This window comes from Chloroflexota bacterium, from assembly GCA_020850535.1.
Lineage (GTDB): Bacteria > Chloroflexota > UBA6077 > UBA6077 > JACCZL01 > JADZEM01.
Map to the genome: position 1 here is coordinate 1 of JADZEM010000013.1, position 115,343 is coordinate 115,343.

Sequence of the window (115,343 nt, forward strand, 5' to 3'; positions counted from 1 at the left end):
CTGCGCGTCCCCATGTCATCCTGAACGGAGCGAGCCTGCGCGTCCCCATGTCATCCTGAACGGAGCGAGCCTGCGCGTTCCCATGTCATCCTGAACGGAGCGAGCTTGCGAGCGCAGTGAAGGATCTCACCCGCTGGCCGTCAACCCTCACGTCAGCGGGTGAGATTCTTCGCTTCACTCGCAAGCTCGTTCCGCTCAGAATGACAGCACTCCCTCGATCCTCGATCCTCGATCCTCGATCCTCGATCCTCCAGGAGCCTACTTCTTCCAGTAGTACGTCACCGGCCGCGAGATGTTCGGCGGCCAGCTCAGGTTGATGTTCGCGTACGCTGACGGCACGTTCCCGAGATCGTTCTTGGCGACCTGGATGCCCTCGACCGCCCCGGACTGCCCGACGACGCCAATCGCCCACTGGGTCTCCAGCGCGATCTTCCAGATCTCCTTCCCCATCTTGACCTGCTCCTCGGCCGGCACCCCGAACGCCTGCTTCCACATCTCCATCGCCTGCTTCATCGGGCCGGGCGGCTCCTTGCCCTGGGCACCGTTGGACTGGAACCAGCGGCCGGCCTCCGGCATGTACCAGCTGGTGCTGTCGATAGGGAAGATCCAGCCGGACAGGCTGTAGAGCGTGTCCGTGCCCTCGGTGCCGAACGCCAGCAGCTGATTCTCGCTGGCGTTGCCGCGCCGGATGGCGAGGCTGCGCTCCATCTCGTTCACCCGCAGATCGATCCCGATCTTCTTCCACTGATCGCGGATCATCTCGGCGATGCGCGTGTACTGGATGAACTGGCCACCGAGCGTCGTGATCTCGATGCTGAGACGGCCCTTCCCGTCGGTCCGCAGCCGGTACCCCTCGCCGTCCTTCTGGGTCAGCCCGACCTTGTCCAGCAGCTCGTTGGCCTGCTTGACGTCGTAGGTGCACCACTTCGTGCGCCACTCAGGGCCAGGGCTGTACTTGTTCGACTCAGCTGGGGCCGTCGAGCCGGGGATGCCGACTCCCAGGAACAGGGCCTCGTTAACCTGATCCCGGTCGACGCCCAGCGAGAGCGCGTGGCGGAAGTCGACGGCGTTCAGCCACTTCCCGATCTCTGGATCGGCCTCATAGTGCAGGTTGAAGTGGATGGCGAAGTCGGACCCCGAGGCCATCGGGTTGATCGAGACCTTGTAGTTGCCCTTCTGCTGGTTCTCCAGCAGCACCGGCAGCTTCCCGATGTCGATGTGGCGGGCCTGGAGATCGTACTCCCCGGCGATGGCGCGGAGGTTCACCACCTCCAGGTTCTCACCCAGCGAGAACTGGACCTTGTCGATGTACGGCAGCTGATTGCCGTCCGTGTCCACCCAGATGCTGTACGGGTTCCGTTCGAGGGTCCAGTTCGGGGTGTTGGCCGGCTGCGTCGTCTTCCACGGCGAGACGACCGGCAGATCGGGGTTGAGCGCCCAGTTCGCCTTGAACTTGAACAGGTTGACCCAGTTGTCGAACTTCGCCTCGGCAGCGAGCCTGTCCAGGGTCTCTCTCGGCGTGTACTTCGGATGGAACTGCTTCAGGTACTGGGCTGGCATGTATGCGCCCATGCCGTTGAGCCCGTTGGTGGCCTGTCCGGAGATCGAGAGGCTGAAGGCCAGCGTCTCCGGCAGCAGGTAGTGCGGATCTGGGAACCGGAAGCGGACGGTGGAGGCGTCCACCTTCTCCAGCACGCCCGGCTTGCCGTTGATCGCCATGGCGCTCGTCGGCGCGGGGACCAGCTCCTTGTTCTGGTAGACGTCCTCGAACCAGAACATGAAGTCGTCGGCGGTGAAGGGCTGTCCGTCAGACCACCGCATGCCGCGCCGAAGCTGCAGGGTGGTCACCCGGCCGCCCTCGGTCACCTCGTAGCCGCGCACGAGGTTCGGGACGATCTGCGTGCCGGTCGGATCGACGAACAGCAGGAAGTCCGGCCCGGCCGCCGCCCTGATCCCGTTGAGGTAGTCCGCGGGTCCGGTGAACCCTCGCCGCCAGATGCCGCCGTACTTGCCGACCTCCTGAACCGGCTTGAGCACCAGCGGATCCTGCCCGATGCGCTCCTGCACCGGCGGCAGCTTGCCGGCCTTGACCAGCTCAGCAAGCTGTGGGGCCTCCTTGAAGCTTTTCGGGAACTGGGCCGCGTCGGTGATGACCGTCGGCCCCTCGACCTTGCCGACCAGGTTCCGCCCGATGCGGTCGTCGGGTTTCGCGGCGGCAGCCGGAGCGGCTGGTTTGGCCGCTTCGGACGGCTTCGCGGCCTCGGCCGGTTTGGCCGGCGCAGCAGCAGCAGGCGCTGTGGGTGCGGCTGCCGCTGGGGCGGCCGGCTTCGCAGCCTCAGCCGGCTTTGGCGCTTCGGTCGGTTTGGCAGGCTCTGCTGGCCTGGCCGGGGCGGCGGTCGGCGCGGCTGGCGCGGCCGGGGCACAGGCAGCCAACAGCCCCAGTCCCAGCACGCCGATGCTCCCCTGCAACATGGCGCGGCGCGACCTGCGTGACGACGGTGTCATGGTCGGTCCCCCCCTTGATCCCCAGGCAAACGGTCAAACAGGCTGACGCTGAGATCGCCCGACTCCTCCCCTGTCATCCCGACCCCATTCGGCAAGCTCAGGGCAAGCTACGCGAGGCACGAGCACACCCTCTCGTCATCCCGACCGCGGCGAGGCACGAGCGGAGTGAAGGGATCTTCCCCGGTCACCTGAACACCGGGCCTGAAGAAGATCCCTCGACTGCGTTCGCTAGCTCACTCCGCTCGGGATGACGGGGCGGGGGTGGTTCACTCCGCTCGGGATGACGGGGCGGGAGCGTCTCACGCTGATCGGGATGACCGGAGCGGGGCTAGCTCTTGAAGTAGAACTGCACCGGCCGGGCGATGCTCGGCGGCCACGTCAGGTTGATGTTGGCGTAGGCCGAGGGCGTGTTGCCCATCGTGTTCTTCGCGATCATGATGCCCATGACCGCGCCGGCCTGTCCGACGCCGCCGATGTACCACCCGTCCTCCAGGTGGGTGCGCCAGATCTCCTTGCCGGTCTCGATGCGCTGCTTGTCATCCTGACCGTACGCCGCCTTCGTCAGCTCCATGCACTTCTTCATGGCTGCTGGCGGCTCCTTGCCGGCGGTCCCGCCCGACGCGAACCACTTGCCGTACTCGGGGCTCCACCAGCTGTTACTGTCCACGGGGATGATCCAGCCCGAGTTGGCGTAAAGCGTGTCGGTGCCGTCGTTGCTCCAGGCGATCATCTGGGTCTCGTTGCTGTTCCCGCGCCGGATCGCCAGCGTCCGCTCGCGCTCGTTGATGATCAGGTCGATGCCGATCTTCTTCCAGTGCTCGCGGACCATCTCGCTGATGCGGGTGTACTGCACGAACTGGCCGCCGAGCGTCGTCAGGTCCAGGCTGAGCCGGCCCTTCCCGTCCGTGCGCTGGCGATACCCCTCGCTGTCCTTCTGGGTCAGGCCGGCCTTGTCCAGCAGCTCGTTGGCCTGCTTCACGTCCAGGGTGGACCACTTCTGCCGCCACTCGGGGCCAGGGCTGTACTTGTTCGACTCGGCTGGCGCGCCAGACCCTGGCGTGCCAACGCCCAGGAAGAACGTCTCGTTGATCTGCTCGCGATCCATCGCCAGCGCCAGCGCGTGGCGGAAGTCGATGTTCTTGAGCCACTTGCCGATCTCCGGATCGGCCTCGTAGTCCATGTTGATGAAGATGCCGTAGTCCGAGCCGGTCAGCATCGGGTTGATGGAGACCTTATAGTTGCCCTTCTGCTGGTTCTCGATGAAGACCGGCAGCTTGCCGATGTCGATGTGGCGAGCCTGGTAGTCGTACTCGCCGGCGATGGCGCGCAGGTTGATGACTTCCAGGTTCTCAGCCAGGGACAGCGAGATTTTGTCGATGTACGGCAACTGGTTGCCCTCACTATCAACCCAGATGCTGTACGGGTTCCGCTCGAAGACCCAGGTCGGCGTATTGGCGGGCTGCGTCGTCTTCCAGGGCGAGACGACCGGCAGATCCGGGTTCATCGACCAGTGGTTCTTGAACTTGAACAGATTGACCCAGTTGTCGAACTTGGCGTCGGCAACGATCTTGTCCAGCTCGGCCTGCGGCGTGTACTTCGGCAGGAACTGCTTCAGGTAGTGCTTCGGCGCGTACCCACCCCAGGCGTAAAGACCCTGTGTCGCCTGGCCGCTGACCGAGGTGCTGACCGAGAGCAGCTCTGGCAGCAGGTAGTACGGATCCTGGAACTTGAACTGGACGGTGTACTCGTCCAGCTTCTCCAGCACGCCCTGCTTGCCGTTGACCATCATGGTCGAGAGCGGCGTGGGGTTCAGCTCCTTGTTCTGGTAGAGATCCTCGTACCAGAACACAAAGTCGTCTGCCGTGAACGGCTGGCCGTCCGACCACTTCATGCCGCGCCGCAGCATCAGCTTGGTGACCTTGCCGCCGTCGAGCACCTCGTACCCCTTGACGATGTTCGGGGTGATGGTGTTGCCGGTCGGATCGACGGACAGGAGGAAGTCGGGGCCGCCGGCCGCACGGATGCCGTTGAGGTAGTCGCCCGGGCCGGTGAAGCCTCTACGCCAGGTGCCGCCGTACTTGCCGATCTCGTGAGTCGGCTTCAACACCAGCGGATCCTGCGGCACGCGCTGCTCGACGGGCGGCAGCTTGCCGGCCTTGACCAGCTCCGCGAGCATCGGCGCTTCCTTGAAGCTCTTCGGGAACTGGGCCGGATCGGTGATCATCGTCGGCCCCTCGATCTTGCCGATCAGGTTCCGACCGATCTTCTCCTCGGGCTTGCCAGCAGCAACGGGCTTGGCCGCTTCGGCGGGCTTCGCAGCCTCGGCCGGCTTGGCCGGGGCAGCCGCGGCGGGGGCCGTTGTCGCGGCCGGAGCAGCGGGCTTGGCAGCTTCGGTCGGCTTGGCTGCCTCGGCGGGCTTCGCGGCCTCGGCCGGCTTGGCAGGTGCGGCGGTGGGGGCAGCTGGTGCTGCCGGGGCGCAAGCTGCGAGCAGCCCAACGCCGAAGACCCCCACGGTCCCGGTCAGGAACGCTCGTCGTGACACGCCAGGCGACGTCGCCATAGGTCCACCTCTCCATCGAGCGGCGCCGTGGCCGCCCGTCTCTCGCCCGGGCGCTCACGGCCCGGACGGTTCGCTCACTCGTCGACTTCGTCGTCGCGAAGCTCCACACACAGACGATGACAGCGTCAATGCTGCCACCGCGGGGAAGGCCGCCTCCTCGTCCAGGTCACGCGCACGTCAGCGTGCGCCGGTGGACTAGCGTACCGCTTACGAATCGTCTGGTCAATCGATCCCGTGTCCTGAACAGGGCGATTGCATGTTGATGTCGTCGTGCCGCCGCGTCGGGGCTTGAAAGCCCCGCCTACGATCCTGCAGTCGCTGCGCGACGCTCCCGGCTCACCTGTCCCTGCCGTTCCCGACGGCCGTCGCGCAGCGACTGAATGACTGTAGGCGGGGACTTCAGTCCCCGACCGCCCGTTCTATGATGCTTCAGGTACACCAACGAACATGCGATTGCCCTGCGGTCACGCGCAGGGCAATCGCATGGTGATGTCGTCGTGCGGCGGCGTCGGGGACTGAAGTCCCCGCCTACGATCCTGCAGTCGCTGCGCGACGCCCCGGTCTCACCTGTTGCTGCTCTTCCCTGTGTCCGTCGCGCAGCGACTGAATGACTGTAGGCGGGGACTTCAGTCCCCGACCGACCGTTCCATGATGCTTCGGGTACACCAATGAACATGCAATCGCCCTGGTGTCCTGAATCGTCGGACAGGATCAGATCATCCTATCGGTCAACGCGCTGGGCCTGCTGCTGGGCCTGAATCGCCAGCCGGCTCGCCATATACGTGCGCACCTGGGGAATGGCCGTCTCGGTGCGGTTGCGGATGTCGTCCAGGAGCTGCGGCCCAAACGGCAGCGCGGTGTCCGAGCAGTCGATGTACCGCACGCCCTGCCGATCGGCCAGGAACAGGTGCTCACCGCCGGGCCGCCCGGCGATGTCGCAGTACTTCCGCAGCTCGATGTACCCCTCGGTCCCGAGGATGAAGAGGCGGCCGTCGCCCCAGGTCGGCAGGCCGTCCGGGGTGTACCAGTCCACGCGGATCATGCCGACGCCCCGGTCGCCGCGCAGGGTCAGGTCGCCGTAGTCTTCCAGTTCAGGATACTGGGGGTAGCGGAAGTTGCCGATCTGCGCGGTGACGATGCTAGCATCCGTCGAGCCGGTGAAGAACAGGAACTGCTCGATCTGGTGGGAGGCGATGTCGGTGAGGATGCCACCGTAGCGCTCGCGCTCGAAGAACCAGGGCGGCCGCTGCCCGACGCGCGCCCGGTGCGGCCCGAAGCCCGTCGTCTGGACCACCCGCCCGATGGCCCCGGCCTGCACCAGCTCACCAGCCTTGACGGTGCAGCGGGTCGAGAAGTGCTCGCTGAAGTAGACGGACCAGATGCGGCCGGTCTCTTGCTGGACCCGCTCGATCTCGGCAAGCTGGTCGAGGGTCGTGGCGCCGGGCTTGTCCACCAGCGCGTCCTTGCCGTGGCGCATGGCCGTCAGGGCCACGCCGGCCCGCTCGCTGGCGATGGATGCCGAGGCGATCAGGTGGATCGACTCGTCGTCGTAGATCTCCTGGGCCGAGCGGGCAAGGCGGGCCTGCGGGTACTCCTTCTGGTACGCCGCGATGAGGTCCGGCTCGGTGGCGTAGTAGCTGACCAGCTCCGCGCCGGCCTCCAGGAGCATCTCGGTCTGGCCGTAGATGTGAAAGTGGTTCAGGCCGATGGCCGCGAACCTGATCGTCTGCTCGGTCACGATGCGCCTCCCCCTTGCCGGCCGGTGGCCGCGCGGGAGTCTAGCGCGCCCGCGTGCGACCCGTCAGGTCAGCCGGCCAGCGAGACGCCGAACGCCTTGCCGATACCGTAGGTCACCGCCGCTGCCAGCGCCCCGATCAGCAGCATTCTGGCCCCGCCGAACAGGGCCGGCCGGCCGCTCAGCCGGGCCGCCAGCGCGCCGACCCCGAACAGGCACGCTCCTGAGACGCCGACCGAGACGCCAACGGCGAGCCCCGCCGCCAGCAGCAGGAACGGCAGCAGCGGGATCAGGGCGCCCACCGCGAACGCCCCGAATGAGCTGGTCGCCGCGCCCATCGGGGAGCCAAGCTCGTCGGGGTCAAGCCCCAGCTCCTGCCGTGCCATCAAGTCGAGCGCCAGCTCCGGATCTTCCATCACCCGCTGGGCGATCCGCACGGCGTCTTCCGGCGGCACCCCCTGAGCGCGGAGGATGATCTCGACCTCCTGCTGCTCGTGCTCTGGCAACTCGACGATCTCCCGCCGCTCCAGGTCGATGGCGCTCTCAAAGACCTCGCGCTGCACCCTCATCGAGACGTACTCGCCGGCCGCCATCGAGAACGCCCCGGCCACGAGTCCGGCCACGCCGGCCAGGATCACCACATGATTGCCCACGTCCGCGCCGGCCATCCCCAACACCAGGCTGAAGTTCGAGACCAGGCCGTCGTTCACCCCGAAGACGGCCGCCCGCAGCGAGCCGCTCCGGCCGGAGCTCCCATGATGCTTGCGGATGATCTCCAGCTCACGGCGCGCCTGCGCCACCTCCGCCCGACGATCGATACCGGCCCGAGTGCGGTCCGGCCTGGGTGGGAGCGGCTCGCGGTGCGGGCGGGACGCAGGCATGTCAACTCCTCAGGCCTGGGTACCAGGCGTACAGGACAATCAGGACGACAGGCTACGAGGTGCTCGGGGTGAGACGCTGGGTCGATTCGGCGTTGGCCTCGATGTCGGCGCGGTCCATCCAGAGCGGGTGGTACCGCCCGGCCAGCCAGTCGGCAAACTGGTCGGCGTAGTGTGCGCTGGCCGGGTTGCCGGAGTTGCCGGCCGTGTTGACGCCCCAGGTCTCGCCGGCCGGGCTCAGGTCGGCCAGGAAACGGTAGTGCGGGCCGCCCGTCGTCCAGAAGCGGTCGCGGATGGCGTAGCTGTTCTGGTTCAGCACGCCGTTGCCGCCCGGGCACGGCTTCGGCCCGATATCGAACAGCGCGGCGAAGATCGGGCGGCCAGCCGAGAGCGCGTGCGTCAGCTTGAGCGGGTGGAGGCGGCCCCAGGTCCACTGACGCCAGTCAGCGCCGAGGTTGGCGCGCAGCCAGCCGAGGGCTTCACGCATCGTTGATCGAACAAGGACGCTCACCGCCCGACCCGGTCGAGCCGCCGGGCCTGTGCGCGGGAGACGGGGAGCAACGACAGTCTCGTGTGCCTCCCCCGCTCCCTGTGCGCGGGATCGGGCAGCAACGTCATCGGCGTCGAGCCAGCCGAAGTCGCCCGCCACCAGCAGATCACGCGCGATCGAGCCGGACGCGCCCGCCATCGGCCCGAGCAGGTGCTTCGGGAAGCGGACGGCGGCGACCCGCTCGCACCAGCGCCACCAGAAGACGTTGAACAGCGAGGCCGCCACGCTCCCCAGCGTGAATTCGGCGTTCCATCGACGGAGCAACGTCGCTGCCCGGGCAAGGTCGTCAGCCTCAGGGCCAGAGTCGCCGGCCCCGCGAGCCAGCAGATCCGCCAGCGGACCCTTCAGCTCGGCGGCGCGCTCCGAGTAGACGTCGTTGTGCATCGCCCCCATGTCGGCGAGGCTCATCGGGGCGGCCAGCAGGCCATCGCCGTCCAACACGGCGCGCATCCGCCGGCCCCGGTAGCCGTCACCGTATGAGCCGTAGAGCGGCAGATCGCTGCCGTGGGGGTGCGGGCGCTGGTTCGACGAGCCGATCCAGCCACGCTCGGGGTCGGTCTCGGCAGGCAGCGTCTCGAAGGGCACCGGCTCCTGCCAACGGTCGTCCGGGTTGGCCGGCGAGCGGTAGCCGCGCACCTGCCGGCCCCGCACCGGGAACCGCCCGCGCATCTGGTAGCCGATGTGCCCCTGCGTGTCTGCGAAGCCGGGATTCTGGCCGGAGAACTGCCAGGCCGCGTGTGTCGCGCGGGCTTCGGCCGCCGTCTGCGCGCGGTTCAGCTCCAGGCCGCTGGTGATGCAGTCGCGCGGGTCCAGCCCGACCCACCGCAGGGCCAGCGGCGCATCGCCGTCAGGGGCCACGCTCGGGATCAGGTGGTTGACCAACGGGCCGCGCGGCCCCGTCCGCACGGTGAGGTGAACCGGGCCTGCCCCTCGGACCTGAATCGTCTCCTGGCGCGAGTCGAGCGTGGCCCAGCCGTCGCCCTCGCGGATCTCGTCGGCGTTCGCGGGGTTCCGCTCCTCGGCATAGAGGTCGCGGTTGGACGAGACGTTGTTGGTCAGGCCCCAGGCGACGCCGCGCGTGCGCCCGTTGTGCACCAGCGGCATACCCACGTCGGCAATCCCGATCACGTCCAGGTCGCCACCGACGAGATGGACCTCGTAGCGGGTGGAGGGCTGGTAGTAGGGGACGTGGCCGTCGCTGGCCAGCAGCGGCGCGCCGCTCGCAGAGCGTTTCGAGCCGATAGCCCACTGGTTGCTGCCCTGCGGCGGCACGTCGCCGTCCCAGGCAGATGGAAGGCCCTCAGCCCCCGGCCGCTGCGCGGCGCAACTATCGACTGCGTCGATATCCCTCTCCCTGTGCGCGGGCGAGGGGGAGATGGCTCCCCCTCGCCCGCGCACAGGCCCGGCGGCCCGACTGGGTCGGGGGGTGGGGACCTCCCCGGTCCGGGGGCTGACGGCCTCCCGTCGTGACGGGAACGGCGGCAGGATCGTCTCCTCGGGCGCTTCGACGGTCAGGAACCGCGTCGCCAGGTCCGGCGGCAGCAGCCGCTCGGCAGCCTCGCCGATCACGACGTTCTCGATGCGCCCGCTGAACTGCCACAGCGAAGCCCGCGCGATGGTGACGGTATCGATGGCACGCCAGGGAGCCGGCCGGATACCCAACACGTCGAACTCGATGGGCAGACGGTCGCCGAACGCCACGATGGCCGCATTGACGCCAGCAGCGTACGCTTCCAGGATCGCCCGCGTCAGAGCAGGGTGCTCGGCATGCTCGGCCTCGGCGATCCGGTCGAACCGGAGCGTCCTGGCGGCCCGGTCCGAGGCCAGCGCCGCTGGCCCCAGCACCTCGGCCAGCGCGCCGTAGGCCCAGCGCCGCCGGTATTCGAGCTGCCAGAGCCGATCCTGTGCCACGACGAATCCCAGGCCGGCGTAGGCGTCTCGCTCCGATTGTGCGAAGACGTGCGGGATGCCGTGGCGGTCGCGGACGATCTCGACCGCCCCGCGAACCGCGGCAGCCAGCGCACCGGTCGTCCGCGGCAGGCGTGTCGCCAGCTCCTGACGAATCAGCCGGCGGAGCGCCGGCGGGGACATCCCCTCCTGCGCGGCAAACGTCGTCAGCGAACGGTCGCTCCGAAGCGCCGTCACCACCAGTTGCCGGCGCGCATCCGCCGACCCACCCCGCACCCGGCCTCGCGACTCGGCGCTCACCACGTTCGCAACCCTCCCGGCAGGCACGTCATCCGCACGAAGCAGACGACGGCAGGGTAGCCTCGCCCCGCGAGGGTGTCAAACGACGACTCCGGCAGCCGTCACCGCGCCAGATGACGGCCGCCAGGGCGGGTCCGGGACGGGTCCAGGGCGCGAGACACGCCTTACCGCAGCCGAAAGTGTCCAGAGCAGGAATTTCGAGAGGGAAAGGTTTCCAAATGGTTGTGAAATGGTTGAGATTCCCGGTTTCGTCAAGACACCAGATGCGCACAAAAGCGCGACGCAAGAAGGAGATAGCGACTCAAATCTTAACAGATGATTGATTGTATGCGCCTAGAACGATGGTCTCGTTGCAAAAGTGACGGCTCACGCGGCAAATCGCCGGCGATCTTCGCGAATATTGCGTCAAATCACCCTATTTCACTCACTATTTCGCAACGGTGTGGACGGGTTATGCAACAGTGACATACAATCGCCGTGCGGGGCGGTCGCCCGCAATCGTCACACAGATGAACGAGTTCGTCCTCATCCATCTGTGGTCTAGTCTGAGGAGTTTGGACGCATGCTTCGGAAGCGGAATCTCATCGCTCTGCTCATGGCTGCCATGCTGTCGCTCGGGACCATCGGCGTCGCCTTCGCCGACGACTCGGGCGCCGATCGCACCCCGGATGCTCCTGGTACCATCACCGCCATCGAGCGGGACGCGGCTTACTAAGTCGCCCACACGAGCGCCGCTGCCGCAGCCTACGGCAGGCTAGCGCTCGTCGCGACTCCATCAACGCGGCGTTGCTCAAGCGAGCAGCGCCGCGTTTTCGCGTCCTGGCTGGTGGCTGATTCCAGCGGCGTTGTCGCAGATCGGCAGCCTCGGGCCGTGACGTCGCTGCCCTCACGCCAGCCCGGCCCCGTGACACCGGGACGACCACACCGCCATCCGTCATGGTGGCGTCAGGCGGAACCGCACCAGCATGGGGTCGTGGTCGCTGGGTGCGCCGACGATCTCGGCGTTCCCATGCACCACGTCCACGTCGAGCACCGTCCCCAGCAGCGCCGGACTGGCGAGGATGTGGTCGATGGCCTCGGCCTGGCCGCCGAAGACGTAGCTGTACTGCTCATCCTCCGGCAACGTCGTGATGAGGTCCGCCAGGAGGCCGCCCGTGAGGTGCGCCAGCGTCTCTGAATCCGGGGTGTCGTTCAGGTCGCCCAGCACCAGCAGCAGCGCTTGCGGATCAGCAGCCAGCAGCTCGGCGGCAAAGGCATGGACCTCGCGGGCCTGGGCCTGCCGCCGGGTGTCGGTGGGGGAGCCGGGCGGCTGGAACCGGCCGAGGCGCGGCTGGCTGCCGCGCTTCGAGGCGAAGTGGCACCCGACCACGAACAGCCGCCGACCGTTGAAGGTCAGCTCGGCGGCCAGCGGCTTGCGACTCTCGGTCCAGGCCGGGCTGGCTGGGGCCACCCGCCCCGGGCTGATCGAGAGGTGCGGGCCATCGGCATCGGGCACGACGGCCACGGGTGTGACAGCATCCCCGCCCGGCCGCTCGACGAACGCCAATCCACGGTCCGCCCGCACCAGCACCCCGATCCGGATGTTCGCGCCCGGCTCGCCGCCGTCCAGGTTGTTCTCCGGCGCGATCTCTCGGTAGGTGTAGGCCGGGCCGCCGGCCGCCAGGATCGCGTCGGTCAGCACGCGGCCGGTCCGCCCTGCGCCGACCGTGCCATCGTCAGCCGCGCCGCTGTCGTCCTGGATCTCCTGCACCACCACGAGATCCGGCGCGGCCAGCCGCGTCACGACCGTTTCGGCGAGGCGGGTCAGTTTGGCCGGCCGCTCGCGCGGGCTGACGTTCTCGACGTTGAAGGTCGCCACCGCGAGGACGGACGGATCGGTCATCGGCTCGTTGCTGGCCGCTTCCGGGCCGATCCCGCCGAGGATCAGCGACGGCAGCGTCTCGGTGCGGATGCGGTAGCCGCCGAAGGCGTAGTCTACGATGCCGACCGTCTGCCCCGGCAGGCGATCCCCGACGCTGGCCGGCGGCACCCGCACAGCGCCGTCCACCAGCACCAGGCTCGGAGCGGCCTCGCCGGGCGGCGGCGCGAGCAGGCCGCCGCGCACCGTCCGCCGCGGCACGCCAGTCCCCTCGTCTGGCAGGACCGGCAGCTCGCCGGGACCGCCGCGCGGCCCGACCACGATGGCATCGTCGATCTGGACGCGCATCCCCTCCAGGCTCTCGAAGAAGTCGAGGGTGCTCGCGTCTGGCGCGTACAGGCCGGCCTGCTCGACATCGCCACTGACACCCTCGGCCACCACCTGCGCGGGGGCGCTCCGGCCGCGTGGTCCCAGGAGGACGGGCGACGGCAGCGGCTGCCCGGACGCCACTACGGAGACGGTCGGCCCGACGATCTCCGTCACCGACAGGTTGTTCTCGTCATCCCCCGGCCGGAATTCACGGATCTGCCCGGAGACCAGGACGCTGTCGCCCACCGAGACGGCTGCCGCACTCCGCGTGAAGACGAACACGGCGTCCGAGGTGTCCGGCCGGCCATCGCCCTCGGCGTCCTGCAGCGAGAAGCCGTTGTTCCGCACCGCCGTGACGATGCCCGGCACGCCCTCCACCAGCCGCCCGGCCAGCGGCGAGACGTGCGCCGCACCCTGGATCTCGAACACCCGCACTCTGGCCGACCGCGGCTGTGGCGCCGCCGCCAGCAGGAGGGCGCTCAGGAGCGCGAGCGCCAACCACGCTTGACGAGAACGTAGACGCATGGCGCGTATCATACGTGCAATCCACATATGCATATGGCAGGAACGGCCAGCAGCCCGCGACGCACAGCCTGACTGCATCCGTCCTGCCGTCTCGGGGCGATTGCACGTTCGGCGAGTCGTGCGTCGTCGGGGCTTGAAAGCCCCGCCTACCATCCTGCAGTCGCTTCGCGACGCTCCAGGCTCACCAGTCCCTGCCGTTCCCGGCGTCCGTCGCGCAGCGACGGAATGACTGTAGGCGGGGGTTTCAACCCCCGACTGCGCGTTGCATGGCGTTGCGGGAACGTCAACGAACATGCAATCGCCCTGCCTGCCGTCTCGGGCGCAACGAGGTCAGCCGGCCGGCCGGGCTATGATGCCCCCTGCGACGCCCGTCCACTACCTGCCCCACTACCTGCCAATGACGGAGGGAGCCGATGGCAGTCCAGGAACCAGCGCCGGCCCAGCCCGCGCCTCAGACGCCGATCCTCAAGCTCGGCGAATTGATGGCCAACCTTGACGAGATCATCGCGCGGCACGGCGAGCCGCCATGGGTCGAGCCGCTCGTCATGACCGACGATATCCAGGCGTTCGTGATCTGCCACCCGCCCGGCCAGCCGAACGACACCCACTACCACCAGCATGACGAGTGGTGGGTCGTCCTCAAAGGCGAGATCGACTGGTGGATCGAGAACGGCCACGAGGACGAGCCGATCCACGCCAGGGCCGGCGACTTCGTGTTCGCCCCCAAGTACCACTGGCACCACATCGAGCCAGTCGGCAGCGAGCCAACCATTCGCCTCGGCATCAAGGAGCCGAGCGAGTTTCACCGCTACGACCGCCCTGGCTGCCGCAAGACCCCCTGGCGGCTGCAGCCCGGCGAGACGCCCCGGACGGCCACGCCACCGCCCGGCGAGGGTTGATCGATCTCGGCGCGGCAATCACGCAGCGCGGCAATCACGCAGCGCGGCCATGGCGCAGCGCAGCCAGCGTGCGCCGCGCCCTCAAGGAGCCTCTCCATGCTCTTCGACGCCATCGACATGGTCATCCTGCCCGTCTCGGACCTGGACGCCGCCAGCGCCCAGTTCGAGCGGCTTGGGCTGTTCGTGTCGCCGACCACCGTCAACGAGTCGCGGGCCTCGGCCTTCCGGCTGATCCCCTTCGGCGGCCCGGACAACCTGTTCTGCATCGAGCTGCTGAGCGTGGCCGATCCGAGCGCCACCACACCGTTCGTGCAGGGGTTCGGGAACGTCGCGGATCGCGGCCTCTCCCAACTGAACCTGCTGGTCTCCGACACCGATGCCGTGCTGGCCGAGCTGGGCAAGCATGGCATCTCGGCGGCCACGAAGATCGCCGGCGGCCAGGGCAAGGACCGCTACGACGTCACCATTCTGGAGCCGCTGCTGGACGCCGCCACCACGCTTGGCCTGATCCAGTACGGCCAGAGCATGGCCGAACGTCACGCCGCCTTCGCCAGCCAGGGGCGGCACACGTTCCCCGCGAAGCGACTCGACCACCTGGCGGCCGTCGCGCCGGACCTGGACGCCTCCTGCCGCTACTGGGACGAGGTGCTCGGCGTGCCGACCGTCGGCGAGGTCGTCTCGCCGGTGATCGTGGTGCGGCAGGTGAAGATCGGGGATGCCATCTTCGAGCTGCTCGGGCCGTCCAGCCCGGACAGCCCGATCCGCCAGCGTCCGCCCGGCCTCGGCAGCTCCGTCTCGCTGGAAGTACCCGACCTGCACGCGGCCATCGCGCAGGCCCGCGCCGCCGGCTTCGACGTGCCAGACCACCGCATCGGCACCCTGCCGGGCACCATCGTGACCCAGATCTCGGCGGACCAGTTGAGCGGCCTGACGATGCAGCTGCTCCAGTACGTGTAACAGGACGGCCACTATGACCACCGCTGCCGAGCGCATCGACCCGACGACGACGGCGCTCATCGCCTACGACGTCTGCAAGCGCATCCTGACTCCCCCGGACCCCGCAGCCCGCGAGCGCATGCGCCCGCACCTCGAATCGTGGGCCGTGCTCATCAACAGTTGCCGCGAGATGGGCATTCCGATCATCTACACCACGCCCGTCAGCCGCGCGAACGGCGACGACGTGGTGATGCTGCCGACCGACCTGAGCGCCGAGACCGGCACCCCGCCGCTCACCAACACGGTGGAGGGGTCAGAAGACTCCGAGTTCCCGGACAGCATCGCCCCGAAGGCCGGCGACTACGTCTTCCTGAAGCGCCGCCCGAGCGCGTTCTACGGCACCGGCGTGGCCGAGCTGCTGCGAATGCTCCGCAAGAACACCATCATCATCGGCGGCGGCGGCTCCAACCGGGGCGTCGAGACGAGCGTCCGCGAGGCGTTCAACATGGACCTGATGGCCGTGGTGGTGCGCGAGGTCTGCTACGGCGGCAACAAGGAAGCCCACGAGTGGGCCATGAACGTCGCGATGAAGATGTTCGGGCGGATTCGGACGCTGGAGCAGACGCTGGCGATGCTCCGAGGCTAAGCGCGTCTCGCAGGTGGAGAGACGCTGTAGCGCGAGGGCTTTCCCCCGCGCTACGGACGCACCCGCGCCATCATGCAAAAGGGGCCTCGTCTGAGATCTCAGACGAGGCCCCCGCCGGTTCTGCCGTGCGCGAGCGCCGACCGCCCGCGCATCTACCGCTATGGCTGCGTGCCGTCGGCGGGCGCTGCTGCCGGACGTGGGTCACGGACCCGCTCGCCGCCGGCGGCAGCCGTGGCCGAGCGTGACCGAGCCAGCACGGCGAACATCGCCCGGCCTTCCATCATCGGCCCCTGCTCGACAATCGCGATGTCTTGCAGCGACTTGACGATGCGGTCAATCTGGCTCCGTGCGATCTCCGGGTGCGCCGCCTCGCGTCCACGGAACCGCACCAGCAGACGGACCTTGTGGCCCTCTTCGATAAACCGCCTGGCTGAACGGGCGCGCACGTCAACGTCATGGTCGTCCGTGCCCGGGCGGAGCCGGAGCTCCTTCAGCTCAGTGGCATGTTGATGCTTCTTCGCCTCGCGCTCCTTCTTCGTCTGCTCGTACTTGAAGCGGCCGTAGTCCAGGAGCTTGCAGACCGGCGGCACCGCATTCGCCGCGACCTCTACAAGGTCGAGGTCGCGTTGCCGGGCCATCTCCAACGCCTGAGCAGTCGGGACAACACCAAGCTGCGCCCCATCTTCGTCGATGAGTCGAACTTCGGGAACTCGGATGGCGCGATTGATGCGCGGGCCGGTCGGCGGCCGTTGTGGCATGTTACGGGACTGGATGCTAAGGGCCCTCCTCTGATAAGCCTCTGTATCTATTGTAGGGAAAACTGTGTGCAAGGCAAGTCTTGCATTCGGTGTGTTCTCACAAGAGTCTCACGAGCCGCTGGCCCAGGCCGCACACTGGCGCAGCGTCGGGGCGTCGGCGGGCACAAAATAGATCAGCCGGAAGCGAGTGTCCCGCACGAACGGTTCAGAAACCAGCCGGAACAGCAGCCGCCCCGCCGCGGGCACGTCGAGCTTGACGGGCAGGAGCACCCGTGCCGCGCTGATCGGAGCCGGCAACTGCGTGGCCTGCTCCCAGACTTCGCGGAAGCGCGGCAGCCGCGCCGTCATCTCCTGAAGCGTCTCGGCGATCCACGGCTCGGGCTGGAAGCGGCTGTACTCGTAGCGAAGCGCCCGCACCATACCCGGGATGAAGACTTCCGGCTCGGCCACCAGCCGCCCGAACGGGGCCGACGGGTCGAACCAGAGCGGAAAGAGCGGCTCTCCAACGCAGCGCTGGAGGAGCGCCTCGCCGGCCGGCCCGCTGAGGCCGAGCAGCCGGGGCACGTACCCATTCCAGGCGATGAGCCGGGGCACGCAGTCCATAACGTAGGCCGGAAACGGCACGTCGTGTAGCTCATGCTGGCAGCTGTCGCGGGCCCAGGCGAAATCGGCCTCGGTCGGCAGCGGCGTCGCCACCACGTAGCCGAACAACTCCAGCACCTCGCGCTGCTCGCTGTAGCGAGCGTCGAGCACCGCCAGGATCCGCTCGACGGTCACCCGGCTCGGCTGGGCCACCCGGCCGGACTCGACGCGCTGGAGGTAGCCGGTCCCCAGGTCGGCCTCGGCCTCGACCCACAGTTGCGCGCGGCCGGCCTGCTCGCGGATGGCCCGCAGGCGGGCACCGCCCGGCGTGGCCGCGCCGGTGGCACGACGCCGGCGCGGCGGATGGTCACCGGATCGGGACCGCTGGATCACGCTCGCCCCCTTGCCCGCGTGCGATTTCGACTCCGGTGACGATGACAGGGAGCCGCGCCGTCCGTAGCATAGCAAGCACGATGAGCCAGCACGCCGCATCGCCCACCTCCAGCGTCCCACCGCCAGACTCCAGCGTCCCGCTGACCGCCGCTCCTGCCGCCCGGCCCCGGCGGCGCGCCCGCGCCGACTTCTGGCGTGGCTACCTTGCGCTGCTGCCGCTCTGGACGGGGGCGATCCCGGCCGGCGTGGCCTTTGGCGTGGCGGCTCGAAGCGCCGGCCTGAGCGTGCTGGAGACCCAGCTGATGAGCCTGACCGTCTTCTCGGCGGCCGGGCAGATCGGGGCCGTCTCGTTGCTGGCGGCCGGCGCGAGCGCTCCGTGGCTGGTCGGCACGGTCCTGGCGCTCAACGCCCAGTTGCTGCTGCTGGGGCTGGCGGTCGGGCGGCAGCTCCGGCTCTCCTGGCCGCAGCGGCTGCTGGCAGCCTGGGTGCTGACCGACGGCGCATACGGCGTGAGCCTGGGCGTCGGGCCGCTGCGGTTGCCGGTCCTGCTGGGGGCTGGCGCCAGCATGTACAGCGGCTGGAACCTCGGCACGATCCTGGGCGCGGTGCTCGGGGCGGCGCTCCCCAGCCCGACAGCCTACGGGATCAACCTCGTCGCGCCGCTGGCGTTCCTGGCCGTCCTGGTCCCACTCGTCCGGACCCGCCCGATGCTGCTCGTGGCCCTGGCGGCCGGCCTGACAACCTACGGGCTGTCCACCGTCGTGCCGGGCGGCGTGGCCGTACTCGGGGCCGGCGTGGTGGGCTGCACCGTCGGCGCCTGGCTGACCCGCCACGAGCCAGCGCGGGGGGCAGCGGCGCGATGAGCAACCTCGTGCTGGTCTTGATCATGGGGGCGGGCGTCTACCTGTTGCGGCTGACCGGCCTCTCACTGCAGGAGCTGACGCTGCCGCCAACGGTGGACCGCGCCCTGCGCTGCGTGCCGGTCGCCTTGCTGACCGGTCTGGTGGTGGTCGGCCTCACGGGGCAGGTGACGGCCGAGCCGATCCGGCTGCTGGCTGTGGCCGCCGCTGCCCTGGCCGCCTGGCGCACGGGCAAAATGTGGGCGTGCATCCTGACGGGGATGGTGGTCTACTGGCTGACAGCGTGGCTGCTGCCAGGCTAAAACCGACGACACAACCGGAGACGCTCCAGATGGGAGGACGGGCAGATCATGGATGACGCACAGGTCGACAGCACGCCGGCGTCGGCCCTTTCCATCCGCGCCACGCCGCAGCCCGGCGACCTCGGCTGGATCGTCACGGCCCACGCCGAGCTGTACGCCCGCGAGTACGGCTTCGGGCCGGGCTTCGAGACCTACGTGATCGAGACGGTGGCCGAGTACGTGCGGATGCCCTCCTCGGAGCGGCACCGGATCTGGATCGCCGAGGCCGATGGACGGCGCGTCGGCTGCGTGGCGATCCTCGGGCGGGAGCGGGGCGAGGCGCAGCTCCGCTGGTTCTTGACCGATCCGGCCGTGCGGGGCCAGGGACTGGGCCGCCGGCTGCTCCGCGAGGCGGTTGCCTTCTGCCGACGCCAGGGGTTTCGCTCGATCTACCTGTGGACGGTCAACGGACTCGATGCCGCCGCGCAGCTCTACCGCGAGGCCGGCTTCACCAGGACCGAGACCAGACCGGAGGTGCTGCTCTGGGGCATCCCGCTCTGCGAGGAGCGCCACGATCTGCCCCTGACCTGATCGGACACGCCGGCTTGTCGGCCAGGGCACTGCGGCCGGCCCGCATGGTGCGGCATGATGACGCCGTGAGCGAGCAACCGCCCCTGCTGACCGCCGTGGATGCCCCGGACGCCGATCCTGTCGAGACGTTGCTGTTCGCGCAGCACGGCTGGGCCGACACCAATCAGGCGATGATCCGCTTCGGGCGGGAGATCGCCTCGCCGGGCGACCTCGTGATCGCCCCGAACCTGGGCTACGTCCGGACGTGGCTCCGCATCGAGCCGCTGATCCAGACCGTCGCCTACGCCGTCGAGGAGGCGCTGGCCGCCCACCCACGGGCGCGCATCCGAGCGGTCGGGCACTCGATGGGCGGGCTAATCTGGATCGAGCTGCTGACCCGCCGCCCGGAGTGGCTGGCGAAGACCGACCGACTGGCGCTGATCGGCTGCCCGGTCGGCGGGGCCGAGCTGGCCGGCTTCCTCGACCCCCTGGGCCTGACCATCGGGCGCGATCTCCGCGTCGACCGGCGGGCGCGCGCCGAGGCCATCGCCGCCACCATCCCCACGCTCACCATCGTCGGCGACCTGCTGGGGCGGCATGACGGCACCGTCTCGCACGATTCGGCGCGGCTGGTGAACGCGCGGATGGTGCTGACGCCCTCGGCCAGCCACGCGGCGCTGCGGAACCATCGCGTGGTGGTCCAACTGGTGCGGGCCTTCTTCGAGCAGCCGGACCCGCCAGAGATCGACCACGCGGCGATGATCGGCTACCTGCGGGCGACGCCCGGCCTGCTGCCGGCCGAATCGAGCCTGATGATGGTCTCGAAGGTGGTGCTGATGCTGAAGGACGGCACGACGGTCCGCACGATCTCGCCGGTCCCCGGGCTGGAGCTGGTGTTCGTCGCGGACCGCGAGGGGCGCTGTCAGTACGCCGCGACGGTGCCCTGGACCGCGCAGGCGGCCTACCAGCAGGCACTCGGACTGATCCGGGCGGCGTACGCAGACGCCCTGCTCGCCCTCTGATCGCCCGCTCCGAAGCGCCGCACATCATAGAACAGATGTCCGGGTATCTGTCAAGGATTTCCGGGCCGTCGCCGCCCATTCCGGCCACTCCGGCCAGCCGTCTCCGCGCTGTCTCTTCCCGCCGGACGCGCCTCGTGCGGGCCGAACTGTGGATAACCCCCCGTAAACCTGTGGATAACCTGGGGGGAGATGTGGACAACTGTTCGGGTCTGTGGAAACATCACAGCCGTGTCACGACGGAAGAACAGGTCCGTTGTGGACAGGTTCCGGGGTCTGGGGAAACCGTCGCGGCTGCCCCCAGACGGTCGGCCAGTTCTCCACAGCCGAGACGCCGCTGTGACTCGGAAGAGACACGCTCGTTATCCCCCGTGGGGACTGCCTACTACGGCGACGACTCTCTAAGAGTTAAAGATGATGAGCTACACTTGGGAAAGGTCTTCACCCCGGAGAACCGGGGAACACTGAGGGAATGGTGTACCCATGAGTTCGCCGTCCGGGTTGACCTGCCTCCGCTGTAGCACGAGCTACCCTGCCGAAGAGATCGTCACGGGCTGTCCCAAGTGCCGCGCTGAGGGGGTCGCCGTCAACCTGAAGGTGACCTATCCGAACAGTGCGTTCCGCACCGTGCAGGACAGCCGGGGCTTCGACAGTGGCGAGCGGGGCGTCCTGCGGTACCACGACCTGCTGCCGATCTCGCTGGCCCACGCGACGTGGCTCGGCGAGGGCGAGACGCCGCTGATCCACGCCGGCGCGCTCGGGGAGCTGGTGGGCCTTGAGCACCTGTACCTCAAGAACGAGACCCGCAACCCGACCGGATCGTACAAGGACCGGATGGCCGCGGTGATTGTGGCGCGCGCCCGCGAGGCCGGCGCGACGACGGTGACCATCGCGTCGTCGGGGAATGCCGGCGCGGCCCTGGCAGCCTATGCCACGGTGGCCGGCCTGCGCTGCGTCATCTTCACCTCGGAGAGCGCTCCCCTGGCCGTCAAGGCCCAGATGCGGGCGCTTGGGGCGCAGGTGGTGGCGCTCTCGTCCAGCCCGCAGCGCTGGACGATCATGGCACAGGCCATCGAGCGGTACGGCTGGTACGCGGCATCCAACTATCAGGCCGACCCGGTCGGCAGCAACCCGTACGGCGTCGAGGCGTACAAGACGGTGGCGTTCGAGGTCTGGGAGCAGCTTGGCCGCGATGTGCCGGACGTGATGGCGTTGCCGGTCTGCTACGGCGATGGGCTGGCCGGGACGGCGCGTGGCTTCGTGGACTTGCAGGACCTCGGGTTCACCCGCCGCGTCCCCCGGTTGGTCGCTGGCGAGGTCTGGGGGCCGCTCACGCACGCCCAGGCGAACAACCTGGAAGCGCCCGTGCCCGCCGAAGCCGGCCCGACGGTGGCGTTCTCCATCGGCGGTGGGCGGAGCACCTACCAGGCGCTGCACGCCCTCACCGAGTCTGAGGGGCGGGCGGTCACCGTCACGGACGAGGAGCTGCTGCACTGGCAGCGCGAGCTGGGCCGCCGCGAGGGCATCTACGCCGAGGCCTCGTCGTTGGCGTCGGTGGCAGCGTTGGCGAAGCTGCGCGCGGAGGACCGCTTGCGTCCGTCCGCTGTCTCGGTGGCCCTGTTGACGGCAACGGGGTTGAAGGATCCGGGCGCCGGCGGCCTCGCGGACGACGTGCCCCTCATCGAGCCGACGCTGGAGAGCCTCGCCAGCGCCCTGACGAGCGCCTACGGGATCCCCGCCGCCGAGCTGTAGGCTCCTCTGGGTCGTGGGTCGTGGGTCGTGGGTCGTGGGTCGTGGGTCGTGGGCCGCAAATAGCCGTCAAATAAGCGTGGCGGTGGGATTTCACGGTCACCGAGCCGCCTCCCTCCTGGTGGGAAGCTTGGGGACGTTGCTCACCAGGTGGGGTGTGTGACCGCACAGACACTACCACATGCTGCTATAGCTGGCAGCCCGGGCACCAGTACGTCGAGCGGGCGTGCGGCCCCTGAAGCGCCCGTCGGATCAGCGTGCCGCAGCGGGTGCACGGCTGGCCGGCCCGGTCGTAGACCCAGAGCGCATTGCGCCGCGGGCCATGGGTGGTCCGGCGCTGCATGGCCCCGACGTTGCGGCTCATCTGGCGGCGGGCCGTGCGGATCATCTGCTGCAGCGTCTCGAGGGGCAGGCTGCCGACCGTCTGGAACGGATTGACCCGCTCCAGAAAGCAGACCTCGCTCTTGTAGACGTTCCCGATGCCCGCCACGATCGACTGATCCAGCAAGGCATCGGCGATGGCGAGGTCTGGCGATGCTGACAGGCGGGCCAGCGCGTCCGCCTCGTCGAAGTCCGGGGCCAGCAGGTCCGGCCCGAGTCGCGCCAGCCCGGCGTGGCCGGACAGTTGTCCGCCGGTCAGCAGCTCGACCTCCGGGGCGCTGAAGCAGACGGCCAGTACGTCGCCGGCCTCCACCACGACGCGGGCGTAGTGGGCCGGCTTCTGCCAGCGCGAGCCGACCCGGTACAGGTGCCAGGAGCCAGTCATCCGCATGTGGGTGCGGAGCATCGCCACGACCGATGCCGGCGGGCCAGCACCAGCCGGGCCGTTCGTGCTGTTGGGAACGTCGTCGTCGGCCGGCGACGCACCTTTTCGGCCGAAGTGCAGCAGCAGATGCTTCCCGCGCGACTCGACGGCCAGCACCTCGCTGCCGACCACTCCCAGCGCTGTCGCCCGATCCTCGATGCCGGGCACGCCCGACCGGAACCCGGTCACCCGCCGCCCGACCAGCACGCCGGCCAGCGTCAGGGCGCTCTGGGCGATGGTGTCGCCCTCGGGCATGGTCGTCGGCTCCTCCCTGCTCTCGTATGCGTTCAGAGGATGACAGCCTCGGGCCGCCCCGACGCGATGCTCGTGCAACGAGCGCGACAGCCCGTGTGGCCCTGATCGCGACAGCCCATGTCGCCCTGATCGCGACAGCCCATGTCGCCCTGAGCGCAGCGAAGGGCCTCACCCGCTGACCGTCAACGCTCGCGTCGGCGGGTGAGATCCTTCACTTCGTTCAGGATGACATGATTGCGTGTGCGTCCTGCTGCAAATCCGTCGACTGTCACACTGGTGAGGCTGTCCGGCCCCTTGAAGGAACATGCCTGTGAGTGGACAGAGCTGACGAGTCGTCGTCTACGCCAACGCCCCGTAGACGATCGCGCGGAGCTCGCGGGCGAGGTTCAGCCGCGTCTCCGGCGAGACCGTCATGTACTGCGTCATGAACACGACCGCCAGATCCTCGGCCGGGTCGATCCAGAACTGGGTGCCGGCTGCGCCGGACCAGTAGTACGTACCCGGGCTGCTGGAGACCTGCGCCGCCGCCGGATCGAGCGTCACCGCGAACCCGAGGCCGAAGCCGGTCCCCTGGTAGGCGTTCTCACGCCAGCGGGCGCTGATGGCCGCCTCGCCGACGGTCTTCCCGCCGGTGATGTGGTTCTTCGTCATCAGCTCCAGCGTCTTGCGGCCGATGATCCGCGCGCCCTCCAGCGTGCCGTTGCCGAGCAGCATCCGGCAGAAGCGGAGGTAGTCGCCCGTCGTCGAGACCAGCCCGCCGCCGCCCGAGAGCATGGCCGGGGGCTTCAAGTACGGGCTGTCGCCGGCGTCGTCCACGAGGTTCAGGCTGCCGTCTTTGTCGCCAGCGTAGTTGCTGGCGAAGCGGCTCGCCTGCTCCGGTTTGACCCAGAAGCCGGTGTCCTCCATGCCGAGCGGCTTGAAGATCTGCTCCTCGAGATAGACATCCAGCGGCTGCCCGGAGATCACCTCCACGAGATAGCCGACGATGTCCGTCGCGTGGGAGTAGTTCCAGGCCGTCCCCGGCGAGAAGTCGAGCGGCACGCCGGCCAGCTTCTCCACGAAGTCGGCCAGGGACGCGGCGTCGGTCCGCCCGATGCTCAACTGCCGGTACGCCGCGTCCACGTTCGTGTGCGAGGCGAAGCCGTAGGTCAGCCCGGATTGGTGGGTGAGCAGGTCGCGCACCGTCATCGGGCGCTGGCAGGGGGTGGTGGCGAAGGCCGGATGGGCGCCGGACTGGAAGACCCGCAGCCCCTCCCAGGAGGGGATGTACTTGTGCACGGCGTCGTCGATCTGCACGAGGCCGCGCTCGTACAACTGCATCAGGGCGACCGACGCAATCGGCTTGGTCATCGAGTAGATGCGGTAGATCGTGTCGTCACGCGTGGGCACGTTGCGCTCGCGGTCCGCGAGGCCCAGCGTACTCCAGTGGGCCAGCTGGCCTCGGTGGTAGATCGCCGTCAGCGTGCCGGTCAGGGTGCCCCGGTCGATGTACCGCTGGAAGTGCGCGTCGAGGTACTCCAGGTTGCGTGCGTTGACCGTGTCGCTGCCGGCGCGGGTCAATGAGGCCGTCATCGGATGCCCTCCTGCTGCTCCCGTCTCATCATGAGAGTGTAGACGGAAGCAGCAGCGTGGCACCTGATCGGCCGCTGCGACAGCAGGGAGCGAGCAGTCGGGGGTTGATGACGATTGATTCTTTCCTGTGGTAAAGGCCCTCACCCCCCGACCGCTGCGCGGCGCAAATATCGACTGCGTCGACATCCCTCTCCCTGTGCGCGGGCGAGGGGGAGACACACGAGACAGTGATTCTCCCCCTCGCCCGCGCACAGGGAGAGGGGGTCGGGGGGTGAGGGCCTCCAGCCTGGAGCACGGAACACGTGGTTAATCCGTCAGTCCTCATCAAGCCCCGACGACGCTGCACGACGCTGGCTACGACAGCATGCTTTGTGATCTGGGCGCTTAGCTTGCCCGGCGCAGCGCGATCATCCCATCGTCCATGCCGTGCTCGGCGTCGGCGTCGAGGTCTGCGCCGACGCCAGCGTGGAACCGCGTCACCAGCTCCTGCAGCAGCTCGGCGGTGCGGGCCAGATCCTCGGCCTGCTTCGCCACCGCGCCCTGCTCCTGACGGATGGAGTTGCTGACGAGCCAGACGCCGCCGCCCAGGAGGGCGGCAAGCGCCAGAAAGATGCTGCTCGCGGCGATGCTGATAGTCGATTGCTTCACGGCCATACTGGTCGCTGCGCCCCCTGCCTTGTTCGGCGACGGATTGGAGGCGTACACAGCCCCCGCGGCCCTGCAGGGCGGCCGCGCTGCTGGAGCTGCGCGGCCGCCACCGTTCCCCTACACGAACGCCGTGTACGATGCTCCCCCGAGCAGAACAGCGACGCAACAACGTGAGGATTATCTGGACTTGCGCGCACACTTGCAAAGATTCAGGCCGAAGCTCGCCCTCCCCGTCGCGTTTATGGCGTCGGCTACGGCTGGCCGGTCTCCCCGCCGTCCGAGCGCGGTGACAGCGACTGCAGCCGCGCCGCCGTCGCGCCGGCATCGACCGGCAAGGCGATGCCGGTGATCCACCGGGCCGCGTCGCTGACCAGGAAGGCGGCGGCCTGGGCCACGTCCCAGGCCGTCCCCTCGACCTGTAACAGCGTCCCCATGCGCCGGGCGTCGCGCAATTCGGGCGTCATCCCGCGCGAGGCGACCATCGGCGTGTAGACCGTCCCCGGGCAGATGCAGTTCACCCGGATGCCCTGCAGCGCGTGGTGGGCCGCCATGCTGCGGGTCAGCCCGATGACCGCTGTCTTGGAGGTCGGGTAGAGCAGGCTCGGGTGGCCGCCCAGCAGCCCCGATACCGACGACAGGTTGACGATGGCCCCGCCACCGGCCTCGATCATCGGCGGGATCGCGTACTTGGCCATCATCACCATCGACGTGACGTTGACCCGCATCGCGCGGTCGAAGGCGTCAGGATCGACCTCGACGGCGTTCCCGGGCGGTCCCGTGACGCCGACGTTGTTGACCAGGATGTTGACCGCGCCGTAGGTCTCCAGCGCCACGTCCACGACGTGCTTGCAGGATGCGGTGCTCGCCACGTCCGCCTCGACGATGATCGCCTCGCCGCCATCCTGCTCGACGATGTCGAGGGTGGCCTCGGCCCAATCCCGGCGCTCGTCTACCAGCACGACCTTCGCGCCTTCGCGGGCCAGCATGATGGCCGTCGCCCGGCCGTTCCCGACGACGGGGCCATCCGGGCCGGCCGTCCGTGAGCCAGCTCCGGTCACGATGGCGACCTTGCCGGCCAGCCGCTGGGCCTGGGGCATCCCTGGGTCGCCGGTCAGGGGCTGCCGGCGAGCGTTGCGTGCAGACTCCGGCGTGGACATGGCTTCGACACCTCCGTTGTGTCATCGTGAGCGCGGGGGCGGCTGTGTAACATGTCGCCTCCTTCGCAGCGTCTCAGAAGGGTACCGTGTCGCCGCGCGGTGCGTGCGCGGGCCGGCGGCCCCGCCTGAGCCGAACATGGTGATCCGCCGCGCCCGTTCGCACTGGTGTCCGGTCCCTCGAGTGGTCGGAAAACGTTAAGACACCGAATGGCAGTCGTAGAGCAGTGTCATGCGGTCGCCGCTGACCTGCTGCGTATCCAGAGTGCGAGGTTCGGCCAGGGCCATGACAGCGGCGGCGCTGCGGTCAGTCGTGGGGGCGTATTGTGTGCTGTCGGGCACGCTCCTGCTCGTTGCTCCGCACCGGCTCGTCGTGCAGCCGTCGATACTGCTGGAGGCCGGCCGGCCAGCCTGGGGACTGGCGTTCCTGCTGGTCGGCGTGATCCTGCTGGTCGAGAGCGTGTTGCCGCCGCCGCGCTGGGTCCGGCTGCTGGCGCAGGCCGGTGGGAGCGCCCTGCTCGGGTTGATCGTGGTGGGGGCTGCTGCTGACGGCCGCTGGATCAGCGTGGTTGGACACGCCACCATCGGCCTGGCGCTTGCGTGCGGCCGGATGCGGGCGCCCGGATTCACCTTGATGATTGTGGCCAGTGGCGTCTTTGTCCATGGGCTGCTGCTGCTCCTGTTTCCGCTGACGACGATCGCCCGTCTGCCGTCGATGCCCGCCGCAGGCGGGGCCGGAGCGCTGGGCGTCGGGCTGTGCTTCACGCTTGGGAGCAGCCTGCTCTTGCTGATGACCAGGGTCCGCGCGCCGCGCGCTCTCGACCTGGTGGCGCGTCTGGTGTTGGTGCTGGCCTGTCTGGCAGCCATCGTGTTCCAGTTGCGGATCGGCGCCTGGGCGAACACGCTGATCTACGTGGCGGTGATCGTCGTGCTGACCCCGCCGAGGGTCGGGCATGACATCGTGAGTCGTGTGGAGCTCTCGTCATTGCGGGCGCGGATCGGGGCTGGCCTGGCGCTGGCCGCCGCCGTACCCTTGATCCTGGTGGTCTCGGCGATCTCTGACCGGGACGAGCGCGCCAGTATCGAGCACGAGCTGGCCGAGCAGCGGAGCACGGCGCTGCTGACAGCCCGCGACCTGAGCAGCCGCCTCCAGGTCTACCGCGACATCGCGAATGGGCGGGCCTGGGGGCCGGCGCTGCTGGCCCGCCCGATCCTGGAGCAGCAGTCCGTCGTCTGGAATCTTCGCCGGGATCACCCCGGCCTCCAGACGCTCGCGACGTATGACGCGGGCGGCAATCCGATCGCCCGTGCGGACGATCTTCCGCTGCTGCCGCTCGACCCGAGCCTGCTGGCACGGGCGCTGGTCGCCTCAGAAGCGTTCGTGGAGGCGCAGGCCGAGCCCGGCGCGAACCGTGGCTCCCTCAAGATCGTCGCTCCGTGCCGCAACGTGGCAGGCGTCGTGGTGGGCGTGATCGTGCTGGGCGTGCAGCCGACCTGGATCGGCGATGCACTGACCCCCCACCCTCGGCGGATGGCGTACCACCCGTCGCTCGTCGACAGTGCCGGGCGCATCCTGGCTGAGGGCGCCCCGCCCGTGACGGTCCGCGATCCGTCGTGGTTCGAGGGGGGAGCGGCGCTCGCCTTGCGACATGGTGTGCTCGATGGCGCGCAGCTTGTAACGGATCGGGATGTGCCGTGGCTGATCGGCTATGCGGCCGTCCCCGGCACCTCGTGGGGCGTCGTCGTCGAGCAGCCCCTGGCGATGGCACTGGAGGACGCGCGCGAGCGGCGCGATCTCGCGTTCTTTCTGCTCCTGGGCGCGGCGCTCACCTCCGGGGTGATTGGCGTCTTCGCGGCCAACCGGCTGACGGCTCCGCTGGCGGTGCTGGGCGCTGCCGTCTCTCGGCTGGCCCTGGGAGACCGCTCAGCGCCGCTGCCGCGCTCCTCCGTCGCCGAGTTGGCCCGGCTTGGCGGCGCGTTCGGAGCCATGCGCGAGACGCTGGCAGCCCAGACCGTCGAGCGCGAGCGTGCCGAGGCTGCGCTCAGCGCCAGCATCGCGGAGGCGCGCGAGCTGGCCCAGGTGGCCAGCAATACCGACAACGCGGTGCTGATCCTGGATGCGAACCTTCATGTCAGGTGGGTCAACGCCAGCTTCACCCGCATGACCGGCTACACCCTGGAAGAGGTCCAGGGCCGGCGTCCAGGTTCCGTCTTGAGCGGCCCCAACACCGATCCCGAGGCGATTGCCGAGATGCGGCGGGCGGTGGCGCGGGGCGAGTCCTTCACGATGGAGGTGCTCAACTACCGCAAGGACGGCCGCCCATACTGGAACCGTATCGCGGCGCAGCCGGTCCGCGACGACACCGGGGCGCTGGTCGGCTACACCACCATCGAGATGGACGTGACCGAGCAGCGCCGGGCCCAGGCCATCGAGCGGGACCGGTACGAGATCCTTGAAGCCATCGCGCGGCACCGCCCGGTTGAGGATGTGCTGCGGCTCATCGTGCAGCTGATCGAGCGGCAGATGCCGGGCCGGCTCGGCTCGATCCTCCTGCTGAGGGACAACCACCTGTACCAGGGCTCCGGGCCGAGTTTGCCCATCCCGTATGTCCAGGCAATCGAAGGCATCCAGATCGGCCCCAATGTCGGCTCGTGTGGGACGGCTGTCTACCTTGGCGAGCCCGTGATTTCCGACGACATCAGCACCTGCCCGCTGTGGGAAGGCTACCGCGAGTATGCCCTGGCATACGGCTTGCGAGCGTGCTGGTCACTGCCGATCCTCTCGAGTACTCACGGCGTCCTGGGGGCGTTTGGCATCTACAGCCTCGCGCCGGCCGTGCCGGACGCGGCAGACCTCGAAATGGTCGAGGGTTTTGCCAACATGGCGACGATTGCCATTGAGAGCGGCCTGATGCTGACCGAGATGGCGCGCCGGCGCCAGGAGGCCGAGGCTGCCAACCGCGCCAAGAGCGAGTTCCTGGCTACCATGAGCCATGAGATCCGGACGCCGCTCAACGGCGTCATCGGCATGAGCAGCCTGCTGCTTGGAACCCCGCTTGGCGAGGAGCAGCACGAGTACGCCGAGATGATCCGGTCGAGCGCAGACGCGCTGCTGACCATCGTCAACGACATCCTGGACTTCTCCAAGATCGAGGCTGGCAAGCTCTCGTTGGAGGAGACAGACTGCAACGTCCAGCAGGTGTGTGAGGACGTGGCCGACCTCCTGGCTGAGCGCGCCCAGCGGGCCGGCATCGAGCTGTTGACCGTGGTCGATCCGCAGGTGCCGGCTGACCTGCTGGGTGACCCGGCTCGCCTGCGCCAGATCGTGCTGAACCTGGTGGCGAACGCCGTCAAGTTCACCACGCACGGGCAGGTGGTCACCCGCGTGCAGGCCGAACGCTTCGAGGCCGAGCGCGTGCTCGTCCGCGTCGAGGTTCAGGACAGCGGCATCGGCATGTCCGAGGATACGCTCAGGACGTTGTTCGCCGCGTTCACCCAGGCTGACAGCTCCACCACGCGCAAGTACGGCGGGACCGGGCTGGGGCTGGCGATCTGCAAGCGGCTGGTGCAGCTCATGGGCGGCGAGATCGGCGTGACGAGCCGAGAGGGGCAGGGCAGCCTCTTCTGGTTCACCGTCTCGCTGGCGCGGCGTCAGGCGCCGGTCTCGGATGCCGCCGTGCCTGACCTCGCCGGCCGCCGCGTGCTCGTGGTAGACGACCATGTGATTCGACGACAGGTGCTCCAGCAGCAGCTCGGCGCGTACGGCCTGCGGGTGACCACGGCCGGCAGCAGCTTCGCCGGCCTGGATCAGATCAGAATGGCCGCCAGGACCGGCCGTCCGTTCGACTGCGTGCTGATCGACCTGCAGTTGCAGGCCGTGGACGGGCTGGCGTTCGCCCGGGCGATTCGTGCCGACGCTGCCATCGCCGAGACGCGGCTGGCGCTCATGACGCCGCTCGGGCCGTCCCTGGACCGCGACCGGCTGGCGCCGCTTGCGTTTGTTGGGGTGCTGGGCCGGCCGATCCGCCCGTCAAGCCTCCTGCGCCTGCTCGAGGATGCGCTCTGCCAGGCGCCCCAACCGGCGGCGACCCCCGTGTCAGCACCGGCACCGGCTTCCACAGTTATCCCTGTAGCTGAAGCATCTTCACCCTCCTTTGACGTGTTGGGCACACAGGCCGCGCTTCGTCGTATCCTGGTAGCCGAGGACAACGCCGTCAACCAGCGGGTTGCTGTGCGACTGCTGGAGCGGCTCGGGTACCAGGTGGATATCGCGGCGAATGGCAGGGAAGCCGTGGACGCGGTCAGGCAGCGGCCCTATCTCGCCGTGCTGATGGATTGCCAGATGCCAGAGATGGATGGCTACGAGGCGACCCGAACGATTCGTGCCCTGGAGCGGGAGCTGCCGGCGCGGACCGTGGGCGCGGCGGCTGGTGGCGCGGCGGCGGATAGCTGCCCGCGCGTGCCCGTCATCGCCCTGACGGCCAACGCGCTCTCCGACGACCGCGAGCTCTGTCTCGCGGCCGGCATGGATGACTACCTGGCGAAGCCCGTGCGGCCCGATGTGCTGGCAGCGATGCTCGAACGGTGGGTGCAGCGAGCATCCGACGCTGAGCCGCCCGCGTACGACGTGGAGTCTGCACAGATGTGGGTAGCCGGGTGAAGGTGCTCATCGCCGAGGACGACGCCGTCTCCCGCCTGACGCTCCGCCGGGCCGTCGAGCAGCTGGGGCATGAGGTGCTTGTCGCCACGGATGGTGCGGACGCCTGGGAGCTGTATCGCCAGCACGACGTTGACGTGATCGTCAGCGACTGGCTGATGCCCGGCATGGACGGGATCGACCTCTGCAAGCGAGTCCGCGCGACGCAGCGCGAGACCTACACCTACTTCATGCTGCTGACCTCGCTCGAAGGCAAGCATCACTTCCGCCAGGGCATGCAGGCCGGCGCAGACGACTACCTCACCAAGCCGCTGGACCGTGAAGAGCTGCATGTGCGGCTCCAGGTGGCCGAGCGGGTCACCTCGCTGCACCACCAGCTGGCTGAGAAGACCCGTGAGCTGGAGCGGGCCAACTACGCCCTCGCGGAGAGCGCTCGCCGCGATCCGCTGACCGGCCTGGGCAATCGGCTCCAGTTGCGGGAAGACCTGTACCGGCTTCAGCGTTGGCTCGAACGGTACGGGCGCGGCTTCGGCGTCGCCCTGTGCGACGTGGACCGCTTCAAGCTCTACAACGACCGCTACGGCCACGTCGCCGGCGACGACGTGCTCCAGGCGATCAGCCAGGCCGTGGCCGCCACCATCCGCTCAGGCGACATGGCCTACCGGTATGGCGGTGAAGAGCTGCTGATCATCATGCCGGAGCAGTCTCCCGAGACCAGCGTCATCGCCATGCAGCGGGTCCGCGAAGCGGTGGAGCAACTGGCGATCCCCCATGCGGCCAACCGCCCGTACGGCGTGGTGACCATCAGCATCGGGCTGGTGGCCATCGGGCAGGGCGAGCAGTTGCCGTGGGACGTGGTGCTGAATCAGGCCGACACCGCCCTCTACCGCGCGAAGGCCGAGGGGCGGAATCGGGTGGCGCTCGGAGCCGCCGAGACGCTGGGGCTCGCCCCGAACCCCAACGTGCGGGTGGGCCAGTTCCCGCATAACCGCCAGCCTGACAACGGTGCGCCCGACGAGGCCTCGTCCGCCTCCTGACGCGGCGACCCGGAGTGGCTCACGCCGGAGTGGCCCGCGCTCGGTGGGGTGCGTCAGCCGGCTGTCGTGAACCGCGCCGCGCTGCAGGCGTCGATGTCCAGGCCCGTCTGTCCGGTCAGGATCAGGTCCGCCACGGCTTTGCCCATCCCTGGCGCAAACAGGATGCCCTTCGTGCCGGCGCCTGTGGCGACGTAGGCGCCGTCCCAGCCGGGGACCGGCCCCACCACCGGCAGATCGTCTGGTGCGATGGGGCGCAGGCAGGCCGTCTGCCGCACCAGCGTGGCGTTGGCGATCTCGGGCATCAGCCGGACGGCCGGCTCGTAGAGGGTCTGGTAGCCCCAGGCGCTGATCTCTCGGTCGAAGCCGGCCCGCTGCTGGGTTGAGGCCAGCCAGACCTGCCCGCCGGGCCGGGCGAACAGCGAGATCTCCGGGGTGACCACGTCGAACGGCAGGGGCGCGCCGGCGAGCTGCATCCGGACGATCTCCCCCTTGAGTGGCGAGATCGGCAAGGGCAGGCCGAACCACGCTTCGGCAGCGCCGGACCACGGACCCATCGCCATCACCACCGCGTCACAGGCCAGGATGGACCCGTTGACCTGCACGCCGGCGACCCGCCGGCTGTCCTGCACGAGGCCGGTCACGTCTCCCGAGACCAGTGTTGCGCCGAGCTTCTGGGCCGCCTCGGCCAGGGCCAGGGTGAAGCCCTGGCTCTCGACCACCCCGTTCCCGTGGCTCAGGAGCGCGCCGGCGAATGCGCCGGTCAGGCGCGGCTCACGCTGTCGAAGCTCGGCGGCATCAACCCAGCGGGCGCTGAAGCCCTCCGCCGCGTCGAAGCCGGCGGCCAGGGCCTGGATGCCTGGGACGGCGACCTCGTCCACGGCGACGTGGGCCATCGAGATGACCGTGTCGTGCAGGCGCTGGCTGCTGAGGCGTGCCAGCTCCGGCCACAGCTCGCGGTGCAGCCGGTAGGATGCCATCGCCAGGGCGGCCAGCGGCTCGGGGATGCCGTGGAGCGGGTTCACGCCCCCGGCTGACCAGCCGGACGCCCCGTTGCCGATGCCCTCGCGCTCGACGAGCGTGACGCGCGTGCCGGCGCGGCTGAGGTAGTAGGCTGTGGCGGCCCCCACCGCGCCCGCCCCAACGACGACGACATGCCGATCCCCGGGCTGGCCTGCGTGTGCGCCTGCGCTCATACGGTGACTCCCTCACGTCGTTGTGGCCGTCCTGCTGAACTTTTGCATATCCGCCGAGTTTCCGACAGGATGCGCCATCCCGCTGCGAGTACAATGAGGCCCGGTTCGTCTCACAAGCTGCGAGACGGGCTGTCGGAAGGCGGGTGGCATGGGGCGTGGTGGGCGGCAGGCAGGCGGCCGGGGAAGCCGTGTCAGGATCCTGCTCAGCGTGCTGATGAGCGTCGGGATCGTGCTGGCCGGGGTGGCCGTGCAGTCAGCGCAGGCAACGACGATCACGGTCAACGACGCGGGCGATGCCCTGGGCGATGATGGCAGTTGCACCCTGCGCGAGGCGATTGTCGCGGCGAACACCAATACCGCCAGCGGCCCATCCGCCGGCGAGTGCCTGGCCGGACAGGCCGCGCCCACCGTTGACCTGATCGTCTTCAACATCCCTGGCGGCGGGCCGCACGTCATCAGCCCGCTCACCGATCTTCCTCCCATTGTCGAGCCGGTCCACATCAACGGGTACACCCAGCTCGGCGCGTCGGCGAATACGCAGGCAGCGCTTGCAAATGGCAGTGACGCCGTCTTCCAGATCGAGCTGCGCGGGAGCGCCGGCGTGGCCCTGATCGGCCTGACGTTCAACGCCGGCAGCGGCGGATCGACGGTCCAGGGGCTGGCGATCACCGACTTCATCACGGGTGGCATCCAGGTGAACACCGGCGCGGACGGCGTCACGATCCAGGGCAACCTGATCGGGCTGGAAGCGCCGAGTGGCACGAGTGCGCGCGGGAACTACTACGGCATCCAGTTGTTCGCGCAGGCCCTGGTGGGCGGGACGGCCGCGGCCGACCGCAACATCATCTCGGCGAATGCCACGGATGGCGTCTCCGTCGAGGGCGGTTCGGGCACGCTGGTGCTTGGGAATCTGATCGGGACGGATCTCTCTGGCAACACCGGGCCCGGCAACAATTACGACGGGGTCTACATCACCGGTACGGCCACCAACGTCACCGTTGGCAACAGCACCATTGGGAACGTGCTCTCCGGCAATGGCTTGTCTGGTGTCGATCTGTATGGCGTCACGGGCGTCACGATGCAGGGCAACCTGATCGGCACGAACGGGGCTGGAACAGCCGCGTTCGGGAACGTTGACTCCGGCATCTACATCTACGGCTCCTCCACCGTCACTGTCGGCGGGACGGGCGCCGGTGAAGGCAATGTGATCTCGGCGAATGACGGCGCCGGTATCGAGGTGGGGCTAACGACCAACCTGACGATCCGTGGCAATGTCATCGGCCTCAACAAGGCTGGAACGGCGATCATGGCGAACAGTGGCCCCGGTATCTCCCTGGGAGTCATCGACGACGTGACCGTCGGCGGGAGCGCGGCCGGAGCCGGCAACGTGATCTCGGGCAACGACTCTGGCGGCATCCTGGTCTTCACGTTCACGGGGCTGGACAGCCCGGTCATCCAGGGGAACCGCATCGGCACCTCGGCTGATGGCCTGACGGCGCTCGGGAACGCCGATGTGGGGATTGGCATCTACGGGGACGGCGGCGGCACGCGGATCGGCGGATCTGGCGCTGGCGAAGGCAACCTGATCTCGGGCAACGACTTCGACGGGATCGACATCAGCGACACGGTGGGCGCGACCATCGAAGGGAACGTCATCGGGCTGAACGCCACCCAGACGGCCGCCTTGCCGAACGGCACGTCGATTGGCGGCGGCATCTTCATCTGCGGCTGCTCCGGTCCGGTCACCATCGGCGGGACGACGGTCGGCTCGCGCAACGTCATCGCCGGTAACACGGATGATGGCATCCTGTTCAACGGGGCCAGCGGGGTGAGCGTCCGCTCGAACTACATCGGGATCAGCAGCACCTTCACGACCTTCCCGAATCAGCGGGACGGCATCCGGCTGGAGAGCGGCAGCTTCAACAACGCCATCGGGGATGGCGACGCCAACCATTCGCCCATCATCGTCGGGAACGGCGGCGCTGGCGTGAACGTTGTTGACTTGCTGTCAGTCGGCAACGCAATCCGAGGCGGTCAGATCCGCGACAATGGCGGGCTGGGCATCGACCTCAACGACGACGGCGTGACCACCAACGATCCGACTGACGCCGATGGCGACGCGAACGACTCTCAGAACTTCCCCGTGGTGACGCAGGCGACCATCCTCGTCGGGTTCAACACGCAGGTCAGCGGCACGCTCAACTCGACAGCGAACAGCCAGTTCAAGATTGACATCTACTACTCCAGCTCTTGTGATCCATCAGGCTTTGGCGAGGGCGCAGGGCATATCGGCAGCTTCTCGGTCACGACGAACGGGTCAGGGCAGGCGACCTTCACCGACCAGGTAGCAAGCGCGATTGCGCCGAGCAGCCCGTTCATCACGCTGACGGCGACCAGCAGCAATGGGACCGGCAGCACGTCCGAGTTCTCGGCCTGCTTCACGGCATCGGCGGTCACGCCGACGCCAACCGTCACCCCGACGGCGACCCTCACCGCAACGGCGACGCTGACGCCGACGATCACCCCCACCGGCTCGCTCACCCCGAGCGCCACGCCGACTCCCACGCTGACGCCGACGGCCACCCCGACCGTGCCGCCGGTGCTTCCTGGCGGCGACGACAAGGGCGGTCCCCAGAGCAACAACCGGGGCCGTGAGAAGGAAGAGACGACCCAGCGCACCGAGGAGCAGCGCCAGAACGACCAGCGCACCAACCGCTACGGCCAGGATCAGTACCGCACCGAGGGGAATGTGGTGGACATCCAGACCGTCAACGGCGAGCCGGCCATCATCCTGGGGAACCGCGACGGCAACGTGGTGGTGATCCTGCGCTGTGGGAACAACTGCCCGACGGTGAAGATCGGCGACTACGTGACCGTCGAAGGCGAGAAGGAGCACGAGCAGCTCTACTACGCCGAGGCGGTGTCGGTGGAGCGTACGGGACGCTGAGGAGGCAAGCTGCGCCATGTCTGACGTGATCTCCGCCGAGACGCTCCTGGCGGCCCAGCAGCGCCCGCACGGCGCGTACACCGCCGAGTTGGCCCGCTTCGCGGCCGGCTTCCGCTGGTCGGATGCTCCAGCCGACGTCCGGGCGTTCACCAGGGGCATCGTGCTGGACACCCTCGGCGCGACGGTCGCCGCATCGTCCGGGCGGTACGGCCTGCGCGGCACGCTCGGGAAGGTCGTGCTCCAGCAGGGCGGTACCCCTGAGGCGACGCTCGTCGGGCTGGGCGCGCGGTCGTCGCTGGTGCAGGCCGCCCTCTACAACGGCACGCTGGCCTACTACTGCGATATCGAGGCCCACCACACGGGCGCGATTGTCCACGCGCCGGCCGTGGTCATCCCGGCCGTCCTGGCCGCCGCCGAGGCGCGTGGGGCCAGCGGCGAGGATGTGCTGGCGGCCGTGGTGCTCGGGATCGACGTGGCCTGCCGTGTGAGCTACGCCATCGGCCCGAACGCCCTCTATGCGCGCGCCTTTCACCCCAGCTCGGTCTGCGGCGCGTTCGGGGCGGCGGCGGCGGTCGGCCGGATCCTGGGTCTGGACGCCGAGCGGATGGCGAACGCCTTCGGGCTGGCGGCCAACCAGGCGGCCGGCCTGCTGGCCTGGGCCAGCGATCACACCGAGCAGTCGCGCCCGTTCAACCCCGGGCAGGCCGCCCGAAACGGTGCGACCGCTGCGCTGCTGGCCGAGGCCGGCATGGGCGCGCCGCGGCACATCCTCGATCCGGCCGAGAAGTACAACGTCTTCCGGGCGTGGTCCGTCACGCCGCGGCCGGAACTGCTGCTCGACGGCCTGGGCGAACGGTTCATGGTGCTGGGGCTGGCGGTCAAGCTGTACGCCTGTTGCGCCTTCCTCCACCCGGCCCTCGACGCCATCAGGGGGCTGGTCGAGGAGGACGGCATCGCGCCGGCCGATGTGACCGACATCACGCTGCGCTTCAGCCACTCCGGCCGCGCGATGATCGACCAGAACGAGCTGAAGTCGCACCGTGCCCAGTACATCCTGCCGACGGGCCTCTACAACGGCCAGATCGTGCTGGACGACATCCTGTTTGAGCCGCGGGACGCCCGCATCCTGGCGCTCGGGGAGCGGACGCGGGTGGTCGGCGACGACGAGCTTGAGCCGTTCTACCCGGAGCGCTACCCGTCGATTGTCGAGTTGACCACCCGAGACGGTGCCGTCGCCTCGCGGCGCGTGGACTGGCCGAAGGGCTACCCCGAGAACCCGGTCACGGACGCCGACCTGGAGCGGAAGTTCCGCCAGTTGACGGCTCCGATGATCGATCCGCGCACGGCAGACGGCATCGTGGCGGCGGTGGCCGGCCTGGAGCAGGCCGGCCGCGTGGACGCGCTGATGGCCCTCCTTGCCCACACCAGTTGACGGCTGTGTGGTCGGTCCTGGTGCGGTCGGTTCTGGTTTGTCCTCGCCTGACTACACCTGCTCCACCTGACTGGCGATGGCCTCCTGAAACTCGTCTTCGACGTGGGCCAGCTCGGTGAGCTGCTCAGCCAGTCTGATCCAGTCCTGGCGAACCAGGAGCGTGTGGCTACGTCCGAAAAGTGCGGCTTGCTGCTCCTTCAGCCTGGACAGGTCAGGAGCACGACCGTTGAAGAACGCTGCGAAATCACACGCACGTCGAGCTGCCAACTGGAGCGCAAACGTGGTGAGGTGTCCGGTGAGCCGCGGTGAAAGGTCCTTCTCGCTCACGCGGACCGCGAGTTGCCGGATGGCAGCGCCCCCATGACCGCGGGCTTCTGGGTCGCTCGTGGCCTGACGCCGATAATGGCGAGCGAGTGTCACGCGCACATCGGTCAGGAGTTGCTCGTCCGTCGGCGATGCGATCCGGCGGGGTGCTGACCACCACCTGAAGGCTCCACGACGATACGTGATCGCGTCGGCGCGCCACCCGCCGACGGCTGAGCAGATGGTCAGCGTCGTCGGACGCTACCTCCCTGAGCGGCAGGCGCAGGGCTTCGTCCGAGGCGTGTTAGAGCGAGCCACTGAGCATCTCGTCGGGTTCACCATCCGCCCGACCCGCTGGAACGCCCTCGACTTCGCGTAGCCCGGCGCCTCAGGGCGCGCAGCGAACTCTTGTGCTGCGCGCGTGCTGTCGGGATAGGGCAATCGTATGTTCATTGGCGTTCCCAGAACGCGGTAAGACGGGCAGTCGGGGGTTGAAACCCCCGTCTACAGGCATGCAGTCGCTGCGCGACGAAGGACGAGAACAGCCGTCGTCCGGTGAGACTGGAGCGTCGCGCAGCGACTGCAGGATGGTAGGCGGGGCTTTCAAGCCCCGACGAGGCGGCACGACAACATCAACATGCGATCGCTCCGGCTCGTGACCCAGGGCGATTGCATGTTCGTTGGTGTCCCCGAAGCATCATGGAACGGGCGGTCGGGGACTGAAGTCCCCGCCTACAGTCACGCCGTCGCTTCGCGACGAAGGACGAGAACAGCCGTCGTCCGGTGAGACTGGAGCGTCGCGCAGCGACTGCAGGATGGGAGGCGGGGCTTTCAAGCCCCGACGACGCTGCACGGCCTGCCGAACGTGCAATCGCCCTGCGCGCTTCCAGAGGGTCAGCGCAGCTCGTCTTCCGGACCGCAGATCGCCTCGTACAGGCCGCCCAGCTCCTCGTCCGAGTAGAAGTGGATGACCAGCCGGCCGCCGCGCCGGCTCTTGTAGAGCTGCACCTTCGTGCCGAGCGCCTGCCGGAAGCGGTCCTCGATGGCGGCGGCGTCCGGCGGAAGCTGGCGCGGCTCGGGGCGCTTCAGCGAGGCGTCTGGGCCGGCCGCGTTCAACCGCCGGGCAAGCTCCTCGGCCTGCCGGACCGACAGCCCCCGTTCGAGGATCGCCTCCAGGAGCATCGCGCCAAGCTCCGGCGTGGAGCAGGAGAGCAGCGCCCGGGCGTGCCCCTCGGTGATCTGCCCGCGTGCCAGGGCGTCGCGGGCGGCCGGCGGCAACTGGAGCAGGCGGAGGGCGTTCGCCACGGACGCCCGGCTCTTGCCGACTCGTGTCGCGACGGCCTCCTGGGTCAACTGATGCTCGTCGATGAGCTGCCGGTAGGCCAGCGCCGTCTCCAGCGGGCTCAAGTCCTGCCGCTGGATGTTCTCGACCAGCGCCAGCTCCAGGCGCTGACGGGGCGTCGTTTCCTTGACGACAATCGGGACGGTCAGCAGGCCGGCTGCCTTCGCCGCGCGCCAGCGGCGTTCGCCGGCCACCAGGGCGTAGCTGTCGTTGTCGGCGCGGCTCACGATCAGCGGTTGCAGGATGCCGTGCTCGCGGATCGACTGCACCAGCTCGGCCAGGGCGGCCTCGTCCATCTCCAGGCGTGGCTGCCAGGGGTTCGGCATGATCCGGTCGACATCGACCTCGTGCGGGCTGGGGCCGTCCGTCGCCTGGGGGATCAGCGCGCCCAGGCCCCGCCCGAGTCCGGTCCGCCGGCCGCCGCTCGGCGCGCTCATGCGCCCTTCGCCTCGGAGACAGCCGCCCGGCGCAGCCCGAGCCGGTCCAAGAGCTCACCGGCCAGCTCGGTGTAGGCTTGCGCCCCACGCGAGGACGGATCGTGCAGCTTGATCGGCCGGCCGTAGCTGGGGGCCTCGCTGAGCCGGACCGAGCGCGGGATCGCCGTCTGGAAGGTGGCGGCCGGGAAGTGCTTGCGGACCTCGTTGGCAACCTGCAGGCTCAGGTTCGTGCGGGCGTCCAGCATCGTCAGCAGGATGCCGATCAGCGCCAGCCGGCCGTTCAGCGAGCCGCGCACCATCTCCAGCGTCTCGACCAGTTGACTCAGCCCTTCAAGGGCCAGGTACTCGCTCTGCACGGGGATCAGGACGTGATCGGAGGCGGCCAGGGCGTTGAGCGTCAGCAGGCCGAGCGACGGCGGCGTGTCGATCAGCACGAGATCGTAGCCGTCGTCGTCCTGGTCGCCGGATGACGCCGAGAGCAGCGCTCGAATCGCAGCGTCCAGGCGGCGCTCGCGGTCTGGCAGATCCACCAGCTCGATCTGGGCGCCCGCCAGCACCCGGTCGGCCGGCGCGAGATCCAGCCCCGGGATGTCCGTGTGCAGGATGATGTCGGCCAACGAGGCGTCGCCCAGGAGGACGTCGTAGGTCGAGCGCTCGCGCTCGGGGTCGGTCAAGCCGAGCGAGCTGGTGGCGTTCGCCTGGGGGTCGAGGTCGATCAGCAGCACCTTCTGGTTGCTGGCAAGCTCGGCCCCCAGGCTGACCGCCGTCGTCGTCTTGCCGACGCCGCCCTTCTGGTTGGCGACGGTGATGATCCGTGCCGGCATGGCCTAGGCTCCACGCCGCTTGCCGCGCTTCAACCGGTCGGCCACCTGCTCGGCGGTCGGAATACCACTCCAGGCCCGCTTCTCCAGGACGAAGGACGCGGCAGCGTTGGCGTAGTCGGCGGCGGCGCGCGGGTTGCCGGTGCGGTGGTAGTGGACGGCGAACGACGAGGCGAAGACGTCGCCGGCGCCCGTCGGGTCGATCTCGCGGGCCGGCTTGAAGGCGTGCGAGCGCCAGGCCGGCTTGCCGCGCTCGAAGACCACGCAGCCCCGTCGGTTCTCGGTGACCACCACCAGCTTCGACTGCGCGATGTACTGCTCGCGAAGGGATGGCAACGGCACGTCCTCGGTGCTGAAGACGGTCACGTCGGCGCGGGCGAGGGCCGCGTCGGCCTGCGCCCACTCGACGGGGAAGACCTTGTGCGATGCATCCCAGCCGCGCATCCAGCCCTGGGGCGTCACCAGCATCATCGAGCCGGGGAAGGCGTCGATCAGGCCATCGTCGATCTCCTGGGCCAGCGGCGCAAGGTGGACGATGGGCGCCCGTGACCACTCCGGCGGCACGTGGACGGGCAGCAGGTCGGCCGCCCGTCCGAGCAGGAACTGGGTGCGCCCATGCTCGTCGTACTGGTTCACGTAGCAGGTGGTGGACTGCGTCGGGACGCGGATCACGCGGATGCCGGTCTGCGGCTCGCGCAGGTTGTCCCGGCCGATCAGCGTGTCGATGATCAGCGGCTCGAAGTCGGCGCTGGTCAGCACGCCGACCTGCATGCCGGCCTTGTGGGCCGTCAGCGCCGCGTAGGAGGCCGAGCCGCCGAGGATGTACCGCTTCTCGAAGACATCGACGCAGATATGACCGACCGTCAGGTACTCGACCTGCCCGAGATCGGTGAAGACCTCGGGCAGATCGGCAGACGCGGTCTCGGCGGGAGCGGTTGGCAGTTCGGCGTCAGCGGGAGCCATACCCACCAAACCGTTGTGCCTGGCGCGGCGAGACGACGACGCGGCGGCTGTCACCCTCGCCGACGCTGTGGGTCGAGACGCCGGGGTGATCCGCGAGCGTCATGTGGACGATGCGGCGCTCGGCCGGGGTCATCGGATCGAGGAAGACCGGCTGCCGGTACCGCTGCGCCCGCTCAGCCGAGCGCAGCGCGATGTCTCGCAGCAGGCGCGCGCGACGCTCGCGGTAGCCCTCGGCGTCGAGCACCACGCGGACGCGGCGCTCGGCCTTGCGGCTGGCGAGCAGGCCGACAATGAACTGCAGGGCCTGGAGCGTCTCGCCGCGCCGGCCGATGAGGATGCCGCCGAACTCGCCGTGGATGCTCAGCTCGATGGTCGGGAGGCTATCGTCGATCTCGGCGCTGTCCACGCGGACCTCGCTGGGCAGATCCATGCGGTCGAGCAGATCCTGCACGACGTTGAGCGCGATGTCGGCGACCGGGCGGGCCTCCGCGGAGATCTGGGCCGGGGCCGGCCGGTTACTCTCCTGGTGACCACCGGCCCGGCCGGCGGGTGCGCCTCGGCGCGGCGGCGGCACGCGGGCAGGCACGGCGACGGCGGGAGCGTCTTCCTCCTCGTCGTCTAGGTCGTCGTCCTCTTCATCCTCTTCGAAGTCCTCATCGCCTTCGTCGTCGTACTCCTCGTCATCCTCGTCGTCGTCGTCATCCTCGTCGTCGTCTTCGTACTCGTCGTCCTCGAACTCGATCCCTTCGTGCGGGGTGACGCGGACGCGGGCCGGCCGACCCTGGCCAGCCTGCACGAGCACTTCAATGGTGACGTCGTCCCGCTCCAGCCCGAGCTCATCGAGGGCGTTCTCGATCGCCTCATCGACGGTACGGCCGGTCGCCTCAACGCTTTCCACTACGCTTCCCCTTCTTCTTGCGGCTACCACCGGGCGGACGCCCTGGCGGCGGATTCAGTGGCTCATCGGCGTCAACGGAGTCCTCCTCGACGTCCTCATCGCGCCGGGCGGCCAATCGCTTGGTTGGGGGTGAGGCGGGCAGGCTGGCGGCGGCAGGCGCGCCCCAGAGGCCGCCAAAGAGATTTTCCGGCCTGAGTGGATCCCAACTCACGGTGATACCCATGCGGAAGATCTCGAAGAGGTTGCTGATGGTCCAGTAGAGGACCAGTCCAGCCGGGAAGTTGAAGCTGAAGAAGAACAGCATCAGCGGCATGAAGTAGGTGGTCATCCGCTGCATCATCTGCTGCTGCGGATCGTCCGACGGGCCGCTGGTGGGCGTCAGCTTGCCGTACCCGAACTGGGTGATGAGCATCAGGATCGGCAGGACGCCCGGGATCGGGATGCCGCCGATGTGGTAGGAGTCTGGCGCTCCGAGGTTCGAAATCCAGAGCCAGGCGTCGTGGAAGGCCTTGTCACTGCGAAGTGGATCGCAGTAGGTGGCCGAGATGTTGGCGAGGTTCTCAGGGTCGCATGAGAGGTGGATCAGGGCCTGGTACAGGCCGATGAGCACGATCATCATCGGGATCATCGGGAGGCAGCCGGCGGCCGGGTTGACGCCGTGCTCCTTGTACAGGCGCATCTGCTCCTGCGCGAGCCGCTCTCGGTCCTTGGGATACTTTTTCTTGAGGGCGGCGATCTCGGGCTGGATGGCTTGCATCGCCTTCATGCTCTTGGTCTGCATCAGGCTCAGCGGGGTGAGCAGGAGCTTGAGGAAGACCGTGAAGAGGATGATGGCGAGGCCGCCGCTGCCCGTGGCCTGTGCCAGCAGCTTGAGCCCGTCTTCGAGGATCATCACGAAGGGGACGAAGACGGGCAAGAAGATGTCGAACGGGTTGCTCACGAGCAGCCCTCCCTGGGCAGCATGCGGGACAGCGGTCGTTCTCCGGGCTGGTGTCGAGTCGGGGATGGGATCGTCATCGAACGGGGTCGTAGCCGCCCGGATGGAACGGGTGGCAGCGCGAGAGTCGGCAGAGCGTCAGCCAGCCACCCTGGATGACGCCGTACCGCTCGATGGCCTCGTAGGAGTAGCGCGAGCAGGTCGGCCAGAAGCGGCAGGCCGGCGGCAGGAGCCGCGAGAGCGTGCACTGGTAGACGGTGATGATGCCGAGGGCCAGGAGACGCATCAGCAGGCCTCCCGGCAGGGTCGCTGGCGGTGAAGGGTCCGCCCATGGGGCAACTGGCCGTCAGGCAACTGGCCGTCAGGCTGGCACGCGGCGGCCATGCTCGCCGAGGTTGTCCGACACGGCCTCTCAGACATGTGCTGAGCCTTCCGCGGCGGACGTGCCGTGGGCTGCTGGTGTGCCGCCACCGGAAGCAGGCGGCGTCGTGGCCCGCGTGAGAACGCGAGCACGCCGCAACAGCGTCTCGGCGGCGTCGCGCAGGTCGGTCCAAGATGCCTCAGCGGCCGGCGCCCGCGCGATGAACACGAGGTCATGGCCCGGCAGGAGGTCGGGGAGACGGTGGCGTACGGCTTCGCGGACACGCCGCTTCACCCCATTGCGTACCACCGCTTTGCCCACCCGCTTTCCTACCGAGATGCCCAGCCTGGTGGTCGCGCCGTCATTCGGCGCGACGTACAGGACGAGGAGCGGATGCCCCCATGAGCGGCGCGCAGCGCGCACCCGCTGGAAATCGGCGGGGCGGCGGAGTCGGTGCGCGCGTCGCATGACGGCGCGACCCTCGCCGTCCGGCCTACACGACCGTCAGTCGCTTGCGTCCCCGGAGCCGCCGGCGGCGCAGTACGTGACGCCCACCCGGGCTGCTCATCCGCTTGAGGAAGCCGTGCTCGCGCTTTCGTGGCACGCGCTTCGGCTGATACGTTCGTTTCGCCACACCCGGGCTCCTGTCTGTTGATGCTCGATTATGTCCAAGCGATCTCTGGTGCGCGAATTGTACTGAGGCCCGGAAGAGAGCGTCAACGGCTTTCCGTCCGCCTCAGGACCGTTTCACGTGAAACGAGCGAGATGCAGGTCGTGGATCAGGGATCGTAGATCGTGGGAAAGACACGCATCCTCCCCACGATCTACGATCCCTGATCCACGATCCGTGTCAGCTCCGCGTCGCGAGGATCTTTTCCGACGCGGCCAGCAATGAGCAGATCGCGATGCCCTCGGCCGCCTGCTCGACTTCGGTCTCGGAGGGGTAGGACGGCGCGATACGGATGTTCGTGTCGCGCGGGTCCTGGCTGTACGGGAACGTCTGGCCGGCCGGCACCACGGTGATGCCCGCCTCCTTCGCCAGCGCCACGACTCGCTTCGCACAGCCTTCCATCACGTCCAGGCTGATGAAGTAGCCTCCCTCGGGCTTCGTCCAGGTCGCCGCGCCGGTGCCCGAGAGCAGCTCGGCGAACATCTCGTGGACCCTCGCGAACTTCGGCGCGAGGATCGCCCGGTGCTTGGCCATGTGGGCTTTCAGGCCGGCCTCGTCCTTCAGGAAGCGGGCATGCCGCAACTGATTGATCTTGTCTGGGCCGATGCTCCGTCGTCCCATGTGCTTGAGCAGCCAGGTCACGTTGGTGGGGGAGGTCGCGACCATCGCGATGCCAGCGCCCGCCAGCGTGATCTTCGAGGTGGACCCGAAGACGAACACCCGGTCTGGGTTGCCAGCCTCGGCCGTCGCCGCAACGATGTTCGCCAGCTCGGGCGGGGTCTCCGTGAGCGTGTGGACGCCGTAGGCGTTGTCCCAGAAGAGGGTGAAGTCTGGCGCGGCGGTCTGCATGCCCGCAAGCCGCTTCACCGTCTCCTCGGAGTAGACATCGCCCGTCGGGTTGCTGAAGCGCGGCACGCACCAGATGCCGCGAACGGTCGGGTCGTTGCCGGCCAGCCGTTCGACCATGTCCATGTCTGGCCCGGCGCCGGTCATGGGGATCGGGATCATCTTGATCCCAAAACCCTCGCACAGGCCGAAGTGGCGGTCGTAGCCGGGAGCAGGGCACAGGAAGGTGACGGCGTCTTCCTTGCTCCAGGGGCGCTGACTGCTGGGCAGGCCGAACAGCATGGCGTAGGCCATGACATCGTGCATGAGCGCGAGGCTGGAGTTGTCGCCCAGCACGATCTGCTCGATGGGCGCGCCCATCAGGCCAGCGAAGATGCGCCGCGTCTCGCGCAGCCCCTGGGCCTCGCCGAAGTAGTTGCGGACGTCGTCGCCCGACTCAGAGGTCGCGTCGTCAACGCCCGGCAGACCGAGCAGCTCCTGTGCCAGGGTCAACTGATCCTCGCCCGGCTTGCCGCGCGCCATGTTCAGATTGATGCCGCGCGCCTTGAACTCCTCGTACCGGCCGCGGAGGCGGTGTTGCAGGGCGACAAGCTGCTCTGTCGAGAGGGATTGGAGATCCATCGTGGTTGCTCCAGCCGAGAGGTAGGTCGGACGCCATGTGCGGCGTGGGCGGCACACATCGACGACCACGTACCTGCGGCGTGCGTCGGACGACGATATCTGGCCCGCTCTGCCAGCCGAAGGAGAATCGTACCGGTCGGCGGAAGCGGGCAGCTATCGGCAGAATCCGCTAACGGATGTCCATGAGGGTCGTTGGGCGCAGCCCAGTCTGACCAGTTGCGTCTGTGGCGCTCGCCAGTGGTCTGTCAGTCGTGAACGACCGGGTTGGACCTCTGCCGACGCTTCACCGTCATCCCGAGCGAAGCGACCCGTTCGGCACGCGCAGGGCAAGCCTGCCACCCTCCCCCCAGGGCGATTGCATGTTCATTGGTGTACCCGAAGCATCGTGGAACAGGCGGTCGGGGACTGAAGTCCCCGCCTACACGCATTCAGTCGCTGCGCGACGGCCGTCGGGAACGGCCGGCACTGGTGCGACTGGAGCGTCGCGCAGCGACTGCAGGATGGTAGGCGGGGCTTTCAAGCCCCGACGCGGCGGCACGACGACATCAACATGCGATTGCCCTGGCAGCAGCATCAGGGCGATGGCATGACGAGCACGTCCTGCGACCTCGTCGGGGACTGAAGTCCCCGCCTACACTCATTCAGTCGCTGCGCGACGGTCGTCGGGAACGGCAGGCACTGGTGCGACTGGAGCGTCGCGCAGCGACTGCAGGATGGTAGGCGGGGCTTTCAAGCCCCGACGAGGCGGCACGACGACATCAACATGCGATTGCCCTGACGACCTCTCCCGTTATCCCGAGCGGAGTGAGCGTGCGAACGCAGTCGAGGGATCTTCCTCGCTCCCGTGTCTGGGGAAGATCCCACTTCGCTCGTGCCTCGCCGCGGTCGGGATGACGACCGGCACTGAGCGACCCTGTGATTGACACCAGACGAGCCGCTAGAGCGCGAAGGCCAGGCCGTCCTCGGCCATCGTGACCGGCCCGCCGAATGCTGCCTGTGCCTCAGCCAGCATCGCGGGTACGGCGTCGTCGTCTGCGATGTGGGTCAGGATCAGGCGCTTGACGCCGGCGGCCCGGGCGACGCGGCCAGCATCGCCGGCCGTCGAGTGGCAAGGGCGGTGCACCTGCTTGGCATCCTGGTCGAGGCCGCCGCACTCGTGCAGGAGCACGTCCGCGCCCTGGGCAACCTCCGCGAGCCGGTCAGATGGGCGCGTGTCGCCGCTGTAGGCGATTCGGACGCCGTCGACCTCCACCACGCAGCCCATCGCGCCGCCGTCCACCGGCAGATGGTCGACCAGGAACGGGACCAGTCGGCCATCTGGCAGGGCCGTTGGTTGCCCGTCGAGCAGCGGGAGCCACTGGAGCGCCTCTCCGAGCGCCGCTGGCGTGCCAGACGCCTGCACCGCGAACGCTTCGCGGAGGGCGCGCAGCGTGCGCGGTTCGGAATAGACCCGCAGGCCGGCGTCGGCGATGGGCGCGCCACGCTTGAGCACCTGGATGCGCCGCCACAGCAGGAGCGGATCGATGCCGCCCGCGTGGTCCGGGTGGCGGTGGCTGATGAAGACATCCTCAATGCTGAGAGGATCGATGCCAGCCGCCAGCAATGACCGCACGACGTTGAGGCCATGCCCGGTATCCAGCAGGATCGGCGCGGCAGTGGGCGCAGCCCGCTGCACGAGCAGGCACGCCTGGTTGCGGCGCACATTGGCAGCGCCGCCGGTCCCGAGGCAGAGGATCCGTGGTCGACTCATTGCGTCAGCATGATAGCCGGCTGGACGACCGTGCAGCCGGTGCTACGCCTCTCGTGCCAGCGCGAGGAGATCGGCCCAGTCGTCGGCCCGCAGGATGCCATCCATCATGCGATCCAGGGCTGGCAGGTCGGTCGTCTGGTGGATGGTCGCGACCGTGGCGGCATCCGGTGCGCCGAAGCGCTGCGCTCCGAGCCGGAGGATGTCGCGCTGCGCCCGCTGCCGCTCACCTGCTTCCCGCCCTTCTTCTCGCCCCTCTTCGAGGATGATCTGGTACGTGATGGACTCTCGCATGTACGGGAACCTCCGGAGCAGGTCGCGGATCGCCTCTTCATCATACCGCAGCCCCATGAGCAGGGAGACGCTCGACCAGATCTCGTCGGCTGTGCTCCGAGGGAGGTCATCTCCCATGCGCTCCTCGATGCGGCGGAGCACTTCGGGGAGGCGTCCGGGCGGCAGGGCGGCCAACGGCGCGAGCGGCAGGATGCCCAGCCCGCCGCCGAGGAACTCCTCCACGGGACGCTCCCAGATACGGACCACCCGGAACCAGAAGGAGATGGTCAGGTCATCCGTTGCGCCTTGAAGGTCGAGTCGACCAGACAGCTCCGGTCCGTCAGCCTCTGGGCGCAGCAGTACCACGGTCGATTCGACGGGGGAGGCGTGGCGGTGCCGCAGCAGCGCGTGATACTGCAACAGGCGTGAGGGCAGACGCGGATCCCGGCTGGCCTGCACTTCGAGATGCGCGAGCCAGGGAGTCGGAGCATCGATCCGCAGGAGCTTGTCAACTTCGGCCAGGACCGTCGAGATCTCGGACTCGACGGGGTGGACCGGGCCATTCACGGGCAAGCCGGCCAGCCGCAGCCAGCTAACCGGGTCTTCCTCGATCAGCCTGCGGGTGGCAACGTCAAAACGGGCGTGGCCCTGCTCCCTCTTGCACGACACGCAGGATACGCGATGCGATGGGGCGCCCGCGGAGACGGGCGACGAGCGGGTTCCCGGGCGGCGATTGGCGTCCAGCTCGCTGAGCGCGGCTACGGCTCGTACACCAGCTCGGACTTGCCGACCTCGAGCCGGTCGCCCGGCTGGAGGACGTACGGGTTCGGGAGCGTCCGGCCGTGGTGGCGGGTCGGGTTCATTGGGCCGAGGTCGCGGTAGACGAAGTGTCCGTCCTCCCAGGAGATGCGAGCATGCCGCCGGGAGACGCGTGGGTCCGCCACGACGATCACGCCGGGGCCTTCGGATCGCCCGATGATCTGATCCTGGGTGAGCGGCCACGCGTGCTCGGGTGACCCTGGCGCCCGGACGGTGAGCCGAGCGGAGGCTGGCGGCCCCGTCACCGCGCTGTACATGGCTGTCTGCGCCTCGCGCGTATCGTGCAGTGTGGCGCCTTCGACGGCCCGTGCCTCGCGCGTCACCGGCTCGAATGTGCCGGTCGGGGCCTGCGTCCCGCCTGGCAGGGACCGTCGGCGGTCCGGCGGGGGGAAACCAGGCTGCCCTGGTGGACCATGTGGTCCAAATTGGGCGGGTGGCGGCGTCGAGCGTCGGCTGAGTGCGAAGATGATCCCGCCGCCTGCCGCCAGCATCACGATCAGGCCCAGCCCGATGCCGAGCCACGCCAGCGAGGAGTCCTCCTCAAACAGTTTTGCGATGCCGGTCGGCTCGGGGGTGGACGTCGGTGTACTGGTCAGGGTGGGATTGGCCGTGCCGCCCGCCGTCGGCGTGCCTGCGACTCCAGCCCCGGCGACGGGCGACAGGCTGGCGCTCGGGGACGGGCTGGGCGCGGGGACGACGGTTGTGGCGGCGACGACGAGCGGCACCTGCTGCTCGGCCACGCGGTCGCCGAGCCGGGCCCGGATCGTGAGCGTGTGCTGGCCGGGGGGCGTCTCGGCAGTGTTCCACGTGAAACGGTAGGGCGGCTCGGTGACCGTGCCGAGCGGCGCGTCGTCCAGGAGATACTCGACGGCGTCTACGCGCTCGGCGTTCTCCAGCGTGGGTTGCAGCTGCACCTGCCCGCTGACCGTCGCGCCCGCCGGCAACGTGGGCACGGACACCGCCAGCGGCATCGGCGGCGCGGCGAACCGATGCGAGGCCCGCGCCTGCTGGCCGTTCTGGCTGACGGCGATCTCCACTTCGTTCTCTGGCGGCCGCGTGTCCGGGGCGCGGTAGCGCAGGACGTACTGCTTCCGGAGCAGATCCGCCATCTGAGCCGTGCGCTCGGCCAGCCGCTCGGCGGACGGCGCTTCGCCCAGCGTGCCGCCAGTGGTGAGCGTCAGCCGACGGAGCGGCTCGATCTGAAACTGCCCGATGGCGATGGCCGACACCGGTGTGCTGGTCTCGCGGGCGCGTGCGATCACGTCGTCGAGCTTCAGCGTGCTGTGCGTGTCCTCGCCGTCGCTGATGACCACCACGGCGCGCCGCCCCAGCGGCTCTTTCGCCACCAGCGACACGGCCTCAAAGACGCCGTCGTAGAGCGTTGTGTCGCCCTTCGCCTGGAGGCCGTCGAGAGCGCGGCTGAGCGCCTCACGGTCGCCGGTCAGCCCCTGCACCACCGAGGCCGTCTGCCCAAACGTGACGATGGCCCCCCGGTCACGCGGCCCCATCTTCTCGAGGAACTGGCGGACGGCTGCGCGGGCATCGTCGAGCGGCTGACCCTGCATGCTGCCGCTGGTGTCGATGGCCACGACGACCGCCAGCCCATCTTGGTCCGCCTCGGCCAGTTGCAGCGTCAATTCGGGGATGGGCTTCCCATTGTGGACGACCTGGACGCGGTCCTTGCTGACATCGGTGATCGGGAGGCCGGCGGCGTCGGTGAAGGTAAAGTAGACCGCCACCTGTGGGAACTCATCCGTCAGCACCTGGTTGACGACGAGGAGCAGGTCGGCGGCTGATGCTGGGCGGGTGGTCTGAGCCATCGGCAGCACCCAGACCAGCAGGATGGCCACCAGCGAGACCCAGCGACGTTGCGTGGCTGTCACGGCTTCTGGCTCACCCCTGTGCGTGCGGCGCGAACGGCCCTGCACGGCGCATCCTAGCACGTGCTGTGCAGGGCAGGAAGGATTCGACGGCCAAACTCTCCGACCGGATATATTGAGAGACTTGACTGGGCGAACGCACTGAACAGCAACGCTGCTCGCCACGGGCCAGCACGGACGCCGGCAGGGAACCGCCGCTGTGGTAGCATGGATTCCCCTGCGCGGTCCGACACCAGCCGTGGGGCCAGCTCCGGATGGTACGACGTGGTCACGATTGATTACCTCATCATCGGTGGCGGGCTGGCCGGGGTCACGGCCGCCGAAACGCTTCGCGCGCTCGGTGCGCGAGGCTCGGTCGCGATTGTCTCGGGTGAGATCGACCCTCCCCATGACCGGCCGCCGCTGTCCAAGGAGTTGCTGCGCGACGAGCGCTCGCGGCAGCAAGTGCTGCTGCGCCCGCTGGATTTCTACCAGTCGCGCCGGATCGGGCTGGTACTCGGGCGGCCGGCCCTGGCCTTGAAGCCCGCCGAACAAGAGGTCACCCTGGCCGATGGCGAGACGATCAAGTATCAGCGCCTGCTGTTGGCGACCGGCGGCCGACCGCGCAGCATCGGCGTGCCGGGCGAGTCGCTGCCGGGCATCTATCAGCTCCGGACGCTGGCTGAGGCCGAGCGGCTGAAGGAGGCCGCCGGCTCCTCGACGCGGGTGGTGGTGATCGGCGCAAGCTTCATCGGGCTGGAGGTGGCCGCCTCGCTCTGCGAGCGGGGCCTGGACGTGACGGTCCTGAGTCAGGATGACCAGTTGTGGCCCAACTTGATGCCGGCCGAGCTTGCGGCGGCCATGCAGGCCGACTTCGAGGCCAGGGGCGTCGCCTTCCGCCACAACGTCCGGGTGACGGGCTTCGAAGGGAAAGAGCGCCTGGAGTACATCGTCACCAACGCTGGCGATGTCGAGGCGTCCTTTGTGGTGGAGGGCGTCGGCATCCAGTTGAACGTCGAGCTTGCGGCGGCGGCCGGGCTGGAGGTCGAGGGCGGTATCGTGGTGGACCGTCGATTGCAGACGTCCGCGCCGGGGATCTTCGCGGCGGGCGATGTGGCCAGCTTCCCGGATGCCTACGCCGGGCTGGACGGTCGCCCGAAGCGGCGGCACGTCGAGCACTGGGACAATGCCGTCGCGCAGGGGCGGGTGGCCGGGGCGAACATGTCCGGCAAGCGCGTCCGCTTCGAGCACGTCCCCTACTTCTGGACCGACCTGTTCGAGCACTCGATCAACGTCGTCGGCAATCTTGATGGCGCAGAGATCCTGATGCAGCGCGGCTCGCTGGAGCGTCGCCAGTGTACGTATCTGGTGCTGCGGGGCGGCTACGTGCGCGGGGCGATCATGCTGAACCGGGCAACCGACCGCCGCGCGCTGACGGAGCTGATCGGGAAGCGGGTGCCGATCGAGGATCACCTGGAGCAACTGGCCGATCCGTCGTTCAAGCTCGCACAGCTGGTCCCCGCGTGAGCCAGGAGCACCGGCCGCGGCGCTACCGGCGAGAGGTCGCCGACGCGCTCACCGATCTGGTGGCTGGCCGCTGAACCGCACCGACCGGCTGATGGGCATCCTGCTGGAGCTTCAGGCGCGCGGCGAGCTGCGCGCCGAGGATCTGGCCCAGACGTTTGAAGTCAGCGTTCGCACGATCTACCGTGACGTCGAGGCGCTGAGCGAGACGGGCGTGCCCGTCGTCGCGACGCCGGGCAAGGGGTACCGCCTGATGGACGGCTACTTCCTGCCGCCGGTCAGCTTCACGGCGGATGAGGCTGCCCTGCTGATGCTCGGCGGCGAGCTGGTGCGTGACCGCGTCGATCCGGGGCTGCGGCAGGCGGCCGAGGAAGCGCTCAAGAAGCTGGCCGGCGTGCTGCCGCCGGAGCGCCGCGAGGCGATGGAGCAGCGCCGCCAGGGACTGGCCTTTGCCCGGTTCACTGGGCGGCCCGACGACCGCCGGCTGGTGCTGGCGCGGCGAGCGATTGACGAGCGTCGCGTCGCCCACCTGGTGTACCACGCGCTGCATCGGGCCGCACCCGAGCCGCGCGATGTCGAGCCGATCCGCCTGGTGTTCCTGGGTGAGGCGTGGCACCTGATCGCCTACTGCCGGCTGCGCCAGGGTGTGCGCCTCTTCCGTCTGGACCGCATCGACCGGCTGGAGCTGTTGGAGGAACGGTACGTCCCGGCCAGCCGCCACGAGATCGCCGGCCCGAACGAGCGCGACCTGGGCGATCTCCCCGAGGCGCGGGTGCGCTTCGACCCATCGATCCTGCGGTGGGTCCGCGAGCATCAGCCGTTCGTGCTGTTGCGGGAAGAGGCCCAGGCAACCGGCCCGGTCTTCGTGTACGCGCTCCGGAACGAGCGCGAGCTGATGAGCTGGCTTTTGCGGTGGGGCAGCGATGTTGAGGTGCTGGAGCCAGACTGGCTTCGCGCTCGGCTGGCCCAGGAAGCGCGCCTGATCCTGGCCCGGCACGCCACGCCGGCCGCCGAGCGCATAGCCGCCCCGCTGACAGCCACCTGAGCGGCGCCGCGCCTGCGGATCAGGGCATTGCGACAATGCGGTCGCCTCTTCCTGCGTGAGCCATCATATGGGCAAGGCGAGCTTGCGTATCGTCTGTCGATATCGTTGTGGTACACTACTACGGTGCGAACTCTTCTAAATATCTCGCGCGTGCGTGCGTGGTTTTCGTAGGCATCGTCTGTGGCTCCTGACACTGGTAACTGGCTGATCCCGCAGCGGCTCCTGGCATGTGCGTATCCCTGGGGCATCGATGGTCTGGGCTCCCTGGCCCAGCGTGGGATCACCCTGATCGTCAACATGCACGAGCGGCATCACGAGCCGGCTCGCCTCGCGCGGTTCGGCCTCAGCGAGATTCATCTGCCGGTGCCGGATTTGACCGCGCCCACACCCGAGCAACTCGCGGATGGCGTCCACGCGATCCAGCAAGGGCTGGCCTCCGGCCACAGCGTTGCCGTCCACTGCGCGGCCGGCCTGGGCCGCACGGGCACCTTGCTGGCCTGCTACCTGGTATCGACCGGCCTCACCGCCGCCGAGGCTATCGCTGCGATCCGCGAGCTTCGGCCGGGCTCCGTCGAGACGGTCGAGCAGCAGGCCGCCGTCGAGGCGTTCGCACACGAGCGTGCCACGGATCGACGCCGACCGGCAGGCGAGGCCCGCCCATCCAGCGCGTATCCGCAGGAATTGCACGACGCGTCCGGCTCCTGACAGGACGGTGTCAGGAGGGCTGGCGTAGGCTGGTCCTACAGATGGGGCGGACGCTCCTGCCGATCCCGCTCCCATCGAGTACGCCGATGCCGGAGTTCCTGCATGGCCTCGCTGATCGAGGGCGTGACCTACGCCATTCTCCCGACGGATGACATGCCTCGTGCCCGCCAGTTCTTCACCGAGAAGCTCGGCCTGAGCACCGAGGACGACCAGGGCGACATCTTCAGCCAGTTCACCACGCGGGCGGGTACGATGTGGGCCATCGTGTCGCGGCCGTCGCACGCCGTTCCCCGGGGTGTCGAGCTGTATCTGGAGGTGACGGACGTGGACGAGGCGTTCCGCACCTGGACGGCTCGGGGCGTGGAGACGATCACCGAGCCGGCGGATGCGCCGTTCGGACGGACATTCGCCTTCAAGGACGCGGATGGCCGGGTGCTGCATGCCTGGGCGCCGCTTCAGGGGCGCTGAGCGTGATGGACCTGATGGCGTCTTCGCAGACGAGCATCGTGCCCCGTGCGCCGTTCTCATTCGAGGTGGCGCTGGCTGGGATCATGCAGCGCTACGTCGGCTGGCAGGGCATCTGGGCACACTCCCTGCGCGTAACTGCGTAGGGGCATCCCCGGGGGTATCGCGCGCGAGTATCACGCACGAAAGGCAGCGGCTCCGGCGCGTGGCGTCGCGAGCCACTGCAAGGTGGAGGACTCCCTCACATGGCACAGGTGCTCAACGGCGTCGGCATCGTCGTCGCCGACATGGCCCGATCGCTCGACTTCTACCGACGACTCGGCCTCGACGTGCCCGAGACCCCGCATGAGGGGCACGTCGACATCGCGCTGCCGAACGGGTTTCGGCTGATGCTGGACTCAGAGGCCGAGATGCGGACGTTCATGCCCGGGTGGGTTCGCCAGCACGGCAACCTGTTCAGCCTGGCCTTTCAGTGCGATAGCCCGTCGGAGGTCGACGCGGTCTATGGTGAGATAGTCGGCGCGGGCTATTGCGGCGACAAGGAGCCGTGGGACGCCTTCTGGGGGCAGCGCTACGCCAAGCTGCTCGACCCAGATGGCGTGCCCGTAGACCTCTACGCCACGCTGGAGATGTGACGGCTCTCGCTCGGGTGCGGCGTGGCCGCGTGACGCCGCGTACCCTTGTATGACCGAACGTATGACCGAACGGGGCCCGATCGTCGCAGGCCGTGGCGGTCGGGCGTCCAGATTCGCTGACGGAGGCACGATGGAAGCACGCGTTTCGCTGGTGACGCTCGGCACGCGCGACTTGCAGCGGTCGATCAGCTTTTACCGCGATGGCCTGGGTTGGCCGATGGCCGAGTTCGGCGCGGAGACCGGGCAGGTGGCGTTCTTCCGGACCGGCGGCACGATCCTGACCGTCTACTTGCGCCACCTGCTGGCCGAGGAGGCCGGACAATCACCGGAGGGCAGCGGGTTCGGCGGCATCGTGCTCTCGCACAACGTCCGCACCCGCGACGAGGTGGACACGGCGATCGCCGAGGTCGAGCGGGCCGGCGGCTCGGTGTTGCGGCCGGCCCGAGCGATGGACTGGGGCGGTTACTGCGGGCACGTGGCCGACCCGGACGGGCACATCTGGGAGATCGCCTGGAACCCCGGTTTCCCAATCCTGGAAGACGGGACGCTCCAACTGCCGTAGCCCACTGCCGCAACCCATCGACCTAAAACCGCTGGCAGGCATGTGCGTGCGGTGGACATGCGAAGAGGGCGGCCCCGTCATCAGATGGGGCCGCCCTCTCGTCTGCTTGCGCTGCTGGAGCGCCCTGACCCTGCCGAGGCAGCGACGGTCAGGGCATCAGGCGAGATCAGTCGTTGTCGTTGTCGTCGCCATCGTCGATGACGTTGACCTGGTAGGCGTCGAAGATGCCGTGTGCGCCGTACTCGCCCTGCATGTGGACGTAGTCGCCAAGGCTGATGCCGCTGCGGTTGAGCTGATCGTTGTAGATCCGCGCCCAGACGTTGCCGCCGACCATGCCGATGAGCGCCTCCGGCGGGTTCGTGTCCTTGTGGAGTTCAAGAACCTGACCCTCGATGTTGCGCTCTTCGCTGTTGTCGTTGGTCTTGTCGTCGTTGTTGTCGTTGCTCTGGGCCGGGGCAGCCATGACCACCCGCGCGCCGCCGTCCGTCGGAAACAGCGGCGTGCCGGCGATGCTCGGCAGGGCGAGAGCGGTGGCGATGCCGCCGGTGAGCAGCAGCGCGCGGGCCCAGCGCCCGAAACTCGTCCTCATGGTGCGTCCTCCTGATCGTGCGAGACTGGAGCGCCAGCACCCAGCCGCACATCCTCGGGCTGCGGGGCCGACACGAGGCGTACGCCCGTATCGATACGGCGGGTGGCTGTCCTGAGCGGCTGCCAGCCCGCGCACACTGTCGAAGCAGTCTTCATGCTCCCTACATGATGCCATGGTCTGGCCTGCGATGTCCTGGGTGAACGTAAACATTTTCATAACATCGAAGTAGTTCGATGGCTGGGCGCGCAGACCGCGGCGCATTGTAGGCGAGTCGCGGCTGCGCCTGAACGCTTCGTCTCCTGCGCTCCGCGCCGGGCGATGATGGAGTGTCCGTGCTTCACGTGAAACAATCGGCTGAGAACCGCTGTCCGGGGCCGCCCGGTCCGGTATCCTGACCGCTGAGAGCAGACTGGATTTCTGGCAGGCTGGCCGACCAGGACGGAGAGGGACGCGACGCGCGATGGCAGATGTGGCGGTGATCGGCGCTGGGGCGCTGGGAATGGCCGGGGCACGACGGCTGGCGCAGGGTGGCGCTCGCGTGACGATCTTCGAGCGCGAGGGGCAGGCCGGCGGCCTGACCGCCGGCTTCAAGGTCGGCGGGACGTGGCTCGACAAGTTCTATCACCACATCTTCCGCACCGATACCCGCATGATCGGCCTGTTCGACGAGCTGGGCCTGGGCGACCGGATGCAGTGGTATCGCCCGCCGACGGCCGTCCTGCGTGATGGTGCGATTCGCCGCTTCGATGGCCCGCTCGAAGTCCTCAAGTTCAGCCCGCTCTCGCTGCCGGCCCGCGTGCGCCTCGGCGCGGCGGTGGCCGCTCTCAAGCTCATCCCCGATCCGGAGCGCTTCGAGGGGCAGACCGCTGTCCAGTGGCTCAAGCGGTGGATGGGCCAGGAGGCGTATGAGGTCATCTGGGAGCCGCAGATTCGGGGCAAGTTCGGAGAGTACGCCGAGAGGATCGCGATGCCCTGGTTCTGGGCCAGAATCCACGACCGAACCCCGCAGCTTGGCTATCCGCGCGGCGGCTTCCAGCAGATCTACGAGGCGCTGGCCGCCGATATCCAGCGGCGCGGCGGCACGCTCCAGTTAAACACCGCCGTCGAGCGGATCGAGCGGCGCGGCGAGAAGCTGGTGATCGAGACGGCCGCCGGCCCATCCGAGTACGATGCCGTGCTCTGCTCCCTGCCGACGCGTCTCTTCGTGCAGGTCACCCAGGGGCTTCCCGCCGAGTACGTCGCACGGTTCAGCCAGTCCGGCGAGCATATCTCGGCCCACGTACTGATCCTCGAACTGGACCGCCAGCTACAGTCGGCCTACTGGGTCAGCGTGGCCGACCCTGGCTATCCGTTCGTGGCGCTGGTCGAGCACACCAACTGGATGCCGGCCTCGGAGTACGGCGGCCGCCACCTGGTGTACCTCGGGAACTACCTCCCGAACGACCATGAGCTGTTCAGCCTCTCCGACGCCGAGGTGCTGGAGCGCTTCCTGCCGCACCTGTCGCGGGTGAACCCTGCCTTTGACCGCTCCTGGGTCAAGGCCGCGCACGTCTTCGCCGCGCCGTACGCCCAGCCGATTGTCGGCGTCGGCTACCGCGAGGGGCTGCCGCCGTACCGCACGCCCGTGCCGGGCGTCTGGCTGGCGAACATGGGGCACGTCTACCCGCATGACCGTGGGCAGAACTACAGCGCGATCCTCGGCGAAGAGGTGGCTGAGAAGATCCTGGCGGAACTGCCAAGCTGATTTTCGCCGTATCCCACTCTCCGTCGCCCCAGTAGTGTCCCGTCAAGTGTGTAAGTAGGGATGTGATGTGGCCCTCGTCGTCTGGATCCTCAATCGAGAATCAAACCGCGTGATAGCATTCCGTGTACATGGGTGTTGGTCGTGCCCAGTGATGGTCGTCTCGTAGCCCACCTCGCCCGCTGTACGCCCCTTACCGAGGAGTACGCGAACTGGTCTGATGGTCGGATCCGACTATGCCTCAGGGCGTACCTCACCACGCTGATGCCACCGTTGGACTTCGTCACATCGTCGCGTTGCCTTGTACTCAGGGACGATGCTGTATTGGTTCAGCGCGACCGAGACAGCACTCACATCCTGCCGGGAGGTCGACGCGAGGCGGACGAATCTCCGTTGGAAACCGCCCATCGCGAAGTCGCGGAAGAGTCGGGTTGGATCATCGCAGACCCGGTGCTTGTCGGTTTCATGCACTTCGCTCACCTCACTCCGAAGCCGTCAGGATACGCCTACCCTTATCCTGACTTCGTGCAAGTCGTGTACATGGCCCGGGCGAGGGAGTTTGTGGCGGACGCGAGGCTCGATGACGGGTACGAAGTCGAAACGGTGTTTCGCTCCATCGCTGAAGTTCAAGACATGGGGCTTCCAGCGAGCCAGCGGCTGTTTCTCGATGCGGCGCTTCGCTTGCGTGAGTTGCAGTCCCAGTAACGTAGAGTTGCTGCCTGTCTGACCTTCGCGCTGTTCCCGCGCCTACCATCGTCCTACCCGTCTCAGCCGGGCGACCCTGGAGCGGGCCAGCGCTCGGGCTGGGGTCGCCGGTTCCGCTCGCGCCACTGGAGGCTCTATGCGCATTCCCGGCATCGACCCTGCCCTGGCTGAAGGCCCGATCCTCGCCGTGCTCAAGGCCCAGGCCGAGCGGTGGGGCGCGCCGCTCATCAATCACCTGCTCTACGCTCGCCGCCCCTCGATCTTCCGTGGGGCACGGGCGATGTGGACAGGCCTCGACCAGTCTGGCCTGATCGACGGCAAGCTGCAGGCGCTGATCAATCGGCGGGTGGCCTACCTGAACGGCTGCGCCTTTTGACAGGATATCAATGCTGCCGTGGGCAGCACCCTGGGCATCCCTGACGCGAAGCTGCTGGCGCTTGTGGACTGGGAGTCAAACCCGCTCTTTGACGAGACGGAGCGGCTCGTCCTCGAATACGCCGACGCCATCACCTACACCGACCGCGACGTCTCGGACGAGCTGTTTGCGCGGGTCCGTGCCCGCTTCGACGAGGACAGCATCGTCGAGTTGACGGAGATCGTCGCCTGGGAGAACGCCTCCTCGAAGTTCAACCGGGCGCTGCGGGTGCCGTCGCAAGGCCTCTGGCGGCGGGCCGACCGAGGCTGAGTAATCGGTCGGCCCGGGGCGGTGCACGCGTGCGCCTCGGTTGGGAGCGAACGGGCGCCCGGGATGCCACGCCGCCGCGTTCCTCAGGTACCCTTCTGCGTAGCAGTACGATCCCCGCTCGGGAGCTATCGATGGCAGTCGATCAGGAGCGCCTGTCGTGGCTTGCTTCGGCCACGGCCAGCAAGCAGGACAGGTACACCGCGCACAGCGACGAAATCTGGGAGTACGCCGAGCTACGCTTTCAAGAGAAGAAGTCGGTCGCCGCGCAGATGGCGCTGATGGAGGCCGAGGGCTTCGCCATCACCCCCAACGTGGCGGGCATCCCGACGGCCTTCATGGCCGAGGCTGGCAGTGGCGCTCCGATCATCGGCTTCCTGGGCGAGTACGACGCGCTGGCCGGTCTGAGCCAGCAGGCCGGCGCGCCGGCGCCCCAGCCGCTGGTGGCCGGCGCCGCCGGCCAGGGGTGCGGCCACAACCTGCTGGGGGCCGGCTCGATGCTGGCCGCCGTGCTGGTCAGGGAGTACCTCGCGGCCAACAACCTGCCCGGCACGATTCGCTACTACGGCTGCCCTGGCGAGGAAGGCGGCTCCGGCAAGACGTTTATGGCCCGAGACGGCGCGTTTGACGACCTGGACGCCGCCTTCTGCTGGCACGCCGGCTCGTTCAACGCCGTGATGTCCGTGCGGACGCTGGCGAACATCCAGGTCTACTACCGGTTCAAGGGCCAGGCCTCGCACGCCGCCGGCTCGCCGCACCTGGGCCGCAGCGCCCTGGATGCCGTCGAGTTGATGAACGTCGGCGTGAACTACCTGCGCGAGCACATGCCCACGGACTGCCGCGTCCACTACGCCGTGACCAACACCGGCGGCATCTCCCCTAACGTGGTGCAGGCGAACGCCGAGGTGCTCTACCTCGTGCGTGCCCCCAACGTCGTGCAGGCCCGCGCCCTCTACGAGCGCGTCTGCAAGGTGGCCCAGGGCGCGGCCATGATGACCGAGACGGAGCTGACCATCGAGGTTGACAAGGCCTGCTCGGACGTGCTGCCGAACGCGACCCTGGAGCTGGACCTTTACGACAACCTCAAGGCGATGGGGGCGGTGCCGTTCGACGCCGCCGACCGTGCCTACGCCGAGCAGATCCGGGCCTCCTTCACCGAGGAGCACATCCGGAGCAGCATCGACACCTACGGCGCGGATGTCCCGCTCGATCTGCCGCTGCATGACGGGCTGGTGCCGTTCGACGGGACGGCGCTTCAACGGGCCGGCTCCACCGACGTGGGCGACGTGAGCTGGATCACGCCGACCGCCCAGGTCTACGGCGCGTGCTGGGCCATCGGCACGCCGGGCCACAGCTGGCAGGTGGTGGCGCAGGGCAAGTCGCCGGCGGCCCACAAGGCGATGCTCCACGCCGCGCGGTCGATCGCCGCCACGGCCCTGGATGCCATCCTGACGCCGGAGCTGCTGGAGAAGGCGAAGGCCGAGCTGCGCGAGAAGACGGCCGGCAAGCCGTACCTCTGCCCGATCCCGGCTGACGTCGTGCCGCCGTCGCAGCGCGGCTAGCTCGCGGCCACCCCGCACGCTCATGGGTATTCGGGTCACCCGGCGGCGGCTCCTGGCAGGCGTCTCCGCCGGGGTCGCCGCCGGGCTGCTGCGCCTGTGCCAACCTGACGACGCGCCAGTCGCCGTCGCTGCGCCGCTCGTGCCAGCCCGGCAGGTCTCCCCCGCGCAGACGCCGAGCGTGGTGACCATCCACTGGCTGTTGCCCGCCGATCTTGGCCTGGAGCGGGATTTTGCCCTCAGCTTCATCCAGCAGTTCAACCGCCAGACCGACGATCTGGAGATCGAGGCCACGTTCGAGCCGTGGGCGACCTACCCGGCCGCGCTCGCCGCCGCCCTCACCAGCGATGCGCCGCCGGACCTCGTGCATCTGGGGGCGGAGATCGTGCAGGAGCACGGGCTGCACGGCCTGCTGACCGACCTGCTGCCCCGCATGCGGCAGACCGGACCGGCGCCAGAAGCCTTCTTCCCCTACCTGGTGGAGCAGATGACGGACTTCCGGACGCGCTCCCGCGTCTGGGCCGTCCCCAAGGAGGGGCACCTCTACGTCGTCTACTGCAACAAGGAGCTGTTCGACCGCGCCGGCGTGCCCTACCCACGGCCGGGCTGGACCCTCGAAGAGTTCCGCGAGGCCGCCCGCCGCCTGACGCTCGACGAGAACGGCAATCCCGTGACCAGCCCGCGGTTCAACCCGCGGCGCATCGCCTGCTGGGGCATGGATTGGGGCAGCAGCGGAGCGGACGCCCCGCTGCCGGGCCTCGATCACTGGCAGATGCTGGCCTGGGCGCAGGCCGGGCCGTGGTTCAGTGACGATCTGCGGCGGGGCCAGCTTGCCGATCCTGACCACATCGCCTTTGTACGCCAGATTGTCGAGATGCGCTGCCAGGATCGTGTCATCCCAGGGGTCGAGGTGCGCCTCCCTGACGACAATGGCGACCGCTGGCGTCAGGGGCAGGTGGCGATGTGCATCGCCCACTACGCGCAGACCTACTTCTACGAGCGGGAGCGCCGCCGCTTCGACTACGACATCGTGCCGGCGCCGGCCGGGCCGCGCGGGCAGTTCGCTGCCGGTACCGGTAGTGGCTGGGCCATCCCCAGCCGTTCGACGCAGCCGGACGCCGCCTGGGCCTTGCTGCGGTTCCTGGTGGCGCCCGCGCAGCAATTGCCCGTTGTGCGAGCCAAGCGCTGGGGCGCAGCGCTCATCTCGACCGCCGAAGCCCTGCAGCCGGAGAACGGCGTGCCGGCCGGGTTCAGGGCCGCGCTCCTCGATCCGCTGTTCGGGCGGTCCGCGGTGCAGGTTCGCCCGATCCGCTATCCTCCCTACCTCGAGCAGATGGCGCAGATCTGGCGGGGGGAGTTCGGCGACCTCTTCAGTTGCAGCCCCGTCGACCTTGCCGAGGCGCTCCGTCGGGCCGAGCCGCGGATCCAGGCCCTGCTGGACCGGGCCTGGACGGTCTGACCGTCCAGGCCCGGCCGGGGCTGCGCCGTCGTGCGACGTGCCGGCCCCGGCTGCGTGACGTGCGTGCCCCGGCTGCGTGCCTCACTCGCTACAGCCGGTAGAAGCGCGTGGCCGTGTCGCGGAACAGGTCCGCTTTGACGCTCGCGCTGGCCCCCTGGGCGAGCCGCTTGCAGGCGTTCCAGTACGCCGCGTAGGGGTACGCGCCCTTGTCGACCGGGAAGTTGCTCTCGAACATGCAGCGCGCTGAGCCGAACGCTTCAACACAGGTGTCCACGTACGGCTGGCACGCTGCGGCGAGCGCTTCAGAGGATGGTGGCCGCGGCAGCTCGTGGAAGCCGTTGCCGTAGCGGCCCATCCCCATGCCGCCGAGCTTGACGTGGACGTTCTGGCAGGTCGCCAGCTCGCGGATCGACTGTGCCCAGGTCTGGAACACCTCGTCGCGGCGGCCGGCGTACGGCCCGACGCCGAGCGGCGCGCCGATGTGGTTCAGCACGATGGGCGTGTCCGGGTAGGCGCGGGCCAGGGCGGTCAGCTCGTCGAGCTGCGGATGGTAGAGCCAGGCGTCGAAGGAGAGGCCGAGCGGTGCGAGCCGGGAGAAACCCTCGCGGAAGGTGGGATCGCCGAGCAGGCCGGGCTGGACCTGGGCGCTTGCGCCAACCTCGGCGTCCCAGGCCACGGCGTGGCGGATGCCCTTGAACCGTCCGCCCGGGCCGCCGGCGGCCTGGATGTGCGCTTCGAGCACCTCCTGGACGTGCGCGCCGAGCAGCAAGTCGGCAAAGCCCACAATGCCGGCGCAGACGCGGGTGGGACCGTAGTTGCCGCTGGCGCTCATCGCCGCGATGCCGTTGACGAACTCGGTCTCGCCCACCGGCTGCATCGCCTCGGGGCCGCCGGCGCGGTGCATCGACCAGCACTGCAAGAACACCGTCGCGGTGATGGTGTGCCCGGTGTTCAGATCGGCCAGGAGTTCGTCGAGCAGGTAGCGGGTGTCCCAGTCGGGCACGTCCCACAGGTGATGGTGCGGGTCCACGATCGGCAGCTCTGGCTCGATGATCTCTTCCTGCCACTGCGCCAGCCACTCCTGGCGAATGGGCGGGTCCATGCGGTGCCTGAGGGCGGGCGCACTCGGAGACGACATCGGCGGCATCCTCCAGCAGCGGATACGAGCGTCACGCCTGGAGAGTCTACCCCGGCGGCGTGCTGCACGGCGGGAGTTGACGAAAGACGCGGAAATGCGACCTGTGACGCAGTTGTGTCGTTACGGATAGCGGCGGCTGGCGTTCAGCCGGTGCCGCACGCGGGCCAGATGTGGCCTGTTGAGGAGTGCCGTAGCGAAGGAGGCAAGGATGCCGAGGTTGCCAGGCGTGGTGGTGGGTGTGATGGTAGGCGTGACGGTGCTGGGCGTGTGCGCGCTTGCCGTCCCGGTATGGCCCGTGGCGGCTGGACTGGTATCCACCGAGATCCACGTTGACCGGAAGACGCCGAAGAAGACGCCGACCCCGCCCCCAACGCCAACGCTGACGCCCACGCCGCTGCCGACGGCGACCGCTGCAGTGGCCGTCGCGGCTGCTGCTCCGACGGCCACCCTCACCCCGACTCCCTCCCCGACGCCGTCGCCAACTGCCACGCCGGCCGCCGGCAAGAAGAACAAGAAGGCGAAGCAGGTGAGCGACTCGGCCAAGAAGGAGAAGAAGAACCACGACAACACCGTTACGGTGGGGCGCGGGACGCTCGATCCGATTCCTGCCCTGCCGCGCGGCGAGACGGTCGAGATCAAGGGGACGGCGCTCAGGAGCGGCGAGGTGTGCTCGCTCCAGATGTTCTACTCGGATAAGGCGGCCAGGACCATCCGCGATGTGGTCCCCGACGAGCATAAGCGATGCGTCTTCAGCGTGACCGTGCCCGACCGCCCCGGGGCCGTCGGCGAGGGCAAGGCGCTGATGATCCTGACCAAGGAGACCAGCGGCAAGAAGTCCGGCGAAGCCCGCCAGACGTTCACCGTGAAGTAGGCTCTCCCTCACGGTGAGGTGGCGTACCTCCTGGCGTTCGCTGGGTGGGCCGACGGGCGGGAGGAGATCAGTCAATGGGATGGGAGGCGCTCGCACAGTGGGGTGACGACGTCGCGCGCATCGAACAGCTCGCTGGTGGGGTCGCCAACGACGTGTGGAGCGTGCGCGTCAACGGGCGCCTTGCGGTCGGTCGTCTCGGCGCCAGGAGCGACGCCGACCTCGCCTGGGAGACCGATCTCCTCCAACATCTCGACCGTGCAGGTCTGACCGTGCCGCTGCCGATCCCGACCAGGGCCGGCCGGCTGTTTGCCGACGGTATGGTGGTGATGACCTACGTGGAGGGCGGACCGCCCGCGACGGAGGCCGACTGGTGTCGTGTGGCCGACACGCTCCGCCACCTGCATCGGTTGACGCAGGGCTGGCCGCAGCGCCCAGGCTGGCGGTCGTCGACCGACCTGCTGCACGCCGAGACCGGGACGAAGATCGACCTCGGCGCGATGCCGCCTGAGGGCGTCGCTCGCTGCCGAGCAGCGTGGGCGCGGCTCGTCGGACGTCAGACATGCGTCGTCCACGGCGACCCCAACAGCCGCAACGTCCGCATGACCGAGGATCGGGTCGCGCTGATCGACTGGGACGAGGCGCACGTCGACGTCCCCGACCTCGACCTGGTGCTGCCCCACAATGCCGCCGGTCTCGCCGACAACGTGCACGACATCGCCGCGCAAGCGTCGGCTGCGTGGGAAGCGGCCGTCTGCTGGGACGACGAGTATGCCGTCAAGCGGCTCGCCGAAGTGCGAGCGGTCTGAGCAGCGGCAGCGAACCGAGCGCCCGCCACCAACGCCGGATCGTTCGCTGCTCGGCGTGGCGACGGCCCATCCGGATGCGACCATCCTATCCGGATGCCCGCTTTCACCAGGCGTGAGGGAGCTCTGCGTCGAGCTTGCACCGGGAGTTGAGGCTGGTTCCCGCCATGTGCCGACGCTTGCGACTACGCGGTACTCATGAGGAGCCAGAGCCACCAAGGCCAGATCAGGATCTGAATAGCGATCCATTGCAGCGCCGAGAGCGCAGTCTGGCCAGCCGCTGGACCAGAGCCAGCCAACCACATCAAGGCGCTTAGGAGGAGACCAGGAGCTAGATATGTTCCTATTCCGAGCACCCAGCTTGCCACAGCGCCGAACCTCGGCTGTGAGAGGCCTTGCACGAGCAGCACTGTCCCGATTGGGACCAGCCAAAACAACGTCGGCAACGATGGAACGCCGTCCACGCCGCGAGACACTGGTGTGCACGTTGCCGAGATCCCGAGCACCAGCGACGCGACGGCCGCGCCGATGTAGACCCCTCTGTAGACATGCCGTGGGTCGGTCGTCACGATCCAACCTCGCTCGACCTTCTCAACTGACGCGCGAGACTCCTTCACGGATGCTCTAGAAGGCGCCAGCGCCACAGCTACCTGAAGCTGGATCGTCGGAAGCCACGAGGTCGGGGTCCCGACAGGCATGCTGGCAGCCGAGCAACTGAAGAGCCGAGAGCCGGAGTCGTAGTTGCAATTCATGTCGCTCATATGCGAGACGTACTCTGACGTACTCTAGTGGCTCGTCTGGCGTCAATCACCGGGTCGCTCAGTGCCGGTCATCATCCCGACCCCACTCGGCACGCTCAGGGCAAGCTACGCGAGGAACGCCCTCCCGTCCGTCACCCCGACCGCGGCGAGGCACGAGCGGAGTGGCGGGATCTTCCCAGGGTGACGGACGACTGACGAGGAAGATCCCTCGACTGCGTTCGCACGCTCACTCCGCTCGGGATGACGGGGGAGGGAGCAGCCTCACGTCGCTCGGGATGACGGTGAAGCGTCGGCAGAGGTCCAACCCGGTCGTTCGCGACTGACAGACCACCAGGCCGAGACGGAGAGGTGCACCTGTGACAGATGTTGAGAGCCTTGAGCGACAGGTCGAGGCTCTTTCATCGGAAGAGTCGGCCGACTTCCGGGACTGGTTCCATGCGCTTGACCAGGACGCCTGGGATGCGCACATTGAACGGGACGTGGCTGCCGGACGCCTGGATAATCTGGCTGAACGTGCGCGGCGCGAATATGCCGATGGTAAGACGCCTCCCCTGTGATCCACAGGGCAACGCCTGAGTTCTGGGCGTGTTACCGTAGATTGCCGTTCGCTGCGCTGATTCACGCGATGTCAACGGTTTGAAGTGAGGACGGCTTCCGGCGCCTGGATCGTGGCTATCGGGTCGGCGTGGCGATGCACGAGCTTCCACGCGCCGTCCTCGCGGCGGTAGATGTGCGTCACGCGGAGCACCATCGGCGCAGCGCCAGTGCGACCCGTCAGCGATGGCCGCGAACGCTCGAAGTGGGCCGTGTAGGCCAGGTCGCCGCTGGTGAACCGCCCGATCTCCTCGAACTCGATCTGACCACCGGCAAATCGGGCGGAGGCCCACTCGTAGCGCGGCTCCAGCTCGTCCCAGCCACGCTCGTAGCCGCCCCACCCGCCGAAGAGCGTTGCATCAGGCTCGTGCGAGCACAATGAATTCCAGGTGGCGACGTCGCCGTTGAGGAAGCCGACCGTCGCCGCCTGCATCCGCGTGATCGCCGCCTGGAGATCGTCGTCCGCCATGCTCCCACCCCCGGAACGGTACTCTCCCTGTACAGTGCAGGAGAGGCGTTCTGCTCGGGCAAATATGCTGCGAGCGGGTGTCGCTCGGTTGGGTGGACCGTGGCGCTGACAGCCCGTCCACGCTCTCATGCTTCCGTTCTCACCAGCAGCAAGGACTGCCCCATGTGCCGCGGCATCAAGCAGCTTCGACGCCCGGACGCGCCAGCCACCGACGAGGAGCTGCGCGCCGCTGCCCTCCAGTTCGTGCGCAAGATCAGCGGCCTCCGGCAGCCTTCAAAGGCCAATCAGACGGCGTTTGAGGCGGCCGTCGAGGAGATCACCGCCGCGTCTGAGCGGCTGCTGCAGTCGCTGGGCGGGCGCGGCACGGCGCAGCAGCCTGCATCGGGGCACTTGTCGGCGTCGTGAAGCGGCCGTCTGGACGGTGAACGCCCTCAGATGCACGCTGCTCTGCCCATTGTGCAGGCTTCTGGGAATCTGACACGCTCCAGGAGTTGACGCGCGGCCCGCTGACGGCTAGGCTTACGACGCTTGCAGGCGCGATCCTGTGAGCGATGTACGTCACCGGCGACGAGACCACGCCGCCGCCTCTCCCCCCAGCGGTTGAGAGGCGGCCGAGCGCGTCGCTCCGTAGTGAAAGGGAGCAAAATCGATGCAGCGCAGCAGATTGACCCGTCGGGAGGCGCTCGGTAAGGGCCTGCGGCTCCTGGCCGTCGCCGGACCGTCCGTGCTGCTGGCCAGCGCCTGCGCCCAGCAGCCTGCCGCCCCGGCCAAGCCGGCTGAGAGCAAGCCAGCGGAGTCGAAGCCCGCCGAGACCAAGCCGGCCGCTCCGGCCGCCGCCGCGCCCACAGCCGCCCCGGCCAAGCCGGCTGAGGCCGCGAAGCCCGCCGAGGCGGCCAAGCCGGCTGCCGCCGCCAAGCCAGACGCCGCGATCCCGGCGATGGCGGCCTCCGGCGAGATGCCGAAGCGTGGCGGCACCCTGCGGGCCGTCGTTCAGAACGACTTCGTGACGATGTGGCCGATGATTACCACCGGCCCGACGGCGTCCGTCTGCTACGACTGGCTGATCCGGTGGCGGAAGGGGCCGGATGGCCGCTGGGGCCCACAGCCCGGCCTTGCCGAGTCCTGGGAGCTGACGGACACCTCGGCCACCTTCAAGATCCGCAAGGGCGTCAAGTTCCACGATGGCACCGACGTCAACGCCGATGCCATCGCCTGGAACGTCAATACCTGGATGACGCACCCGAAGTCCCTGGCCAAGTCGCAGCTCGGGGCCGTTGCCAAGGAGAAGTCGGCGGAGATCGTCGACGATTACACCGTCAAGATCAACCTCGCGGCGCCGGCTGGCTCGCTGTTGGCCGTCCTCTCCGATGCCCAGCGCGAGACCGGCATCGTCTCGAAGGCCGCTCACGCCAAGCTTGGCGACGACGGGCTGGCGCTCCAGGCTGTCGGGAGTGGGCCGTTCATCTTCGAGCAGTGGCAGAGCGGCTCGCAGTTCATCGTCAACAAGAACCCCAACTACTGGGAGAAGGGGCTGGACGGCCAGCCGCTGCCGTACCTCGACAAGATTCACTACCGCTTCGTCCCTGACGACTCGGTTCGCTTCGTCGAGATGCGTTCCGGCAGCGCGGACATCGGCCAGTTGTTCCGCGGGCGCGACGTCCCGACGGCCAAGGCCGAGTCGGGGCTGAACTACTGGGAGGACGCGCAGCAGGGCCGCCTCTACCGCTTCTTCTTCAACGCCCAAAAGGCGCCCTTCAAGGACAACCTCAAGCTGCGCCAGGCGATCCAGTACGCCATCGACCGCGAGGCGATGGCGAAGGCCGTCGGCGGCGGCGTCGGCAGCGCCAACAAGTACGACCTGACCGAGGGTACCCTCGGCTACGATCCCTCAGTTCCCTTCTACAGCTTCGATCTGGCGAAGGCCCAGGCCCTGATGAAGGAGTCTGGGGTCTCGACGCCGCTCAACGTCCGGCTGACGGTCATCTCCCGCGAGACCGACCAGCAGCAGGCCCAGATGATCCAGCAGATGCTCGACAAGATCGGCATCAAGGTCGAGATCGAGGCGCTGGAGCGCGTGGCCTGGGGCCAGAAGGTCCGCCAGTCCAACGACTTCGAGATGGCGACCCAGCAGACCAGCACGCCGCTGGATCCGGACGTCATCTCGCTGGCCTGGGCGCCAGACGGCCCGGCCGCCTACGTCCGCCCGAGCGAGCCGGCCATTCAGGACTGCCTGAAGGAGGCGCGGACCTCCTACGACGTCGGCAAGCGGCAGGCGACGTACGTGAAGTGCCAGACCCAGATGTTCGATACGGCGTGGTGGGGCCACATGTGGATCCAGCCGTACAACTACATCACCAGCAAGAAGGTGAAGCTCTCCAGCCCGTTCTTCCAGGAAGACTGGCGCGAGTGGAGTATCTGGCTCGCCTAGTCGCGGCCAGCCTTCCTCATCTCTCGCGTGAGGTGACCCACTTTATCTCACGCCCCTGCTCCCCTCTCCGCGCCGGAGCGGGGGGCCGGGGGGTGAGGTTGCTTGTCCCGATCTCATCCCTGTATCCAACTGGAGTCACTGTATGCCCGGACCGTTGTCGGGCCTTCGCGTCCTTGATTTCACCCTGGCGCTGGCTGGTCCCTTCTGCGGGCTGGTGCTGGCGGACCTGGGCGCAGACGTCATCAAGATCGAGAGCCCGGACCCAGACATCCGGACTGCCGGCGGCCTCCAGGTCTACCATGGCGAGAACAGCCATTTCCTGGTCGTCAACCGCAACAAGCGCGGCCTCAGCATGGACCTGAAGGACGAGCGTGGACGTGAGGCGTTCTACCGCCTCGTCAAGACCGCCGATGTCCTGGTGCAGAACTATCGCCCTGGCGTCATGAAGCGGCTCGGGGCCGACTACGAGACGCTCAGCGCCATCAACCCCGGCCTGATCTACTGCTCGATCTCCGGGTTCGGCGAGGGCAGCCCCTACGCCGACCTCGCCGGGCTGGACCTCATCGCCCAGGGGATGAGCGGCCTGATGAGCGTCACCGGCTCGCCCGGTGGCGGCGAGCCGGTCAAGGCCGGCACCCCCGTCACGGACATGGGCTCCGGCATGTATGGGGCGATTGGCATCCTGGCGGCGCTGCACCATCGCCACGAGACCGGGCGCGGCCAGCAGGTCGAGGCGACCCTTCTCGACACCCCGATCTCCTGGCTGACCTGGCGCGCGGCCGAGTACTGGGGCAGTGGCAAGACGCCCGAGGCCCAGGGCAGCGGCAAGGGCGCCTACCGGGCGTTCCAGTGCTCCGATGGCCGCTGGGTCAACATCGGACCGACCAACCGCCTCTGGAAGGCGACCTGTAAGGCCCTCAACGCCGAGCATCTGTTGGAAGACCCGCGCTTCACCACGCAGACGCTCCGCAACGAGCACCACGCCGACCTGACCGAAGAGATCCAGAAGGCGTTCCGCGCGAAGACCTCGCCGGAGTGGATCGCCATCTTCCAGGAGATCGGCGTCCCGACCGGGCCGATCAAGACGATCCCCGAAGTGCTCGAGCAGGATCCCCACGTCAAGGCCCGCCAGATGGTCGTCGAGGTCAACCACCCGACCATCGGCCCGATGAAGACGCTCGGCGTGCCGGTCAAGCTCTCGAAGACGCCGGGCGGCGTCACCCGGGCCGCGCCGACGCTCGGGCAGCACACCGTCCAGGTGCTGATCGAGCTGGGCTACTCGCTGGAGGAGATCGACGCCCTGCGCGCAGACGGCGTGATCTACACCACCGGCGACGAGCACGGCGAGTACGTCGCCCCCGAGGCCGCGCTCACCTACAACTGAGGTGTTGGGTTCTGGGTTTCAGGTTTCGGGGGGAGGTGGCCCCGCTTCCTGAAACCCGAAACCCAGAACCCAACACCCACGCTACTTCAGCTTCATCTCCTTCACCATGATGAAGCCGTCGAGGCGGGGCTTCCACTCGACCTTGGTGCTGAGGCCGTAGTAGAAGTTCGGGTGGCCGATCGGCACCGTGTAAAACTGCTCGTGGATGTACTTCGCGATGTCCTGGAACGCCTTCTGGCGCTCAGTCCCCTTGAGGGGTAGCGCCTTCTGCTGCATCTCTTCCAGCTTCTCGTCGCAGACCGCCGAGTTGCGCGCCTTGCAGGTGTAGTAGGCCGTGACGGTGGACGAGTAGTCCATCAGCTCGTTGCCGTGGGCGTGCGTGCCCAGCATGCCCCGGTTCGGGTCAATCGAGCCAGGGCCGGTGTTCGCGCCCCAGATCTCCTGGTGCGCCGCCGTCTCCACGCCGCGCGTCTTGGCGTTGACGAGCCCGATCTCGACCATTCCCTGCGCGACGGCCTCGGCGGCCTCTTCCAGGCCGACGATGTAGGCGCGCCGGACGTACATCGTGAGCGGCGCGTCCACCGGCACGCCGTCCGCCTTCGCCTGCGCGATGAGCTGCTTCGCCTTCGCCATGTCAAAGGCGTACGGCTGCAGATCGGGGTTGTAGCCGGTGGCGCTCGGGCCGACCAGCTGACGGGCTACGTCGCCGCCGCCCATCACGTCCTTGATGATCGCCTCCTTGTCGATGCTCAAGGCGATGGCCTCGCGGACGCGCTTGTCCTTCATCGCGACGTTCGAGGTGTCCATCCGGATGAAGATCGTCTCCAGGCTCGGAGTGGTCTGGCAGTTCGGCGTCATCTTGCACTGGTCGCCGGTGATCCACCGCGCGATGTCCGCCTCGCCGGCCTTGGTCATCGCCGCGCGGACGTCGCGCTCGGCGCGGAACTGGAAGGTCACGTCCTTGATGCTGGCAGCGCCCTTCGCATCCGCCGAACCGTTGCCCCACCAGTCAGGATTGGCCGTCAGCTTGATGGACTGGCCCTTCTGCCACTCGACGAACGTGTACGGCCCGGTCCCGATGGGCTTCAACGGCACCTCGTCTGGCTTCTCCTTCATCTGCTTCAGCGAGCCGATGGGCGAGAAGTAGAGCCGCTCGGGGAGGATCGGATCTGGCGCCTCGGTGACCACGTCCAGGGTCAGCTCGTCCACGGCCTTCGCCTGGAACTCTGGCCCGATGAACGTACGGATGCGGTAGTTCTTCTCCTTGCCCCAGGTGTCGTTCAGGCTGGCGGCGGCCGCCTCAGCGTTGAACGGCGAGCCGTCGTGGAACTTCACGTTCGGGCGGAGCTTGAAGCGCCAGGTGGTCGGGTTGGTGCTCTCCCAGGCCGTTGCCAGCTCGCCCACGAGCTTGTTGTCAGCCGGGTCGCGGTTGACCAGCCCCTCCGCGACGTTGCGGATGACGGTGTAGCCGAACGAGTTGTACGCCTCCCACATCATCAGCGTGGGCGGCTCCTCGCCCTGCGCGATGACGATGCTGCCGGCCGGCGTGACCTTGGCGACAGCCGCGCCGGCGGCCGGCTTGGCGGCCTCGGCCGGCTTCGACTCCGCGGGCTTGGCCGCGGCAGCCGGGGCGGTCGTGGGCTGCGCCGCTGCCGCGGGCTTGGCGGCCTCGGTTGGCTTGGCGGCGGCAGCCGGAGCGGTGGTGGCGGCTGGCGCGGCCGGCTTGGCCGCCTCAGCTGGCTTGGCCGGGGCAGACGTTGCGGCGGGGGCGGCGGCCTGCGGCGCACAGGCGGTCAGGGCCAGCAGCATGCTCAGGAGCAGCGCTGTCCAGGCGGCACGGCGCTGCCGGGATCCTCGCCGATCCGGCCTCCCGAACAGAAACACACGACGCTCGGTACGACCACGCATGAGACCTCCTCCTCGTCGATCCGTTCGGCTGGCATCGTCGCCAGGGTTCTGGTCTAGGCGGCGGCGCGGGCTGCTCCGCGCCGCACCCACCGCCACGAGCTGACCGGGTCCGTCACGACACGGACCCAGGTCGCCAGGACGTTGAAGCTCAGGGCCGTCAGCATGATCGCCAGCCCGGGGAACGTCACCAGCCACCAGGCAGTCTGGAGGTACTCGCGGCCCTGCGCCAGCATCAGCCCCCAGGATGACTCCGGCGGCTGGATGCCCAGGCCCAGGAAGTCGAGCGCCGCCAGTGCGAGCATCATCGTGGCGACCTCCAGCGTGGCCAGCACGATGATCGGCGAGAACAGGTTGGGGAGCATGTGGACCAGCACCAGCCGGGCGTCGCTGCACCCGAGCGCCCGTGCCGCCTCCACGAACGGCCGCTCCCGCAGGGAGAGCATCATCCCGCGTGTGATGCGGGCGTAGACCATCCAGCGGGTGATGACCATCACCAGGATCAGGTTCTGGAAGCCCGGCCCCAGCGCGAACAGGACGAACAGCGCCAGCAGCAGGCCCGGCACGCTCATCTGAAGATCGACCAGCCGCATGATCAGGTCGTCCACGCGGCCCCGGTAGAAGCCGGCCAGCAGGCCGAGCGAGACGCCGACCGTTCCCGAGATCAGCGCCGTGGCAATGCCGACCGTCAGCGAGATCCGCGCGCCATAGATCAGCCGGCTCAGGATGTCCCGCCCGAGCGTGTCCGTGCCGAGGATGTACGGGATGCCGCCCTCTTGAATGGCGGGCGTCATCGGCGGCTTGACGCGAGTGCGGATCGACTGGGTGTACGGATCGTGCGGGGCGACCAGCGGCGCGAAGATCGCCGAGCCGATCACCAGCACGATGAATATCGCCGCCACCAGCACAACCTTGTCGTCCACGAGGGCGCGGAGCAGGTCCGCCCAGGTGATCGCTCCCGACCGCTGGGCCGCACGTGCCCTGGGCGCTGCGCTTGCGACCCCGGGTGCGTCTGGAGCGCCATCCGCCTGTTGGCCGGGCGCGTCCAGCCCTGCTGCGCGGACACTCTGTGCCATCTGCCCTCCGAACGGGGCCTTCCGGCCCGTCTGAGCGGTTGTCTGCCCGTCTACGCTGACGACTCACGCGGGACATGGCTGCCATCGCCATGCGGCCTGCTTGCGTGTGGCTCGTCGGCCCAGCCCAGGCTGGGCCGACCGAGCGATGGTGCGGCTACGCGGCGCTGCTGCCGAAGCGGATGCGCGGATCGACCCGTGTGTAGAGGATGTCCACCAGCAGGTTGAGCGCGATGATCATGATGGCGATGACGAAGACCGTTGCTTCCACCAGCGGCAAGTCACGCCGTCCGATGCTCTGGATCAGCAGCGATCCGATGCCGGCCCACCCGAAAACGGTCTCCACGACCACCGCGCCGTTCAGCAGCGAGGCCGTCTCGTCGCCGGACATCGTGACAATCGGGATGGCCGCGTTCCTGAACGCGTGACCGAAGGTGCAGACGCGCTCGGTCAGGCCTTTGGAGCGGGCTGTCACCACGTACGGCTTGCTCATCTCGTCCAGCATCGCGCCGCGCGCCACCTGCGCGATCCGCCCGATGGGCCGGAACGCCAGCGTCAGGGCTGGCAGCAGCGTGTGCTCCAGGCCGCCGTACCCCGAGGTTGGCAGCCAGCCCAGTTGCACGGCGAACAGGAGGATCAGCATCAGCCCGAGCCAGAACTCGGCCGTCGACACGCCGCCCAGCGAGACGACGGTCAGCACCCGGTCGATAATCGAGCGTGGGTAGATGGCCGAGACCGTGCCGATCAAAATCGCCGTGGGAATGGCGATCAGCGCCGTGGCCAGCGCAAGGTGGAGGGTGGCCGGCACCCGACTCAGGGCCACCGGCAGGGACGGCACCCGCTGCCACAAGGACTGGCCGAAGTCGCCGTGCAGCCAGCCGGCGGCCGTGCGCCCAAACTGCACGTAGAGCGGATCGTCGAAGCCGTACTGGGCGCGCGTCGCCAGGTACTGCTCCTGGGAGGCGTCCGGCGCCAACATCATCTTGGCGGGATCGCCGATGCCGCGCCCCAGCACGAAGACGAAAATGAGCACGCCAGCCAGCACCAGGACTGAATGGATCAGTCGGCGCACCAGATAGGCAGTGATGGCGACCCCCTCGGGCGTCGCGCACACTGAGGCCAGCCCCGCCCGCAACGGGAGCAGCCAGAGAGCGTAGCGCCCTTGTCCGTCATTGGTGCAACAAACCCGGCAGCGTCACCGGTCCGTCGCGGTGCCCCACACGCCCGGACACTATGGTCCAGACTGACGGGAAAGTCAAGAAGCCAATGCGTCTCTCAATTGGCCCGATGGATCCGCTGGACATCTCATTGGCAATGTTGGAATGCGTCGGTGTGGGAAAGCGCCGCCGGCGGGCAGGGCGTCCTGGGGAGACGCGCGGGAGCGTAACGCCAGGATCGTCGCCGTACCTCCTTCGCTACAGGCTGCGTCGAGCGCGGCGCAGGGCTTTCGGGGAGGCAGTAAAATGGAGCAGGAGGGCGAGCCGTGGCCGTGTCGATCCCGCGTCGGCTGTTTACGGTGGACGAGTACTACCGCATGGCGGCGGCTGGTGTGTTCAAGCCCGGCGAGCGCGTCGAGCTGCTCGACGGCGAGATCATCCCGATGAACCCGATTGGCTCAGAGCATGCCTGGTGCGTCAATCGGGTCTCGGGGATCTTCTTCCGATTTGCAGACTACCTCAAGGTCGGCACGCAGAATCCGCTGCGTCTCAGCGACCGTAGCGAGCCGCAGCCAGATCTTCTCATTCTCCAGCCAGACACTCCTGAGGATCGGCACCCCGAGCCTGCTGATGTGTTCCTGGCGATCGAAGTGGCGGAGAGCTCACCGCGGGTAGATCGAGGACGCAAGCGATCGCTGTACGCACGGGCCGGTATCCCAGAGTACTGGATCCTTGACCTGAACGCCCAGCGCATCGAGGCGTACCGCGACCCAGTGCGCTCGCGGTACCGCACGGCGGCGTTGTTTGGCCGCGGTGACACCATCTCACCGCTGTTCGCGCCAGACCTCGTCATCGACGTCGCGACGATCCTCGGGAAGCCGCCTGCCGCCCAGTCGCCGCCGCAGTCTTAACCTGACGACAACCCTGGCCCGGCTGCGAATGGCCGTTACGTGCGGTACCATGAGAAGCAGCATGCAGGATGTGGCGGGCCGGCCGACATCCCATCGCCACTGAGCCGGCGCGTCCGGACTGGGCCACGATGCAGGCTCCCCACACCCCTTTCACACTCCCGTGGCCCGGCAGACGGCGTCTCGGCCGCCAGTCGTCGGAGTCGGATGGGGCGCAGGCTGCCTCGCGGAAGACGCGGGGCGGCTGGACTCGGCCCCGAATCAGGCTGCCCTGCCCCCGCCTTCCCAGCCTCGGGCCGCGCGCCCTGGCCGGCCTGACGGCCTGCCTGCTGGTGCTGGCGCCCGGCCTGCTCGCCGCCGAGGCAATCGTCTGGGCCTATGATGCCCGCCTGACCGACGATGCCCGTGTGCGCGCGACGGCCGGCCTGGACAGCGTGACGGGACTGGTAGATGCCGAGCGGACGCGCGCGCTCAACAACGCCGACCTTGCCGGCGTCCGCCTTGGCCCGACCATCAGCCAGGGCGTCTCGCCGGACGATCTGGTCAAAGCAACCGGTGAGCTGCGAGCGGCGCTGCGGGCCTCGCTCGTGGCCCCGCTCGGCGGCGACGGCAAGACGCTCGCCAGCGACCCGGCCAGTAACCTCCCGTTCGGCAACACCTGGGAGGCGAAGCAGGCGCTGACTGGCAAGTCCGTCGTGGTGCTCCAGGAGCGGATGCCCGGATTCGCCGTGCAGGCCGCTGCGCCACTGCGGGTCAACGGCGAGATCGTGCCGGGTGCGGTGATGGTCGCGCAGAACCTGGACGACGGCTTCCTGAACACGTCGCTGCGGCTGACCGGCCTCGACGTGGCATTGATCCAGAACGGTCGGCTGGTGGCGGCCTCGCGTGGCATCCGACGCTCGTTCTCGTTCGCCACGGCTGCGGATCAGAACGTCGATCCTGAGCTGGTCGCCTCGGGGCCGGACCGCTTCAAGCGGGCGCGGCTGGGCAACGAGGCGTTTCTCCTGGCTGGGCGGACCGTCTCCAACGGGCCGCGCGAGATCGGCGTGCTGCTGGTGGGGCCGTCCGCCGAGACCGTCTCGGATGCTGTCCGCTGGGCGCGCCTGCTGACCTACGGCGGCGCGCTGGCTGGCGCGCTCCTGGCCGGGCTGCTCGGCGTGCGGCTGGGGGCGTGGCAGGTCCGGCGCGTGACCGCGCTGACTGGCCGCGTGCGGTCCCTGGCTGTGCCCGACGCTGGCGCACGCGTCATCGCCGCCCGACCATCTGGCGGCGGCCCCTGGTCTGTGCTTGACGCCGCCATTGCCGACACCACGGCGGCGCTGGTGCGGCGCGCTGACGAGCAGCGGCTGCGGGCGGCCCGTCTGGAGGCAGTCCTCGGGAGCCTGGCCGAGGGTGTCATCGTGGCCGACGAGCAGCGCCGCGTGATCTTCGCGAACCCCGTTGCGCGGCAACTGCTGCACTTGCCGGCCGGCCCCACCGACAGCCTGCCGCTGCTGGGCGATTCGCTGGCGGCCGGCTCGGCGGCCAGCGAGCGGGTGATTCGCAGCTACTCAGCCTCGGTGCTCAGCTCGAGCGGCGACGACCTCGGCTTCGTCACCGTCCTGCGCGACGCCACCCACGAACAGGAGGTCGAGCGGGCCCGCTCCGAGATGCTCGGCGTGGTGTCCCACGAGCTGCAGACGCCGTTGACCGCTATCAAGGGCGCCCTTGAGCTGGTGGTCGAGGAGGACGAGGGGCGGCTCTCGCGCGTGCAGCGGCGCTTCCTGAACACCATCGACCGCAACTGCGCTCGCATGATCGGGCTGGTGGGCGACCTGCTAGACCTGAGCCGGATGGACGCTGGCCGCCTGTCGCTCGACTCGCGCCCTCTCGACGCACAGAGCGTCGTCCTGGGGAGCGTGTCGGCGCTCTCGAACCTGTTCGAGCAGCGGCGGCAGGCGGTCCGTGTCACGGTCCCCGAGGGTGTCCCGCCGATCCTCGGCGACCGGCGTCGCGTCGAGCAGATCCTGACGAACCTGCTCTCCAACGCCGCCAAGTACACCCCCGAAGGTGGGACCATCGAGGTGATGGCTGCCGCCGAGAACGGGCACGTGCGGCTGGCAGTCGCGGACAGCGGACCTGGCATCCCCGAGGCTGAGCGTGAGCTGGTCTTTGACCGATTCTATCGCGGCAAGGACGCCGGCCGGCGCGGCGAGGCTGGCAGCGGCCTGGGCCTCGCCATCGTCAAGTCGCTGGTGGAGCTGCACGGTGGGACCGTTCGCGCAGAGGCGCCGGCTGATGGATCCGTGGCGCACGGCGCTCGGTTCGTGGTGGATCTGCCGCGCGCCGCCGACGACGACTGACCCGTCAGCTGCCGTGCCGCGCCCGCAGCTTCGGCGCGATCTCGGCGGCGAAGCGCAACGCCTGGTCTGTCTGTGGGAAGTCCATGAAGCGCAGGATGAAGTGGCGAACGCCGGCGTCCAGCCGCTCTTCCAGCTTCGCGTAGACCTGCTCGGGCGTCCCCACGAGACGGGTCTCCTCGGTGCTGTGGTGGTAGAGCAGGCTCCGCTCGGCAATGGCACGGGCATCGGCCTCGCGGTCGGCAATCGAGACCACCTGACACTGCCAGACGTGCAGGATCGAAGACGGGTCGCGCCCGACGGCCTCGCAGTGCTGGGCCAGCACGCCCGACTTTCGCCTGTACTCGGAGATCGGCTGGCTGCCCGTCTCCCACCAGTCGGCATGCTTCGCGACCACGCGCAGGGTCAACTGCTCGCCGCTGCCGCCGATCAGGATCGGTGGGACCGGGTGCGGGAGCGGGTTCGCGAACGCCTGGTCGATGGTGTAGTGGCGGCCCTCGAAGCTGGCCGGCGACTCCGTCCACATCCGGCGGAGGATCTGGCAGGCCTCGTCAAGCTGCTGGATGCGGATGGCCGGGCGCGGCATCTCGTAGCCGTACATCCGGTACTCGCTCTCCATCCAGCCCGCCCCGATGCCGAGGATCAGCTTGCCGCCGGTCAGCACCTGCAGCGTCGAGGCCGCCTTCGCCAGCAGGGACGGATGGCGGTAGTTGTTCCCCAGCACGATCTGCCCGTACTGGTACTCGGGGAAGACCGCCGAGAAGTGAGCGGTGGCCGTCCAGCACTCCAGCGTGTCCGGCTCGGGGGGCATCCAGGGCGTCCCCGGCACGAAGTGGTCCGAGAGCCAGACCGAGTCGTACTTGCCGCGCAGGGCCGAGAGGTTGCCGCGCACTGCCGGGAGCCACGAGACGGCCGGCGCGCCGGCCGGATCCCACATCGGGAGCCGCCAGCCGAACCGCAACGGGGCGTCCAGCCCACTCCCTCGGACGTTGGACGCCGTCACCCCACCAGTCGCCATCGCTGTCCCCTTCCAGCGCGCATCCGCACCGATGCGCCATCAAGCTCTGCCATCATGCTCCAGCACGCGCCGCCCATGATAGCCCGGCCGCCGACTGCCAGGACGACGCTGACGCCGCACCCAGGGAGCTTCACGCCAGGCCATTCCGGAGAACACTGCCTGTTCGTGCGCGAGGCTCACCCGTGGGCGATGGCGACGCCCGCCATCAGCGCCTCGTTGCTCAAGCCGGGCGGGGGCGTGTGCCCTGCTTCCGCCAGCCGGGCACGGTACGTCTGGCAGAGCCGCTCGCCCAGCTCGTAGCGGCGCAGATCTGACAGCTCGGGCGCGCGCAGCAGGAATTCCCGCGCCAGCGCCACGTCCTCAGCCGTGAACGCCGACGCGACCCACGGCGGCAGGGCAAGGCTCGGGTCGATGGGCGGCAGGGTGCGCGGCAGCTCCTCGCGCCGCTCCCGCACCACCACCGTGCCCGCCGCCAGATCCCCGAGCCGCTGCGAGCGCCGCGTCAACAGCACGCTGATCGCCCCGGCCATGTACCCCGACGGCAACAGATCCACCAGTCGGACAATGTTCCGCACCAGGCTGTGCACCAGCGTCACCGGCTCGCCGCGCACCGTCAGGACGCGGACGCCGGCCACTCGCTTGCCCGGCGACTGGCCGTTCCAGGTCAGCTCGAAGAAGATGAAGTAGCCCCAGAAGATCGCGAAGATCAGCAGCAGGCCGATGCCGACCCCGACAGGGACCAGCACATCGGTGTTCTCAGGGAAGAAGTAGCGCGCCAGCACGGCCGTGCCCATCCCGAACACCATCGCCAGCGCCACGATCGCGACCAGTTGAATCAGCCCGTCGATCAGCATGGCCAGCCCGCGCGAGCCAAGCCCCGCGAGGTCGTACTGGAGATCGATCTGCTCCGGCGTCCGGAGATCGTACGAGTCGCCGATCACGCGCCCTCACCCGCTGTGGCTTCACGTTCTGCTGACTCAGGATGCCATACTGTCAGCCGGAGGGGAATCCTTTGTGGCGCCCGGGCAACGCACGCTGACATGTGCGGCAGGTCTCGGGGTTGCCGGCCGTGGGGGCGGGTGTGGCTACCGTTGACGAGCTGATTGCGGCCCGCCGGGCGCGCTGGGAGCAGCTTGCCGTGCTCCTGAAGCGGGCCGGCAGCGATCCGCGCCGCCTGTCCGCCGCCGAGATCGAGAGTCTCAGCCAGCTCTACCGGCAGGTCGTCTCGGATCTGGCGGTCGCGCGGCGCGATTTCCCCCAGGATCAGGTGGTCGGCTACCTGAACGGCCTCGCCCAGCGGGCCTATCCCCTGGTGTACCGTGCGCCGGTCGGCTCGTGGCAGCGGCTGGCGCAGTTCTTCCTGGTGGAGTTCCCCGAACGGTACCGGGCCTGCTCGCGGTTCGTGCTGGCGGCGTTCCTGCTGTTCACCATCCCGGCCATCGTGGCGTTCGCCGTGGTGCAGGTCAACCCGACGCTCGCCGAGGAGATCCTGCCGGCCGACATGACGCGCGGCGTCCGGAACGGCCACCTCTGGACGAACATGCCGCCCGCCGAGCGTCCGTACATGGCCTCGTTCATCATGACGAACAACATCCAGGTCTCGCTGATTGCGTTCGCAGGCGGGATGCTGCTCGGTACACTCACCGTCTACGCGATGGTGCAGAACGGGCTGATGCTTGGCTCCGTGCTCGGCTACACCCACCTCTACGGTCTCAGTGCGGACTTGCTCGGGTTCGTCTCGCCGCACGGCTACATCGAGCTGACCGTGATCTTCATCGCCGGTGGCGGCGGCCTGCGGATGACCTGGGGCATCATCCAGCCGGGGCTGCTGCGCCGCCGGGATGCGCTGGTGCAGGGCGCGCAGGAGGCGGTGCTGCTGGTCGTCGGCGCGATGCCCCTGCTGGTAGTTGCCGGCCTGATCGAGGGCTTCATCTCGCCATCGAGCCTGCCGAACGTCGTCAAGTACGTGTTCGGGCTGCTGACCGGGATCGTGCTGCACCTCTGGCTGCTCGGCCCGAGCGTCTGGGTACGTCTCGGGCCGCGGCGACGCGCAGCGGCTGGCCGCGCCATGATGCACCCCGGCCAACGAGGAGTACCATTGTCAGCCTGAGCGCAGCGAAGGATCTCACCTGCTGACGCGAGCGTTGACGGTCAGCGGTCAGCGGTCAGCGGTCAGCAAGAGTATGTCATCCTGAACGAGCGAGCTTGCGAGCGACGTGAAGGATCTCACCCGCTGACGCGAGCGTTGACGGTCAGCGGGTGAGGTCCTTCGCTGCGCTCAGGATGACAGTGGTATCTTGCATGCGTTGCACGAGGCTGCTGAGCGGTCGGTCAGCGCCAGGTCCGGCCGCCGTATGCTGCCAGCAGCCGTTCCAGCAGGAACAGGCCGGCCGCCAACGCCAGCAGCAGCGGCCAGCGCGGCTCGCGGGTGTCCCGCCGGGCGGTCAGGAGATCCTCACTATTCCCCTGGCTGCGCTGCGTCTGCATCGTGTTCCCCTCGCCCTCGTGCAGGGCGATGCGCTTCCCTTCGGGGATCGGGTTGGCGGGACTCGTCAGCTCGTAGGCGGGCGGGATCGGGCGGTCGCGCAGCAACTGGCGCACGGCGTTGAAGAAGACGGTCAACGCCACCCGGCTGCGGTCGTCGGTGCTGTCTGGCGGCAGTCCCGCGATGTAGACGGCGGCCGGCCGCTCGCGCTGGGCCAGCCAGACCCGGCCCGCCCCCTGCCGGAGGATCGGGCGGAAGCCAGCAGGCAGGCGCACCGAGCCGGCCGGCGTCAGCGTCTCAAGCACGTCGAAGTTCAGATCGTCGAGCAGCGGGCTGCTGTCTACGAAGTCCTGAATCGGCGTCGGGGCGGCTGACGCCGGCGGCAGCAGGTAGCCATCCCCGACGAGCAGCGTCGGCACGTCGTCCGGCGGGCGGGCGTCCAGCAGGGTGGCCGGCACGGCGCGCAGGTTCGGGCGGACGGTCTCCGGCTGCCAGCGCAGCCGCTCCGGCCAGCGCCGGTCCGCCAGTTGCCAGTCGACGCGGATCAGCCCGCTGGCCGGAGCCTCGACCACCGCCGTGTCATCGACTGTGTACGCGTCGGGCGGATCGAGCCGCAACGTGTACAGGCCCGGCATGGTTGGCCGCAACGGCTCGTACCAGCGACCGTCGGCCTCCCAGCGGGCCGCCGACTCGGACACGCTGCCGTCTGGCGCGGTCACCACCAGCGTGCTGGCGGCCGGCGGTGGCCCGAACGCCCGCACCTCCACTCCGATCTCGCGGATGTCCCCGGTCAACGGGTTGACCAGTGGCCGCAGCGAGGCGAACCCGCGCTGTGGCACCGGCTGCCCGACATCCTGCCAGATCACCACCAGATCGCGGCGCCTGGCGATCCAGTCCGGGGCCGGCTGGTCTGCGATCACCACGAGGTGGGTGATCTGGCAAGCCGCCTGTGGATCGGGCGGCTCCTCCAGCAGCCGGCGCAGGATGCCGAGGTCGGTTCCGAGCGCGCGTGGCTGGAGATCAGTCAGCCGTCGCCGAAGCTCATCCGGCTGACGGGTCGCCAGCAGCAGGTCGCGCCGCTCCAGGTCGAACGCCGAGAGTCGCCAGCAGACGGTCAGGCCGTCCGAGCCGCTGGCCGCCTGCATTCCGCGAGCGGTCTCCGTCAGCAGCCTGTCCACCTCGCCTCGGACCCGCTCAGCCCGCGGCGCGCCGTCCTGCAGCGTGCTCATGCTGGCCGAGGTGTCCACCAGCAGCCACGCTCCGACGGCGCGCGGCCCACTGTCCAGGGCGATGGTCTCCTGGCTGCTGAGGGCCGCTGCCAGCAGGAGCAGCACCATCGGCAGGCGCAGGTAGAAGGCTGGTGCACGCAGCGGGTTACCCAGGCCGAGGCGCAACGGTCCGGTCCTGGCGGGATTCACCACACGGAAGAACTGGGCGGCCGTCAGCCAGTGGTTTTCGACCAGCGGCTTCGCGAGATGGACGACGATGGCTGCCGCCACCAGCCCGGCCAGCACCCCGAGCACGATCACGGGCAGATCCGGACGACCACGTTCTCAGCCTGGCCGGCGGAACAGCGCGTGCAGGCGGCGCTCGGTGCGGAACCAGTCGCCGAAGCGCTCGGCGATGGCCGGCTCGCGCTCGGCGGGCCACGACCAGTGGACGTGCGCCCGCGCCGCCCGCCGCAACGGCTCCAGGCCCGTCTCGATCTCCCGCTCGACCTTTCGGACGGTCTCGCCATCGATCTCCAGCTCTGGCTGGCGTCCTGGCAGGCCCGGCCCGTCGATGCGCCGCGCGCCGGTCCCGAGGGCCGCCCGTTCGGCCGGCCAGCTATCCAGCTCCACCAGCATGACCCAGCGCGAGCCTTCGGCGGCCCGTGTCATGCGGCGAGCCAGGGCGTCACGGTCCGCTGGCGGCAGGTAGCCGTCCGTCACGACGATCCAGATAGCCGTCGGCGGGAGCTGCGGCCAGAGGACGTCCACGTTCAGACACGGTGGCGGCGGTGGCGGCGGCGGTCGCAGCCGCTGACGCCAGCCTGATGGTGCGGGAGGTGGCTCGACGGACGCGCGGAGCCGCCGCAGGGCCGTGCGGACCCGGCCGTTGTCACTGCTTCCCTTCAGGATCTCGGCCGGTTGGCTGCGCTGACTGTAGAGCGGATGCAGGATGATGCGGTCGCTGCCGTGGAGCGTCAGGACGGCCAGCGCTTCGGCCAGCCACAGCCCGACGAGCAGCTTCTCCGCGCCCGGTGGCCCGAGCATCGTGTGGCGGGCGTCGAGCGAGACGGCCAGCGTCAACTGCTCTTCGGCCACGAAGCGGCGGGCCAGCCAGCGCTGACTGTCGTCCAGGCCGTGGCGCGCCGAGGCCCGCCAGTCCACGTGCCGGATATCGTCGCCGGGGGTGTAGTGGACCAACTCGCGGATCTCCAGGCTCTGGCCGTGCCGGCGGGTCAGATGCGCGCCGGTCAGGCCGGCGCGATACTCCTGGCGGTACTCAAGCGCCTGCCGCTCCAGCCAGCGGCGGTCGAGCGGCAGCGGCGGCCAGTCACCTGGGGCCAGCGCCCCGCCTCCGTCCCAGGTCGTCCGGGCTGGCGGGCTCAGCACGCCCGTTGCTCCACGACGACCCGCAGGGCCGCTGCGACCGAGCGCTGGTACTCTGGGCCACCGGACGCGCGGCTGGTCGGGGCCGTTCGCTGACACAGCTCCGCGATCAGCCGCGAGAGCAGTTCGGCCTCCGCGCCGGGCGCCGACCACTGCTCGGCCTCGCGCGCTCCGCCTACGCCGACAAAGCGCTCCTTCCAGTCGTAGGTCAGGCGGATGCGGTGCCGCAGCGTCGGGATCACGACCCGCGCCAGGGCCGGGCCGTCGGCGCGCGGCGTGTCAGCCGAGAACAGGTACGTCCAGGCTTTCGCGCCGCGCATCAGGGCGATGGCGGCGCGCGGACCGAGGCCGTACGGCAGCAGCTCCGGCAAGACCTCTTCCAGCCAGCGGCGGTCGTCCCCTTCGACGCCCTCCAACTCCCCGAACTGCCGGTTGGTCGCCGCGATCAGGTTGACGATGTGCGTCTCCAAACGATCGAGCGCTTCGACGTCCCGGATCTCCTGCTGGATTCGCGCGAACCACGCCCGCGAGTCCGCCTCCGTGAGCCGGCCGCGCGGCCCTGCTCCGCCCCCGGCCCCGTTGGCCCCACGAGCATGGATGGCCGCGCCAGCCTCCTTGCCCATGATGGCGGCCAGGGTGGCCTTGCCGGGCAGCGGCATCAGGATCTTGAAGGTGAAGCGGTCGGCCTGCGCCTCGGGGAGGGTGTACGTGCCTTCCTGGTCAATTGGGTTCTGGGTGGCCAGCACCATGAACGGGCGCGGGGTCGGATCGTCGCGGCGCTGCTGGTAGTCCGGCAGGAGGTACGTCGTCCCGAGAACGGTCACCTGTCGCTCGGCCATCGCTTCGAGCATGGCGGACTGGGTCTTCGGCGTCGCCCGGTTGATCTCGTCGGCCAGCAGCACCGAGGCGAAGACCGGCCCCGGCTGGAACGCCAGCCGGCCCGCGCCGCCACCCCGCGGGTCCGGCATGAACGTGCCGGTGATGTCGGCCGGCATCAGGTCCGGGGTGAACTGGATGCGGCCCCAGCGCAGCGCCAGCGCGTTGCCCAGGGCCTTGACGAGCTGGGTCTTGCCCATCCCAGGATTCGCTTCGAGCAGAACGTGCCCATCGGTGTAGAACGCGACGAGGCAGAGCCGAATCACCTCGTCCACGTCGAACAGCTCAAGACGCACGGTGTCGAGCAGCACCTGTGCGAGCCGTCCGCCCGGCGTGTTGGACGTGTGCGGCGTGCCCCCGGTCACCATGTCAGCGTGATCTCCCGTGCGTCATCAAGGGTATGGCTCCCGCGCTGCGCCAATGATGCGACATCACGGCCTGCCGAGAGCGCCCTCACCCCCAGCCCCTCTCCCTGTGCGCGGGAGAGGGGAGGCATATCAATGCGGTTTGTCACTGCGACTCATGCCTGGTCGCGTGGGTACGGCAGCTCAGTTCTTGCGTCCCCCCTCTCCCGCGCACAGGGAGAGGGGCTGGGGGTGAGGGCCTCGTCTGAACGCTCACGGCCTGCCGCCCCCCTCCAGCAGCGACTGGATCCACGGTGGCAGCGGCTGGCCAGGGCTTCTGGTCCCCTGGGTCGTCGAGCCGCCGGCGTTCGGGCCTTGCGGACCGGTCAGGCCGCCCTGGGCTGGCCCCGGCGTGACGGGGGCCGGCCGCGGCGTGCCAGAGGATGGCTGGCCCGGCCCGATGGCCGGCAGGTCAATCGAGACGATGGCGTCCGTGCTGGGGGCTGAGGGAACCTGCACGGGCGTCGGCGCGCCGAGGACGGGCGGCGTCGGCGGGGCGTTCGGATCGCCGTTGCGGGTCGTGCCGGGGCCACCCTGGTCGCTGCCGCCGCTCCCGCCGCCTCCGGGGCGTGACTCATCACTGGACGAGCCGCCTGAAGGCTGTTCCTGCCGCGGGCTGCTCCCCCCGCCGCTGCCCTGCCCCGGCTGCTGTCCGCCGGCTTGCGCCTGGGCTGGGGACTGCTGCTCCCCAGACCCGGCCTGGCCGTCTTGCCCCTGGCCCTGCGACCCGTCCTGCTGCCCGCCATCCGGCCCGCCCCCAGCCGACCCCTGCCCGGCCTGCTGGCCCGCGCTGCCGGATGCCTCCGCCCCCTGGCTCTGGCCCTGCCCTTGCCCTTGCCCTTGCCCTTGCCCGTCGCCTTGTCCCTGGCTGTCTCCTGGTCCTGGTTGGCCCTGGCCCTGGCCCTGTTGTCCTGCTGCCTGGCCCTGCCCGTTGGCTTCACCTTGACCCTGGCCGGCGTTGCCTGCACCCTGGCCCTGGCCGCCCGCGCTCCCACTGCCCGCGCCCTGCCCCTCTCCGGCCCCCTGGCTGCTGCCACTGCCCTGGCCCTGAGCCGCGCCTGCACCTTCGCCCTGGCCGGCCCCGCTGCCGCCCGCCCCGGAGCCTGCCCCCTGGCCTTCGCCGCTCCCCTGCTGGCCGCTGCCTCCACCGCAGCCACCATCACCCTCAACCTGCGGCGTCGGGGTGGGCGTCTGGGGCTGGCGTGACTCGGTGGTCAACGGGTCTGTACCGGTCAGGCTGGTCAGTGCCGGCACCAGCGGCCTGATCAGCCCCAGCCACAATGCCAGCAGCGCGATGAGCGTTCCGAGCAGCCAGAGTGCGCCATACAGCGCCGCTCGCTGTCCGATCTCCCGCCCCAGCGCGACGCCCGGCGCGCGCCGCACATCCAGCACGAAGCCCGCCCGCCCCAGCCGAGCCGCCTCGCGCACCTGCACGATCTTCCGCAACAGCGGCTGAGGCTGCGCGGCGTCCCAGGTGCGGACCTGCGCCAGCCGCGTCGAGAGCAGCAGCATCGCCTCGGCGCGGGCCACCAGCCGCCGGACGCCGTGCGGGACGGCTGACTGCCAGCAGATCGCCAGTGAGGCCGCCTGTCCGCTCAGGAGCGGTTGCAGGGCAGAGCCTGCGCCAACCAGCGCACAGGCTGCTACGGCCAGCAGGCCGCCGACCGCCGCCAGCATCAGGTCCGGCGTCCGGCCGCGCGTGGCGAGCAGGAGCGCGCTCGCCAGCAGCAGCCCGAGCGTGCTCCAGCCCAGCTGCTGGGCCGCGAACCAGCCGGCAAAGGCCCGGCCGTGCCCCTCGACGCGCCGGGCGCCAGCGGCTGGCTCGGCGTCTGCGAGCCGCGCCAACCGCCGCTCGGCGCGGGTGGCCCAGGTGAGCAGCAGGCCGCTCGTGCAGAGGCCGACGAGCGCCAGCGTCACCAGCAGGACGCCCGCCCGCGCCGACCCGACCGACGCGGCTGCCCAGGCCGTCCCGAGGATGCTCGCCGAGGCCAGCAGGAGCAGCACCAGGGCCGGGACCACCCCGTCCAGCCGTCGGCGGCTCCGTCGTTGCAGGCCGGGAGGACGGGCCGGCCGGGGCGTCGGGGCCCACGCGCTGCGGACGACGGCCTGCCCGCGTGGTCTGGTGCCGCGCCCGCGTGGTTGCGCGGCGAGTCCGCCTCGCCCTGCGCGGCCCGTCGTGAAGCCTGTCAGCCAGCCTGCCATCGCCCGATCAGGCTCCCACTACCGTATGCACGTCCGCGTGTGTGTGACGGCAGACCTCGCGGGCAACGCCCTCCGGTCTGCTTCTGGGACAGCACGGCGACCGTGCAGGCCATCCCATGTCTTGTTGGGCCTGGCAGGAATGATATTCTGCAGCGTCAATGGGGGCAGGTACATGAGGGCAGGTATGTGGGGTGACTGGCTGCTCGGGCGGGCGTCGCACGTACTTCCGTCATCTGGGAGGACGCCTTGTCTGTCACACTCGAACCGCTGACCACGACGGTCACCGCCGACGAGATCCGCCGGCGCGTGGCGACGCTCCCGCGCGTGCCGCTGGCGCTCACGCCGACGCCGATGCAGGACGCCCCACGCCTCGCGAAAGCCTTGGGCCTTGGGCGGCTGCTCATCAAGCGTGACGACCTGACCGGCCTGGCGTTCGGCGGCAACAAGACCCGCAACCTGGAATTCCGGATGGCCGAGGCCGTCGAGATGGGGACCGATGTCTTCATCGCGGGGCTGGAGGCGCAGTCGAACTCGGCGCGGCAGACGACCGCCGCCGCCAACATCCTCGGCATGCAGACGATCCTCGTCCTCCGCACGGACCGCGACTGGCAGTGGCAGGGCAATCCGCTGGTGGACCGCATCCTCGGGGCCGACGTGCGCTGGCTGGAGACCGACGACCCCGCCGTCATGGACCAGACCCTCCGCGACGTCGCGGAGGAGCAGCGCCAGCGTGGCAAGCGGCCCTACGTCATGAATCACGCCGGCGCGTTCGCGCTCGGGTCGGCGCTGGCGTACCTGCTCTGCACGCTAGAAGTGGTGGAGCAGACGGCGGCGCTCGGCGTCCAGCCGACGCACCTCTACATGACCTCGGGGAACAAGGGACACGCCGGGTTGGTGCTCGGGCGGAAGCTGCTGGGGCAGGCGTTCCGGACGGTGGCGATCTCCCAGCGGCGGGGCGATGACCGTGTGCCGGGCGCGCTGGCCGGCGCCCGCGATGCCGCCCGCGCGCTGGGGTGGGACGTGCCGCTGTCCGAGGCGGACGTCGAGAGCTACGACGACTATGTCGGCGTTGACTACGGCGTGCCTTCGCCGGAAGCGCTGGAAGCGATGCGGCTGGCGGCCCGGACCGAGGGCCTGCTGCTCGACCCGGTCTACACCGGCAAGGCGATGGCCGGCCTGATCGACCATGCCCGCACCGGGCGGCTCGGCAAGGATGACGTGGTCGTGTTCATCCACACCGGCGGCCTGCCAGCGATCTTCGCCTTCAAGGACGAGATCCTGGAGAGCCTGGGGACGTAGCTCCCCTGAGATACGGCTCGCGACTGGCAGCGCGAGAGCGGCGCAATTCGCGCTGCCGGTCGTCGCACAATCTTCGGGACATCTGTCCCCTGGCCGCTCCTGGTCGAGCGGCATACACTCTCCGGGATGGGATCGGCTTGATCCAGGGCCGTCGTGCGCGCCCGATCTCGGCGAGGCTTCCGTGCGCGCTGGAGCGTACCGTCGGCTGTGCGCCGTGGACAGGCCATCTCGTGACGTCTGGGAGCGTGCATCATGCAGAAACTGCTCAACGATCCCGCCAATTTCGTCGACGAGATGCTTGAAGGCATCCTGTTGGCCCACCCCGACCGGCTGCGCGCGGTCGAGGGCGAGCCGCGCGCCATCGTGCGGGCCGATGCGCCCCGGGCCGGGAAGGTCGGGATCGCCACGGGCGGCGGGTCCGGCCACCTGCCAGTCTTCCTGGGGTACGTCGGGCGTGGGCTGGCGGATGGCTGCGCGGTCGGGAACGTCTTCGCATCGCCCAACGCCGACCAGATGCTGACGGTCACCAAGGCGATTGACGGCGGCGCTGGCGTGCTGTACCTGTACGGCAACTACGGCGGTGACGTGATGAACTTCGACTTCGCGGCCGAGATGGCCGCCGCCGAGGGCATCACCGTCGAGACGGTCCTGGGCGCGGATGACGTGGCCTCAGCGCCCCCCGAGCGAGCCAACACCCGACGCGGCATCGCCGGCATCTTCTTCGGCTACAAGGTGGCCGGCGCCGCCGCCGAGGCCGGCGCGGACCTCGCCACCGTCAAGGCGACCGTCGAGAAGGCGTTCTCGCGCACCCGCTCGATGGGCGTGGCCCTCGCGCCCTGTACCCTGCCGACGGTCGGCCATCCGAACTTCGAGGTGCCAGCCGGCCAGATGGAGATCGGCATGGGCATCCACGGCGAGCCCGGCGTCTCCCGCGAGGCCATCCGCCCGGCCGACGAGGTCACGGACGTCCTGCTGGACCGCATCTTCGCGGACTTGCAGCCGACCAGGGGCAGCGACGTGGCCCTGCTGGTGAACGGGCTCGGCGCGACGCCGAAGGAGGAGCTGTACATCGTCTACCGGCGCATCCATGCCCGGCTGGCCGAGCGCGGCCACCGCGTGCACCGGCTGTACATCGGCGAGTACGTCACCTCGCTGGAGATGGCCGGGGCCTCGATCTCGATGCTGGAGCTGGACGACGAGCTGGCCCGGCTGATCGACGCCCCCGCCGATTCGCCGTTCTTCCTGCAAGCGTAAGGCCCGTCACGCCGTAGCGCGGGAGCTTGTCCCCCGCCCGTTTCCTGACCGAACAGGCGGGGGCAAGCCCCCGTGCTACGGTCCGACCGCCTGAGACAGCCTCTTGGCGGGCCGTGCGACTCGTCAGTCCGTGGCGCAGGCACGGCACTGATGAGTCGCCTGCCGCCTCCTGGAGCATCACCCATGAGCGACGACGTTCTGACCTTCGACGGGCTACGGGCGGCGTTGGGCCGCGTAGCCGACCGACTCGAAGCCGCCCGCGACGACCTCTGCGCCCTCGACGCCATCGCTGGGGACGGCGACCTCGGCGTCACGATGGCGACGGGGTTCGGCGCGATCCGCCCGCTGATCGAGAATCCGCCAGCCGAGGATGCCGGCCAGTTGCTCTCGCAGGTGGCGATGCAGATCGGCAAGGTCGCGCCCTCGACGATGGGCACGCTGACGGCCACCGCCCTGCTGCGGGCCGGCACGAAGGCGCGCGGCAAGACCGACCTGACGGCCGCCGACCTTGCCGAGATGCTGGAAGCCGCCGCCCAGGGTATGAAGGATCGTGGCAAGGCGGATGTCGGGCAGCGGACGGCCATCGACGTGCTGGTGCCGGCAGCGGCAGCGGCCCGCGAGGCGGCCGGGGCCGGCGAGTCGGCCGCCGTGGCGCTCACGAAGGCGGCAGCGGCCGGCGAAGAGGGCGCGGCAGCCACGGCCAACATGGAGCCGGTCCTCGGGCGCGCGGGCTGGATCGCGGACCGTGCCCGTGGCAACCGCGACGCCGGCGCAACGGCCTGGGCCACGATCCTGAGCGCGCTGGCCGGCTGACCCGGCAGGGCGATTGCACGTTGAGCTTGCCGTGCAGCGTCGTCGGGGCTTGAAAGCCCCCCCTACCATCCTGCAGTCGCTGCGCGACGCTACCGTCTCGCCCGTCGACGGTGTTCCCGGCGTCCGTCGCGCAGCGACGGCATGACTGTAGGCGGGGGTTTCAACCCCCGACTGCGCGTTTCACGACGGTATGGGAACACCGACGAACATGCAATCGCCCTGGCTGACCCGGCTCCACCGCCGCGCGGTTTCTCTGGTCATGCTGTTGAACCTGTCCCCCCATGAACTCCTTGAGAGAGGGGGGCTGGGGGTGAGGGGGAGTACGTCGGGGTGATGCCTCAGGCTACTCCCGGAGGCCGGCGATCACCCCCGCCAGCGCCGCCACCGATTCGGCGGCGGCCGGGCCGCTGGCACTCAGCGTCAACGTCGTCCCGCCCGTCGCGCCGAGGGTCAGCACGGCCAGAATGCTCTTTGCGTTGGCCTGCTTGCCGTTCGCCGCGATGGTCACCGGGGCGGCCAGCGCGGCGGCCGCCCGCACGACCTCTGCCGCCGGCCGGGCGTGCAGCGCCACGTCGGCCGGCAGCACGACCGTCTGCGTCACCACCGCGCCATCATCAGAGCTTGCGGGCATCGCGCGCCTCCTTTGCCGCCTGCGCTACCTCGGGTAGGCTCGCGCCGATGGAGGCCAGCACCCCCGCCGCCACGGCCCCTTCGACCAGCGGCCCATCGACTACCGCCAGCCGAGCCAGCTCCGCTGCCGACAGCTCCTCTTGCGCCGCCTTGACGGCCAGCACCGAGCTGCCGAGATCCATCAGTACCACTGCGCCGGCCCCCTGGGCAGCTTGCTGGAGCGTCTCCAGCACCCGCTCGCCGTCCGAGCCGAGGCTGCCGTCCACCGCCCCGCCCACGGCGTAGATCGTGACAGATGGGCCGGCCATCTGCCCGACCAATGCTGCCAGCCCCTCGACGAGGGCGGCGCTGTGCGACACCAGCACCAGGCTGACGGTGGCCGAAGTGGCAGCGGCGGTAGATTCGTGTGGCATGGGGCGGATTCTACCCTGCCACGCCGACGGCAGCGGACACCCTACAGGTCTGGCAACCGGCCATCGGGCACCGCGTAGTCGATCTCCGGCCGCGTGCCGTCTGGGCTCGCCGTCTCATCAGGGGCCTTGCGGCCGTACAGGACTGTCAGGACCGGCGGCACGACGAGCGTCGTCAGCAGGCTCATGATGACGACCGTCGAGAACACGACATCGGGGATCGCGCCAATCGACTGCCCGACGTTCGCGACGATCAGCCCGACCTCGCCGCGCGGGGCCATCCCGACCCCGATGATCGCCATCGACCGCGTGCCCTTGCCCAGGCCGCCCAGCCCGCAGCCGAGTACCTTCCCGACGATCGCCAGGACCGTCACCGTGAGGGCCAGCCCCAGCACGCTGGCGTCGAGAAACAGCCGCCAGTCCACCCTGCTGCCGGTGATGACGAAGAACAACGGCACGAACAGCTCGTAGATCGGCAGGGCGCGGTGCTCCAGCTCGTACTGCTCGCGGACCTCGGCCAGCACCATGCCGGCCAGGAACGCGCCGATGATGGCGGCCAGCCCGATGCTCGCCGAGAGCGCGGCCAGCCCGAGCATCATCAGCACGGCCACGACGAACGGCGCGTTCCGAACCGGCAGCCGGTCCAGGTGGATGCTCCAACGGCGGATCGCCTGGCGGCCGGCCAGTGCGACGAACGCCGTGAACGCCAGAGCCTGGGACGCGATGATGGCGATGCTCACCAGCGACACCGTGCCCGTCTGCCCGATGGCCGAGACGACGGCCAGCACGATCATCGCCAGGATGTCGTCGATGACGGCCGCCCCGAGGATGATCCGGGCCTCGTCGGACTGGATCTGCCCCAGGTCCGCCAGCACCCGCGCCGTGATCCCGACGCTCGTCGCCACCATCGCCGTCGCCACGAACAGCGCTTCGACCGTCGGGTGTCCGAGCAACGCCACGTACGCATACCCGAGGACGAACGGCAGCACCACCCCGCCCACAGCCACGCCGCCCGCTCGCCCGCCGACCTTCAGGATGTCCGACAGGCGCGTCTCCAGCCCGACCAGGAACAGCAGCACCACCACGCCCAGCTCGGCCAGCACGTCGTAGATCAGGCTGAGCGCCTCGTGAGCAGCGGCTTCGTCGTGCATGGCGTGGATCAGGTCGGTGGAGGGTGTCCCGATCCACCCGAGCGCATATGGCCCCAGCACGACGCCCGCCAGCAGCTCGCCGATGACGGCCGGCTGGCCCAGGCGCTCGAACAGTGCGCCGATCGCCTTGGCAGCCAGGAACATCAGGAAGAGATCGGCAAGGACAGCGGCGGCAACGTGCATCGGCGGCCTCCCGTTGAGAGATGGCAGTCCAGGTCCGGACAGACGACAGCGCAGGGCAACAAAAAAGAGACTGCTTGAGCAGTCTCCACCGAGCCGCGCTGGTACGGGGTACGCGGCCACCCCGAGACTCCCTGAGAGCCTCCCCAACGAGTATAGCAGCAGGCGTCAGTCGTCAGCCGTTATCAGGGCGATTGCATGTTCGTTGGAGTTCCCATAACGTGGTGAGACGCGCAGGCGGGGCGAAGCCCCCGCCTGCCTGCGCGCATGCCGTCGCTGCGCGACGGTAGCCGGGAACAGCGTCGATCGGTGCGACTGGAGCGTCGCGCAGCGACTGCAGGATGGTAGGCGGGGCTTTCAAGCCCCGACCACCCTGCACGACGCGCTCAACATGCAATCGCCCTGCAGTCGTCATGCAATGGTGACCGACGGGCACCCCTCCTCTGTCATCCTGATGCAATGGTGACCGACGGGCCCCCCTCCTCTGTCATCCTGAGTGAAGCGAGCCTGCGAGCGTAACGAAGGATCTCACCCGCTGACCGTCAACGCTCGCGTCAGCGGGTGAGGTCCTTCGCTGCGCTCAGGATGACAATGGGGTGTTGCGTGCTTTCACCGACATACTCGTGCTGCTGACCGCCGTCCGCTGGCCGCTGGAAGCGCGCGCTACTCCTGGATCACCAGCGGCGTGCCGACCTCCGCCCACTCCCAGAACCAGAGCGAGTCGTCGTAGCTCATCCCGAGGCACCCGTGGCTGCCCGAGTATCCCCAGTTGCCCGACCAGTAGTTGTAGTGAATCGAAGAGCCGTCGTTGGTGAAGTACTGCGTGAACAGCACATCCTTCAGGTAGTAGCCGCCCGGCGCGTCCCGTGGGATGCCCAGCCCCTCAGAGCTCATGATCTCGTTCTGGACGCGCCGCAAGATGGTGAAGAACCCGGTCGGCGTCGCCCAGCTGGCGGTGCCCTTGAGCGACAGCGTCGAGTAGACCGGCTTGCCGTCCTCGTACGCCGTCACGATGCACGGGTCCGACAGCTCGGCCACGATCAGCTTGCCGGGGTGTGGCGGGAACGTGCTCGGCACACGCACCAGCGAGCCGTGGACGAACTGCTGCTGCCCGATGCGATACCACATGTCGCCATCGGAGCCTTTGACCTCGCCCAGGACCGTCACGCCCTCGTTGTGGCCGGCCTTCCCGACGATGTTGCCGTCCGTGACGCCCGGCGTGCTGCGGATGTTCGCGCCGCCGACGATGCGGGCCGGCATCGCCGTCTGGTTCTTCTGGGCCAGGTACCACTCTGGCGGATCGCCGCTCGGGCCGACATCCTTCGCGTTGACGTAGGCGATGCCATTCGTGAGCGGGTTGCGGACCCGGATCCGCGAGCCGTCCTGCGGGTTCAGCACGCGGAAGTAGCTGAAGGCTGGAGCCGTCCCAAAGCTGACCGCCCGGTCGTCAGGGCCAGACCACAGCTCGGTCGGCGTGTGATTCTGGACCCAGCCCAGGCCATCCTGCGCCACCGGCGGCGAGGCCGGCGACGACCCCGGCGGGGGCGGGGCCGCGGCTGGCGCACCGGTGGCGGGCGCGCCCGCCACCGGTGCGCCAGATGGGGATGGCTGCGGGCTGGCGCCGGGGGTGGCTGTCGGGCTGAAGCGGTTGTTGCGCGTCGAGCCGCTGCCATTCCCGGAGCCGGTGCTGCGCGTAGGCGTCGCCGATGGCTCGGGCTCCGCCTCCGTCTCGCTGCTCGACTGTGCCAGCGCGACGCTGATGCTGCCCAACGAGACCAGCATCGCCGCCGGCGTAACTGCCAGCAGCCGCAGCGCGCCACGGCGCGAAAGCCGCCTGATTGATGATGAGCCGTCGAGCATCGATCCTCCCGGAAACCGCGACAGTCACACGGCGCGCCTCAGCCAGACGCCCGGCCGACTGCCCACCGCGCATTTTAACGAGCGACGTGCTGTTCTGGAAACGCTGACGCGCGTAGAACGCGGACGGGCCGGCCGCGCAGTTGCTCCGGCCTCTGCCCCCCGACACCCGGCTATCATCCCGCCTGCTGGCGTTCACCAGCGCAGGATGACACCGCGAGAAGGGGGCACCGAGCCTGATGCAGATCGGACTGATGATCCGGAGCGGGAACAATGGCGGCAACGGCGCCATCAACGCCCACCGTTGGGAGACCCTGCGCGAGATGGCGCTGCTGGCCGAGGACATCGGCGTGGACACCCTGGGCGCGCCCGACCATCTGCTCTTCCGCCATGCGCCGCCCGTGGTGCATCTGCCCGCCGGCGAGACGCGCGGCACCTGGGAGGTCTTCACCCTCCTGACGGCCATCGCCGCCATCACGAAGAAGGTCACGCTGCTGCCGCTCGTCGCCTGCACCAGCTTCCGCAACCCCGCCCTGCTGGCGAAGATCGCCGACACCCTGGACGAGGTCAGCAACGGCCGGGTGCTGCTCGGGCTGGGGGCCGGCTGGCACGAGCCGGAGTATCGCGCGTACGGCTTCCCGTTCGACCGCCGGGTGAGCCGCTTCGACGAGGCGCTTCAGATCATCGTGCCGCTGCTCAAGGGCGAGAACGTCACCTTCAAGGGCGAGTTCTACGAGACGGACGACGCCTTCTTGACGCCGCGCGGCCCCCGCGCGAAGACGGGCCTGCCGATCTGGATCGGGGCGCGCAAGCCGCGCATGCTCGGCCTGGTGGCGAAGTACGCCGACGCCTACAACACCGACATGCTCCTCAACCTCGACGACACGAAGGCGGCCGAAGACCTCTTCGCCATCGTGGACGACGCCTGCCGCAAGGCCGGCCGCGATCCGTCAACGCTCCTGCGGACGTCCGGCTGCTCGCTGGCGATGGAGGGCGCGGACGACGTGCCCGGCGGCCCGCCGGCCATCATCATGCGCGGCTCGACCGACGAGATCGTGGACAAGCTGGCGGCCTACGCGGCGCTCGGCATCAAGCACTTCACGTTCTGGATGCACCCGTGGACGCTCAAGGCCATCGAGCAACTGGCGCCCATCGTGGAGAAGGCGCACAAGCTGTAGGATCGTCGGCGGGGTGTCGGGTTCTGGGTGTCGGGTTCTGGGTCTCGGGTTCTGGGTTTCGGGTTTCAGGGGTGGGTCGTGGGGCGCGGGCCGTGGGTCGTGGATCGTGGTTCGCTGGGCGTCCCGGAGCCGATGTTCAGGACATCTAGGAACGAGCACACCACGCCCGTCATCCCGACTGCGGCGAGGAACGAGCACATCACGCCCGTCATCCCGACCGCAGCGAGGAACGAGCGAAGTTGAGGGATCTTCCTCTCGTAGAAGACGGAAGACGTGTTGAACGAAGAAGATCCCTCGACTCCACTCGCAAGCTCGTTCCGCTCGGGATGACGGGGTAGGAAGTCGCAAGCCCTGCCCTGCGCCTGCCGAACGGGTCGTTCCGTTCAGGATGCCATGCCTGCTCGCATGCAGGACTCTGAAACACCACCCCTCAAACGATCCCGACGCGCTCCAACGTCTCCGTCAGCTCCCGCTGAGCCAGGGCGTCCAGCGGGTCGGATGGCGCGCGCACGTGGGCCGTCTTGAAGATGCCGCGCCGCCTTAGGATCTCCTTATTGATGGCATGGCCCATGCGCAGCCCCGTCGAGGAGACCCGCAGGACCGGCAGCAACGACCGCTCGAACGTGTCCTGCGCCCCGGCCTTGTCACCAGCCTGCCACTGGTCCCAGATCTTGACGAAGACCTCCGGCGTGGACGGCCACGGCATCGTGCCGACGCTCCCCCGCCGCAGCTCTTCCAGGAAGTACGTCCCCGCCGAGCCGCCGAAGACCGTCACCAGCCGCCCGGCCTGCTGCACGCACTCCTCAACCCGCAGCGGGTTCGGCGCACTCTCGACCTTGGCGTAGCGGACGTGCTCGCTCTCCTCGGCGATCTGCCGAATCACCCCGGCTGGGACGGTGACGTAGGTCGTGTCCTGGATAAAGACCGGCACCGTCACAGCGTCTGAGATCGCCTTGAAGTAGGAGCGCATCTCCGAGCCGGAGACGCCCATCGACGGCGGCATGCACATCACCGCCGACGCGCCGAGATCCTGAGCCTGCCGGCTGTAGAGCGCGGCCACCACGTTCGACTGCGCGCCGGTGTTGACCACGACGGGGACGCGCCCCCGCACGTGATCGACCACCAGTTTCGTGACGTGCTGGCGCTCGCCCTCGGTCAGCTTCAGGAACTCGCTGCCGAGCGCCAGCCCCAGTCCGTGGACTCCCGCGTTGACGTTGAAGTCAACCTCGGCGAGCAGGCTCTCGTCGTCAATGCGCCCTTCGTCGTCGAAAGGCGTCAGCAGGATCGGGTAGATCCCCTGCATGGTACCTCCGTCGGTGGCAGGTCGTGGGTCGTGGGTCGTGGGTCGTGGGTCGTGGGCCGTGGGCCGTGGGGCGTGGGGCGTGGGGCGTGGGGCGTGGGGCGTGGGCACTCTCAGTGCAATCATGCAAGATGCAATTGTCATCCTGAGCGCAGCGAAGGATCTCACCCGCTGACCGTCAACGTCAACGTCAGCGGTCAGCAAAGCGTATGTCAGCCTGAACGAGCGAGCTTGCGAGCGACGTGAAGGATCTCCCAACCTTGACGGTCAGCGGGTGAGATCCTTCGCTGCGCTCAGGATGACATGATATGTTGCATGCTTACGAAACGACTGCGTCGCCAGTCAGGCTCTACACTCCCACGATCCACGATCCACGATCCACGATCCACGATCCACGATCCACGATCCACGACCTACGACCCCGCCTTGGCCCGGTGCTCCTCGATGTACTCCCAGATGATGTCGTAGCCCAGCCCCGGCTTCGTCGGGATGGTCACGTACCCGTCTGGCTCCAGCGGGTCGGGGGCCTCGCGCAGGTACGGCGGCGTGGCATCGTAGTCCACGCCCGGGGCTACCAGCCCCTTCTCATAGTATTCGCAGGTGTCCTCGCTGACCGAGCCGAGCATCTGGAGGTTCGCCCAGCCACTCATGTGAATCTCGCACTTCACGCCGTACGCCTCGCAGACGATGGCCGTCTTCTTTGCCGCCGTGATCCCGCCACGGTTGCAGTCCATCCGGCTCATGTCGGACGCACCGCGGATGATCCAGTCGGCCCGCGTGAAGACGTTCCCCTCGGTGATCTCCGGCGAGAGAATCGGGATCGTCAGCTCGCGCGCCAGCCGCACGTAGGACTCGACCCGGTACTCGGGCATCGGGTGCTCGTACCAGTAGAAGTTGAGCCGCTCCAGCGCCTTTCCGACCTTCAGCGCCTCTTCCACCGTGTGGTACGTGCCCCACGGGTCATACATCAGCACCATGTCGTCGCCGACGGCCTCGCGGACCAGCTCGCAGACCTTGATGTCCCAGTCCGTGTGCGACGGCCGCCCCGGCACTGACTCGCCGGTGGCCGGGTTCCAGAAGTAGTACGGGTGGATCTTGTACGCCGTGTACCCCTGCCTCTTCATCTCCAGGGCATGCTCGGCGTAGTTGTCCGGCTGGCCCATGTTGGGATAGGTGCTGGCGTAGGCGCGAATCCGCTCGCGCGCCCCGCCCAGCAGCTTGTGGACGGCCACGCCGGCCGCCCGCCCGGCCAGGTCCCACAGCGCCATGTCGATGACGCCGACGACGTGCTCGGGCGCGTTCATCACCCAGAGCCACTTCCAGAACTTCTCACGGTCCAGCGGGTCCTGGCCCACCAGCATCGGCTTGACCCGGTTCATGATGAACTGTCGCGAGTGCTCGTGCAGCCCCTCCTCATCGCCGTGTGCACCGCCGCCGAAGTAGTACCCCTCGACGCCCTCGTCGGTCAGGATCTTGACGACGGTCTGCAAGACTTCCGTCTTCGGATAGGCCTTGCCGTGGCGGTACCGGTCCACCTTCCAGTGGAACGGCACGATCTGAATGTCCGTGATCTTCACTGAGGATTCCCTTCTTTGGGCTCCAGGTTCGGTGGCCGTTGACGCGCTCGGAGACGTGGCATGGAGATTTCATCGTAGCGTTGGTCTACACGTCCTTCACCGCGCCGGCCGTCAGCCCGCGCACGAAGTGACGCTGGATCAGCATCAACACGACCAGCAGCGGTACGCCCATCATCGTGGCGGCCGCGCCGATGGTGTTGAACGCCGTCGTCAGCTCGTTCATCTGGCGCACCAGCCCTATGGTAGCCGTGTACTTCGTCTGCGTCTCGAGGATGATCGAGGCGAAGCCGTACTCGCCCCAGAGCGCCATGAACGCCAGGATCGCCACCGTCACGATGCCGATGCGCGCCAGCGGGATCACGATGAACAGCAGCGTCTGGAACAGCGTGCAGCCGTCGATGCGCGCAGCCTCCTCAAGCTCCCGGGGGATGGTCCGGATGAAGCCGCTCGCCAGCCAGGTGGCGGCCGGCACGTGGAACGCCGTGTAGATAATCAGCAGCGCCGTGTGGCTGTCCTGCAAGCCAAGCTGGTTGACCAGGAAGTAGATCGGCACGAACAGTGACGGACCCGGGAACATCTGCCCGACCAGCAGCAGGGTCAGCATCGTCGAGGCGCCTGGGAACTTGAACCGCGCGAACCCGTAGCCGGCCAGCGTCCCGATGGCTGTCGAGAGGACCGCCGGGATGATCGCCACGTACAGGCTGTTGAGCACGTACAGGTACCAGTACTGCAGCTCGCGGGTGGTCGCCGCGCCGGCCGCCCCGGCCAGCAGCGCCTGGTACTTCTCCAGGGTGGGATGCAGGGGGATGTACTGCGGCGGGATCGCCCAGGAGTCCACGTCCGTCTTGACCGAGGTCAAGAGCAGCCACAGGAACGGGAACGTCAGGACGATGAAGATCAGCAGGCCGAGCACCGTCACGACGATCCGCTGAAGCAGCTGCTGGCGTCTCCAGGTCAGGCGGGCGCGCGGCAGCGGGGCCGGCCGCGCGCCGGTGTCGAGCGCGATCTGGCTCATCGCTCCTCCATGCGCCACGCGCCGCGCAGGATGACCAGATACGCCACGCTCAGCCCGAGCAGGATCACGAAGTTGATCACCGAGAGCGCCGAGGAGAGCCCGAACCGGAACGAGTTGAACCCCATCGAGTAGATGAAGGTCGAGAGGATCTCGCTGGAGTTGGCCGGGCCGCCGCGCGTCGAGCCCCAGACCGTCGTCAGGTCGTTCATGTTCCAGATCAGGTTCATGACGCCGATGACCACCAGCGGGTAGGCGAGGTGGGGCATGATGATGTAGCGGAACTTCTGCCAGCCGTTCGCGCCGTCGATGGTGGCAGCCTCCAGCAGCCCGTTCGGGATGCCCTGGATCGCCGCCGAGACGATCAGCGCGGCGAACGGCAGGTGCCGCCACGTCGCGATGGCCGAGAGCGCGTACATCACCAGGGCTGGATCCCCCAGCCAGGAGATCCCCTTCTCGATCAGCCCGGCCTTCTTGAGCAGATCGTTCAGGACGCCCATCTCGGCGTGGTACATCCAGCGCCATGCCGCCACGGCGACCACCACCGGCAGAATCCAGGGGATCAGGATGCCAGCCCGCAGCAGCCGGTTGATCCCCCAGTCAAAGCTGATGAAGTAGCCGATGGCCAGCCCCAGGATCAGCGCGAGGGCCGTCCCGAGGAAGACCCAGATGGCGGTGTTCTTGAGCACCATCAGGAAGAGGGGGTCTTCGAGCACCCGCTGGTACGACTGCAGCCCGACGAAGTCTGCGCGGCGGGTCAGCAGGTTGGTGTTGGTGAAGCTCATGCGGATGACCTCGCCCACCGGGTAGACGATGAACGAGAGGACGAGGGCCATCGCCGGCAGGACGAGCGCGAGGCCGAAGAGGTCGTCGCGTCGCATCCCGAGGACTTTCATGCTCCCTCCAGCAGCGCCAGGGGCAAGGCAGATCGGACACAGACGCTGCCTGCCCCAGACGCCGAGTGGTCAGCCGTTGAACTCGTCGAGGATGCCCTGCGAGCGCTTGGCCGCCGCTGCCAGCGCGTCCTTCGCCGACATCTGCCCGAGGATCGCCTGCTGCATCGCCGTCGAGAGCGCCTTCTCGGCCTCCACCAGCCCCGGGAAGGCCGGCATGGGCAGCGCCCCCTCGAACATCTTGCCGGCCTTATATTCGGCGTACCACTCGGGGTAGTACTTCTTGAACGTCTCGGTCTCCCAGTTCGCCTTGAGAGCCGGCACCCGCCCCCGGATCACCGAGCCATCCCAGCCGGCCTGGATCGAGGCCTGCTGCCAGAAGTCCACGTACTTGAGCGCCTTGGCCGGCTGCTGGCAGAGCGTGCTGACCGTGAACGCGGCCGTCGGCGTCATGATCGCGGAGGCGGGCGGCGCGGCCCCGGTCACCTTGGCCGGCGGCGGGAAGACCTTCATGCCCATCGGGAAGTCGTCCGGGCGGTTCTGGGACTGGATGAAGACCTGGGCGTAGGAGAGCGACACCCACATCGCCACCTTCTGCTCGAAGAAGAGGGTGGCCGCCTGGCTGAACGCCGTCTCGGTGATGCCCTGCGGCACCGAGCCATCCTTGACGATGTCGACCAGCAGCTGGAGCGCATCCACAAAGCCCGGCTGATCGATCAGCACCTTCTTGCCGCTGTCGTCGAGCCAGCGACCGCCGTTGCGGTAGGCGATGCCCTCGATGATGTTGGCGTCGTTGGTGGCGGCCGTCGCCGAGATCGCGATGCCGGCCCGGTCTGGCTTCGTCAGCTTCTTCGCCGCCGCGCGGACGTCCTCCCAGGTCTCCGGCGCCTTGACGCCCTCGTCCTGGAGGATCTTGCGGTTGAACACCAGGAACGTGCCCATGTCCACGTACGGGTTCGGGCCGTAGAACTTCCCGTTGAAGACGGTGGTGTTCCAGATCTCGGGGATGAAAAGCGGCTTCCACTTCTCCATCAGGTTCTTGTCGAGATCCTCGAACGGGGCGATGGCCCCGAGCGCCGCGAGGTCTGGGATGCTCTGGCCGTCGATCAGCAGCACGTCGGCCGTGCGCTTGGCCTGGTACGAGGCCAGCATCTTCTCGCGCTTGGTCGCCCAGTCGTTGTTCGAGTACTCCAGCTTGACGCCCGAGCTCTTGATGAACTCCTCGTTCTGCTTCGGGAAGTACTCAAGCTCCCTGGTGGATCCGCCGAACTTCCAGACCACCAGCGGGCCGTCTGCCGTGGCGACGGCAGCGCTCTGCTGCGGCGTGGCCGTCGCCACGACGGTCGGCGGCGCGACGTTCGACTGCGCCGCCGGCTGGCCGGCGGCCGGCTTGGCGTCAGCGGCCGGCTTGGGGGCCTCGGCCGGCTTGGCCGGCGCCGCGGGGGCGGCCGGCTCGGCGGCCTTCGGCTGCGGCAGCGCGCCGCCGCCACAGGCGGTCAGCAGCGCCGCGCCGGCGACGAACAGGCCGCCGGTCAGCAACTGACGGCGGGTGGTCAGGCGGCGAGCGGTCTTCTGGGATGTCCGAGTCTCCATCGACGTGCCTCCCTCTCCAGATGGGGTGACTGTGGCCTACGCGGCCGGTGCAGGACGGTCGCCGAATTGACCGCGCTGCACCGCGATCGGACCGGGCAGCAGCGGCGCGGCCAGCCCGACAGACAGCAGGGCAACGCCTGGGCTGCCCCGTCTGGCACGTCGTGGGGGGAGAGATGCGGGAGGCGCGTGGCGGAGGTCTGCGCGGGTGGAGAGAGGATCTGTGCGCTGCTCGCCGCTACGGCGCGGCGTCGCTCCCGGTCGTCTCGTCGCTCCGCTCCGTGCGACGGGTGAACAGCTCCTGGCGGACGTACGGTTCGCTTCCGAGGGGATCCATCATCAGCCGCAGGCGGCGCTCGCCTTCGGCCAGGTGGGCGACGATCTCCGCCTCAAGCCGGTCGGCGTCACGCTCGCGCAGGGCGGTCATGATCGACTCGTGCACGGTGACCATCGAGCGGGGCTGTCCCCGGCCGTACTCCTCGCTGCGGAGAATCCCGCTGACGGTGAGGAGCAGCTGCACCTGCGAGCGCAGGTTGCCCCACGCCTGCTGCAACAGCTTGTGGCCGCTCAGCTCGAAGATGACATCGTGCATCTTGAGGTCGTAGTCGATGCGGGCGGGGTAGTCGTCCCAGACGTCGGCGGCATGCTCCAGGTACTGGCGCATCCGCGTCAGGTGGGACTCCTCGACGGTGTGGACGGCCAGCCGGGCGGCGTAGGTCTCCAGCAGGGCGCGCAGGCTGAACGCCTCGCCGGCGAGCGTCGCCGTGACGGGCGTGACGAACGTGCCGCGCCGCGGCCGGTTGACGACCAGCCCAAGCTGCTCCAGGCTCCTGAGCGCCTCGCGCACGGGCGCTTTGCTGATCCCCATCTGGTTGGCAACATCGGCCTCGACGAGGCGCTGCCCCGGCGCGATGGCCCCCAGGAGGATCGCCTGCTCAATGGCGAGTGTCACCTCCTGCCGAAGAACTCCTGACCGTGTCGGACTGAACACCGGCTTCGCCGTGTCACTCCGTGCCCCGTTGCCGATCGACACCACCGCCACCTCGCCGGAAGGCTGGGCCAGCCCGGCCGCACGCGGGTCCGCACCCCCGTTGACGCCCGGCTGAGCCTGCTGAGAGATAAGCATGGTGGGTGGAAGGCTCCGGGAGGAAGTCAGCATGCGATATTCGACGAACGCTCATCGATAGTCGAAAGTCGACTATCGACACTTCGCCATGATACGGGATGTCCTCATGGTTGTCGAGTGGCCTGTTCGGGCCATTTCCGGCCGCGTTGCGCGGGCCTCGTCGTGGTGGGGTACAGCGGCCCGGCCCGACCATTTCTTCTGCCAGGGCCGGCCGTTCTGCTAGCCTTCCTCCGGAGAGTGTGTACGGTGACCACTGACGTCCTGGCGACAGGCGCCCCGATCCGCGTCATCCTGGCGGACGATCATCCGATCCTGCGGAGCGGCCTGCGGCTGCTGCTGGGCGCGGAGCCGGACCTCGAGGTGGTTGGCGAGGCCAACAACGGCCTGGAGGCCGTCGAGCAGACGACCCGCCTCCGGCCAGATGTCGTCGTCATGGACATCGCGATGCCGGGCATGAGCGGCCTGGAGGCGACGCGCCGCATCAGCCAGCTGGAGACGGGTGCGCGCGTCCTGATCCTGACGGTCCACGCCGAGGAGCAGTATCTGCTGCCGGTGGTGCAGGCGGGCGGCTCTGGCTACGTCCTCAAGAGCCAGGCCGACACCGACCTGCTGGAGGCGATCCGCGCGGTGCACCGTGGCGAGGTCTTCCTCGACCCGCCGGCCCAGAAGATGCTGCTCGAAGATTACCTGGACCGCGTCAAGGCCGGGAAAGAGGTCGACAGCTACCAGACCCTCTCCGAGCGCGAGCGCGAGGTGTTGAAGCTGACCGCCGAGGGGTACACGGCCCAGGAGATCGCGGACCGTCTCGTGTTGAGCCCGAAGACCGTTGATACCTACCGGCAGCGGGTGATGGACAAGCTGAACCTGCACCACCGGGCGGAGCTGGTCAAGTACGCCCTGCGGAAAGGGCTGCTCCAGCCGGGAGAGGGCTGACGACAAGTGTTCAGTTGTCGGTGATCTGTGGTCTGTAAGGGGTATGCCGGTGAAAGCACGCACGTGCCAGTTGTCATCCTGAGCGCAGCGAAGGATGACAGAGCGGGGTGACCCCATCTGACAACTGCAAACTGCTGACTGAGAACTCGCACGTGTAGGGTTTTTTCCCACAAGCGTGTCGGGGAAACCTCGTCCGCGAGATGGGGAGGCCCCCCGACACACATGCGGCCGGACTGCCCCTATGATTGTCGCGGGCGCACGACGGCGAGCCGCTCCCCCAATCGGGTTCGCCGTGCAGCCATGACGCGGCGGAACGCGACGACACTCGCGGTCCACTCCGCCACCAGCGTTGTGGTCGTGGAAGCGTCGGTCGTGCCAGCGGCCGAGGTCGCGAGAGCGTGCCAGCGGCGCCCGTCAGGCTCTCTCGTCATGCTGCCGGCTGCTCACTCGAGCGGCCGGGCAGTCTCTCTAGCTTTCGTAGGCGCTCTGCGTCGGTTTTCCCTGCTGATCTTTCCCGCGTAACGCTATGGCCTCGCACGCGTCGGGTTGCTTCACGCACCCGGCGCGTCTTTGTGTGCCTGCCCTGCGGGCGAGCTTCACCCCGCGGGCGAAGTCCACCCCGCGGGCGAAGTCCACCCTGCGGGCGGTAGACTCCCGCAGCCAGATCGGGAGGGGAACTGTGGCGACGCCGCCGCTTGCATTGCACACCTGGAGCCTGGACTCGACGCCGCTCGACGCGGTGCTGAAGATCGCCCGCCAGACCGGCTGGCAGGCCGTCGAGCTGCGGCACATCGACTTCGTCCGCGCCGCCGAGGCCGGCCAGTCCGAGGACGACGTGATCGCGCTGGTCCGTGCGAGCGGCCTGCCGGTGGCCGCTGTCGGCGCGCGGCTCGGCTGGATGTACGCCGAGGGCGAGGAGCGCCAGCAGCTCTTCGACATCTTCGAGGCGACCTGCCGGCGGGCGGCCGCCCTCAACTGCCGCGTCGTCCAGTCACCCGTGGATGTGCCGGCCGGCGATCTGCAGGCTGCTGCCGCGCGCGTCCGCCAGATCGGCGAGATCGCCCGGCGGTACGGCGTGCGGGTGGCCCTGGAACCGATCTGCATCGCCCAGCAGTTCAGCACCCTGGCGAGCGGCAAGGCGCTGCTGGCGGCGGCCGGGCATCCGTCGGTCGGCCTGGACGTGGACTGCTACCACATCGAGCGCAGCGGCGACGGCATCCCCGAGGTCGAGACGCTCACCCTGGACGAGATCGTCTACGTCCAGTACAGCGACGTGCCGGCCGATGCTGGCCCGCCGACCCCGGACAGCCTGCTCAACCGCCTCCAGCCCGGCCAGGGCGTCGTCCCGATGGCCGAGTTCCAGCGCATCCTGACGGCGAAGGGGTACACCGGACCGTACAGCTTCGAAGCGCCGAATCCGGCCGCCTGGGACCGCGATCCGCAGACCGTCTCCGACGAGGCGTACGCTGCCAGCCTGGCCGCGTTCCACTGACGCTGCGTGCCGCGCCGCGGGGCCAGCGCTGGCCGCTGCGCGCACTCGTGCGCGGCAAACTGCCCGACGCAGCCCCGCACCGGACACTCTTATGAGTGAAGCTCACGTACTCGACGGAACCAGGCGCCGCACCGCTCGTTACAACTCCGTCACAGCCAGGGCTCAGTGGCTCTGGAGACCGTGACCGTGGGTTGGCACGGGAGTTGCTTTTGTAAAGGCCAGGTACACTCCCGCGCTTGGGACGGTGCTGGAAAGGCTACCCAGATGTGCATTCCCATCAACCTCGACGTCCCCGTGGTCACCCACGATCACTACGAGATCGGGATCGCGCGGGACATCCTGTGTGCATGCCCTGGTGACCACGCGAGCGCTGGCAGCTCGATGATGGCAGCCTTCGACGCGGTTGGCGGGAATGGCGACCTCTGGCTGCGGGTGAGCCGCGCGGCCCTGCCCGATCTGTACATTCCGTTTGGCGAGATCGTCGAGACGCAGCCCACGGGCGTGCTGCTCCATGTCGATGCCGCCGATGTCCGCGCGAGCGGCTGGGAGCGCCTGCCGGCGGCCGTGCCCGTCTCCGCCTGAACCGTCATTCGCGGCGGCATCGCTGACGGCTTGTCAGAACGCACGGTATCATCGCCCCTGCGCCGCCGGGCGTGTGGCAGCATGCGGCCTGTCCTGACGCGCCGGGCACGACCGTTGCTGTGCATCCCGGCCGGACCATCGGACTGTCGGGGGTGAGGGATGCGGCGTCGTGAGCTGGTGAAAGCGCTCCTCGGGCTGGCCGCCGCGCCGATGCTCCTGCCGCTGGGAACGCCGGCCGCCCGCGCGCAGCCGGCTCCGCCAGATGACGCACCAGCCGAGCCACCAGGCCAGCCTGCCGAGTTGCCGGCCCCGCCTGCTGAGTTGCCGGCCCAGCCACTCCCCCAACCGGTCGCTCCGCTCCCGACCACCTTCGCGCGCGGGCCGATCCCGAACAACATCGTCGGCCTGAACGTCGCGCGGCTCCACCAGCCGATCTACATCTGGGCCACCTCGGACGTGGTGAACGCGAATGGCGGCGATTGGGGCTACATCACCGTCGTCTGGACCGTGGCGGACCGCGAAGACCGCAACGCCGAGTACAACTTCCAGCAGTTCCTGGATCGTTGTTTCGAGCACCACGTGCAGCCGATTGTGCGGGTCGCCACGACGTTCAGCCGCAGCACGAAGCCCGGCAACTCGCCGCCCGGCAGCAAGGGCATGGACGGCTCGTGGTCGCGACCAGACTGGGATGAGCCCAGGAAGTGGCGCGCCTTCTTCGAGCGGGCAACCTGGCCCTCGCGGCACGCCTGGATCATCGTCGGCAACGAGCCGAACCTCGGCCGCGAGTGGGGCGACGAGGTCGATGCAGCCGGGTACGCCCGTTACCTCGCCCACTTCCTCGACGTGTTCCAGGACACGCCTCGGTTCGACGTGGTCAGCGGGGCGCTCGACATCTCGAACAGTACCCAGCTGCCGGTGATGCAGGATGCGCTGGAGTTCCTGGACGAGATGGCCGCTGCCGTGCCCAGCATCTTCGAGCGGCTGCCGGCCTGGGCCTCGAACCCGTACCGCGTCATCTCCGGCGGGCCGGGCGCGCGCTACACCCATCTCGCCTACGAGGCCGAGTTCGACCGCATCGGCCGGGAGATGCCCGTCCTGATCACCGAGGCCGGCCACCTGGAGACCGGCGACGAGATGGAGATCGCTCGGTTTTACGCCGAGGCGTTCCGCGACTGGATGGCCGATCCGAAAGTCGTGGCGGCGACGCCGCTGTTCTGGCACCCGGACCGCAACGAGTTCTGGATGTTCGAGCTGGACAGCAAGAACCGCTTCGTCTACAAGAGCCCGACCTACGAGCTGTTGCGAAAGCTGCCCCGGATGGCCGGCTCCCCCGAATACGTGGCCACCATGGGCAACGTGGCGCGGACGACCCCCTTCGAGGAGCCGGGAACGGCCGCTGCGCCCGAGGATGATGGCGGCCAGCCGGCATCCGCGCACGCCTCCGAGCGTGAGGGAGATACCTGGGAGCTGGACGCCGACGGGCAGCCGGCGGCCCCGCACCCGGCCGCTCGGGCACAGCCGCCGGCGGCGCAGGCCAACGCCGCGCAGTCGGCGCAGGCCACAACTCCCGCGGCCGGCCCGGCTCAGGCGTCGGCGGGCACGTCGCCGTCAGGGGGCGCACCAGCAGCCGCGCGCCCGTCAGTCGCCCAGGCGCTGCGGGTTGCCAATACCGATGGCGCGGGCGCTCGGCTGCGGCTCGCGCCATCGGTGGCCTCTGATGCCCTCACGGTGCTGCCAGACGGCAGCATGGTCGAGGCGCTGGGGCCGGAGCAGGGCAGCGGCGAGCAACGCTGGCGGCGGGTCCGCGCTGAGGACGGTGTCGAAGGGTGGATCGCCGCCGAGCTGCTGGAGCCTGCCGACGAGTAGCCTGCGGATTGTCGCCCGCCCGCTCGCGGGCCGGTGGAGCGGGGCTTTCAAGCCCTGACGACGCTGCACGACCCGGCCAACGTGCAATCGTCCTGCGCCGTTCGGCTCTCCCCGCGCGCGTCGGCAGGTATGCTCCCACGACCCACGACCCACGACCCACGACCCACGACGCACGACGCACGACCCACGACCCACGACCCACGACTGGAGCACACATGGCCCAGGCGACGCGGCCTCTCGGCTACATCGGCCTTGGGATGATCGACGGCATCATCCACGGCGCGGCTGGTGACGGCGCTGGCCGCGTCGCTGGGCATCCCGAGCCTGCTCGGCTCGGCGGCCTACCAGTTGCACGCGCTGGCGATGGGCGCCGGCCTGGCAGACGAAGACCAGCGCGCGACGGTCACAGTGCTGGACGCGTGCAACGGCGGGCCGGCCCGCTCGAAGCAGGCTGATGCGTAACACGTCCGGCGTGCGAATCGCGGGGCTGGCCGTGCGCTGGCACACGCTGCCAGCGCCGGCCGACCGTGGCGACGCCCCGGCGGCGTTCGGCCTCTGGGTGCTGGCCGATCCCGATGCCACCATCGACGCGATGACCCAGGAGGAGTTCGAGCGGACCGACGAGCGGATGCCGTACTTCGCGATGGTCTGGGCCTCGGCGGATTCGCTGGTCTCCCGGGTGCTGGAAGGTCCACGGCTCGACGGTCTCCAGGTGCTCGATCTCGGGTGCGGGCTGGGGCCGTGCGGCTTCGCGGCGGCTCACCTGGGCGCGCACGTCACCTTCTTCGACTGGGAGCCGCGCGCCCTGGAGATCGCCCAGCACAGCGCTGCCCGCCAGCCGGTCCCACTATCGCGCTTCGAGTTCCTGGTGGGAGACTGGCGCAACCCGCCGCCGATGGGGCCGTTCGACCTGATCCTCGGCGCGGACGTGCTCTACGAGCAGCGCAACGCGCCGGCCGTGGCCGCCTTCCTGGCCAGCCACCTGAAGCCGGACGCCGAGGCCTGGATCGGCGATCCCGGCCGGCCACAGGCCGGGCCGTTCCCGGCCCTGGCCGAGCGCCACGGTCTCCAGGTGGTCAGCAGCGAGATCATGCCGCCGCGCGCTCACCAGGCCGAGATCACGCTGCTGCGGGTGCGCCGCCCGACCTCCTGAAATCCTCCCCCGTACACGCCGCGCCGTCCTTTCGTACCATCCATCCGCACCGACGCGGTCAGCGTCAGGCAGCATGCTGCCTGACCCGTTTGGGGGCGGCGTGTTGACAGGGGGGACGACGCCAGCAGGAGGGGCGCCGAGCTGACAGAAAATGGATCCATCGGCCCTGCTGGCGCGTCTCTTGTGGTAGAGCCTCGTGCTCTGCTGAACCCTGGGAGGTCCAGACGTGGCCTACATGCTGATTGGATTGTTGGTGATCGCCGTCGTGCTCGGCGCGTTCACCTGGCTGACCTTCACCCTGGTCGGATTCCTGCTGACGCTGCTGGTGGCCGGCCTCGTGGGCTGGGCCGCCGACGCCGTGGTGCCCGGCACGCTGCCGGGCGGCTGGATTGGCGCGGTGCTGGCCGGCATCATCGGCGGGTTCCTGGGCACGCTGCTGCTCGGGAAGATCGGCCCGACCATCTTCGACATCAACATCATCCCGGCCTTCATCGGCGCGGCGGCGATCGCCGTGGCGGCCGAGCTGACGATGGGCTCGCGCTCGCGCGCCGTCCGCTAGCCCCGCCGCGCTTCTTGCCTCGGGGCGAGCCGCCCGCCCGCACCCAGGCGAATCCTCCAGCCTGGGCCGTCGCCAGCGCGGCGGCGCAGGCCCCGAGCAGCACCCCGGCGAGAACGTCGCTGGGCCAGTGCCAGCCGACCGTCACCCGCGAGGCCGCCGCCGCCAGCCCCACCAGCCCCAGGAGTCCGAATGCCGGCAGCCGCAGGCGCGGCCAGCGCGCCCCGGTGAACGCTGCCAGCAGCAGCGTGAAGTAGGCCGCGCGGATCGAGTAGCCGCTCGGCAGCGAGCTTGGCGTGGGCACAATCGTCAGCGGGTAGCCCGGCCCCGGCGCGCCGCACGAGGCCCGCCCGATCGTCTCGAAGAACGCCGACGGCGCGGGCTGCTGAAAGTAGTACTTGAACGTGATCTCGATGCCGACCCCCGCCAGCAGCAGGAACACGATCCAGAAGCCGGCCCACAGGCGGCGGAAGCGCAGGCAGACGAACGCCAGCGCCAGCGCATAGAGCAGGCTCAGCTCGGCTGCGAACACCACGCTGGCGCGCTCGCCGAGGCTGCGCCCCCAGCACGGCACATCCTGCCAGAGCACGGCGGCCAGCCAGCGGTCAGCCGTACGGTGCAGGCCCGTCCAGACGAACACGACGAGCGCCAGGTACGCGCCGCCAGGCCAGACGACGCTGCGGGGCAGGATGGCGAGCGGGCCGGACACACGGGGATGATACGGTGCCCCGGCTCCCGAGCTTCAGGATTTGGCGGGCCGCCGATCTGCCCGCGTGCGCGGCCCGCCTGCGCCGGCCGCCCGGCGGAAGGCCACGAGGTTGTCGGCCTCGGCGGCGAGGTGCGCGGAGTCCCTCGGCAACGGCGACCCCAACGCTGGCCCCAGCGGCACGGCGACTGCCGTGGCGTGCGTCATCATGCTCCTGCAAGCAAACAGGGCCATCTCGACGTCTTGCCAATCGGCGAAGCGAGACCTCGATCTCATGGCCGCGACAGCTCCAGCGCGCGTTCGTACCCGATTCTCACGTGAGCCGCCCGCACTCCAGCGAGCTCTGCCAGAGCAGGCGTTCCAACACGGGGGAGACGACAGAACGAAGCGGGTTGGGATGGCGCTGGTCCGTCAAGCCGCCAGGTCCCTGTCAGATTGTCGGCAGGGTGCTGCAGCATCAGTAGTGCTCGGCGAAGCTGCTACGATTCTCGGAGAGGCACGCGGGCGCCTGGCCTGACCTGATGCCCGCACACTGGACCGGAGGTCGGCATGCTCGCATGTGCGCTGCTCCTGCTCCGTGTCGTGACTGGCGGGCTGCTGGTTGGGCACGGCGCGCAGAAGCTGTTCGGATCGTTTGGCGGCTACGGGCTGACCGGAACGGGTGACTGGCTCGAATCGCTGGGGCTGAAGCCGGGGAAGGCCTGGGCGGCGCTGGCCGGCTGCGGCGAGCTTGGCGGCGGCCTGTTGACGATCCTGGGGCTTGGCGGCCCGCTCGGCCCGATCATGACCATCAGCGCCATGAAGATGGCGACCTTCAAGGCCCACTCGGGCAAGCCGATCTGGGTCAGCGCCGGCGGCGCTGAGCTGCCGGTGGTCAACATCGCCGTGGGCACGGCCCTGCTGATGACCGGCGCTGGCCGCTACTCCCTGGACAACCTGTTCGGGATCAAGGCGCCGCGCTGGCTCACGGCGCTCACGGTCGTCGGTTCGACGGTCACGCTGGTCGTCGGCCTGCTCATGGACCCTGAGCCGCCCGAGCAGACCGCCGAGGCGGCGTAGATGTTCGTCGTCGGCGTCTCGGATCACATCATGATCGCCCACAGCCTGCGCGGTGAGGCGTTCGGGCCGGCCCAGCGGCTGCACGGCGCCACCTACGAGGTGCGCGCGGAGATCTCCGCGCCGACCCTGGACGAGAATGGTATCGTCGCGGACATCGGGCTGCTGCGAACCGTTCTGCGGGAGACCCTGGCCCCGCTCGACCTCCAGAACCTGGACGACTTGCCGCGGTTCGCCGGCGAGAACACCACCACCGAGTTCCTCTGCCACTGGGTCCACACGGCGCTGACCCGGCGGCTCGGCGCGCGCCCGGAGGCCGGGCTGCGCGTTACCCTGGTCGAGTCCCCGAACGCCTGGGCCGCCTACGAGGCCCCGATGCTGCTGAAGGAGGCCTGATGGCGGCCTGGCTGGTCAAGAGCGAGCCGAGTGAGTACAGCTTTGCGGACCTCGAACGCGAGGGGCCGGTCGAGTGGGACGGGGTGAAGAACCCGACGGCCCAGATCAACCTCCGCGGCATGCAGGCGGGCGACACCTGCGTCATCTACCACTCGATGTCCGAGAAGGCGGCGGTCGGCATCGCGAGAGTCGTCCGCGCGCCGTACCCCGACCCGACTGACCCGGCCGGCAAGCGCGTCTGGGTTGACCTGCAGGCCGAGCGGCGGCTGGCGCGCCCGGTCACACTCAAGCAGCTCAAGGCCGAGCCAGATTTCGCCGACAGCCCGCTGGTCAGGATCTCGCGGCTGTCGGTCAGCCCGCTGACGGACGTGCAACTGGCGATCATCGAGCGGCTGGGCGGGTAGCAGCGCGCTATCATGCCTCCACGCATTTGGAGGCTCGTGATGGGTACGTACAAGCAAGACGTGGTGGCCTCGCGGGCCGTCGTCGCCTCGAATCACCCGTTGGCGTCGTCGGCTGGCGTCGAGATCCTGCTGCGCGGCGGCAACGCCGTCGACGCCTCAGTGGCCACCCTCTTCGCGCTCTCCGTCGTCGAGCCGATGATGGTCTCACCCTTTGGGGCCGGCTTCTTCATGATCCGCGATGGCCGCAGCGGCGAGGTCGTGTTCCTCGACAACTACGGCGTCGTGCCGTTCTCGGCCACGCCCGACATGTACGACCCGATCCCCGGCGACCTCGACTACCACACCACCGACGACTCGAACTTCGTGGGGCACCGTTCGGTGGCCGCGCCCGGCAACCTGATGGCCTGGGCGCAGGCCGTCGAGCGGTTCGGACGGCTGCCGCTGGCCCAGACCATCGAGCCAGCCGTCCGGTTCGCGGCGGCCGGCTTCACCGCCAGCCAGTATCTCGTCAACAGCATCCGGCTGTCCCAGGCCGATCTGGCGAAGTTCCCGGCCTCGGCGGAGGTCTTCCTGCCCGGCGGCAGGGCGCCGACCATCGGGCAGCGCATCGTGCGGACAGACTACGCCCGCACCCTGCAGCAGATCGCCGACGAGGGCTGGCAGACGATGTACACGGGCAACCTCGCCCGGACCATCGTGGCCGACATGGAGGCGAACAACGGCCTGATCACCATGGAGGATCTGGCCGCCTACCGCGTGGTTGACCGCGCGCCCGTGCGTGGCGACTATCGCGGGTACGAGATCGTCTCGACGGCCCCGCCGTCATCGGGCGGCACGCACATCGTCCAGTTGCTCAACCTGCTGGAGGGCTTCAACGTCGGGAAGGGCGACCTGGCGTTCGGGACGCCCGGCTACGCGCACCTGCTGGCCGAGGGGCTGAAGATCACCTTCGCCGACCGCCGCCGCTACATGGCCGATCCCGACCGCGTGCCGGTCCCCGTGGCCGAGCTGACCTCGAAGGCGTACGCCGAGCGCCGGCGGGCCGGCCTGGACCTGAGCCGCGCCCAGGATCACGCGGCCGGCGAGTTCGAGACGGCCGCTGCGATGGTCGGCGCGGGGCACCGTGGCCCGGACGCCCCCAACACGACGCACTGCACCGTCATCGACGACGAGGGGACCATCGTCAGCGCCACGCAGACGCTCCAGGTGCTGTTCGGCTCGCGGGTGACGGTGCCGGGCACAGGCATGCTGCTCTCGAACCACATGAGCCTGATGGACCCGACGCCCGGCAACGCCAACTCCATCGAGCCGGGCAAGCGGATCCTGTCCAGTATGTCGCCGTCCATCGTGCTGAAGGGCGGGCAGCCGTTCATGGCCCTCGGGACGCCCGGCGGCAAGAAGATCTTCGGCGCCGTCGCCCAGGGCATCCTGAACGTCATCGATCACGGCATGACGCTGCAGGAGGCGTTCGAAGCGCCGCGCCTCTGGACCGAGGGCGCGCAGTTGGAGATCGAGGGCGGCTTCGAGAATCTCGACGCGCTCAAGGCCGACCTGACGGCGCGCGGGCACACCGTCACCGTGGTCGAGAAAGTCGCCGGCGGCATGAACGGCGTCCAGGTGGACGCGCAGGGCCGCCTGCACGGCGCGGCCTGCTGGCGGGCGGACGGCGTGCCGATCGGCATCAGCGGCGGCCCCGCGAAGCCGCTGGAGAGTATGGGCGTCCCCACCTGACGCGCGAGGTTCTGGGTTCTGGGTTGTGGGTTCTGGGTTCTGGGTTCTGGGTTTCGGGAGGCTGGTCTTGGATCTTGCGTTGATCGTCGCGGCGGCTGGCCTGGGGCTGGCGTACAGCGCCGCGCCCGGAGCGGTGAATACGGAGGCATTGCGGCGCGGGCTGGAGCGGGGCTTTCGCCCGGTGTTGCTGGTGCAGGTTGGCGCGTTGCTCGGCGATATCGCCTGGGCGGTCGTCGCACTGGTGGGCATCGGCCTGTTCTTGCAGGATCGCTCCGTTCAGGTGATCCTCGGGGTGGCCGGCGCCTGTTTCCTGCTTCGGCTGGCCTGGAGCGCCCTGCAACAGTCCTGGCGAGGCGGTCTCCCTGGAGCGCACGGCCAGGTTGGGCGCGGCGACTTCGTGACGGGGCTAGTCTTCTCGGTCGCCAATCCGTTCGGGTTGGCCTTCTGGTCCGGCGTCGGCGGGGGGATGGCCCTGACGGGTGACGCCGAGCCGAGCCTGACGGCGGGCCTGACCTTCCTGGGCGCGTTCATGCTCGGCGCTGGGGCATGGTGCCTGCTGGCCTCACTGGCCGTCGGCTGCGGCCGCCGCCTTGTCGGCCCGGGCGTCGTGCGCTGGATCGGCGCCCTCTCCGGTCTGGCG

General features: G+C 68.9%; 100 protein-coding genes (1 of these 100 running past the window's edge). 51 read left to right on the forward strand and 49 right to left on the reverse strand.

All coding sequences use genetic code 11. From position 1 onward, the window contains the following. Positions 1-258: 258 nt before the first annotated feature. The 5 genes from IT306_01620 to IT306_01640 form a co-directional block, all read right to left on the reverse strand. Entirely contained in the window at positions 259-2,472 is a 2,214-nt protein-coding gene (locus IT306_01620; protein MCC7367087.1) for an ABC transporter substrate-binding protein, read from the reverse strand. 361 nt (positions 2,473-2,833) lie between these two features. Further along, on the reverse strand, positions 2,834-5,065 hold the full coding sequence (locus IT306_01625) for an ABC transporter substrate-binding protein (protein MCC7367088.1): 2,232 nt from the start codon (positions 5,063-5,065) through the stop codon (positions 2,834-2,836). A gap of 721 nt (positions 5,066-5,786) precedes the next feature. After that, positions 5,787-6,803: a Gfo/Idh/MocA family oxidoreductase gene (locus IT306_01630; GenBank protein MCC7367089.1), complete on the reverse strand. Its 1,017-nt coding sequence runs from the start codon at positions 6,801-6,803 to the stop codon at positions 5,787-5,789. 68 nt (positions 6,804-6,871) lie between these two features. Continuing rightward, positions 6,872-7,681: a VIT1/CCC1 transporter family protein gene (locus IT306_01635; protein MCC7367090.1), complete on the reverse strand. Its 810-nt coding sequence runs from the start codon at positions 7,679-7,681 to the stop codon at positions 6,872-6,874. Between the two features lie 52 nt (positions 7,682-7,733). Next, a complete protein-coding gene (locus tag IT306_01640) occupies positions 7,734-10,436 on the reverse strand; it encodes a penicillin acylase family protein (protein MCC7367091.1) in 2,703 nt (900 codons plus the stop codon). A gap of 562 nt (positions 10,437-10,998) precedes the next feature. Between IT306_01640 and IT306_01645 the strand changes: the two genes are divergently transcribed. After that, complete coding sequence (locus IT306_01645; protein MCC7367092.1) at positions 10,999-11,151, forward strand: hypothetical protein; 153 nt, start codon at positions 10,999-11,001, stop codon at positions 11,149-11,151. A 219-nt stretch (positions 11,152-11,370) separates the two neighbouring features. Here the strand turns inward: IT306_01645 and IT306_01650 are convergent, their stop codons facing one another. Continuing rightward, positions 11,371-13,188: an endonuclease/exonuclease/phosphatase family protein gene (locus IT306_01650; GenBank protein MCC7367093.1), complete on the reverse strand. Its 1,818-nt coding sequence runs from the start codon at positions 13,186-13,188 to the stop codon at positions 11,371-11,373. A gap of 413 nt (positions 13,189-13,601) precedes the next feature. Here IT306_01650 and IT306_01655 point away from each other — a divergent pair, with 413 nt between their 5' ends. The 3 genes from IT306_01655 to IT306_01665 all read left to right on the forward strand — a co-directional run bounded on the left by IT306_01655 (position 13,602) and on the right by IT306_01665 (position 15,669). Next, positions 13,602-14,087, forward strand: a complete 486-nt coding sequence (locus IT306_01655; protein MCC7367094.1) for a cupin domain-containing protein — start codon at positions 13,602-13,604, stop codon at positions 14,085-14,087. A 96-nt stretch (positions 14,088-14,183) separates the two neighbouring features. Further along, positions 14,184-15,044 carry a VOC family protein gene (locus IT306_01660; GenBank protein MCC7367095.1) on the forward strand — a complete coding sequence of 287 codons (861 nt, stop codon included), beginning with the start codon at positions 14,184-14,186 and terminating at the stop codon, positions 15,042-15,044. Between the two features lie 13 nt (positions 15,045-15,057). Beyond that, positions 15,058-15,669: a cysteine hydrolase gene (locus tag IT306_01665; protein ID MCC7367096.1), complete on the forward strand. Its 612-nt coding sequence runs from the start codon at positions 15,058-15,060 to the stop codon at positions 15,667-15,669. Between the two features lie 158 nt (positions 15,670-15,827). Here the strand turns inward: IT306_01665 and IT306_01670 are convergent, their stop codons facing one another. Then, positions 15,828-16,427 carry a translation initiation factor IF-3 gene (locus IT306_01670; protein ID MCC7367097.1) on the reverse strand — a complete coding sequence of 200 codons (600 nt, stop codon included), beginning with the start codon at positions 16,425-16,427 and terminating at the stop codon, positions 15,828-15,830. A gap of 108 nt (positions 16,428-16,535) precedes the next feature. After that, positions 16,536-17,402: a hypothetical protein gene (locus IT306_01675; GenBank protein MCC7367098.1), complete on the reverse strand. Its 867-nt coding sequence runs from the start codon at positions 17,400-17,402 to the stop codon at positions 16,536-16,538. Between the two features lie 80 nt (positions 17,403-17,482). On the opposite strand from IT306_01675, the gene IT306_01680 reads away from it, so the two are divergent. From IT306_01680 to IT306_01700, 5 genes are all read left to right on the forward strand, one after another. Further along, positions 17,483-18,265, forward strand: a complete 783-nt coding sequence (locus IT306_01680; GenBank protein MCC7367099.1) for an AzlC family ABC transporter permease — start codon at positions 17,483-17,485, stop codon at positions 18,263-18,265. Next, entirely contained in the window at positions 18,262-18,564 is a 303-nt protein-coding gene (locus IT306_01685; protein ID MCC7367100.1) for an AzlD domain-containing protein, read from the forward strand. Before IT306_01680 ends, IT306_01685 begins: the two co-directional genes overlap by 4 nt. A 48-nt stretch (positions 18,565-18,612) precedes the next feature. Further along, on the forward strand, positions 18,613-19,134 hold the full coding sequence (locus IT306_01690; GenBank protein MCC7367101.1) for a GNAT family N-acetyltransferase: 522 nt from the start codon (positions 18,613-18,615) through the stop codon (positions 19,132-19,134). Between the two features lie 65 nt (positions 19,135-19,199). After that, entirely contained in the window at positions 19,200-20,135 is a 936-nt protein-coding gene (locus IT306_01695; GenBank protein ID MCC7367102.1) for a lysophospholipase, read from the forward strand. Positions 20,136-20,615: 480 nt separating this feature from the next. Next, positions 20,616-21,884 carry a pyridoxal-phosphate dependent enzyme gene (locus IT306_01700; GenBank protein MCC7367103.1) on the forward strand — a complete coding sequence of 423 codons (1,269 nt, stop codon included), beginning with the start codon at positions 20,616-20,618 and terminating at the stop codon, positions 21,882-21,884. Between the two features lie 184 nt (positions 21,885-22,068). On the opposite strand, the gene IT306_01705 is transcribed toward IT306_01700, so the two are convergent. The 4 genes from IT306_01705 to IT306_01720 all read right to left on the reverse strand — a co-directional run bounded on the left by IT306_01705 (position 22,069) and on the right by IT306_01720 (position 26,258). Beyond that, positions 22,069-22,941, reverse strand: a complete 873-nt coding sequence (locus IT306_01705) for an Fpg/Nei family DNA glycosylase (GenBank protein MCC7367104.1) — start codon at positions 22,939-22,941, stop codon at positions 22,069-22,071. Between the two features lie 339 nt (positions 22,942-23,280). Next, positions 23,281-24,513 (reverse strand): beta-lactamase family protein, encoded by a 1,233-nt coding sequence (locus IT306_01710; protein ID MCC7367105.1) that lies wholly within the window; start codon positions 24,511-24,513, stop codon positions 23,281-23,283. 384 nt (positions 24,514-24,897) lie between these two features. Further along, entirely contained in the window at positions 24,898-25,167 is a 270-nt protein-coding gene (locus IT306_01715) for a hypothetical protein (protein ID MCC7367106.1), read from the reverse strand. A gap of 245 nt (positions 25,168-25,412) precedes the next feature. Further along, positions 25,413-26,258, reverse strand: a complete 846-nt coding sequence (locus IT306_01720) for a glucose 1-dehydrogenase (GenBank protein ID MCC7367107.1) — start codon at positions 26,256-26,258, stop codon at positions 25,413-25,415. Between the two features lie 385 nt (positions 26,259-26,643). On the opposite strand from IT306_01720, the gene IT306_01725 reads away from it, so the two are divergent. Both IT306_01725 and IT306_01730 read left to right on the forward strand, forming a co-directional pair. Next, on the forward strand, positions 26,644-30,975 hold the full coding sequence (locus tag IT306_01725; GenBank protein ID MCC7367108.1) for a response regulator: 4,332 nt from the start codon (positions 26,644-26,646) through the stop codon (positions 30,973-30,975). Beyond that, positions 30,960-32,009 (forward strand): diguanylate cyclase, encoded by a 1,050-nt coding sequence (locus tag IT306_01730; GenBank protein MCC7367109.1) that lies wholly within the window; start codon positions 30,960-30,962, stop codon positions 32,007-32,009. Before IT306_01725 ends, IT306_01730 begins: the two co-directional genes overlap by 16 nt. A 53-nt stretch (positions 32,010-32,062) precedes the next feature. Here IT306_01730 and IT306_01735 read toward each other — a convergent pair whose 3' ends face one another. After that, complete coding sequence (locus IT306_01735; GenBank protein MCC7367110.1) at positions 32,063-33,202, reverse strand: FAD-binding oxidoreductase; 1,140 nt, start codon at positions 33,200-33,202, stop codon at positions 32,063-32,065. Between the two features lie 208 nt (positions 33,203-33,410). Here IT306_01735 and IT306_01740 point away from each other — a divergent pair, with 208 nt between their 5' ends. Both IT306_01740 and IT306_01745 read left to right on the forward strand, forming a co-directional pair. Further along, entirely contained in the window at positions 33,411-36,149 is a 2,739-nt protein-coding gene (locus tag IT306_01740) for a right-handed parallel beta-helix repeat-containing protein (protein MCC7367111.1), read from the forward strand. 16 nt (positions 36,150-36,165) lie between these two features. Further along, the gene (locus IT306_01745) at positions 36,166-37,581 is read left to right on the forward strand and encodes an MmgE/PrpD family protein (GenBank protein MCC7367112.1); all 1,416 of its coding nucleotides are present in this window, start codon (positions 36,166-36,168) and stop codon (positions 37,579-37,581) included. 51 nt (positions 37,582-37,632) lie between these two features. Here the strand turns inward: IT306_01745 and IT306_01750 are convergent, their stop codons facing one another. Continuing rightward, positions 37,633-37,908 carry a hypothetical protein gene (locus IT306_01750; protein MCC7367113.1) on the reverse strand — a complete coding sequence of 92 codons (276 nt, stop codon included), beginning with the start codon at positions 37,906-37,908 and terminating at the stop codon, positions 37,633-37,635. Between the two features lie 178 nt (positions 37,909-38,086). Between IT306_01750 and IT306_01755 the strand changes: the two genes are divergently transcribed. Continuing rightward, complete coding sequence (locus IT306_01755; GenBank protein ID MCC7367114.1) at positions 38,087-38,263, forward strand: hypothetical protein; 177 nt, start codon at positions 38,087-38,089, stop codon at positions 38,261-38,263. A gap of 515 nt (positions 38,264-38,778) precedes the next feature. Here the strand turns inward: IT306_01755 and IT306_01760 are convergent. The 12 genes from IT306_01760 to IT306_01815 all read right to left on the reverse strand — a co-directional run bounded on the left by IT306_01760 (position 38,779) and on the right by IT306_01815 (position 50,502). Then, positions 38,779-39,663, reverse strand: coding sequence for a ParB/RepB/Spo0J family partition protein (locus IT306_01760; protein ID MCC7367115.1), 885 nt, complete (start codon positions 39,661-39,663; stop codon positions 38,779-38,781). Continuing rightward, positions 39,660-40,487, reverse strand: a complete 828-nt coding sequence (locus IT306_01765) for a ParA family protein (protein MCC7367116.1) — start codon at positions 40,485-40,487, stop codon at positions 39,660-39,662. Before IT306_01765 ends, IT306_01760 begins: the two co-directional genes overlap by 4 nt. Positions 40,488-40,490: 3 nt before the next feature. After that, the gene (locus IT306_01770) at positions 40,491-41,447 is read right to left on the reverse strand and encodes a hypothetical protein (protein MCC7367117.1); all 957 of its coding nucleotides are present in this window, start codon (positions 41,445-41,447) and stop codon (positions 40,491-40,493) included. Then, a complete protein-coding gene (locus tag IT306_01775; GenBank protein MCC7367118.1) occupies positions 41,434-42,345 on the reverse strand; it encodes a KH domain-containing protein in 912 nt (303 codons plus the stop codon). Before IT306_01775 ends, IT306_01770 begins: the two co-directional genes overlap by 14 nt. Beyond that, complete coding sequence (locus tag IT306_01780; protein MCC7367119.1) at positions 42,332-43,285, reverse strand: membrane protein insertase YidC; 954 nt, start codon at positions 43,283-43,285, stop codon at positions 42,332-42,334. Before IT306_01780 ends, IT306_01775 begins: the two co-directional genes overlap by 14 nt. 73 nt (positions 43,286-43,358) lie before the next feature. After that, the gene (gene yidD, locus IT306_01785) at positions 43,359-43,568 is read right to left on the reverse strand and encodes a membrane protein insertion efficiency factor YidD (protein ID MCC7367120.1); all 210 of its coding nucleotides are present in this window, start codon (positions 43,566-43,568) and stop codon (positions 43,359-43,361) included. 126 nt (positions 43,569-43,694) lie between these two features. Further along, positions 43,695-44,111 (reverse strand): ribonuclease P protein component, encoded by a 417-nt coding sequence (gene rnpA / locus IT306_01790; GenBank protein MCC7367121.1) that lies wholly within the window; start codon positions 44,109-44,111, stop codon positions 43,695-43,697. Positions 44,112-44,136: 25 nt separating this feature from the next. Then, entirely contained in the window at positions 44,137-44,277 is a 141-nt protein-coding gene (rpmH, locus tag IT306_01795; GenBank protein ID MCC7367122.1) for a 50S ribosomal protein L34, read from the reverse strand. Positions 44,278-44,493: 216 nt separating this feature from the next. Then, entirely contained in the window at positions 44,494-45,780 is a 1,287-nt protein-coding gene (locus IT306_01800) for an aminotransferase class I/II-fold pyridoxal phosphate-dependent enzyme (GenBank protein MCC7367123.1), read from the reverse strand. A 937-nt stretch (positions 45,781-46,717) separates the two neighbouring features. Beyond that, positions 46,718-47,530, reverse strand: a complete 813-nt coding sequence (locus tag IT306_01805) for an MBL fold metallo-hydrolase (protein MCC7367124.1) — start codon at positions 47,528-47,530, stop codon at positions 46,718-46,720. A gap of 42 nt (positions 47,531-47,572) precedes the next feature. Then, positions 47,573-48,469, reverse strand: a complete 897-nt coding sequence (locus IT306_01810) for a hypothetical protein (GenBank protein MCC7367125.1) — start codon at positions 48,467-48,469, stop codon at positions 47,573-47,575. Positions 48,470-48,558: 89 nt separating this feature from the next. Continuing rightward, positions 48,559-50,502 (reverse strand): VWA domain-containing protein, encoded by a 1,944-nt coding sequence (locus IT306_01815; protein ID MCC7367126.1) that lies wholly within the window; start codon positions 50,500-50,502, stop codon positions 48,559-48,561. A gap of 261 nt (positions 50,503-50,763) precedes the next feature. On the opposite strand from IT306_01815, the gene IT306_01820 reads away from it, so the two are divergent. The 6 genes from IT306_01820 to IT306_01845 all read left to right on the forward strand — a co-directional run bounded on the left by IT306_01820 (position 50,764) and on the right by IT306_01845 (position 55,414). Next, a complete protein-coding gene (locus tag IT306_01820) occupies positions 50,764-52,005 on the forward strand; it encodes an FAD-dependent oxidoreductase (GenBank protein MCC7367127.1) in 1,242 nt (413 codons plus the stop codon). A 91-nt stretch (positions 52,006-52,096) separates the two neighbouring features. After that, positions 52,097-53,047 carry a YafY family transcriptional regulator gene (locus tag IT306_01825; protein MCC7367128.1) on the forward strand — a complete coding sequence of 317 codons (951 nt, stop codon included), beginning with the start codon at positions 52,097-52,099 and terminating at the stop codon, positions 53,045-53,047. 180 nt (positions 53,048-53,227) lie between these two features. Next, positions 53,228-53,752: a dual specificity protein phosphatase family protein gene (locus tag IT306_01830; protein MCC7367129.1), complete on the forward strand. Its 525-nt coding sequence runs from the start codon at positions 53,228-53,230 to the stop codon at positions 53,750-53,752. A 102-nt stretch (positions 53,753-53,854) separates the two neighbouring features. Next, positions 53,855-54,220 (forward strand): VOC family protein, encoded by a 366-nt coding sequence (locus tag IT306_01835; protein ID MCC7367130.1) that lies wholly within the window; start codon positions 53,855-53,857, stop codon positions 54,218-54,220. Positions 54,221-54,462: 242 nt separating this feature from the next. Next, on the forward strand, positions 54,463-54,852 hold the full coding sequence (locus tag IT306_01840) for a VOC family protein (protein MCC7367131.1): 390 nt from the start codon (positions 54,463-54,465) through the stop codon (positions 54,850-54,852). Positions 54,853-54,982: 130 nt separating this feature from the next. After that, a complete protein-coding gene (locus IT306_01845; protein MCC7367132.1) occupies positions 54,983-55,414 on the forward strand; it encodes a VOC family protein in 432 nt (143 codons plus the stop codon). Between the two features lie 166 nt (positions 55,415-55,580). Here IT306_01845 and IT306_01850 read toward each other — a convergent pair whose 3' ends face one another. Beyond that, complete coding sequence (locus IT306_01850; protein MCC7367133.1) at positions 55,581-56,003, reverse strand: hypothetical protein; 423 nt, start codon at positions 56,001-56,003, stop codon at positions 55,581-55,583. A gap of 460 nt (positions 56,004-56,463) precedes the next feature. Between IT306_01850 and IT306_01855 the strand changes: the two genes are divergently transcribed. From IT306_01855 to IT306_01880, 6 genes are all read left to right on the forward strand, one after another. Continuing rightward, positions 56,464-57,747, forward strand: coding sequence for an NAD(P)/FAD-dependent oxidoreductase (locus IT306_01855; protein MCC7367134.1), 1,284 nt, complete (start codon positions 56,464-56,466; stop codon positions 57,745-57,747). A gap of 270 nt (positions 57,748-58,017) precedes the next feature. Then, a complete protein-coding gene (locus IT306_01860) occupies positions 58,018-58,449 on the forward strand; it encodes an NUDIX hydrolase (protein ID MCC7367135.1) in 432 nt (143 codons plus the stop codon). 136 nt (positions 58,450-58,585) lie between these two features. Next, the gene (locus IT306_01865; protein MCC7367136.1) at positions 58,586-58,825 is read left to right on the forward strand and encodes a hypothetical protein; all 240 of its coding nucleotides are present in this window, start codon (positions 58,586-58,588) and stop codon (positions 58,823-58,825) included. 18 nt (positions 58,826-58,843) lie between these two features. Then, the gene (locus IT306_01870; GenBank protein MCC7367137.1) at positions 58,844-59,134 is read left to right on the forward strand and encodes a hypothetical protein; all 291 of its coding nucleotides are present in this window, start codon (positions 58,844-58,846) and stop codon (positions 59,132-59,134) included. 131 nt (positions 59,135-59,265) lie between these two features. Further along, positions 59,266-60,693: an amidohydrolase gene (locus tag IT306_01875; GenBank protein MCC7367138.1), complete on the forward strand. Its 1,428-nt coding sequence runs from the start codon at positions 59,266-59,268 to the stop codon at positions 60,691-60,693. Positions 60,694-60,715: 22 nt separating this feature from the next. Beyond that, positions 60,716-62,149, forward strand: a complete 1,434-nt coding sequence (locus IT306_01880; GenBank protein MCC7367139.1) for an extracellular solute-binding protein — start codon at positions 60,716-60,718, stop codon at positions 62,147-62,149. 88 nt (positions 62,150-62,237) lie between these two features. Here the strand turns inward: IT306_01880 and IT306_01885 are convergent, their stop codons facing one another. Beyond that, positions 62,238-63,287 carry an amidohydrolase gene (locus tag IT306_01885; protein MCC7367140.1) on the reverse strand — a complete coding sequence of 350 codons (1,050 nt, stop codon included), beginning with the start codon at positions 63,285-63,287 and terminating at the stop codon, positions 62,238-62,240. A gap of 208 nt (positions 63,288-63,495) precedes the next feature. Between IT306_01885 and IT306_01890 the strand changes: the two genes are divergently transcribed. From IT306_01890 to IT306_01900, 3 genes are all read left to right on the forward strand, one after another. Continuing rightward, positions 63,496-64,158, forward strand: coding sequence for a hypothetical protein (locus tag IT306_01890; protein ID MCC7367141.1), 663 nt, complete (start codon positions 63,496-63,498; stop codon positions 64,156-64,158). A gap of 74 nt (positions 64,159-64,232) precedes the next feature. Further along, entirely contained in the window at positions 64,233-64,964 is a 732-nt protein-coding gene (locus tag IT306_01895; protein ID MCC7367142.1) for a phosphotransferase, read from the forward strand. A gap of 1,114 nt (positions 64,965-66,078) precedes the next feature. Further along, entirely contained in the window at positions 66,079-66,279 is a 201-nt protein-coding gene (locus IT306_01900) for a hypothetical protein (protein ID MCC7367143.1), read from the forward strand. Between the two features lie 71 nt (positions 66,280-66,350). Here IT306_01900 and IT306_01905 read toward each other — a convergent pair whose 3' ends face one another. Further along, positions 66,351-66,785, reverse strand: coding sequence for a nuclear transport factor 2 family protein (locus tag IT306_01905; protein MCC7367144.1), 435 nt, complete (start codon positions 66,783-66,785; stop codon positions 66,351-66,353). 162 nt (positions 66,786-66,947) lie between these two features. Between IT306_01905 and IT306_01910 the strand changes: the two genes are divergently transcribed. The 3 genes from IT306_01910 to IT306_01920 all read left to right on the forward strand — a co-directional run bounded on the left by IT306_01910 (position 66,948) and on the right by IT306_01920 (position 70,597). Beyond that, the gene (locus IT306_01910) at positions 66,948-67,190 is read left to right on the forward strand and encodes a DUF2277 domain-containing protein (protein MCC7367145.1); all 243 of its coding nucleotides are present in this window, start codon (positions 66,948-66,950) and stop codon (positions 67,188-67,190) included. Positions 67,191-67,434: 244 nt separating this feature from the next. Continuing rightward, entirely contained in the window at positions 67,435-69,213 is a 1,779-nt protein-coding gene (locus IT306_01915) for an ABC transporter substrate-binding protein (protein ID MCC7367146.1), read from the forward strand. A gap of 142 nt (positions 69,214-69,355) precedes the next feature. Then, positions 69,356-70,597 (forward strand): CoA transferase, encoded by a 1,242-nt coding sequence (locus IT306_01920; GenBank protein ID MCC7367147.1) that lies wholly within the window; start codon positions 69,356-69,358, stop codon positions 70,595-70,597. A gap of 81 nt (positions 70,598-70,678) precedes the next feature. Here the strand turns inward: IT306_01920 and IT306_01925 are convergent, their stop codons facing one another. The 3 genes from IT306_01925 to IT306_01935 all read right to left on the reverse strand — a co-directional run bounded on the left by IT306_01925 (position 70,679) and on the right by IT306_01935 (position 74,689). Then, positions 70,679-72,505: a hypothetical protein gene (locus IT306_01925; protein ID MCC7367148.1), complete on the reverse strand. Its 1,827-nt coding sequence runs from the start codon at positions 72,503-72,505 to the stop codon at positions 70,679-70,681. A gap of 53 nt (positions 72,506-72,558) precedes the next feature. Further along, the gene (locus tag IT306_01930; GenBank protein ID MCC7367149.1) at positions 72,559-73,578 is read right to left on the reverse strand and encodes an ABC transporter permease; all 1,020 of its coding nucleotides are present in this window, start codon (positions 73,576-73,578) and stop codon (positions 72,559-72,561) included. Positions 73,579-73,732: 154 nt separating this feature from the next. Further along, positions 73,733-74,689: an ABC transporter permease gene (locus IT306_01935; protein ID MCC7367150.1), complete on the reverse strand. Its 957-nt coding sequence runs from the start codon at positions 74,687-74,689 to the stop codon at positions 73,733-73,735. A gap of 369 nt (positions 74,690-75,058) precedes the next feature. On the opposite strand from IT306_01935, the gene IT306_01940 reads away from it, so the two are divergent. After that, positions 75,059-75,643, forward strand: a complete 585-nt coding sequence (locus IT306_01940; GenBank protein MCC7367151.1) for a Uma2 family endonuclease — start codon at positions 75,059-75,061, stop codon at positions 75,641-75,643. 128 nt (positions 75,644-75,771) lie between these two features. Beyond that, on the forward strand, positions 75,772-77,982 hold the full coding sequence (locus IT306_01945) for a HAMP domain-containing histidine kinase (protein MCC7367152.1): 2,211 nt from the start codon (positions 75,772-75,774) through the stop codon (positions 77,980-77,982). A gap of 4 nt (positions 77,983-77,986) precedes the next feature. On the opposite strand, the gene IT306_01950 is transcribed toward IT306_01945, so the two are convergent. Further along, entirely contained in the window at positions 77,987-78,997 is a 1,011-nt protein-coding gene (locus IT306_01950; GenBank protein ID MCC7367153.1) for an LLM class flavin-dependent oxidoreductase, read from the reverse strand. 176 nt (positions 78,998-79,173) lie between these two features. Next, the gene (locus IT306_01955; GenBank protein MCC7367154.1) at positions 79,174-79,938 is read right to left on the reverse strand and encodes an RDD family protein; all 765 of its coding nucleotides are present in this window, start codon (positions 79,936-79,938) and stop codon (positions 79,174-79,176) included. A 140-nt stretch (positions 79,939-80,078) separates the two neighbouring features. Here IT306_01955 and IT306_01960 point away from each other — a divergent pair, with 140 nt between their 5' ends. Further along, on the forward strand, positions 80,079-81,107 hold the full coding sequence (locus IT306_01960; GenBank protein MCC7367155.1) for a stage II sporulation protein M: 1,029 nt from the start codon (positions 80,079-80,081) through the stop codon (positions 81,105-81,107). Positions 81,108-81,328: 221 nt separating this feature from the next. Here IT306_01960 and IT306_01965 read toward each other — a convergent pair whose 3' ends face one another. The 4 genes from IT306_01965 to IT306_01980 all read right to left on the reverse strand — a co-directional run bounded on the left by IT306_01965 (position 81,329) and on the right by IT306_01980 (position 87,558). Then, positions 81,329-83,011 (reverse strand): hypothetical protein, encoded by a 1,683-nt coding sequence (locus tag IT306_01965; GenBank protein ID MCC7367156.1) that lies wholly within the window; start codon positions 83,009-83,011, stop codon positions 81,329-81,331. Positions 83,012-83,035: 24 nt separating this feature from the next. After that, positions 83,036-84,079 (reverse strand): DUF58 domain-containing protein, encoded by a 1,044-nt coding sequence (locus IT306_01970; GenBank protein MCC7367157.1) that lies wholly within the window; start codon positions 84,077-84,079, stop codon positions 83,036-83,038. Continuing rightward, positions 84,073-85,320, reverse strand: a complete 1,248-nt coding sequence (locus IT306_01975; protein ID MCC7367158.1) for an AAA family ATPase — start codon at positions 85,318-85,320, stop codon at positions 84,073-84,075. The genes IT306_01970 and IT306_01975 overlap by 7 nt, the downstream gene beginning before the upstream one ends. 249 nt (positions 85,321-85,569) lie before the next feature. Continuing rightward, positions 85,570-87,558, reverse strand: coding sequence for a hypothetical protein (locus tag IT306_01980; protein ID MCC7367159.1), 1,989 nt, complete (start codon positions 87,556-87,558; stop codon positions 85,570-85,572). Positions 87,559-87,804: 246 nt separating this feature from the next. On the opposite strand from IT306_01980, the gene IT306_01985 reads away from it, so the two are divergent. The 3 genes from IT306_01985 to IT306_01995 all read left to right on the forward strand — a co-directional run bounded on the left by IT306_01985 (position 87,805) and on the right by IT306_01995 (position 90,924). Then, positions 87,805-88,857, forward strand: a complete 1,053-nt coding sequence (locus tag IT306_01985) for a pyridoxal-phosphate dependent enzyme (protein ID MCC7367160.1) — start codon at positions 87,805-87,807, stop codon at positions 88,855-88,857. A 252-nt stretch (positions 88,858-89,109) separates the two neighbouring features. Beyond that, positions 89,110-90,111 (forward strand): dihydroxyacetone kinase subunit DhaK, encoded by a 1,002-nt coding sequence (gene dhaK, locus IT306_01990; GenBank protein ID MCC7367161.1) that lies wholly within the window; start codon positions 89,110-89,112, stop codon positions 90,109-90,111. A 183-nt stretch (positions 90,112-90,294) separates the two neighbouring features. After that, a complete protein-coding gene (locus tag IT306_01995; protein ID MCC7367162.1) occupies positions 90,295-90,924 on the forward strand; it encodes a DAK2 domain-containing protein in 630 nt (209 codons plus the stop codon). A gap of 343 nt (positions 90,925-91,267) precedes the next feature. Here IT306_01995 and IT306_02000 read toward each other — a convergent pair whose 3' ends face one another. The 4 genes from IT306_02000 to IT306_02015 form a co-directional block, all read right to left on the reverse strand. Next, positions 91,268-91,555, reverse strand: coding sequence for an HPr family phosphocarrier protein (locus IT306_02000; protein MCC7367163.1), 288 nt, complete (start codon positions 91,553-91,555; stop codon positions 91,268-91,270). Continuing rightward, positions 91,539-91,967: a hypothetical protein gene (locus IT306_02005; GenBank protein ID MCC7367164.1), complete on the reverse strand. Its 429-nt coding sequence runs from the start codon at positions 91,965-91,967 to the stop codon at positions 91,539-91,541. Before IT306_02005 ends, IT306_02000 begins: the two co-directional genes overlap by 17 nt. Positions 91,968-92,008: 41 nt before the next feature. Continuing rightward, positions 92,009-93,298, reverse strand: a complete 1,290-nt coding sequence (locus IT306_02010; GenBank protein ID MCC7367165.1) for a cation:proton antiporter — start codon at positions 93,296-93,298, stop codon at positions 92,009-92,011. Between the two features lie 660 nt (positions 93,299-93,958). After that, the gene (locus IT306_02015; protein ID MCC7367166.1) at positions 93,959-95,155 is read right to left on the reverse strand and encodes a L,D-transpeptidase family protein; all 1,197 of its coding nucleotides are present in this window, start codon (positions 95,153-95,155) and stop codon (positions 93,959-93,961) included. A gap of 236 nt (positions 95,156-95,391) precedes the next feature. Here IT306_02015 and IT306_02020 point away from each other — a divergent pair, with 236 nt between their 5' ends. Further along, positions 95,392-96,330, forward strand: a complete 939-nt coding sequence (locus IT306_02020; protein ID MCC7367167.1) for an LLM class flavin-dependent oxidoreductase — start codon at positions 95,392-95,394, stop codon at positions 96,328-96,330. A 430-nt stretch (positions 96,331-96,760) separates the two neighbouring features. Here the strand turns inward: IT306_02020 and IT306_02025 are convergent, their stop codons facing one another. From IT306_02025 to IT306_02050, 6 genes are all read right to left on the reverse strand, one after another. After that, on the reverse strand, positions 96,761-97,633 hold the full coding sequence (locus IT306_02025; GenBank protein ID MCC7367168.1) for a dihydrodipicolinate synthase family protein: 873 nt from the start codon (positions 97,631-97,633) through the stop codon (positions 96,761-96,763). Between the two features lie 410 nt (positions 97,634-98,043). Then, positions 98,044-99,207 carry an enolase gene (locus IT306_02030; GenBank protein ID MCC7367169.1) on the reverse strand — a complete coding sequence of 388 codons (1,164 nt, stop codon included), beginning with the start codon at positions 99,205-99,207 and terminating at the stop codon, positions 98,044-98,046. A gap of 85 nt (positions 99,208-99,292) precedes the next feature. Then, a complete protein-coding gene (locus tag IT306_02035; protein ID MCC7367170.1) occupies positions 99,293-100,222 on the reverse strand; it encodes a carbohydrate ABC transporter permease in 930 nt (309 codons plus the stop codon). Then, positions 100,219-101,115 carry a sugar ABC transporter permease gene (locus IT306_02040; GenBank protein MCC7367171.1) on the reverse strand — a complete coding sequence of 299 codons (897 nt, stop codon included), beginning with the start codon at positions 101,113-101,115 and terminating at the stop codon, positions 100,219-100,221. The genes IT306_02035 and IT306_02040 overlap by 4 nt, the downstream gene beginning before the upstream one ends. Positions 101,116-101,184: 69 nt before the next feature. Then, entirely contained in the window at positions 101,185-102,705 is a 1,521-nt protein-coding gene (locus IT306_02045; GenBank protein ID MCC7367172.1) for an extracellular solute-binding protein, read from the reverse strand. Positions 102,706-102,940: 235 nt separating this feature from the next. After that, complete coding sequence (locus IT306_02050) at positions 102,941-103,828, reverse strand: GntR family transcriptional regulator (GenBank protein ID MCC7367173.1); 888 nt, start codon at positions 103,826-103,828, stop codon at positions 102,941-102,943. Between the two features lie 261 nt (positions 103,829-104,089). Between IT306_02050 and IT306_02055 the strand changes: the two genes are divergently transcribed. From IT306_02055 to IT306_02085, 7 genes are all read left to right on the forward strand, one after another. Further along, positions 104,090-104,761 carry a response regulator transcription factor gene (locus tag IT306_02055; protein ID MCC7367174.1) on the forward strand — a complete coding sequence of 224 codons (672 nt, stop codon included), beginning with the start codon at positions 104,090-104,092 and terminating at the stop codon, positions 104,759-104,761. Positions 104,762-105,440: 679 nt separating this feature from the next. After that, positions 105,441-106,253 (forward strand): sugar phosphate isomerase/epimerase, encoded by an 813-nt coding sequence (locus IT306_02060; GenBank protein ID MCC7367175.1) that lies wholly within the window; start codon positions 105,441-105,443, stop codon positions 106,251-106,253. Positions 106,254-106,517: 264 nt separating this feature from the next. After that, a complete protein-coding gene (locus tag IT306_02065) occupies positions 106,518-106,835 on the forward strand; it encodes a hypothetical protein (GenBank protein MCC7367176.1) in 318 nt (105 codons plus the stop codon). A gap of 159 nt (positions 106,836-106,994) precedes the next feature. Then, a complete protein-coding gene (locus IT306_02070; GenBank protein ID MCC7367177.1) occupies positions 106,995-108,701 on the forward strand; it encodes an SH3 domain-containing protein in 1,707 nt (568 codons plus the stop codon). 288 nt (positions 108,702-108,989) lie between these two features. Continuing rightward, complete coding sequence (locus IT306_02075; GenBank protein MCC7367178.1) at positions 108,990-109,163, forward strand: hypothetical protein; 174 nt, start codon at positions 108,990-108,992, stop codon at positions 109,161-109,163. Continuing rightward, on the forward strand, positions 109,156-109,854 hold the full coding sequence (locus IT306_02080; protein MCC7367179.1) for a class I SAM-dependent methyltransferase: 699 nt from the start codon (positions 109,156-109,158) through the stop codon (positions 109,852-109,854). The genes IT306_02075 and IT306_02080 overlap by 8 nt, the downstream gene beginning before the upstream one ends. 298 nt (positions 109,855-110,152) lie before the next feature. Continuing rightward, positions 110,153-110,413: a GlsB/YeaQ/YmgE family stress response membrane protein gene (locus IT306_02085; protein MCC7367180.1), complete on the forward strand. Its 261-nt coding sequence runs from the start codon at positions 110,153-110,155 to the stop codon at positions 110,411-110,413. Here the strand turns inward: IT306_02085 and IT306_02090 are convergent. Beyond that, positions 110,343-111,119, reverse strand: a complete 777-nt coding sequence (locus tag IT306_02090; GenBank protein MCC7367181.1) for a phosphatase PAP2 family protein — start codon at positions 111,117-111,119, stop codon at positions 110,343-110,345. The two genes, IT306_02085 and IT306_02090, sit on opposite strands and share 71 nt — an antisense overlap. 546 nt (positions 111,120-111,665) lie before the next feature. Between IT306_02090 and IT306_02095 the strand changes: the two genes are divergently transcribed. The 5 genes from IT306_02095 to IT306_02115 all read left to right on the forward strand — a co-directional run. After that, positions 111,666-112,175 carry a DoxX family protein gene (locus IT306_02095; GenBank protein ID MCC7367182.1) on the forward strand — a complete coding sequence of 170 codons (510 nt, stop codon included), beginning with the start codon at positions 111,666-111,668 and terminating at the stop codon, positions 112,173-112,175. Next, on the forward strand, positions 112,176-112,568 hold the full coding sequence (locus IT306_02100; GenBank protein MCC7367183.1) for a 6-carboxytetrahydropterin synthase: 393 nt from the start codon (positions 112,176-112,178) through the stop codon (positions 112,566-112,568). Then, positions 112,568-112,972 carry an EVE domain-containing protein gene (locus IT306_02105; GenBank protein MCC7367184.1) on the forward strand — a complete coding sequence of 135 codons (405 nt, stop codon included), beginning with the start codon at positions 112,568-112,570 and terminating at the stop codon, positions 112,970-112,972. Before IT306_02100 ends, IT306_02105 begins: the two co-directional genes overlap by 1 nt. 12 nt (positions 112,973-112,984) lie before the next feature. Further along, a complete protein-coding gene (ggt, locus tag IT306_02110; protein MCC7367185.1) occupies positions 112,985-114,703 on the forward strand; it encodes a gamma-glutamyltransferase in 1,719 nt (572 codons plus the stop codon). A 67-nt stretch (positions 114,704-114,770) separates the two neighbouring features. Next, positions 114,771-115,343 carry the 5' portion of a LysE family translocator gene (locus IT306_02115; protein ID MCC7367186.1) on the forward strand. It continues 138 nt past the right edge of the window, so the window shows 573 of its 711 coding nt (coding positions 1-573); it begins with the start codon at positions 114,771-114,773; the stop codon falls past the right edge of the window.

What these genes read in the sequence shown, in the direction of transcription:
- IT306_01620 (MCC7367087.1), bottom strand. Translation starts at nt 2,472, where the DNA reads ATGTTGCAGGGGAGCATCGGCGTGCTGGGACTGGGGCTGTTGGCTGCC.
- IT306_01625 (MCC7367088.1), bottom strand. Translation starts at nt 5,065, where the DNA reads ATGGCGACGTCGCCTGGCGTGTCACGACGAGCGTTCCTGACCGGGACC.
- IT306_01635 (MCC7367090.1), bottom strand. Translation starts at nt 7,681, where the DNA reads ATGCCTGCGTCCCGCCCGCACCGCGAGCCGCTCCCACCCAGGCCGGAC.
- IT306_01645 (MCC7367092.1), top strand. Translation starts at nt 10,999, where the DNA reads ATGCTTCGGAAGCGGAATCTCATCGCTCTGCTCATGGCTGCCATGCTG.
- IT306_01650 (MCC7367093.1), bottom strand. Translation starts at nt 13,188, where the DNA reads ATGCGTCTACGTTCTCGTCAAGCGTGGTTGGCGCTCGCGCTCCTGAGC.
- IT306_01655 (MCC7367094.1), top strand. Translation starts at nt 13,602, where the DNA reads ATGGCAGTCCAGGAACCAGCGCCGGCCCAGCCCGCGCCTCAGACGCCG.
- IT306_01660 (MCC7367095.1), top strand. Translation starts at nt 14,184, where the DNA reads ATGCTCTTCGACGCCATCGACATGGTCATCCTGCCCGTCTCGGACCTG.
- IT306_01665 (MCC7367096.1), top strand. Translation starts at nt 15,058, where the DNA reads ATGACCACCGCTGCCGAGCGCATCGACCCGACGACGACGGCGCTCATC.
- IT306_01670 (MCC7367097.1), bottom strand. Translation starts at nt 16,427, where the DNA reads ATGCCACAACGGCCGCCGACCGGCCCGCGCATCAATCGCGCCATCCGA.
- IT306_01680 (MCC7367099.1), top strand. Translation starts at nt 17,483, where the DNA reads ATGAGCCAGCACGCCGCATCGCCCACCTCCAGCGTCCCACCGCCAGAC.
- IT306_01685 (MCC7367100.1), top strand. Translation starts at nt 18,262, where the DNA reads ATGAGCAACCTCGTGCTGGTCTTGATCATGGGGGCGGGCGTCTACCTG.
- IT306_01690 (MCC7367101.1), top strand. Translation starts at nt 18,613, where the DNA reads ATGGATGACGCACAGGTCGACAGCACGCCGGCGTCGGCCCTTTCCATC.
- IT306_01700 (MCC7367103.1), top strand. Translation starts at nt 20,616, where the DNA reads ATGAGTTCGCCGTCCGGGTTGACCTGCCTCCGCTGTAGCACGAGCTAC.
- IT306_01705 (MCC7367104.1), bottom strand. Translation starts at nt 22,941, where the DNA reads ATGCCCGAGGGCGACACCATCGCCCAGAGCGCCCTGACGCTGGCCGGC.
- IT306_01710 (MCC7367105.1), bottom strand. Translation starts at nt 24,513, where the DNA reads ATGACGGCCTCATTGACCCGCGCCGGCAGCGACACGGTCAACGCACGC.
- IT306_01715 (MCC7367106.1), bottom strand. Translation starts at nt 25,167, where the DNA reads ATGGCCGTGAAGCAATCGACTATCAGCATCGCCGCGAGCAGCATCTTT.
- IT306_01720 (MCC7367107.1), bottom strand. Translation starts at nt 26,258, where the DNA reads ATGCCCCAGGCCCAGCGGCTGGCCGGCAAGGTCGCCATCGTGACCGGA.
- IT306_01735 (MCC7367110.1), bottom strand. Translation starts at nt 33,202, where the DNA reads ATGAGCGCAGGCGCACACGCAGGCCAGCCCGGGGATCGGCATGTCGTC.
- IT306_01745 (MCC7367112.1), top strand. Translation starts at nt 36,166, where the DNA reads ATGTCTGACGTGATCTCCGCCGAGACGCTCCTGGCGGCCCAGCAGCGC.
- IT306_01760 (MCC7367115.1), bottom strand. Translation starts at nt 39,663, where the DNA reads ATGAGCGCGCCGAGCGGCGGCCGGCGGACCGGACTCGGGCGGGGCCTG.
- IT306_01765 (MCC7367116.1), bottom strand. Translation starts at nt 40,487, where the DNA reads ATGCCGGCACGGATCATCACCGTCGCCAACCAGAAGGGCGGCGTCGGC.
- IT306_01770 (MCC7367117.1), bottom strand. Translation starts at nt 41,447, where the DNA reads ATGGCTCCCGCTGACGCCGAACTGCCAACCGCTCCCGCCGAGACCGCG.
- yidD (MCC7367120.1), bottom strand. Translation starts at nt 43,568, where the DNA reads ATGCGTCTCCTGGCCCTCGGCATCATCACCGTCTACCAGTGCACGCTC.
- rnpA (MCC7367121.1), bottom strand. Translation starts at nt 44,111, where the DNA reads ATGCGACGCGCGCACCGACTCCGCCGCCCCGCCGATTTCCAGCGGGTG.
- IT306_01800 (MCC7367123.1), bottom strand. Translation starts at nt 45,780, where the DNA reads ATGGATCTCCAATCCCTCTCGACAGAGCAGCTTGTCGCCCTGCAACAC.
- IT306_01805 (MCC7367124.1), bottom strand. Translation starts at nt 47,530, where the DNA reads ATGAGTCGACCACGGATCCTCTGCCTCGGGACCGGCGGCGCTGCCAAT.
- IT306_01825 (MCC7367128.1), top strand. Translation starts at nt 52,097, where the DNA reads ATGGGCATCCTGCTGGAGCTTCAGGCGCGCGGCGAGCTGCGCGCCGAG.
- IT306_01835 (MCC7367130.1), top strand. Translation starts at nt 53,855, where the DNA reads ATGGCCTCGCTGATCGAGGGCGTGACCTACGCCATTCTCCCGACGGAT.
- IT306_01840 (MCC7367131.1), top strand. Translation starts at nt 54,463, where the DNA reads ATGGCACAGGTGCTCAACGGCGTCGGCATCGTCGTCGCCGACATGGCC.
- IT306_01845 (MCC7367132.1), top strand. Translation starts at nt 54,983, where the DNA reads ATGGAAGCACGCGTTTCGCTGGTGACGCTCGGCACGCGCGACTTGCAG.
- IT306_01850 (MCC7367133.1), bottom strand. Translation starts at nt 56,003, where the DNA reads ATGAGGACGAGTTTCGGGCGCTGGGCCCGCGCGCTGCTGCTCACCGGC.
- IT306_01855 (MCC7367134.1), top strand. Translation starts at nt 56,464, where the DNA reads ATGGCAGATGTGGCGGTGATCGGCGCTGGGGCGCTGGGAATGGCCGGG.
- IT306_01865 (MCC7367136.1), top strand. Translation starts at nt 58,586, where the DNA reads ATGCGCATTCCCGGCATCGACCCTGCCCTGGCTGAAGGCCCGATCCTC.
- IT306_01875 (MCC7367138.1), top strand. Translation starts at nt 59,266, where the DNA reads ATGGCAGTCGATCAGGAGCGCCTGTCGTGGCTTGCTTCGGCCACGGCC.
- IT306_01880 (MCC7367139.1), top strand. Translation starts at nt 60,716, where the DNA reads ATGGGTATTCGGGTCACCCGGCGGCGGCTCCTGGCAGGCGTCTCCGCC.
- IT306_01885 (MCC7367140.1), bottom strand. Translation starts at nt 63,287, where the DNA reads ATGTCGTCTCCGAGTGCGCCCGCCCTCAGGCACCGCATGGACCCGCCC.
- IT306_01890 (MCC7367141.1), top strand. Translation starts at nt 63,496, where the DNA reads ATGCCGAGGTTGCCAGGCGTGGTGGTGGGTGTGATGGTAGGCGTGACG.
- IT306_01895 (MCC7367142.1), top strand. Translation starts at nt 64,233, where the DNA reads ATGGGATGGGAGGCGCTCGCACAGTGGGGTGACGACGTCGCGCGCATC.
- IT306_01905 (MCC7367144.1), bottom strand. Translation starts at nt 66,785, where the DNA reads ATGGCGGACGACGATCTCCAGGCGGCGATCACGCGGATGCAGGCGGCG.
- IT306_01910 (MCC7367145.1), top strand. Translation starts at nt 66,948, where the DNA reads ATGTGCCGCGGCATCAAGCAGCTTCGACGCCCGGACGCGCCAGCCACC.
- IT306_01915 (MCC7367146.1), top strand. Translation starts at nt 67,435, where the DNA reads ATGCAGCGCAGCAGATTGACCCGTCGGGAGGCGCTCGGTAAGGGCCTG.
- IT306_01920 (MCC7367147.1), top strand. Translation starts at nt 69,356, where the DNA reads ATGCCCGGACCGTTGTCGGGCCTTCGCGTCCTTGATTTCACCCTGGCG.
- IT306_01925 (MCC7367148.1), bottom strand. Translation starts at nt 72,505, where the DNA reads ATGCGTGGTCGTACCGAGCGTCGTGTGTTTCTGTTCGGGAGGCCGGAT.
- IT306_01930 (MCC7367149.1), bottom strand. Translation starts at nt 73,578, where the DNA reads ATGGCACAGAGTGTCCGCGCAGCAGGGCTGGACGCGCCCGGCCAACAG.
- IT306_01945 (MCC7367152.1), top strand. Translation starts at nt 75,772, where the DNA reads ATGCAGGCTCCCCACACCCCTTTCACACTCCCGTGGCCCGGCAGACGG.
- IT306_01950 (MCC7367153.1), bottom strand. Translation starts at nt 78,997, where the DNA reads ATGGCGACTGGTGGGGTGACGGCGTCCAACGTCCGAGGGAGTGGGCTG.
- IT306_01975 (MCC7367158.1), bottom strand. Translation starts at nt 85,320, where the DNA reads ATGGTGACCGGGGGCACGCCGCACACGTCCAACACGCCGGGCGGACGG.
- IT306_01980 (MCC7367159.1), bottom strand. Translation starts at nt 87,558, where the DNA reads ATGGCAGGCTGGCTGACAGGCTTCACGACGGGCCGCGCAGGGCGAGGC.
- dhaK (MCC7367161.1), top strand. Translation starts at nt 89,110, where the DNA reads ATGCAGAAACTGCTCAACGATCCCGCCAATTTCGTCGACGAGATGCTT.
- IT306_01995 (MCC7367162.1), top strand. Translation starts at nt 90,295, where the DNA reads ATGAGCGACGACGTTCTGACCTTCGACGGGCTACGGGCGGCGTTGGGC.
- IT306_02000 (MCC7367163.1), bottom strand. Translation starts at nt 91,555, where the DNA reads ATGCCCGCAAGCTCTGATGATGGCGCGGTGGTGACGCAGACGGTCGTG.
- IT306_02005 (MCC7367164.1), bottom strand. Translation starts at nt 91,967, where the DNA reads ATGCCACACGAATCTACCGCCGCTGCCACTTCGGCCACCGTCAGCCTG.
- IT306_02010 (MCC7367165.1), bottom strand. Translation starts at nt 93,298, where the DNA reads ATGCACGTTGCCGCCGCTGTCCTTGCCGATCTCTTCCTGATGTTCCTG.
- IT306_02015 (MCC7367166.1), bottom strand. Translation starts at nt 95,155, where the DNA reads ATGCTCGACGGCTCATCATCAATCAGGCGGCTTTCGCGCCGTGGCGCG.
- IT306_02020 (MCC7367167.1), top strand. Translation starts at nt 95,392, where the DNA reads ATGCAGATCGGACTGATGATCCGGAGCGGGAACAATGGCGGCAACGGC.
- IT306_02025 (MCC7367168.1), bottom strand. Translation starts at nt 97,633, where the DNA reads ATGCAGGGGATCTACCCGATCCTGCTGACGCCTTTCGACGACGAAGGG.
- IT306_02035 (MCC7367170.1), bottom strand. Translation starts at nt 100,222, where the DNA reads ATGAGCCAGATCGCGCTCGACACCGGCGCGCGGCCGGCCCCGCTGCCG.
- IT306_02040 (MCC7367171.1), bottom strand. Translation starts at nt 101,115, where the DNA reads ATGAAAGTCCTCGGGATGCGACGCGACGACCTCTTCGGCCTCGCGCTC.
- IT306_02045 (MCC7367172.1), bottom strand. Translation starts at nt 102,705, where the DNA reads ATGGAGACTCGGACATCCCAGAAGACCGCTCGCCGCCTGACCACCCGC.
- IT306_02050 (MCC7367173.1), bottom strand. Translation starts at nt 103,828, where the DNA reads ATGCTTATCTCTCAGCAGGCTCAGCCGGGCGTCAACGGGGGTGCGGAC.
- IT306_02065 (MCC7367176.1), top strand. Translation starts at nt 106,518, where the DNA reads ATGTGCATTCCCATCAACCTCGACGTCCCCGTGGTCACCCACGATCAC.
- IT306_02070 (MCC7367177.1), top strand. Translation starts at nt 106,995, where the DNA reads ATGCGGCGTCGTGAGCTGGTGAAAGCGCTCCTCGGGCTGGCCGCCGCG.
- IT306_02080 (MCC7367179.1), top strand. Translation starts at nt 109,156, where the DNA reads ATGCGTAACACGTCCGGCGTGCGAATCGCGGGGCTGGCCGTGCGCTGG.
- IT306_02095 (MCC7367182.1), top strand. Translation starts at nt 111,666, where the DNA reads ATGCTCGCATGTGCGCTGCTCCTGCTCCGTGTCGTGACTGGCGGGCTG.
- IT306_02100 (MCC7367183.1), top strand. Translation starts at nt 112,176, where the DNA reads ATGTTCGTCGTCGGCGTCTCGGATCACATCATGATCGCCCACAGCCTG.
- IT306_02105 (MCC7367184.1), top strand. Translation starts at nt 112,568, where the DNA reads ATGGCGGCCTGGCTGGTCAAGAGCGAGCCGAGTGAGTACAGCTTTGCG.
- ggt (MCC7367185.1), top strand. Translation starts at nt 112,985, where the DNA reads ATGCCTCCACGCATTTGGAGGCTCGTGATGGGTACGTACAAGCAAGAC.